The sequence below is a fragment of the Halorubrum sp. GN12_10-3_MGM genome, assembly GCF_005435235.1.
Lineage (GTDB): Archaea > Halobacteriota > Halobacteria > Halobacteriales > Haloferacaceae > Halorubrum > Halorubrum ezzemoulense.
The window spans coordinates 1-82,294 of record NZ_SGUB01000014.1 but is presented as its reverse complement, the minus strand read 5'-3'; the positions used below and the strand labels follow the sequence as shown (position 1 = coordinate 82,294).

The 82,294-nt window shown below is 53.4% G+C and carries 64 protein-coding genes and 7 pseudogenes; 38 read left to right on the top strand and 33 right to left on the bottom strand.

What is annotated here, in order from left to right; translation table 11 throughout:
• The 4 genes and pseudogenes from EXE47_RS11670 to EXE47_RS11655 all read right to left on the bottom strand — a co-directional run.
• Positions 1-733: pseudogene (locus tag EXE47_RS11670) on the bottom strand (IS66 family transposase); the annotation flags it as partial.
• Positions 734-964: 231 nt separating this feature from the next.
• Positions 965-1,258 (bottom strand): hypothetical protein, encoded by a 294-nt coding sequence (locus EXE47_RS11665; protein WP_137708337.1) that lies wholly within the window; start codon positions 1,256-1,258, stop codon positions 965-967.
• Between the two features lie 69 nt (positions 1,259-1,327).
• A complete protein-coding gene (locus EXE47_RS11660; protein ID WP_137708336.1) occupies positions 1,328-1,564 on the bottom strand; it encodes a hypothetical protein in 237 nt (78 codons plus the stop codon).
• A 221-nt stretch (positions 1,565-1,785) separates the two neighbouring features.
• Positions 1,786-2,778, bottom strand: a complete 993-nt coding sequence (locus EXE47_RS11655) for a hypothetical protein (protein ID WP_137708343.1) — start codon at positions 2,776-2,778, stop codon at positions 1,786-1,788.
• Between the two features lie 538 nt (positions 2,779-3,316).
• Between EXE47_RS11655 and EXE47_RS11645 the strand changes: the two genes are divergently transcribed.
• The 4 genes from EXE47_RS11645 (at position 3,317) to EXE47_RS11630 (ending at position 8,633) form a co-directional block, all read left to right on the top strand.
• Complete coding sequence (locus tag EXE47_RS11645; RefSeq protein ID WP_394348129.1) at positions 3,317-6,526, top strand: DUF5817 domain-containing protein; 3,210 nt, start codon at positions 3,317-3,319, stop codon at positions 6,524-6,526.
• Positions 6,527-6,820: 294 nt separating this feature from the next.
• Positions 6,821-7,075 (top strand): hypothetical protein, encoded by a 255-nt coding sequence (locus EXE47_RS11640; protein ID WP_137708335.1) that lies wholly within the window; start codon positions 6,821-6,823, stop codon positions 7,073-7,075.
• Positions 7,076-7,185: 110 nt separating this feature from the next.
• Complete coding sequence (locus EXE47_RS11635) at positions 7,186-8,034, top strand: restriction endonuclease (RefSeq protein ID WP_158293607.1); 849 nt, start codon at positions 7,186-7,188, stop codon at positions 8,032-8,034.
• A gap of 167 nt (positions 8,035-8,201) precedes the next feature.
• Positions 8,202-8,633, top strand: coding sequence for a TRAM domain-containing protein (locus tag EXE47_RS11630; RefSeq protein WP_089308941.1), 432 nt, complete (start codon positions 8,202-8,204; stop codon positions 8,631-8,633).
• A 66-nt stretch (positions 8,634-8,699) separates the two neighbouring features.
• On the opposite strand, the gene EXE47_RS11625 is transcribed toward EXE47_RS11630, so the two are convergent.
• Positions 8,700-9,047, bottom strand: coding sequence for a DUF6788 family protein (locus EXE47_RS11625; protein ID WP_089308940.1), 348 nt, complete (start codon positions 9,045-9,047; stop codon positions 8,700-8,702).
• Between the two features lie 680 nt (positions 9,048-9,727).
• Between EXE47_RS11625 and EXE47_RS18460 the strand changes: the two genes are divergently transcribed.
• The 4 genes from EXE47_RS18460 (at position 9,728) to EXE47_RS11605 (ending at position 14,191) form a co-directional block, all read left to right on the top strand.
• Complete coding sequence (locus tag EXE47_RS18460; protein WP_158293605.1) at positions 9,728-10,156, top strand: hypothetical protein; 429 nt, start codon at positions 9,728-9,730, stop codon at positions 10,154-10,156.
• 159 nt (positions 10,157-10,315) lie between these two features.
• The gene (locus EXE47_RS11615; protein WP_137708333.1) at positions 10,316-11,383 is read left to right on the top strand and encodes a hypothetical protein; all 1,068 of its coding nucleotides are present in this window, start codon (positions 10,316-10,318) and stop codon (positions 11,381-11,383) included.
• A gap of 1,004 nt (positions 11,384-12,387) precedes the next feature.
• A complete protein-coding gene (locus tag EXE47_RS18725; RefSeq protein WP_199237892.1) occupies positions 12,388-12,783 on the top strand; it encodes a hypothetical protein in 396 nt (131 codons plus the stop codon).
• Positions 12,784-13,366: 583 nt separating this feature from the next.
• Entirely contained in the window at positions 13,367-14,191 is an 825-nt protein-coding gene (locus tag EXE47_RS11605) for an IS5 family transposase (protein ID WP_137708332.1), read from the top strand.
• 398 nt (positions 14,192-14,589) lie between these two features.
• Here the strand turns inward: EXE47_RS11605 and EXE47_RS11600 are convergent, their stop codons facing one another.
• Positions 14,590-15,027, bottom strand: coding sequence for a transcriptional regulator (locus EXE47_RS11600; RefSeq protein ID WP_089308937.1), 438 nt, complete (start codon positions 15,025-15,027; stop codon positions 14,590-14,592).
• A gap of 26 nt (positions 15,028-15,053) precedes the next feature.
• A complete protein-coding gene (locus EXE47_RS19285) occupies positions 15,054-15,206 on the bottom strand; it encodes a hypothetical protein (protein ID WP_345775822.1) in 153 nt (50 codons plus the stop codon).
• Positions 15,207-15,936: 730 nt separating this feature from the next.
• Between EXE47_RS19285 and EXE47_RS11590 the strand changes: the two genes are divergently transcribed.
• From EXE47_RS11590 to EXE47_RS11560, 7 genes are all read left to right on the top strand, one after another.
• Positions 15,937-16,323: a hypothetical protein gene (locus tag EXE47_RS11590; RefSeq protein ID WP_199237891.1), complete on the top strand. Its 387-nt coding sequence runs from the start codon at positions 15,937-15,939 to the stop codon at positions 16,321-16,323.
• On the top strand, positions 16,320-17,012 hold the full coding sequence (locus EXE47_RS18455) for a hypothetical protein (RefSeq protein ID WP_158293604.1): 693 nt from the start codon (positions 16,320-16,322) through the stop codon (positions 17,010-17,012). Before EXE47_RS11590 ends, EXE47_RS18455 begins: the two co-directional genes overlap by 4 nt.
• Positions 17,009-18,058: a hypothetical protein gene (locus EXE47_RS18720; RefSeq protein WP_199237890.1), complete on the top strand. Its 1,050-nt coding sequence runs from the start codon at positions 17,009-17,011 to the stop codon at positions 18,056-18,058. Before EXE47_RS18455 ends, EXE47_RS18720 begins: the two co-directional genes overlap by 4 nt.
• A 305-nt stretch (positions 18,059-18,363) precedes the next feature.
• Entirely contained in the window at positions 18,364-18,732 is a 369-nt protein-coding gene (locus EXE47_RS11575; protein ID WP_137708330.1) for a MarR family transcriptional regulator, read from the top strand.
• A 681-nt stretch (positions 18,733-19,413) separates the two neighbouring features.
• Positions 19,414-20,733 carry a methyl-accepting chemotaxis protein gene (locus EXE47_RS11570; protein ID WP_137708329.1) on the top strand — a complete coding sequence of 440 codons (1,320 nt, stop codon included), beginning with the start codon at positions 19,414-19,416 and terminating at the stop codon, positions 20,731-20,733.
• 1,000 nt (positions 20,734-21,733) lie between these two features.
• Positions 21,734-23,026 (top strand): Cdc6/Cdc18 family protein, encoded by a 1,293-nt coding sequence (locus EXE47_RS11565; protein WP_137708328.1) that lies wholly within the window; start codon positions 21,734-21,736, stop codon positions 23,024-23,026.
• A 378-nt stretch (positions 23,027-23,404) separates the two neighbouring features.
• Positions 23,405-24,076, top strand: a complete 672-nt coding sequence (locus EXE47_RS11560; RefSeq protein WP_089308993.1) for a recombinase family protein — start codon at positions 23,405-23,407, stop codon at positions 24,074-24,076.
• Positions 24,077-24,141: 65 nt separating this feature from the next.
• Here the strand turns inward: EXE47_RS11560 and EXE47_RS18450 are convergent, their stop codons facing one another.
• The 3 genes from EXE47_RS18450 to EXE47_RS11550 are packed head-to-tail and all read right to left on the bottom strand — an operon-like array spanning position 24,142 to position 24,799.
• Positions 24,142-24,294 carry a hypothetical protein gene (locus EXE47_RS18450; RefSeq protein ID WP_158293603.1) on the bottom strand — a complete coding sequence of 51 codons (153 nt, stop codon included), beginning with the start codon at positions 24,292-24,294 and terminating at the stop codon, positions 24,142-24,144.
• 2 nt (positions 24,295-24,296) lie between these two features.
• Entirely contained in the window at positions 24,297-24,542 is a 246-nt protein-coding gene (locus tag EXE47_RS11555; RefSeq protein WP_089308992.1) for a type II toxin-antitoxin system HicA family toxin, read from the bottom strand.
• Positions 24,542-24,799 carry a hypothetical protein gene (locus EXE47_RS11550; protein ID WP_089308991.1) on the bottom strand — a complete coding sequence of 86 codons (258 nt, stop codon included), beginning with the start codon at positions 24,797-24,799 and terminating at the stop codon, positions 24,542-24,544. Before EXE47_RS11550 ends, EXE47_RS11555 begins: the two co-directional genes overlap by 1 nt.
• 96 nt (positions 24,800-24,895) lie before the next feature.
• Between EXE47_RS11550 and EXE47_RS11545 the strand changes: the two genes are divergently transcribed.
• Entirely contained in the window at positions 24,896-25,108 is a 213-nt protein-coding gene (locus EXE47_RS11545; protein ID WP_137708327.1) for a hypothetical protein, read from the top strand.
• A gap of 209 nt (positions 25,109-25,317) precedes the next feature.
• Here EXE47_RS11545 and EXE47_RS11540 read toward each other — a convergent pair whose 3' ends face one another.
• The gene (locus EXE47_RS11540; RefSeq protein ID WP_137708326.1) at positions 25,318-25,857 is read right to left on the bottom strand and encodes a hypothetical protein; all 540 of its coding nucleotides are present in this window, start codon (positions 25,855-25,857) and stop codon (positions 25,318-25,320) included.
• 118 nt (positions 25,858-25,975) lie between these two features.
• Here EXE47_RS11540 and EXE47_RS11535 point away from each other — a divergent pair, with 118 nt between their 5' ends.
• Both EXE47_RS11535 and EXE47_RS11530 read left to right on the top strand, forming a co-directional pair.
• Positions 25,976-26,800 carry an IS5 family transposase gene (locus tag EXE47_RS11535; RefSeq protein WP_137689250.1) on the top strand — a complete coding sequence of 275 codons (825 nt, stop codon included), beginning with the start codon at positions 25,976-25,978 and terminating at the stop codon, positions 26,798-26,800.
• Between the two features lie 2 nt (positions 26,801-26,802).
• Positions 26,803-27,459: pseudogene (locus EXE47_RS11530) on the top strand (IS1595 family transposase); the annotation flags it as partial.
• A gap of 17 nt (positions 27,460-27,476) precedes the next feature.
• Here the strand turns inward: EXE47_RS11530 and EXE47_RS18445 are convergent.
• Positions 27,477-27,620 carry a hypothetical protein gene (locus EXE47_RS18445; RefSeq protein ID WP_158293602.1) on the bottom strand — a complete coding sequence of 48 codons (144 nt, stop codon included), beginning with the start codon at positions 27,618-27,620 and terminating at the stop codon, positions 27,477-27,479.
• Between the two features lie 435 nt (positions 27,621-28,055).
• Between EXE47_RS18445 and EXE47_RS11525 the strand changes: the two genes are divergently transcribed.
• Both EXE47_RS11525 and EXE47_RS11520 read left to right on the top strand, forming a co-directional pair.
• Positions 28,056-28,508: a PaaX domain-containing protein gene (locus EXE47_RS11525; RefSeq protein ID WP_137708325.1), complete on the top strand. Its 453-nt coding sequence runs from the start codon at positions 28,056-28,058 to the stop codon at positions 28,506-28,508.
• Between the two features lie 9 nt (positions 28,509-28,517).
• Positions 28,518-28,883: a type II toxin-antitoxin system PemK/MazF family toxin gene (locus tag EXE47_RS11520; protein WP_137708324.1), complete on the top strand. Its 366-nt coding sequence runs from the start codon at positions 28,518-28,520 to the stop codon at positions 28,881-28,883.
• Positions 28,884-29,178: 295 nt separating this feature from the next.
• On the opposite strand, the gene EXE47_RS11515 is transcribed toward EXE47_RS11520, so the two are convergent.
• The gene (locus EXE47_RS11515; RefSeq protein WP_137708323.1) at positions 29,179-30,486 is read right to left on the bottom strand and encodes a hypothetical protein; all 1,308 of its coding nucleotides are present in this window, start codon (positions 30,484-30,486) and stop codon (positions 29,179-29,181) included.
• 123 nt (positions 30,487-30,609) lie between these two features.
• Here EXE47_RS11515 and EXE47_RS11510 point away from each other — a divergent pair, with 123 nt between their 5' ends.
• Positions 30,610-31,314 carry a hypothetical protein gene (locus tag EXE47_RS11510; RefSeq protein WP_137708322.1) on the top strand — a complete coding sequence of 235 codons (705 nt, stop codon included), beginning with the start codon at positions 30,610-30,612 and terminating at the stop codon, positions 31,312-31,314.
• A 358-nt stretch (positions 31,315-31,672) separates the two neighbouring features.
• Positions 31,673-31,816 (top strand): annotated as a pseudogene (locus tag EXE47_RS11505) (ISH3 family transposase); the annotation flags it as partial.
• 99 nt (positions 31,817-31,915) lie between these two features.
• On the opposite strand, the gene EXE47_RS11500 reads toward EXE47_RS11505, so the two are convergent.
• The gene (locus tag EXE47_RS11500) at positions 31,916-32,452 is read right to left on the bottom strand and encodes a hypothetical protein (RefSeq protein WP_137708340.1); all 537 of its coding nucleotides are present in this window, start codon (positions 32,450-32,452) and stop codon (positions 31,916-31,918) included.
• A 297-nt stretch (positions 32,453-32,749) separates the two neighbouring features.
• Between EXE47_RS11500 and EXE47_RS11495 the strand changes: the two genes are divergently transcribed.
• The 3 genes from EXE47_RS11495 (at position 32,750) to EXE47_RS11485 (ending at position 37,412) form a co-directional block, all read left to right on the top strand.
• Complete coding sequence (locus tag EXE47_RS11495) at positions 32,750-34,480, top strand: transposase (protein ID WP_137708321.1); 1,731 nt, start codon at positions 32,750-32,752, stop codon at positions 34,478-34,480.
• Between the two features lie 548 nt (positions 34,481-35,028).
• Positions 35,029-35,805, top strand: coding sequence for an ABC transporter ATP-binding protein (locus EXE47_RS11490; protein ID WP_137689034.1), 777 nt, complete (start codon positions 35,029-35,031; stop codon positions 35,803-35,805).
• A complete protein-coding gene (locus EXE47_RS11485; RefSeq protein ID WP_137692381.1) occupies positions 35,802-37,412 on the top strand; it encodes a hypothetical protein in 1,611 nt (536 codons plus the stop codon). Before EXE47_RS11490 ends, EXE47_RS11485 begins: the two co-directional genes overlap by 4 nt.
• Before the next feature lie 223 nt (positions 37,413-37,635).
• Here EXE47_RS11485 and EXE47_RS11480 read toward each other — a convergent pair whose 3' ends face one another.
• A complete protein-coding gene (locus EXE47_RS11480; protein WP_238992139.1) occupies positions 37,636-38,067 on the bottom strand; it encodes a hypothetical protein in 432 nt (143 codons plus the stop codon).
• On the bottom strand, positions 38,067-38,900 hold the full coding sequence (locus EXE47_RS11475; RefSeq protein WP_137708320.1) for a ParA family protein: 834 nt from the start codon (positions 38,898-38,900) through the stop codon (positions 38,067-38,069). The genes EXE47_RS11480 and EXE47_RS11475 overlap by 1 nt, the downstream gene beginning before the upstream one ends.
• 964 nt (positions 38,901-39,864) lie before the next feature.
• Between EXE47_RS11475 and EXE47_RS11470 the strand changes: the two genes are divergently transcribed.
• Entirely contained in the window at positions 39,865-40,071 is a 207-nt protein-coding gene (locus tag EXE47_RS11470) for a hypothetical protein (protein WP_137708319.1), read from the top strand.
• Between the two features lie 233 nt (positions 40,072-40,304).
• On the opposite strand, the gene EXE47_RS11465 is transcribed toward EXE47_RS11470, so the two are convergent.
• Both EXE47_RS11465 and EXE47_RS11460 read right to left on the bottom strand, forming a co-directional pair.
• Positions 40,305-41,297: a transposase gene (locus EXE47_RS11465; protein WP_137708318.1), complete on the bottom strand. Its 993-nt coding sequence runs from the start codon at positions 41,295-41,297 to the stop codon at positions 40,305-40,307.
• Positions 41,298-41,440: 143 nt separating this feature from the next.
• A complete protein-coding gene (locus EXE47_RS11460; protein WP_137708317.1) occupies positions 41,441-41,722 on the bottom strand; it encodes a helix-turn-helix transcriptional regulator in 282 nt (93 codons plus the stop codon).
• Between the two features lie 773 nt (positions 41,723-42,495).
• Between EXE47_RS11460 and EXE47_RS11455 the strand changes: the two genes are divergently transcribed.
• Positions 42,496-44,337, top strand: coding sequence for an ATP-binding protein (locus EXE47_RS11455; protein WP_158293601.1), 1,842 nt, complete (start codon positions 42,496-42,498; stop codon positions 44,335-44,337).
• Positions 44,338-44,860: 523 nt separating this feature from the next.
• On the opposite strand, the gene EXE47_RS11445 is transcribed toward EXE47_RS11455, so the two are convergent.
• Both EXE47_RS11445 and EXE47_RS11440 read right to left on the bottom strand, forming a co-directional pair.
• Complete coding sequence (locus EXE47_RS11445; RefSeq protein WP_137708314.1) at positions 44,861-45,379, bottom strand: helix-turn-helix transcriptional regulator; 519 nt, start codon at positions 45,377-45,379, stop codon at positions 44,861-44,863.
• Between the two features lie 373 nt (positions 45,380-45,752).
• Positions 45,753-46,532, bottom strand: a complete 780-nt coding sequence (locus EXE47_RS11440; RefSeq protein ID WP_137708313.1) for a DUF5821 family protein — start codon at positions 46,530-46,532, stop codon at positions 45,753-45,755.
• Positions 46,533-46,755: 223 nt separating this feature from the next.
• Here EXE47_RS11440 and EXE47_RS11435 point away from each other — a divergent pair, with 223 nt between their 5' ends.
• A complete protein-coding gene (locus tag EXE47_RS11435) occupies positions 46,756-47,097 on the top strand; it encodes a DUF6176 family protein (protein WP_137708312.1) in 342 nt (113 codons plus the stop codon).
• A 248-nt stretch (positions 47,098-47,345) separates the two neighbouring features.
• Here the strand turns inward: EXE47_RS11435 and EXE47_RS11430 are convergent, their stop codons facing one another.
• The 3 genes from EXE47_RS11430 to EXE47_RS18715 all read right to left on the bottom strand — a co-directional run bounded on the left by EXE47_RS11430 (position 47,346) and on the right by EXE47_RS18715 (position 50,430).
• Positions 47,346-49,301 carry a serine hydrolase gene (locus EXE47_RS11430; protein WP_158293600.1) on the bottom strand — a complete coding sequence of 652 codons (1,956 nt, stop codon included), beginning with the start codon at positions 49,299-49,301 and terminating at the stop codon, positions 47,346-47,348.
• 303 nt (positions 49,302-49,604) lie between these two features.
• Positions 49,605-50,285, bottom strand: a complete 681-nt coding sequence (locus tag EXE47_RS11425; RefSeq protein ID WP_137708310.1) for a helix-turn-helix domain-containing protein — start codon at positions 50,283-50,285, stop codon at positions 49,605-49,607.
• Complete coding sequence (locus tag EXE47_RS18715; RefSeq protein ID WP_007998983.1) at positions 50,278-50,430, bottom strand: hypothetical protein; 153 nt, start codon at positions 50,428-50,430, stop codon at positions 50,278-50,280. The genes EXE47_RS11425 and EXE47_RS18715 overlap by 8 nt, the downstream gene beginning before the upstream one ends.
• 302 nt (positions 50,431-50,732) lie before the next feature.
• Between EXE47_RS18715 and EXE47_RS11420 the strand changes: the two genes are divergently transcribed.
• The gene (locus EXE47_RS11420) at positions 50,733-51,134 is read left to right on the top strand and encodes a hypothetical protein (RefSeq protein ID WP_137708309.1); all 402 of its coding nucleotides are present in this window, start codon (positions 50,733-50,735) and stop codon (positions 51,132-51,134) included.
• On the top strand, positions 51,131-53,026 hold the full coding sequence (locus EXE47_RS18440; RefSeq protein WP_158293599.1) for a VCBS repeat-containing protein: 1,896 nt from the start codon (positions 51,131-51,133) through the stop codon (positions 53,024-53,026). The genes EXE47_RS11420 and EXE47_RS18440 overlap by 4 nt, the downstream gene beginning before the upstream one ends.
• 867 nt (positions 53,027-53,893) lie before the next feature.
• Here EXE47_RS18440 and EXE47_RS11405 read toward each other — a convergent pair.
• Positions 53,894-54,691 carry a recombinase family protein gene (locus EXE47_RS11405; RefSeq protein ID WP_199237889.1) on the bottom strand — a complete coding sequence of 266 codons (798 nt, stop codon included), beginning with the start codon at positions 54,689-54,691 and terminating at the stop codon, positions 53,894-53,896.
• Positions 54,692-55,000: 309 nt separating this feature from the next.
• Here EXE47_RS11405 and EXE47_RS11400 point away from each other — a divergent pair.
• Together EXE47_RS11400 and EXE47_RS11395 are read left to right on the top strand one after the other, a co-directional pair.
• A pseudogene (locus EXE47_RS11400) lies at positions 55,001-55,393 on the top strand (IS4 family transposase); the annotation flags it as partial.
• A 372-nt stretch (positions 55,394-55,765) separates the two neighbouring features.
• Positions 55,766-56,032, top strand: a complete 267-nt coding sequence (locus tag EXE47_RS11395) for a type II toxin-antitoxin system RelE/ParE family toxin (protein ID WP_137708306.1) — start codon at positions 55,766-55,768, stop codon at positions 56,030-56,032.
• 93 nt (positions 56,033-56,125) lie between these two features.
• Here EXE47_RS11395 and EXE47_RS11390 read toward each other — a convergent pair whose 3' ends face one another.
• The gene (locus tag EXE47_RS11390) at positions 56,126-57,361 is read right to left on the bottom strand and encodes a hypothetical protein (protein WP_137708305.1); all 1,236 of its coding nucleotides are present in this window, start codon (positions 57,359-57,361) and stop codon (positions 56,126-56,128) included.
• 105 nt (positions 57,362-57,466) lie between these two features.
• Positions 57,467-58,375, bottom strand: coding sequence for a hypothetical protein (locus tag EXE47_RS11385; RefSeq protein ID WP_137708304.1), 909 nt, complete (start codon positions 58,373-58,375; stop codon positions 57,467-57,469).
• A 620-nt stretch (positions 58,376-58,995) separates the two neighbouring features.
• Between EXE47_RS11385 and EXE47_RS11380 the strand changes: the two are divergent.
• From EXE47_RS11380 to EXE47_RS11360, 5 genes and pseudogenes are all read left to right on the top strand, one after another.
• A pseudogene (locus EXE47_RS11380) lies at positions 58,996-59,250 on the top strand (transposase); the annotation flags it as partial.
• Positions 59,244-59,456: pseudogene (locus EXE47_RS18980) on the top strand (hypothetical protein); the annotation flags it as partial. The pseudogenes EXE47_RS11380 and EXE47_RS18980, both read left to right, overlap by 7 nt.
• A gap of 6 nt (positions 59,457-59,462) precedes the next feature.
• Complete coding sequence (locus EXE47_RS11375; RefSeq protein ID WP_137708303.1) at positions 59,463-62,183, top strand: restriction endonuclease; 2,721 nt, start codon at positions 59,463-59,465, stop codon at positions 62,181-62,183.
• 129 nt (positions 62,184-62,312) lie between these two features.
• Positions 62,313-62,459, top strand: a pseudogene (locus tag EXE47_RS11365) (transposase); the annotation flags it as partial.
• 157 nt (positions 62,460-62,616) lie between these two features.
• Positions 62,617-63,777 (top strand): hypothetical protein, encoded by a 1,161-nt coding sequence (locus tag EXE47_RS11360; protein WP_137708301.1) that lies wholly within the window; start codon positions 62,617-62,619, stop codon positions 63,775-63,777.
• A 561-nt stretch (positions 63,778-64,338) separates the two neighbouring features.
• Here the strand turns inward: EXE47_RS11360 and EXE47_RS18975 are convergent.
• Together EXE47_RS18975 and EXE47_RS11350 are read right to left on the bottom strand one after the other, a co-directional pair.
• Entirely contained in the window at positions 64,339-65,151 is an 813-nt protein-coding gene (locus EXE47_RS18975) for a uracil-DNA glycosylase family protein (RefSeq protein WP_241997579.1), read from the bottom strand.
• Between the two features lie 274 nt (positions 65,152-65,425).
• Positions 65,426-68,179 (bottom strand): ATP-binding protein, encoded by a 2,754-nt coding sequence (locus tag EXE47_RS11350; RefSeq protein WP_137708300.1) that lies wholly within the window; start codon positions 68,177-68,179, stop codon positions 65,426-65,428.
• 488 nt (positions 68,180-68,667) lie between these two features.
• On the opposite strand from EXE47_RS11350, the gene EXE47_RS11345 reads away from it, so the two are divergent.
• Positions 68,668-70,413, top strand: coding sequence for a DUF2254 family protein (locus EXE47_RS11345; RefSeq protein ID WP_137708299.1), 1,746 nt, complete (start codon positions 68,668-68,670; stop codon positions 70,411-70,413).
• 178 nt (positions 70,414-70,591) lie between these two features.
• Here EXE47_RS11345 and EXE47_RS11340 read toward each other — a convergent pair whose 3' ends face one another.
• The 5 genes from EXE47_RS11340 to EXE47_RS11315 form a co-directional block, all read right to left on the bottom strand.
• Positions 70,592-73,879 (bottom strand): helicase-related protein, encoded by a 3,288-nt coding sequence (locus tag EXE47_RS11340; protein ID WP_241997578.1) that lies wholly within the window; start codon positions 73,877-73,879, stop codon positions 70,592-70,594.
• A 109-nt stretch (positions 73,880-73,988) separates the two neighbouring features.
• A complete protein-coding gene (locus EXE47_RS11335) occupies positions 73,989-77,996 on the bottom strand; it encodes an Eco57I restriction-modification methylase domain-containing protein (protein WP_137708297.1) in 4,008 nt (1,335 codons plus the stop codon).
• Positions 77,997-78,298: 302 nt separating this feature from the next.
• Positions 78,299-79,612 (bottom strand): helix-turn-helix domain-containing protein, encoded by a 1,314-nt coding sequence (locus EXE47_RS11330; RefSeq protein WP_137708296.1) that lies wholly within the window; start codon positions 79,610-79,612, stop codon positions 78,299-78,301.
• Positions 79,613-79,997: 385 nt separating this feature from the next.
• The gene (locus EXE47_RS11325) at positions 79,998-80,972 is read right to left on the bottom strand and encodes a deoxyhypusine synthase (protein ID WP_089309197.1); all 975 of its coding nucleotides are present in this window, start codon (positions 80,970-80,972) and stop codon (positions 79,998-80,000) included.
• A gap of 801 nt (positions 80,973-81,773) precedes the next feature.
• The gene (locus EXE47_RS11315; RefSeq protein ID WP_089309196.1) at positions 81,774-82,127 is read right to left on the bottom strand and encodes a MarR family transcriptional regulator; all 354 of its coding nucleotides are present in this window, start codon (positions 82,125-82,127) and stop codon (positions 81,774-81,776) included.
• Positions 82,128-82,294 lie beyond the last annotated feature (167 nt).

The window sequence follows — 82,294 nt, the reverse complement described above, 5'->3', positions numbered from 1 at the left end:
GAACCACGTCAGCATCCTGAATCTCTTGACGGATCTGCTCGTACTCACAGCGACCGGCGCGCGCAGCGCGCTCGGTCGCGTGCCACGCGGATGCACCCGAGAGTTCGAGTCCGTGTAGTTGCTCGAAACGATCAGCGATCTTCCGGTAAGGAAGGCGGTGATCGTACCGTGACAGAGCTGATTGAGCGATGACGTTCACCCCGAACTGCCCCTCATCGGGGCAGTCGGGGTGAGCCGCAACTGTCTCTGTTCCACAGGAATCACACTGGTAGTAGTGGCGGTTGTACCGGGTGATTTCTGGGGGCTGGGGATCAGGGATCTCCTCGACGAGTCGGGGGCTAACGCCCACCGACTCGTCGAAGCGGTCGCCACACTCAGGACAACAGTCACAGGTGACTTCGATTTCTTCGTCAGGATCGGCCATAGAACGCCACTCCGGATCGTGACCATCCTTCCGACCGGGAGTGCCACCGTCAGTTCGGACATCGTCGTCTTCGTCATCTTGCGAGGTCGGGGACCCGTCGGTCCCCGACCGTCGCTTGCTGGGTGGAGTATGCGGATTCTCGTATTTGCGAAGACGTGTTTCGAGTTCTTCGATCCGCTCGTCCTTCTCTTGTAACTTCTCTCGGAGCTGTGCGTTGTCTTGTTCAAGCTCTTCGACTCGTTGTTCAAGTTGTAAACACCGGGAGAGCAACTCCTCTTTGGTGAGATCACCTCCGTTCACAGATCCCACCTTCCAGTACAGACAGCAGAGGTAACGGGATGGGCTCCACGACGGAGCCCATCCCTGAGAATCATCGCGAACCTCTGCTGCCAGTTCATACAGGCTAAGTTGTGCGCCTTCTATGAGATAGCAGCGAAATCAGTTCGGGCTAAACACGTACGTTCTCTCTATTGCTCATACTCGTTATGATGTTGGTCGTGGTTGCTGTGCTAAATAGGTCGAGCCACCGGGGTGAATCTCTCAATAGTCCCCGGCAGAGTCGAACACGTCGGTGAAGTCTTGAACAAGCTCTTGTTTCGAGCGGTCATCAGCTTGAGATGGGATCGGCGTCTCCCAGCATTCGATCTTGAGTGTTTGTGCGTTCGATATCTGAGCCGGATCAGTTGTCACATTGAAAATCGCCGTCTGATAGATCGCAAGGATTCGGCGATCATGGACACTAACGTGATCGATGCCAGCTCGCTTCAGGACTGCTGGGATATCCGTGGGACCAGAAAGAGAGACTGAGACAGTTGGTGAATCTGAGCCACCCATAGCTTCAGTTCTCACATCACACTGATAAACGATCCGTGCTCGAGAGCCTCAAGCTACTCGCGTTGATCACTAGACAAACGCCTGCGTCCGCTCTGCTGTGTGCTTGCTGACGACCTCGGTGACACCCTCGCGATTAAGCATCGCTTTGTGGAGCGCTTCCTCGGTTGTTCTCAGCTCGCTTATCTCGTCGGCATCGTCGATTCCTTCCTCCCATGCTTCGCGTTCACCGGATCGGAGGACTCCACGGTCGTCAAGCGCGGCGACCAGCTCGTACAGATCCTCGGAATACGCAGACAACTGCGCCATATCCCATTTTCCATTCTGTATATGGATTAGGTCTTTCTTTCAGACTCGAATCTGTTCACTGTGATATCAAGTAGAGTTCAGCAGACGATTGGTGAACAGTACGTGAGTAAACTGGTCCCCCAACTGGGTTGGTACTCTTGATCGGTAGCTCGAGAACACCCATGTCAGGACCGACGTCGACCGTGGCGTGTCTCGCCTCCTCGGCACGTCGCCAGACCGGCTCATCGGTCGCCACTCGAGCGCGTGTGATACGACTGTCCGGACTTGAATTCGGTCAACTCTTCGATCCGCGATTCGAGCTCTTCGACTTCGTCGCGAAGCTGGTCGGCGTCGTCAGCATCGCTCGCCGCAAGTTGGTCTTTCAGCCCTTGGAGCCGTGTCTCCTTGCGATCTTCGTCCACCTCGGCTTTCCGAACGTACTCGGTTTCTTCAGTCTCGTAGACATCGCTTTCAGCGACATCAGTCACCTCGAGGGCATCGTCAACCTTCCCGCGATCAACACTCACCACCCGGTCGCGGTCGATCCCAGCTGATTCGAGCGTGTCCAGCACTTCGTCGTCGTCTTTTAGCGAGCGGTTCGTCCGAGCAGTCCGCTGGACCGAACCGTACGAGCCCGAGACGGGCCGGTCGTGATGGAGCCGGTCTAACAGCGTGTCAGCGATTTCCTTGCGGAGGTCGTTGGCGTTCCGTTGAACGTCCGAGAGCAACGTGTACAGATCGATGAGCGTCCCCGTCTCGACCCCTTCGAGCGCCTCCACCTCGTGGCGTTCCAGTGCGTCGACGAGCAAGAGAGCATCCGCGTAGACGTCAAGATCTGGCTCCGTTCGTTCGTCAGGATCTGGCTCAGACGAAGAGTCCTCGTCGAGTAACAGCGAGGTGGTCGGCTCTTCTGTCTCGATGATCACACCCCGGTCGTCATTCACCTCAAATCGTGGGTGGAGACTCAATACCGTCGGGTACGGATCTGCATCGGGTGGAAGCCGATCGAGGTCAAATCCGTCGTGAGAGTCTGAGACTCGTCGATATAGCGTCTCGAACTGATCTTTTTGAAGCGGCCGCGACTCACCGCTGTCTGTGAACCTGATGATGACACGGTGTTCCTGGACGCCAGTGATCTGAAACCGGTCGTTTGAGAGTGGTGTCCGGAACGTGGCTCCTTCCGGAAGGTCATCTAACCGCTCAAGGAGATTGTGCCAGCTGACCCGAAACGACATATTCGTACTGAGATAGTCGGATGCTAAATGCTTGAGGCTGTTTACAGAACTCACATCTGTATCCGAGTGCGTGGATGCTGATTGGATGAATTCGTAGGAGGGCTCCCACATGGAACCCATTATAATTGCCAGTTAGCCGTTTTGAGGTGTATAAACCGCCTGAATACGGACACCGAGACGAAGTAACAATAATTGGATATATGTCTGACGCTCGGCGTGAGTATTAAGACGGAGGCCGGCGCAACATCGCAGTATGCACTGCTAGGCGATGTTTAGAAAGGGGGGAAGTTCCCCTGTTGGCAGCAGGGGCCGCTTGGGAAGGGACAGGATGGCACCTGTCCGAGGAAGTCTCCTACTCCTCATTTCTTCCGAAGTGGTCTTAATGGTTGCGGTGGTGAGAGTCATCTCCGGCTTTCGCCGATAATCCGACCTGCTGTCTCTGAGACGGCCGATTACCCGATCTCGGCCGTAGCGTCGAGCACGTGCGCGGAGAGCGCACTATGCAGGACCACCCGGCTCATGGAGGTGTGCCAGCGGCGTGAGTCGCTTCGCTGTCGTTGGCTGTTCCAACTGTAGCCAACACTGGGTCATCGAGGACACTGTCAGTAGTGGAGCTGCTACCGCTCGTGAGTGTCCTCGGTGTGGGAGTCAGCATTCAGATAGCCAGTTGCGACGTCGAGCGAGAGCGGACACGTGGGAGAACGCTGTTGAGCAACGGGCGGCGCTTCTCGCGAACACACGCAACGCCAGCGCTGAGTTCGACGAGGTTGGCCGCTACGGCGATCTTGAAGACGAATGGGACCGCGACCTCGTCGGCCAACCGCTCGGCGTACAAGTCCTTACAGGAGCCTTCTCAGACGACCAGCACCTCGACACAGCAGAGCGAGAGACATCCGACAAACCCGATCACGGCGCTCGTCAGCTTGGAGATCTCCGTTGTGATGAGGACGCAGGTCTCTGGATGGTCCAGCAGTACCCGGCTGTGTCGTCTGGGACAGTCCGCCTCGATAAGGAGAGTCGGCCGGGTGAACTCTGGCAGCGTCTTGTTGAGGTCCTCGAAGCCGATATTGCGCTCGCCGTGCGCGAACTCGTCGGTGGTGTCGCTGATGGGGTCGCCTGGCAGAGGCTTGAATCGATTATCGACGATCGGCTCGGGACAGTCGACCGAGAGGCCCTTCCAGACGCGGAGAGCCTGAACGGGTCGATCGTTGCGTCGACGCTGTTGAGCTTGTGTAAGGACGTCGAGTCCAAGCAGCACCAGCAGGCGCTCGAACTGCTCGAAAGCTTTGGAAGCGCAGAGTTCGGCCCGCTTGGTATCGGGTTCCCTGGTGAGCTTGCGGATGTTCGCCGGGTTGTGAAGCCATTGCTCGCAGCCGCAGATCATACGCCGACACTCACCGTGCGAATCGATGAGTCATTCCAGGAGATCGGCCACGCCGACCAACGCCGGCAGATGGTCCGGCTACTCAGTTGGCTTGGTCACGGTGTGGACGTCCGGGTCGTGTTTGAGTCGTCCATCTGGATGCGGCGCTTCGCTTGGAGTTACGATCCGGAGATCGATGTCGACGAGCTGGATGGGAACGTCCCGGACGTGGCAGCGTTCGATGTGAGTTCACAATGCGATACAGGCCAGCGCGCTCACGGAACTGTCGACGACCACGTTGCGGCCGCGTGTGAGGCGCTTGAGACGGACGGTGAGGTTGTCGCAATCCTCGCCCGTATTGGTGCGGAGGCCGGACAGACAGCTGCCTACGACGCGCTCTATGAGGCTGCTCCGTACGATGACCCTGACCAGTCCCGGAACAACGTCGCGTACCAGCTGCGGCAGCTTCGCAAACACGAACTCGTGACCGATCGCATCGCGACCAGCGACGGGAGCAAAGTCGCAATTCGCCCGGCTGGCGTGCGTTTCCTCGAAGAAATCCGCGGATCTGGAACGCGACAGAAACCCCTTCAGAATTTTGTGAGTCGGACCGGAAAATCCGCCGACAATCTGGAGTCTAGACCCGCGCACACACGTGAGGGGGGAACCGGGTGGAGCCGCGACCGCCTCCCAGCACTCCACACCATCCAGCCGCTTCCCCGCTCTACGTACCAAGCCGCCGTCGCGGCGACCCCCGAGAATGGCGTCGCAACCGTCGATGCGGCGGTCTCCGAGTGGGACGATCGAGCGGCTCCCCGCCGCTACATGGACTGGGACGAGAATCGCCTCGCTGTAGCCGCCGAAGTCGACAATCCGATTCAGTGGGCAGTCTGTACTGCTCGCTCGTTGGGTGATACATTTGTCTGGGACAATCTGCTAACTGACGACCGGCTCGACGAGAATGGCGACTTCCGCCGGCTCCTCCAAGAGGCACCTGGCGTTCTCCAAAATAGTGCGTGCCTCGGGTGGATCGCTGAGGAAGACGAGCTAGTTGATGATATCGGTGAGTTTGGGGACCGAATACAAGCTGTTCTCGAGGAGATTTGCGAAATGACGCGGGACATGACTCACGGCGAGTACCGCGAGTATAACTCTCGGACAGCCTTCCGGACGAAGATTCTCACCGAGTCTCTCGGTGTGATCGGCGTGATGACCCGATTACTGGATTTCGCCGGTGTTGATGTCCTCCGTATCGGTCAGATGCCCCGGTTCAAGAGTGATTTCGATGACGAGAAGCTCTCGAGTATCGCGAAGTTCGTCGGGATCAACTCGGCGATTGGGTCGAAGTACGGGATGGCATCGGTGTTCCGGCAACTGTTCGAGGACCGTGATGAGGTCCTCCGCTGGTCGATGGACGTTGATGTCGACGCCGCAGAGCCGTTCGGTGAACTCATCGGCTCGTGGTGTCTATTTGCCGATTACGGCGAGCGCCAGGAAGTGTTCGCTGAGAAGCTTCGGTCCAATGTCTCGCCGAAGGACATCCGGGATGATGCCCCCGAGATTGGCGTCCGCGTTCCTGTTCAGACGTCGACGAGCCGAGCCCAGTACCGGGATCTGCTCGAGGAAGCGCTCGAGGCGAAGAATCTTCTCGCGACTCCAGAGGCAGTATCGGTACTCCACGGGCTGTGTCGGTCGCCGCTCGCTATCGCGAACGGCGTCGCCCGTGCCTTGGAGCCAGAAGTCGAGACGCGACATATCCGATCTGTAGAGCTCCGGCGTATCATCGCAGCACTGTCACCAGAGCAGGTCCTCCGGGATGTGTCGTCAACGCCGCGAAAGGCCCTCGTGGCACTCGCTAATGCCGATGAATTCCTGACGCAGTCAGCACTCGCCGAGAGAGCCGGCGTGTCGGCTCGCTCGCTTCGTGACCACCTCCCCGACCTCGTTGACGCCGGAATCGTCGCGATGACGGATGCTGGCTACCGACTCCAGCTGTCGTTTGTAGAAACGGACTGGGACGACGGAGAACTGCCTGAGCGGTACCAGGATATCCACCCACAGTGGGTGAGCGATCCGACCGTCAGCAACGACGTCCACGCTGCGGCTGGAGCGTTACGGACAGCTCGGGAGCATCACGGGCCAGATGGACCAGTCTCACCAGAGGAAGTCGGGTTCGCTGGCGATGTCTTGCTGGAACTCACAGAGCCGTGGCCGTTACTCGATGAGGTGCTGCCAGCGCTGTGGGCAGTGACCGCGAGAGCGTGCTATCGAGAGGACGCCACTGTCGCTGGTGGCGCTCTGGTTGAACGTGAAACTGAGATAATGGGGAGACGTCCACGTCAGTTGAGTCTTCAAGAAGCGACTACTGGGAAGCCTATCAGCTGAACTCTGGAGGCATTTTAGCGCCTGTCACCGATGATTTGTGAAGGCTCGGCACCTTGTCCTCGCTATCATATACCTCACGAGATTGTTGCGCCACATGCTGTTCCTCCTAAATCGCTCACCAACGTTTACCCCGTTTATTTCGTCTTATTCTCGATGAACTAGCCAGTAGATTGAGCCTGCGAACCGATCGGGCCTCTCCATCGAACTCTGAAGAAACTCAGTTGAACTGTGGAGAAATCGGAATGACATAGTGGGTGGGAAGAATGATTATTATTGAAAAGCAATCAAAAACGAATGCCAGCACCTCCCAGCAGAAACGAACTCGCTCCCGACGACCGGCGCTTTAGTGCAGTCAAATTTGACGAGTGGAAGGCACCTACTGACCCGGACTTCTACTACAAGGTCGCAGAGTTCGACGATTCGGACGCTCTCCCCGTTACTTCTATCGGACGAGGCGAGTCACTCGTCATCTACAACACGGACGGAAACACGGTAGCGTCGTGGGAGGGGCCTGATCATCCAACGGCAAGTAAGATTCCTGATATATGACGGAGCACCCGACTATCTGGGCGTTGAAGATTCAACCCAACTCCGCAGCAGAAGGCACTACTCCATACGAACTCTGTAAACGAAAGTGTATTGTCGGGACGGGTTGGGGATTGGAAGATCGCTACGATTCGAAAGAGGAGGCGCTTGAAGTCCACAGGGAGAACGGAGCGACCGACCAGTACGATAACGTTCGGTTCCCGATACGGGCTATGATTCAGAGAGCATCAGGAGAGGACTATGTCTGGGTGAATGAGGGAAGCGAATACGCTCTCTGCCACATCGAGTCGGACTGGAAGCAGCATCCCGTCTCGACGGACGAGACCGACGAGTGGACGCGAAATGATATTCACAACTACCGTGATGCGACTTGGAGAATCATCGAACCGGCACTCGTTCCCGGGTATATCAAGCGGTACTTCGCCGCTCCCCGTGTCCCCACGATGGCACGGCCGAAGGGTGGGAAAACCGAGAGCGCGAAACGGTACACGACGGAACTATTCAATGAGAACCCGGACCAGATAACCGAATTTGTGGACCTTGCCAAGGTGACCGAACAAGTCGAAAAGAACGATCTGTCACGTGTATTTGACCTGCTCGATCCCGTTGAGACGGAAGACATCGTAATCGACTATCTCCAATCACAGGGATGGCACGTCGTCAAGTCCTCAACGTCGCGGGCGCAGCCAGGAATCGAATGTGTGCTTCGTCGGGTAGAGTCTGAGCCGGAGACAGCGTACGCACAAGTGAAGTCCGGAAGTTCTTCAGTAAACGTTGAGGAACTTGAAAATTTGACTGACGACGCGACCGTCTACATCCATCAGTACGAAGAACCGGCGGCAGCACTATCCGAAAATATAGTTTGGGTGTCGCCGACACAAATACAGAACCACATCGTTGCCAATCCCGGCTACCTACCCTCGCATACACTATTCAAACTCCAACTCGGTTTAGAATATTAGGAATCTGTGATTGTGTGCCCTGTATTGACCGATCCGACCTGCTAGTTTTCAGAGGAGCTTCTGTTCGAGATACGCGCGTTCTCTTCAGCACACACTGGATTACCATCTCAGAGGACCGTAAAACGCGAGATTTAGGTACTGTGGGTAGCTTATGCTCGTGATACTTGATGATCGAGATTCCTGATTCGCTTCGCTCTGTATTCAGTGCTCAACTCGAAGAACGTGATGGGTCATATGTCGTCGATATTCCGGCGAGTGAAATCGAACATGACACGCTCGCTGCCAACGAAACGTACCGCGTCGCGATCTTGGCGTCAGAACCCTCGACAGACCAGAAGACTCACCAAGAGCAACAGCAATCGACTACACAAGATACGGCTCCGACATCGGGCGGTCCGCCGGTAAATGAAGGTGAGGTCCGCGACGTGACGATCGAAACGACTGGTGATCAGGGCGACGGCATCGCGAAGGTTGAACGGGGCTACGTCGTGATCGTCCCCGGCGGACAACCAGGTGATGAGCCGACAGTCGAAATTGAGCAGGTCCAAGCAAACGTCGCGTTTGCCAGCATCGTCGCACACGACTCACGGGCGCTCTAACGTCGATTTATCACCGACCGCCTGTAGGGCCGGCGTCGTTGAGATTCTACCCTGCTCGATTCACGCTTACTCACTGCCTGGTTTCCCAATGTACTCTGATTTCATCGTCCCATTCTCACGATAGTACCGATAGAGATACGGGCCGTGCATATCTGCGAGATCCCCGCTGGCGCACTTACAACTGTCATCGCCACAGGTGACCTTCTCTTTGACGACGGTTCCGCTCTCCGCATTGTCGGGTTCGTCGACGGGCTCGGCGGCTTCGGGAAGCTCGTTGGTATCGACCGACTGGTCGCGATACTCAATGAGCGCCTCAACGTAGCTTTGTATCTCCTGGAGCGTCTCCGTATCCTGTTTCGGGAGTCCCTCTGCGAGATATTTTGGGAGCGAGGTGGGTGGTGACGGCTGCTCCATACCTTATGTAACAATTGGTGCCTCTTGAGCGCTCGGCTGATACATAAGGCATTGAACCCGCTCGATCAACTGTGAGTTCTTCAGCAATCACTCGAGATCGTAGGCCGCAATCTCGTCAGCGCCACACTGTGGACATTCATCGATGTCCTCCTCGACGCTGTATCCGCAGTGACGGCATTCGTAGAGTGTTGTCGATGACGGCTCAGGTCTGACGATCTGTTGGATGAACTGTTTACTTATCATTGATGGGATCGACGATTTCGCCACAGCCGGGGCATTCGGCCCACACGCCCGGTTCACCGCTAGCTGTTTCATACTCGATGATCGCGTGCCGACCGGTCACTTTCTCACCGCAGAATGAGCAGGTGCCACGGACCGTCTCTGGATTATCGGGGGTCATTCTCACGAAATCGGCGGCTCCTTTCAGGGGGAGAGGGAGCGTGTGACACTGTTTTAGAGCTGGTTCGGTCGGTGAGACCGACTCAGCTTTGCCCCCTCACCTCAAGATTACAGACTCTGTGATTTATACTTCGGGTGAGCGAGGCGAAAGTACTACTCTAAAAAAATCAGCGTGACCGCGGGTCGCAAGTAGCCATCGCACAGTTGTGATCTGTGACGAAGGTAGACACCCAGCTATTCCATCGACATGCTGCTCTACATCTCGCGGCATTTCGTTCACGATGAATCCTTCATCGATGCGGTGGCTGGAGATTCTTCATCTTGAAATCCGACTGAGCGACAAACTGCCCGGCCAGTTCAGCCAACTTCCGGGTTCGCTGGATGTCGGCCAGATTGTGCTTACAGAGTGGAAGCCAGTCGCCGGTCTGGAACGCATCAACAGCTTCGGCGCTATCGTCAAACGGGTCGCACGTCTCCTCACCAACAAGAACATCATACACGCCAACGAGATCACTCTGATCGTGTGTATTGAACCGGTCAACCACTTGTATCATGTCGGCGTACGCGATGTCACCGAAGGGCCACCGCAGTCCATGTTGGAGAAATCGCGTCCGACAGAAGGGAAGATCGAACCCACCGTTCCACGTCTCTCCGTTGAACGCGGTCACGTAGTGGGTGTCACCATTGAGTTGGTCCGAGTCCACGCCTGACACTAAATACTATTAGTATCCAACCTTACCAAGTCGTTCCAACGAGAATTTGAAAATACTTGGTAAGGTATATAAAACAAATATATGTGTGTGTAATATCTCTGCCATATATACTATATTCGCACAAAATATATACTGACTTAGCGTCAAGGAGGAAATATGGGAAAAATCAAGCCTCCAGATACCCCATTGTCGTCGCCAGCCGTAAACTCTGATGCAATTACGAAAGAACGCCTTACAATTCTCTGGGCAATCACGCTCTGGTACAACGGCGTTGGAATTCAACACGGATCGAATTTCTATCACATAGGTACTAGCAAACCACCGTCACTTCAGTCATTAATCGGCTGCTCTGACAAAGAGTGGGAGACGGACTACAAGCCTGCGTTTGAGCATATTTCGGAGCAAGATGGTGTTACTGAAAAGACTATCCTCCGTCGAAAAGTTTCTTGGGCACCAACGGAGATCTCACTTAAACTCACTTCCGAACTTTTTGCTGACTATGTTGAACAAATTGTTGTTCCAAGTTCTGCCTTTGATCCGAATAAAGGCCATATTGGTGATCCGCTTGAATCATTACCCCATCGTACTGCTGTGGAACAAGCAGCATCGTGGCTTGACGGAGCGGGATATCGGTGGACACTCTACCCAGGACAATCAGGGCATCCACGGGCAGATCTCCACGGAAAGCCACAACATTCTATTCACTATAATACAATAATGGATTCCGAAATTGAGATCATTTCTGACCACAATAATAAGGGAATGTACGTCAAAAAATACGCGATGTTCACGGAAAAGCCCGGAAAATCGACCTGGATATTCGAAAACCGAGCGGCTGCTGCAAAAGTCATTAATATGCTCTCGGAAACCAGTATCAAAGGATATTTAGAGAATAGAAATCCTCCGTGTAATATTGATAATACCCCATTACGGAATATAGAAAATTATGCTATTGATACACTGAACAAATACCTCAAGCAGAGTAGAGAAAGCCCGAAACTTGCCTGCCCAGGAATGGATTACGTTCAAACGATCACTGGGATTTACGAGAGTAAAAATTCCAATCTGATACGGCGACCGGTCACCGTCTGGAATACGAATACCGATGAGATTGAACTTCTCGCGCCGATGGATCGAAAATGTAGTATCACCCTTGAGGAACTGAATGCTGGGGCTGAACTGCGAATGGGCAAGAGCAGCCCGTTCAAAATACCTCCCAATTAGAGTTACGGATTAGACAACGTGTAAAAAGAATGGCATCCGACGGTTTAGATTTGCTTGTATTCTTCTGGGCAGCTATACTTAGCACGTCATAATATATCCTCGGCTAACTGTATCTGAAATCTGAGTTCTTTATCGAAACGGTTGTACTAGCGGTCTCGACGAGAGAATTATGTGGATCGACGCAGAGCTGCCGCTGTCGGCGGCGGTCAATCACCGATGTGACAGCGTAGCCACTCCTGCTGGCTTGTTCGATCGGTGGTTAGTGGTGGACTGATCGTCCGGTGTTCGGTTCGTAGGGACGGGTCAACGCACTGTGATAGCCGGCCACGCAGCACGTCGAACCATATTGATGAACTCTTTATATGTCCACCACGAGAGGCTATGCCAGTCTCAGCGGAGCGTCGCCAGACAGATGAGTTTGACATCAAATTCTCCAATATCAATATGTGCTAAGATCTCTAAGAAAACCGAAGCCAACTGAACTGCTGTAAATAAAAACGTTCCGAGCGGGACTCCTCGCAGGGTGAATACTCTCGACTGCCGGTGGATACCCCCCATCAATCTGATATCATAGCCTCGGTCAGCAATCGAGTATCTGGGGTATTTCATAATTACTTCATGGGCTCCGTATGGGATCCTCTGTAGAGTCCAGACTACCGTCCCATTCTATTATTAGTTCTAGTAGACAAATACCCAGATGGCAAAAATTAATTGATCTTAGAGGATTATGCCCTCTTAGATAAGATGAAGACAAAGGCCACTAAAGTTGATCATCCCTATGACAGATCCCATTTGGAATCAGGACGCGTAGGCGCAATACGTACCCGTCGACAACTCAGATTGGTTCTCAAAGAGGTCAAAAACAGCTATAGAGGCATTCCCGTAGACAATATTCTATCGTTTAGGTATCTCATAGATCGAGGCCTTCCAACCAGAAAAAGTGTCTATTTGCCAAATATAACTAGGAGATTTAACGGTATTACTGTAGGTATGGGGGTAATAGTATGACAGATTCCGAAGAGCAACCAAATAGATTTATTGATAAATATTCATCTAATGTTTCAGTTGAGACAAACAAAACAGATGAGGGTAGTGAGGAACAAGGCCATAATATCCCTGCGGACAAAGAAGAAAATACAGATGGTAGTGGAGAAAATGAAAACAGTAATTCGCTTGAACTAGATTGTACTGATTCTGGAGATCCGATCAAGGACCGCGAGAGCGTCCTAATGTATCTGCCGAGTAATCTCCGGAGTGAACTTGATATCCAATTTGATGAACTAAATGCAAAGCACAAGCGCCAGCACGATGAAGCACTTGAGAAGAACCGGGATTATTATCCAGCCGTGATACAGGCAGGCTTAACTGGCAAAGACCTAGAAGAAATCTTAGACATCTAAGAGATCTCCCATCACATATACTCGAAGTTTGGCGGCAAAAATCAACCCCGTCGTGATATGATCGAATTATTACCAAAACTCCGTAATCTATTTCTGGAAGGTCCGTAATCTATTTTTCATAGCTGCGTAAAACAGATAAAAAACTGCGAAAACCCTTGAAATTCTGCGTAATGCCTGTACGGACATTATATGTGTTTTATTTGCGTTTGAAGGCTCATGACTGTGGGAATCAGTAGATTAGCCTACTGCGTAAAATCCAGAGTAAGTAATATAATAGTATAGAAAGGGGGATTTGAACGTAGGCGGAGAATTCCAAGCGGAGCGTATGATGATATTTTGATATACTCTGGCATCTCGGTTGGAAGTCATATTGGGGCAGAGGATGAGCAGGAGGTTGTCATCTGTATTGACGAACTCCGACTCAAGGTAAATTTGCTTGGAGTGTTTTGATTTGAATTCCGTTGGTCAGATCCAATTTTCTTAGAGATCTTATTGAATCGGTTAACATTGCTCTGTTGAAGAGCGATCTTATCAGCCGATATCACTGGTTTAGAAGGGTGAAGCCGAGGAAATCGAACCTGACATGGAGATCGACATCCTCGACTTCATCGAGCAGTGTCGTCACCTAGCTAAACAAGCGTTGGGGAAGCACGCGGGCGAGCCCGCCAGCGGCGGGTTCGCCCGCTGGGTTCACGTCGTCCTCCACTGTTTTCGCGTCGAAGAAACCCACAGCTACCGTGAAACGCCGAATCGGCTGAAGTACATGGACGAGGTTCGTGACGCTCTCAACCTAGATCGGGACGAGCTCCCCGATCACACGACGATCTACAAGTCGTTTGATCGGCTGAAAATGTGGGTGTGGCGGGCGCTGCTGCGCGTCTCCGCGCAGCAGCACCCGCAGTCCGGCCACGCTGCGCTCGACAGCACGTTTTTCGACCGGCTACGTGCGTCATCGTACTTCCGCCAGCGGGCAGGACGGACAATACAGACGCTGAAAGTGACGACATTGACTGATGTGGAATCGCTTGCTGTTCTCGATGTCCACATCAACGCACGGTGGAAGCACGATACGAAGACCGGACCGCAGGTCGTCCGCCGGAACGCGGACGACCTGCAGTCCGTCGCCGCCGACAACGGCTTCCAAGACTGGCATTCCGAGTACGAAATCGCCGCACATGACGTCGAGTACCTCGTTCACTACCGCGGCTCGTCAGCGAACGCAGCCGCGAACAACGCGCTCAATCGAGCGAACGGTTACTCTCAGCGGTGGATGGCCGAAACATCGTACTCGACGACGAAGCGCTCGCTCGGCGATGCCGTGCGAGCGCTCGGCTGGTATCGCCAGTTCCGTGAAATCGTCCTGATGTTCGCCATCACCAACATAGAACCACTGTGTGAGCCGTTGTAACCGTGACTCAGCATCTATTCAACAGAGCAGTTAACATGACCTCTCGAAAGCGGGGCCGTCGAACTCTTCCTCTGGGAAGGAATCTAAGTCCGCAAGATGCGGTACCAGTTCGAGCAGATGGAGGCAAGGCTCGATCACCTCATCAACAACCTCGGTGTGGGATCGACCCCAACGGATGTAGTCGAAGAACGATTCGGGACAGTCAGCGAATGGCCGTGCCCGCCGGCATCTCTGGTGTGGAGTTAGCCGACAGCCCACTGCCGTACTTTCAGAGCGCAGGGGACTCCTGATCGATCGGACGAGGAGGCAACTGTCCGGGATCAGGTTCTCGACGAGCGGGATGCAGTCAGTAAAACGGGCGACGACGACTGATCGATCTGCCGTCGGCAAGGTCGAACTCACCCTAGGGCAGCGTCGTCGGCTGGGTGTAGTGTCGAAATATCGAGACTGACCTCGATGGTGTCGTAGGTATCGCAGTCGAGACGCTCGGCCAACTGGCGGATGCTGTCCGGGCGCTCGGCCATGATGCTTCGGAGGCGCTCGACGTGACGATCAGTGAGAAGCGCTCGGAGGTCACTCGGATTCTGGAAGTTGATGACGTGCGGCACCTCTTCCCCAGCTTTCCAACGCTCTAGCCGGTCAAACGCGTCTTCACGGTACGTCTGTTCGGAGTTAGACGTGATCCGGAGTACCGAGGGGTAATCTTCAGGATCGCGATCCTCGAGGATGCCCGCCTCGGCTTCGATATCATCCATCACGACTTCCTCATCGCCAGAGCTGGTACTGTTGACATCGTCGGAGTCGTCGAGCATGGTGGTATTGGGTTCGTCGGGCATGGTGGGTCACCTCTCATGACGGTCGTCTATCTCGGTATGGAGCTTCCGGACATGGGGTTTGAGACCGATATACTCGATATCTCATATACGCGATCGGGCGTGTGGCAGTGGTGGTGATCAACCGTATGATGGTCTGCTATGTTGTCGAACCGCAGGTGAGTTCGACCGTCTTCGGCCATGTACTGAAACCGGCACTTGACCCCCTCGGGGTAATCGGTCGCTTTGCGGGACGTTGGTCGCAATCATTTCGCACTGGGAGCCGTCGTCGAATGTGGTCTCCTCTTCGTAGATGACCGTCGATCCTATCTGTGTTGTTGGTGTTCAACACCAACGAAGCGGCGGCGGAGAGAGTCAATGTCAGTTCTTGCCACGGTAGATGCTGTTGATCTCATATTCATCGTCTATGAGAAGTATATTTTTAGCTACCGGTGGGAGTGGAGTGTGGTTTAACAGGAGATTAAGACTACAGACAGATTCGACCGATACAAGCACTCAAAAACGCAAATACAGTGGATGCGATTTGTGACACGGATATAAAAGTTACAATCGCTCGTCTAGCGGAATAGCACGATCCAAGAGAACTCCCCCGGCGCTAGGACGCCGGAGGAATCGTGCTGCCAACCCAATGACAGCAATCAAAAACACCAGGGTCAGGAGTCATAACTCTGTCTCTCAGAGCACTACTCTCAAAACTGACCCATTGACAGACAGCATCGTACAACCCGCACACCAGCGTGACAAAGCGCCCAGCAACGCCTACATCCAAACCATAGATAGTCAACCTAGCGAGCCAACCGGGGAGTCGCAGCCGTGGCGACAGGGCACTCTCGATGAACACTTCGCTAACTACAGCTCGTCGAAGAGACGGCAGCCACGTCGACGGACTGCTCACCTACGGAGGCGATCTGAATGACGGATACGCTTGACGAGACGGCGTCACTCGCGATCCCAATGGATCCCGATGTCGCATTCAATGCGATTGGAAATAGTCGCCGACGCCGCGTCGTATTGTCCCTGTCACGCGCTTCCAGGGCAGTCCCCACTAACGAACTTGCGGTCGAAATCGCGGCCATCGAAAACGCGATTGATCCCAGTAAGGTCGGCAGCGACGAACGCACGTCAGTCTATATTTCGCTGACCCAACAGCATCTCGAGACCCTCGATGAAGTCGGTGTAGTCGACTACGACGACCGATCCAAGACCGTAACCTCGACAGACGCAACTGAACCACTCGCTGAGTACATCCGCCGGCTCCAGACAGCCTGCTACAAACCAGACCCCGAGGAGAGCGCATGACTGATACACAAGCCCGTGCCCTCGCGACGCTTCGAGACATCGACGCCCGCTTCCATCGCCTGTTCGAGGCGGTCGATACGGCTGACGAACCAGCAGCCACACCGTCCGCAGACCCTCTCGCCACACTCCGGCGAGCGCGGTCGCAGATCGATGCTGCGCTGTTCGAACACCAGCGTCGAACAGATGACGGTATACTCCCTGACGGTGGGTCATGTGTCCTCCAGTGGGACCCACCTCGTACTCCACCGCGACGACTTATTTTCGACCCAGACAGCGACGGCAACACTTGGACCCGCCGCGAACTTGAGTGGACAGGTGAAAGCTGGCGTACCTGTGGTCGCGACAGTGTCACCGACGTCGCGATCAGCGCACCAGCGGAACCACGATATCCGGATCCCACCGACCCGCCGACGATCGAGACACAGCTTAACTGGATTCGCGATACGTGGACTCATCCGGATCCAGACGTCCTCGTCTTCGACGCAACGGCGACAACTGAACAAGGTGTGCTTGGGGCCGTCGACGGCGAACTGCGGTACCGGGAAGCCGACAGCCCCCAGTGGGTCACCGTCACCGACGAAGCAGCACTCTCCCACCATCTCCAGCAACAGGGCCAGCCGACCATCAAAGCACTCTCAGAGACCCCACTGACACGCCACCTCTTCACCCCCAGCCCACTCACCCGATGAGCGCGAACGAATCTCACCTCCCAGACGGGTACGCAGATCACCTGCGCTCGCTCGCGGAAACACTCACGTCACTCCGTGAAACACTCGAAAGCGACCACACGCTCACAACTGACCAGCGGATGTTCGCCCGCCGCCTCCTGTATCTAACCAACCAGCCCATCAAAGAGGCCGAACGGATCCTTCCTGACCCAGATTGTGACAGTGGCTCGACCGACGACAATATACTAGATTCTGCCGACGACTACGCAAATGTACTCACTCACGTCGAAGAACAGTTATGTTGGCTGATCCGTTCACTACAGGCTGCGCTGACAGACGCCAACTACGACGAGGCACCCGCTGAGAAGTTCACAACAGCGCTTGAGTACGCCACGGCGCTACGCGACATCATTCCCGCGGTGCCGACAGAAAGCCCAGTACTGGCCACTCAACCGGATATCAATATTGGCGAAATCGACCCACATGTTGGGGGTCGTGGTGACAGTGATGGGCGGTGGCTCGAGTACCAACTCGATCGAGCACTCAACCGCTGGGGATACGGGGCGGCAAGACGCCAGCACATCTTCAGTCTCGAGGTTGATGTCGTTGCTCGGCGACGAACGAAACAGCAGGAACCCAGCGATTGGATCGTCGCTCAGTGTAAAGACTGGACGACGGACCCAATCACACCGCGTACCCTCTTTCGGCTCTGTACAGTGGCGTTTGCCTGCCGTGCGATGCCAATACTCTGCCACACAACCGAACTCACTCCGCGAGCCGAAAAACTAGCACGGGAACTCGAAGTACGGGTACTCACGCTCAAGGATTTAGAGCGTGCAGAACTACCTGCCCCGCGTGTAGCCAAGCCGACCACGGAGCTTAACGAGTGGGGGCCGCAGTATCGGGCTCGAAAGGATCGCGGCTCGTTCCCACTAATGTTTCGTGGAGAGCCAGGGAAACGCTTCAGCTACGTCCCTGGATTCGCTCCTGTGGGAAATGGTGCCGACTACGAGCCAATCGAGAGCGACCAAGACGACGATGATACCCATCCCGCTGCGGGCCATTAATCCCGACAGGATAGAGTGTTGAGTAGCTAAACAGCCAGATTTGGACTTCTAATCTCTGAGTTTTCGATCTTCTTCGAAGCACCTCAGCCGTTGGTTTCACCGGCACTCATGAGAGTGTCAGATACTTTCAGGAACCCTACTTGATCACGATTTCTACAGAGGAAACAAGGTGACTGCCTCAGAATCAAGCCTCGAGGCGGGCCACCGACGCAGTCTGGGAGTTGCGACCCGATATGCTTCTTATTCCATCCGGGACAACGGTCCAGCGAAACTATCATATCATCCTCTAATAAGTCGTAACAAGGATGCCAGTTTCTGTCGACGAACTCACGGCTGATGAGCCGTTCCCGGTTAAACCAGAATCAAACCAGTGTAAGGCTCTCACCTTCCTTGTTACACACCACGAGTATGGGTTCACACCACGTGAAATCGCAGGTCAAACAGCCCTCGACCAAACAACTGCTGTGGATGCCTTGGCTCGGCTCTTCGAGAACGAACTCATTAATCGAGCAGACGAGGTGTATTATATTGAGCCACGTCGAGTCGATGAGCTAAAACATCGGCTTGAGTCGCTTGATTCAGCCGTCCGCCTATTTGAGGCGACACCCAACGACGACAGCTACGCTGAAGAGGGCTGGGAACAAGAAGTTCTAAGCATCGATCCAGATAACTGAATAGAAATATTCGGTGAGGGGAGTCGAGAAATAGTACGGTTTGAGTGGGAGTTCTCATTGTGGGGATCAGGAGACACCCGTCCAGGGAAAGAAAGAGATATTCTTAAGATCTGATATAGGGCCGAAAACCCGGGATCAACCCCCACCCCCCGTTTGCGAAATGTAGCGCGGGATCAGGGGTGGGGGTGGGTCCAGCAGAAGAGGCCGTGAAACCACATAAAACACGGATATTGGCGGTTAGATTGTCTGAGACGCCCGTTTTCTAATTAACCGTTTCTAAGGGAAACGCTTAATAGAAAAGCGTTTGAACAGTATCCGTACTGCAATTAATACAGGTGCCAACGAGGGATCGAGGACGGCACCCGACCAGCAGACAATATTCTTTTGTTTCTCGTGTTTAGAAACCGTCTCTGTCGCGTTTTCACCGTGTGAACAGGCAACCACGAGTCCCCACCCACCCACCAATTTCACCCAAAGCATTTCGCAAACGGGGGGTGGGTGTGGTAAGTTTCAAGATAACGAGAAGAACGCCCACAACCTTACCAAGACGTTCCAACGATTCTGTTCAAACGGCTTGGTATGGTCTTCACGATCTCTCCCATGGGGGCTGCTCCTCACGTCTTCTATCAAACCGAATAACGGGAGCGAAATCCACATCAACCCGAGTTGATTCCGCCCGATATGGCCGCTTCGACACACAACGACCAACTTCAAGACGAGACTACAGAACCAGACACCGACTTCTGGCGGCACACCTTCGAGCAGTTCATCGAAACGCTCCCTGAGGCGGCGTTCGTCGTCGACGACGCCGGCGACATCACCCAGTGGAACACGGCGACAGCTGATCTCCTCGGTCTCCCCGCAGCCAAGGCCGTTGGCATGAACGCCTACGACGTGTTCGGAACCGAAGGCGAAGACGAAACCCTCGCCGAAGAAGTCGTCCGCACTGGAACGCCCATCCGTGAAGACGAGTTCCGATCTGCCGAACGTCCAGATGGAACACAGGCACACGCCCGCGCGATCGCGACCCCAATCGAGACTCCAGCTGGGAAAGTTGTCGGCGCGGTCGAGTTGCTCTTCGATGTCACCACTGTCGTCGAACAGCGAGAGACGCTCAGCGATCTCCAGGAAGAACTCTCGGACAACGTGGAAACGTCGATGGCCCAGCTGGGCGAGTCGACAACCGAAGTCGCAGACCGCTCAAACGAGATCACCCAGCTCGTCTCTGAACAAGCAGCCGAACTCGAAAGCACCCAAGGCGACGTCTCCGGGTTCAGCGCCACTGTCGAAGAGATCGCCTCTAGTGCCGAAGAAGTCAGCAACCAAAGCGCCGAGTCGAAAACACTCGCGGAAGACTCCGTCGAGACCGCGGACGAAGTCATCGATCAGGTGGACGATACAGCCGAGAAGTCAGCAACGGTCGCGAACGACGTCGCAGATCTACGAGACGAAATCGAACAGGTCGAAGAGCTCGTCGGCGTGATCAACGACATCGCTGAGCAGACCAACATGCTCGCGTTGAACGCCAATATCGAAGCGGCCCGGAGTGACAGCGACGGCTTCGCGGTCGTCGCCGACGAGGTGAAGAGCCTCGCAAACCGGTCCCAAGAACAAGCCGACGAGATCGAAGAGATCGTTGCGACGATCAAGGAGAAGGCAACGCAAACGACCGACGAGATGGAGGCCGCCAACGACGAGATACAGTCTGCGAGAGCCGACATCGAAGGCGTCCTCGAGAACCAGAAGCAAATTCTACAGGCGGTCGAACAGACCGAGAGCGGGATCAGCGAAATCGCGACGGCGACGGACGAACAGGCGAGCGTGGCGGAAGAGATCTCGAGTGCCGTCGACGACGTCTCCGACCGGGCCCAGGTCGTCAGCGAGGAGATCGCGGAGATTGCGGATGAAAACGAGAGCCAGACGGAGATGGTCTCTCGTCTCACCCAGGAAGTCGAAGACATCGACCGGCAGCTCGCGAGTGTGATGGATCAGTCTGTCTGAGGGTCTCGCCTTGGTGACGGACGGTACGTCCCACCCCACGTTTCCGCTCTAAAACCGCTGAATATCAGCACTTCAGCCCCTTTCGCGCAATTTGACGATCCACATACACCCCCCATTTCCGCATAATTGCGTGTCGCGCAAGACCCCCCCATTTCCGCATAAATTCGCAAGACGGAGGCTGGGTACAGCGTATTCATGGGTGGACATTAGCCATCGACCACTGTGATCTCAGGTGAACACACACACACCCCACGTTTCCGTCGTTAACCCTCGGAATCACGGCTGTTCACACCGTCTCCCGCAGTCGTTTCTACACGAACCACACACGGGGACCCCCGGTTTGGAGTGAGCTCTCCAATAGGCGGACGACAATTTGACCACAAGCTCACACACGGAAAGGTAGAAGACAATACCAAGCAGTATATAAAGACTGTATAACACTAACGTCTTGTTAGCTCTAATAGACAGTAACAACACTTTATTCTCTACATTTGTTGTTTGTTTGTTGCCTTTACCATTACCTATATAATATAGTAATGTAGTAGTAGTGTAGAATATCTCGAGACGAACTGATGGTTGTCATAGAGGAGTATTCGTTCTATTGTTACTCTCGCTCAAAGACCCAGATCAAGTAGCTCAGACAAAATAGGGAGCGTAAAATAAGACGGGACCGAGCTCCCACGATGGGGCAGTCCGACTTCGGCTGGAATCTCTCGTCTTCAATGTACTGCCAATCTCGTTGGCATACTCACTCCAAACGAGGGGTCCCCCTCTCTATCAACAATCCGACAAGCTCATTCCAAACCGGGGGCCCTCCATATCAGATCCCCAAGATGCTCACTCAAAACGAGGGGTGGGGTACAACCGACACTCACTCAAAACGAGGGGTGTAGGCTTCTATCTTATCCTCGGCAAAACCCGAGCTAAAATCCGCACACACGGCGAACTCACTCCAAATGAGGGGAGGCAGTTTTATCACCCTCTCGCTCAACGTCGAACCATGACCAATACCGACGACAGCGGATTTTCGGTCGATCAGGTGATCGGCAACTCCCCACGGATTTTCCAGGACAAATCTCTCGTCTCGGTTGGCACTGTCCCCGATGAAGACCGGATCGTCGGACGACAAGAAGAGATTACGAACGTCGCACTCAGCCTCGAGGACATCATCTACAACGACGTCCCAGACAATATCCAGATCTATGGCAAGACCGGTACCGGGAAAAGCCTCGTCTCACGACACGTCTCGTCGAAAATCGTTGAACGCGCCCAAGAAAACAGTATCCCTGCGACCAACGTCTACATCGACTGTAACGCCAACAATACTATCACACGCGCCTCGCGAACGCTGTACTTCTCAGTTTTCGACGAACTGGACGAGAAATACGGGATCAAAGCTCAACCAAGCATCTCACCACCACCGAAGCGTGGAGTAGGCTGGAAAACCTACACCGAGAAGCTCTGGGATCTCGTCGACGACTACTACGATGGGCTGGTGATCATTCTCGACGAAATCGATCTGCTCGAGGACTTCAACAGCCTGCTCCATGCTCTCTCCCGCGCCCGTGAAAACGACGAGATAGAGACTTACATCTCCATCGTACTTATCAGCAACAAAACGACGCAGTTCCGGAACGAAGTCAACCAGCGAGTCAAGAGCTCGATGGGTGGGTCTGAATTCGTGTTCTCAGCATACAACGCCGAGCAGCTGGAAGACATCCTCGAGAACCGTCGCGATGCATTCGAGGAGGGAGTTCTGAGCGAGGACACGATCTCGAAGGCCGCGGAACTCGCCGCCGACGAACACGGCGACGCCAGAAAAGCGATCGAACTCCTGAATAAGGCTGGGATGATGGCCCGACGGAACATGGACGAGACCGTCACCGAAAACCACGTCACCGAAGCAAGGGACCTCGTCGAAGCGGATCTCCTCTCGAAAAGCATCAGCACACTCCCGGATCAGGCGAAACTTGTCCTATATACGTTGACGAAGCGGCTTAACGGGAGAGGCGACACCGTTTCAACGTCGCAAGTCTACGACCGCTATCAGACCGTCGCGAAGGACGTTGAATCAAACGTCCTCGGGTACCAGCGTGTCTCGGACCTCTTGGACGAATTGGAGTTCTTGGGCGTGACGATGAGCGAACGAAAGGGCCGCGGCGACAGACGTGGGATCAAAAAAGACCACGAACTCAACCACCGCCCCGAGATCGTGCTCGCAGCCACACTCGCTGAAGACCCACGACTTCAGGATCTCGAAAGTGTCTCTTCGCCCGAAGACATCCTCCAGTGACGTTCTGAGACCCATCACCATCGAAATGAAGGCCCTCCAACTCCGAAGTGAAATCAATGTCCCAGCTAACGTCTCTCAACGACATCGTCGATATTCTACATTATTAAATGTATTCAAACAGCGAATTTAACCGCATTACATCGATTCGACACCGCTGTTCGAAATTTTTGAGCCTTATGTAACCATCTGTCGAACAGCTGCGGGCAACTGATACATAAGATTTTGAGAGCAGCGACCGACTGATGCCCAGCCGAGCCGGTGTGACCACTGGTCCCGATAGTCTCTCCCATTTCGGCTGTTGGGGTGCGCAGGTAGTGTAGAAAATGCCCACCTGCGCATATCTTCGGCTATTTATATATTGAACCCCTCCGTGCGAGTATGACCGACAGCTCGCTGTCGATCGCAGGCTACGCACGTGTCTCGACTGTCGAGCAGACACTCGACCGCCAACTGACTGGGATCTTCGACTACGCCGAACAAAACTTCGAGATCGACCGTGCCGATATCGAGATATATCGCGACAAATCAACTGGGACAGATGTTGAGCGCTCCGGGTACCAGCAGCTCGTTGAAGACGTTGAAGCTGGTACTGTCGACGTCGTCGTAGTGTACGAGGTCTCTCGTGTTGCGCGTTCAATTCGTGACCTTTCACGGACTGCGGACCGCGTTCGCGACGCTGATGCTGAACTCCACGTTGTATCTGAAGGACTGACGCTCCGACCTAGCGACGACGACCCGTATCAAGATGCGCTGTTTCAACTGCTTGGCGTCTTCGCTGAACTTGAGGCAAAGATCAAACGCAAAAACGTCGCAGAGGGTATCGCAGCACGGCAAGCAAACAGTGATTACCACCATGGGCCGGCACCACTTGGCTTTGAGAAGGAGGATGGCCGACTCAGAGAGGCCGCGGTGTATGATCGTGTCTGTACGGTTCTCGACGCTGTGGTTCGTGAAGAGATGTCGAAGCGACAGGCGTCGAAAGAACTTGATACAAGCCGTCGGACGATTCAGCGAGCCATTGAGGATCGGTCCGAACTATACGGTCTATAGAAGTTCGGGCTGTGCCTCGATGCGTGATATTACGGGTGAAATGCTCTCATTAGGAAGCTACAAGTCTACTCGTCGACGACGGTCGCCTCGCTCGGCGGCGCGATCTCCAACTCCTCGGCCTCGCGCTCGATCTCCTCGCCCGTCGTTCCGGTCGCGTCGGCGAGCACCTCGCTGAGTTCCTCGAGTGTAATTGCGTCCTCGGGTGTGTCGTATGACATGGTCAAACGACGGCGTCGATCCACCGACAAAAGTTGTGGAAGTCGTTCGCTCCTGCCTGATCGGCTATATCGTGGAGCGTTCCGTTCGGAATTGGGTCTGCTTTCGGGACCGTCACCGTTCGTACCTCGCCCGTGTCTTCATTCTCATACTGGAGCGTCGTATGGCTCCCTTTGCCACCGACCGGAATGAACCCGTGTTTCGAGAGCCCTTTGATTACTTCGCGCGAGGAAAACGTCGTTCGGACCACTACTCAAGCCAGGGGGGCGTCCCTTCGCTCCCGATCTCGACGTCAATCCCGAGCTCCTCTAGGTACGCTTCGGGGTCGTCGATCGTCTTCCCCCGGCCGTAATGGCTGTCGAGGGCGTCTGCGAGTTGTCGAAGGGCCTCGGTTTCACTCTCACCAAACGACGCGACACCTGATTCAATATGTCGCGCCGTCACCCGACCGTCGTCCTCTTGGACGAACTCGACCCCGTCCGGAGGATCCTTCGCGAGAGTAGACATACACGAAGATACGGCTCCCGGCCGATGTAAAGTTTTGCCACGGGGAGATCACCCGTCTTAACCAACACTCTCCCGTCGTAGTTCCGTATTTCCCGTATGTTGGCCAAGACCTACCGCTCTCGTCCTCGGTGTCGTCGAGCAGCGACCGGACGATCCGAACGGTCGCGTTCAGAGCTCGGCCTCGATCTCTCCCTGGTCGACCGCGTTGAGAAATGCCCGTGGGTTCCCGGCGTGCTGGTCATCGTTGAGCGTGAGCTTGAGGTCGCCGCTCTCGACGGCGTCGATCTTTGTGTATCTGCCCGCTGGTAGGAGTTTCCGTCAGTTTCCATGTGGTACAATTGTTCGGGTTCACGGCTGCTATCTCGACATGTGGTCCACCGGTCACAAAGATATGAGGTGTAGCACCAACTTCGCATGAGGTCTCTTATCACTGGATGAGTGCAGAACGCGTTCGCCCTGTCCCCCCGAATCGGAACCAATAGTTGGCCGATCTCCGCCATTTCCGGGTGTAGGTGGCCTCAGCCGAGACCAGCTCGCGATCGCAATTCGTTCACCAGCAGGCGAATGATCTCCTCTCGTTGATCGTCAGGAACTGGTCGACCGCGAACCTCGGCGAATTTGTCGTCCCAGTGGTCGATCCACGAGTCGAAGGCATTGTCAAACGCGTCTTCGGGATCATCTGCCGTCTTGACCGTCTCGATCTGCTCTTCGATCGCATGTTTCCGCCCGAGTGCATCCAGTTCCGCCTCGATTACCAAGTGCGGGTCGAAGTCGAACGTGGCCTCGTGCTCGGTCACGCACCACGTCTCGTCGTCGAGATCCAACCGGTAGTCTGTCACCACGTGAAACCGAGCCGGCGAACGATAGCGTCCACCAAGTTGGCTATCTGAGAGGTACATCGTCGGGTGCCGTTCGAGCCGGAACGCGAGGAACTCTCCCTCGTCGATGCGAAAGTGCGTTCCACGGTGCCGGATCTTCTCGAGGGTCACCCCGTCGTCGGGCAACTCAATGGAACACTCGGTCAGAGTGGCAAGCACCCGTCTCTTGGCCGTCGTCATTGGCGGTCGAGATCGCTGTCTACAGCCCAGTAGTCGTTCTTCCTGCTCTGTTGAAGAGCGATCTTATCAGCCGATATCACCGGTTTAGAAGGGTGAAGCCGAGGAAATCGAACCTACCATGGAAATCGATATCCTCGACTTCATCGAGCAGTGTCGTCACCTAGCTAAACAAGCGTTGGGGAAGCACGCGGGCGAGCCCGCCAGCGGCGGGTTCGCCCGCTGGGTCCACGTCGTCCTTCACTGTTTTCGGGTCGAAGAGACCCACAGCTACCGTGAAACGCCGAATCGGCTGAAGTACATGGACGAGGTTCGTGACGCTCTCGACCTAGATCGGGACGAGCTCCCCGATCACACGACGATCTACAAGTCGTTTGATCGGCTGAAAATGTGGGTGTGGCGGGCGCTGCTGCGCGTCTCCGCGCAGCAGCACCCGCAGTCCGGCCACGCTGCGCTCGACAGCACGTTTTTCGACCGGCGACGTGCGTCATCGTACTTCCGCCAGCGGGCAGGACGGACGATACAGACGCTGAAAGTGACGACATTGACCGATGTGGAATCGCTTGCTGTTCTCGATGTTCACATCAACGCACGGTGGAAGCATGATACGAAGACCGGACCGCAGGTCGTCCGCCGAAACGCGGACGACCTGCAGTCCATCGCCGCCGATAACGGCTTCCAAGACTGGCATACCGAGTACGAAATCGCCGCACACGGCGTTGAGTATCTTGTTCACTATCGCGGTTCGTCAGCGAAAGCAGCCGCGAACAACGCGCTCAACCAAGCAAATGGCTACGCTCAGCGGTGGATGGCCGAAACATCCTACTCGACAACGAAGCGCTCGCTCGGCGATGCCGTGCGAGCGCTGGGCTGGTATCGACAGTTCCGTGAAATCGTCCTGATGTTCGCTATCACTAACATAGAACCGCTGTGTGAGCCTCTATAACTGTGACTCAGCGTCTATTCAACACAGCAGTTCACACGGCGATCCGAGATGTGGAAGCCGCGGTTCAGCGCGGCTTCCCCGTCGTTTGGGAGCTACTCGATCAGACCATTGATGGACCGGCACAGGTCGACGAATCCGGGAAAGTCTGTTCAGGCTACAAAGGCCAAGAGCCGCCGCGGAACAGCCGTTCTCGCGGCGGCTCATCCCAAACTGGCCGGTCACGCTGGCGAGGGCGTCACGGTGATCAGCTGACGCTCGTCGCGGCGTGTCGCGACTCGCTTCGGGTGATTCGCGGCCAACGTGGCATCGACTACGAAGGCGATCTCGTTCCAGTAATTCAGGAGGCTGAAGACCTCTCCCAGGGGCTGGGAGAGGTCTGGACAGACGGTCTCCAAGCGTATCGAGAGATGGATCGCGATCACCGAACGGTTGTCCACAAAGAGCGGTATGTATCGCCCGACGGCGTCCACATCAACCAAGTTGAGTGCCTGTTTTCGCTCGCTCAACCATGGCTCCGGAAGTTCCGCGGCCTGTCCAAGCGGGGCTTGGAACAGGCCGCTCACACGTTCGGCCTCATCAGATCGTTGAACCTCACCGGCGTATCCGTCGATATCACCATCGATTGCCTTGTTATGGGGGCTTTCTGCAGTTCTACATAAGAGCGAGATTCGCGTTCTCACCAGTCGCCGACGGTCTGTTCGTTGATGTCGACGGTGAAGGTGACTCCGCAACTACAGTGGACGCCGATCTGGTCCGACTGCGTCGTCATGTGCTCTTTCGAGACCCCGCACCCCGGACAGTCGACGGCGAACGTGGCCATATAGACGATTAGTCGGGAGGGCTGAAAACAGTGGAGTCCCACACATTAGGATAGCCTGAGTTATCTCGCATTCTAGCACTAAAGTCACCGGAAACCTGGTGTCTGGCGCGTTCACACCCTCGAGGAGGTTGATCCTCTTGTCTCGAAGCCGGGGTAAACACGCCTCAATCCGGGATCGATCAGCGGGAACACCCCGTTATCGAAGTGAAGTATATCGCATCTCGCTATATGATATCTGACTCTGAAGACCCCACAGATTCGGCGTTTGGATTTCTACAAACCACCAACCAGACGACAGATGGTGCGTCTCGCACTTGGCCTGATTGCCAACAGGCCGGAGGGTGCCGTTACAGCGTGGTTGACTCTCAGCGCCTCACCTTCCCAAACAGTTATCACCTACAATCGCCTACAGTCAACTACAAAGAGGCTTCCACCATGCCTGTCGACCTTCGAACTCACGACCCATCCGACGACGTCCATATCAACCCGCGTACGAACAAGGCTGCCATTATCCGCCTCCTCTATACGAATCCCAACTACGGGTTCACCCCCTCTGAGATCCACAACCGGCTTGATGACATCCCAAAGGGAAGTATCACGGGCACGCTCACCCGTCTTCTCAACGACGGCGACATCGGCAAGACCGCTGACGGCTACTACCACGCCCTCGAGAGCCGTGATGACCTCCGGCGATTCGCTCGCGGCCTCGTTCAAGTTCAGACCCTCACCGACCGCTACGACGATGACTTCACTCCTGACGATATCGAGCAAACGGACGACCACCCCACGAGCAACACACACTCCGAGACCAGACAGCACAGCAGTGCCAGCGAAGAACCTGTACCCGAAGACTGGATTGAGAGCGTCGACGACTCCGAGCAGGCGTAGCGACTCGATATGACATGGTATTTTCAGGGCAGTCTCGTCTTTGCGGTCGACCCGACGGGAGCTCATACGAACCCACGGCCTGTCGTTGTCATCTCAGATGCTGACCGGCCCTACCTGGAAGAGGAAGCAACTGTCGTTTGTCTCGGCACGAAGGCCGACGAGCGGTACAAGCACTCAACGCCTGTTCTCCCGAACGATGTCATCAACAATGCCCACCTCAAGAAGACTACGTACGTCCTCCCGTGGGCGATCTATACGATCTCTCTCTCCAGTATAGACGATACTCTTCCACGGGGACGACTCACCGACGAAGGTATGGACCTCATCTCAGACGCTGTCGACAATATGATTCGACCGTGTCCGCCGTCAACGTGAAAAGTCGCATCGTCTACTTGACATTTATTGTGGATTTCGGAGAGAAACGTCGAGTGGATTATATATCTATTCACCAGTTCTGTTACCAGCTCTTCCTTAGAACAGTCTCTAAGTTCTTTTGACATAGCAAATAATTAATGTATCTTTATTGGCAATGGTCTTTTCATCGGTTGAGAGATTTTGCGAAATTTGAGGCGTGTTTGGAGGGTCGAGGGGTAGGATAGATGGGTCTATTCGGCGTTGAGTTTCAGGAAATACAGGATTATCCGAAACTTGATGAAATGAAAATCAGTATCTAAGAGATAGTCGGTGTGTCGGGATGAGGCTCGTCCAAGATCGGTTTGAATTCAATCTCTCCAGCAGAGTTGATATCGTCGTTTTCATCGTATATCATCCCTCCAATCGTACCCTCGTCGGTCGTACCCCAGTAGTTATTCGTAGCTGTCATTCCAGCATTGTCGTATCCAGAGGGTAATTTCAGTACGACATTATTAGTCATTTCGTGGAACGAATTATATTCTACAACCGTCTCTGATTTCCCAAGACTATTCCAGTTATTGATTAGTCCGCCGTAGACTGCCTCTTCTCCTCCCTTGAACACATTATGTCTAATATTGACTGTCACAGTCTCATTGAGAGTTCGGCTGTCGTGTCCTACAGAAAAACCTCCTGAATTGATGAATTTATTATATTCTATATTAACTTCCGAACGTGGGATATTCTCCCTGTATGAGGTGTCTTTGTACGGATACCAAATATAAGAAGAACCAACGTTCTGTAATTCCGAACGACGTAGATTGAATCCACCATGTCCTCTTTCCCAGAATGGGCCTGTATTTCTGATCAAACAATACTCGGCATTTAAGAACGCTTCTGGAGAGGAACCATCGGCATCGAATACTGTAGGACGACGACCCGCCCTCCCATCAATAGTTATCCTATCTGACGACGAACCTTTAGCGACAATATCTCCATGGAGTAAGAATAGCGAGTCTCGACCATTTTCCTCGCTTGCCCAGATATTCACACCCTGTTCAATCGTGAGAGTAGCTCCTTCTGCAACTTGTACAGTCTGGACAATGGTATATGGTCCTTCATCCGTCGTCCACGTCGTATCCGAGTCGATTACACCTCCTACTTCCGTAGCTACTGTCTCGAAACTCGTTTGCAGATTTCCAACTGAAACAGAGTACGTTTTCGGTCGGTCAGTTTCTACTTCGAATTCTACTGTCGAAGATTGGTCGCCTTCAAGCTCTACGTCTTTTGAGTCTACTTCCTCATTGTCTACTATGAGTCCAATTGTCCGTGTTCCGATTTCTTCGCCCTCGTTAATGACTTCTACAGTGACTTGAACGGACTCACCTGCAGAAACAGACGGCGACGAAACCGAGAGGTCCTTTACGGAGAGATTGGCGGGCTCTGGAGTTTCTGTCTCGGTCTCAGTCTCTGTTTCTGGTTCCTCCGTGGTTTCTTGTGTATCTGTTTCCTCAGTCGGTTTTGTTGTATTGTCGGTTGACGGATTCTCAGTATCTTCACTATCCGACGTACATCCTGCTATAGTAGAGAGACTAGCGACTGAGATTAGATACTTCCGTCTATTCATACCAAGTGGTTGGTTAGAAATCACATATAGTTGTTGTCGTTGGTGTGGTGGGGTTAGTTCTAGAGATCTAGTTTAGCGGTTCAGTTAGAACATTCACATAGCTGGCTGATTAAGTGGATAGATATGGACGATTCCAAGACAGACAAAGAAATGACTGTTCAGGAGTATGTGTTCACATTAGTCGAACAAGCTCCAAGTGATGTTACAAAGGACTCAAATGCACGAGAAGAATTAATTGAACAAGCCTCTGCTGAGTACATCGTATACGCAAATAAAGAGAATATCCAAGATCACGAGTATCACTTCTTGAGTCTAGTTCGGGTTAAAGGTCTTCTAAACGATGCTCAAGAGATCTATGAGAATCAGACAGACGATCTTTTTGAATTAGCCGAACAGGACGATAATGAAGAATATAAAAGAGAGTTAGCAGAGAGTGCTGGTCGGTACTCTGTCGGAAACACCTATTTAGCATTGTATTCGTTGGCGTATGAGACGATGGATGATCTAGTTGAGCTATTAGTACCGAAGATAGTTCCTGAAGACTTGGACGATTCTGTCTCTAACATACTGGTTGATGAAGTAGATAGATACGATAAACGTGCAAATTTACTCTACCAAGCAGAGATCATCAGCGAGGATACCAAAGAGGGGATTGAGCGTATGGGAAATATCCGTAACAAGTTAGTTCACGACGTTGATGAACGCTTTTTTGTCACATTCTTAGACGACACAGATGGCTTCGATCATATCACAGACACACTTAACGAACTATATCAACAGGTCTATGATAAACCAATCTACGTAACCGATAATGAACCGATATTATAAACTTCTCTCCCATCAAAAATAAACATTTGTTTAAGTACTAAGAACTAAAGCGCCAAATCTAACAACATATACTATGTATATGTTAACAATTTAACTTGACAAAACTAGTCTTCCTCTTCAAACTCCTCGACCCAGTTCCGTAAAGTCTCGTGAGTTGTGTCGTGACGCTCTACAACGGATCTTAAGCTATCGTCAGATGTTACGTATTCAGCCACCGCTACAGCTTTTCTCGTGTCAACCTCGGATGAATCAGTGTCAACTTCCTCGGTGTCTTCCGATTCATCAACTACAATTTCGAATGGAGTTGTGTCATCAGTCGATCACATCGGCTTAGAGGAAACGTCTGCTTGAGAAGGGTGTGCAACCAACCGAAGCAAACAGCGAGATAGAGGAAGAGCACCTTCTTAATTTTGTCGTCAACAGCCTTGACGAAGAACTTGCGATAGACCTTGGAGAAGACGTCGAGGTCACGACAGAGACGTTGTACGAGGTCCTCGCCGGCGAGGTAACGTTCCCCAGAGCTGACCAGAGATCGAAAACACAGATTCACGCTTTACTGGAGCGATTAGAGAGCTCTCGATGTGATCGACTGAGTTTGTCTTCACTCACTATTCTCTTCGGATTGGTCGTCTGTGATGGGCTCGAGGGAGTCTTCCATCCGTTCGAAATGAGCTTCACGGGCCGCTTCCTCTGATGGCTCTTTCTGCACGACAGACGTGCCCTCGGGCAGCTCTACATCTTCATCCACCAATGGATCTACGTCGACTACCATTTTGCGAATCTCCATATCCCGATTTATTTTTCCGACCAGCTGCTCGAACGCCGTCTCACGTTCCTGCCGAATCCGCCGGAGCTCTCGGACCTTCCGCTCGAACTCCGTCTGCACTGCCCAATCATGTACGCGACGTCCGAGGATCGTGAGCGCATACCGCTTCTCTGTCCCATGCTCGGTTGGCCTGTGACTCACCGTGAACACCTCACGCTCAACACCTTCCGAGAGCCGTGAGGACACCGTCGAGCCACTGACCGCGACCGCGTCGACGAGCGCGTTAAACGTTGCTGTCCTCGTCCCGATCTCCGTGATGAGTTCCGCCGCGCCTTTCTTCCGAAGAAATGCCTCGAGTTCGTCTAAGCCCATTGTATCTTCCTGTTCTCCACCTATCACTATAAACCCAACTGAAATATGATTCAAACTGATTCTTGACCCATACTGAATTGTGATCACAACCAGTTCTCTAACTACAGCGCGCATACCTATTGATATGACTCTCGCCATAAGCATAGAGCAGACCAACGACGGTAATGTCCGACTCTATTTTCACTCCACTCTATACTGTTATTTTCTCCTACGCAGCAGCTATATCTACACTGTATCACTCCAGTCTCCGGTCGATTACAGTCCAGCAGCGGAATGGTTTGTCTTGGAGGTGGCGCAATGCCGACTGACCCGCCGGCTGTCGCTGAGTCAATCATTGTTCACGCGGAGACGCTTTGTGAGCGTGAAGACCATCTCTGGGACGTCATCCAGAAACTCTCAATCCCCATCGACAACCTTGAGGATGCCCGCGATCAGAACCGCGTTAACTTCGGGACCGACGAAATGTTCCGGACGCTCTTATTCAAGGGGATTCGCGGCATCTCCCAGAACGAGTTAGCCCAACGACTCGGTCGGGAGCCGAGCTTAGTCAAGAGCTTTCACCTCGATATCACCGATCTCTCGAATGTACCGACCCAACAAGAGCTCTCGTACGCGCACGCACAATTCAGTGAAGACACCCAGAAAGTCCTCGATCGGACGGTTGTTGGTATCCGACAAGCTGCTCTCGACAACGGTGTTCTCACGGAAGGGCTCGTCCCCTCAGTCCCAACGGATGATGAGGAAGAACCACAGAGTGCGAATGAGTACAAGAAAGAGAAAGCACAGAAGACGCTGAGACTCGCTCGCAAACACGTCATCCCTGAGTTCGACACGCACCGGGCGGCCCACAAGAAGTACTCCGACGAGGTGATGCTGGATATGTTCGCGAGTATCTGTGCGAACAACGGCAGTGCTCATTCGGAAGCCGAGTACGGGTGGCTCACTGATGACGATCTGGTGTGCGACGACTCGACGTTCCTCCGCGCAATCAAGAAGATTGCCATACCAGAGGAGTCCGACGGCCAGCTCACGTTCGAGGATTTCGAGGATGACGATTCGATGCCCGAGATCGACCAGATTCGGGATGCGACTATGACGGCGTTCGACGCCGCCACCGAGAACATCATCAACTCTATTCGCGGCGACGATCCCTTCGACTCACGCGAAACCGTTGCAGCGATCGACATCACCCACGAGCAATTCCACGTCTGGCCGTGGGAAGACAAGGAAGCGGGAATCGCGAAGCCAGACTACCCGAAGATGGTGAGTGGATACAAGAAGGACGGCGAGTACAAACGCGGCTACAAGTACGCGACGATAACCTTGGTCGGAGATCACGCACCGATCGTCCTCGGTATCGAGCCTGTGAAAGAGGACTCTAGATGGGAGCCCGACGATTCGCCATCGTACTCGAAGGCTGAGCTAGTGAGTCGACTGTTGGACCGTGCTGAACAGTTCGTTGATCTGGATACGGTGATGTTCGATCGTGGGTTCCACGCCAAGCGTGTGTACGCAGACGTTCACGATCGCGGGCTCACGTACCTCTCGCCAGTCCCGAGATATGAAGATGACTTGGCGGCGATTCAGGATATTCAGGCGCATCCGGCGGCAGACGAAGCCGTCATACACGACGTTCCGGTTGAAATCGATGGCGAGGTACACCACGAGGCGGAGTATCTCTATACGCCGAGTACGAGCGATGATGCTGACGGAAAGTACGCGGTGTTCGTAACGAACCAGGACCGCGTCGAGCCCAAGGAGATCTCGAGTGTCGTGAACGGGTATAGTCGGCGGTGGGATATCGAGAATCAGTACAAGTCGATCAAGGATTTCATGCCGAAGACATCGTCGACGGACTACCGGCTTCGGCTGTGTAACTTCGCGCTGTCAACGCTGATCTATAACCTGTGGCGGCTCACAGACTATCTGATCAAGGTCGCGCTCGACGAGCCGATCCGATCACCGCCAGTGATCACGGCAAGGACGTTCGTGCGAGCGTTGGGCGACTTCCTGCGTGAGTTCGGGTAACGCTTTTCTCACTCCGGGTTTACCGATTCGGTAGCAGCTGCTCTCTCGATATTTGCGGATTTTTGTAGATTTTTGCTTCTTCTACCAGATCGTATAGGTATATTCGGTCAGTGATCTGAGCTCGACCGGTTTTCGGGGCGATTTTCGTCTTACTGGCTCGTGGAATTCCCAGTTTCGTTTGTAGGTTTATAAGCACGCGAAGAATGTGAGACCCCACAACCTCGGAGGATAGATTTGATGCGTGCCTTTCATTCTCTACATGTGGGTGTGAAATAGGAGCAGTCGGGGGATTTGGTTTTCCTTTCACTCAGAAAACTTTTCTAACGTACATACCCGATGTCAATTCGAAAAGCACCAGACAGGAGCCTAACCAGCCTCGTTCGACGTGAAATTAAGCCACGCATCACAACCCAAACTCCGAAACTCTGGAGCGATCACGCCATCTACTCGCGTCGTTATCTACCCATGCGGCATCACCTCATACGTGTGACCGGAAGATGATTCCGAAACGCATAGAGGATCGGTTCGGGAAATGACATCCGTTACGTATGCCCTCCACCCACGACGAATCCGCCATTCTGGCGACCGATCTCCGGAAGACCTACAGCTCAGAAGTCGCCCTCGACAGTCTCACGCTCGACATCCCGCACGGGACCGTCTACGGCTTTCTCGGCCCGAACGGTGCGGGGAAGACAACGACGATGCGGCTCCTTACCGGTCTCAGCGATCCGGACAGCGGATCGGTACGCGTCTGTGGCGTCGACCCGAGCGACCGGCGTGCGATCGCCGGTCGGGTCGGCTACCTCCCTGAGACGCCGCCGTTGTACGACGAGTTCAGCGCCCGCGAACAACTCGAATACGTCGCCGATCTTCGCGACATTTCGCGGTCCGTTGCCCGAGAGCGCATCGGCGAGTACCTTGACCAATTCGGCTTAGCCGGTGACGCGGATAGGCGGATCGACGGGTATTCGAAGGGAATGAAACAGAAGACTGCGTTCATACAGAGCGTCCTGCACGAACCGGATGTCCTGTATTTAGACGAACCGACATCGGGGCTTGACCCCCGAGCGGCGCGCACTATCCGGGAATCGATCATCGCGTTTGCCGACGCAGGGACCACGGTGTTCCTCTCAACACACATTCTTCCGGTGGTCGAAGCCGTCGCTGACGAAGTCGGGGTGTTGTTTGACGGAAGACTCGTCACCGAGGGGACCCCCGCTGAAGTACAGGCCCGTGCGGAGACTGGCGAGAGTGGATCCCTCGAAGACGCGTTCCTCGCCGTCACGAGCGAACCCGAAACGGACGCGGCCTCTCGGAGAGAATGAGCGTCCGACAGGACGTTCGCCACGGGCTCCGAATTGGGCGAGCGGAGTTCGTCCGAAGCCTCCGTGGGTACCTCGGAAACCCTCGTCGAGTCCTTGGACTCCTGCTCACGGCGCTGTTCTTCGGCGGCGCACTCCTGTTCGCGCTGCCAACGGCGTATGTGCTCGGGCAAACCGCGCGCTCCGTGGCGGCAGTCCCGTTCTTTGCGCCCGCTGCGACGCTCGTACCTCTCGGTCTCCTGTCGGTATCGGTGTTTCGGACCCTCGAACGACTCGGACACATCGACGGTGCGGATTTCGTCCTGCTGGCGGTTCACCCGCGAGCAGTCGTTATCGGGCTCATCACAGCGGAGGTGGGACGGCTTTCCCTGTGGTTCGGGATCCCGATCGGGGCAGTGGTCGTCACATTCGCACTCGGAATGGGCTCGCCGCTGCTCGTTGCTTTGGGCGGGGCGGTCACGCTGCCGCTCGTTTGCTGTGCCGCCGTCTGGGGGTACGCCGGGGGAATTGCTGTGCTGCGACTCCTGCGGAAACTCCCAAACCTTCGCCGTCTCCTGAAAGGGGTCGGTATCCTCGCGATGGTCGGACTCGTCGTCGCGTCGCAGTTCGCCGGGCAGTTCATCGTTGAATCCGACCTCTCAGTGCAACGGCTGTTGTCGACAGTAGCGTTCGATCCCCTCGTGGAATACGTTGCACTCGCGTTCGTCGGAACACCAGTCTCCAGACCGACCTCCCTAGGGGCGGTGGCGGTGCTCGCGGCGTTAATCGCTCTCACGCCGGTCGGTCTCGCCGTCTCGACCAAGCAGGTTTCTACGCTCTGGTTCACCGATTCAGTCGGTAACAACGAGTCGACGCAGGTGCGGCGATCGAGTGGCGGATTCTCTGCCCCACAGCCGTTCGCATGGACTAAACCCAGTCGTATCGCGTGGGGGATTCTCGTGCGCGGTCGCCGTGATCCGGCGGAGTTGAGTCATCTCTTGATTGCCGTCTTTTTTATCGCACCCTTTGGGACGATGTTTCTCGAGTTTTCGGGCGACGCCCTCGGACCCCTCATCACTGGAGGCGGCGTCGTTCTCGCAACATACCTCTCAGGCGCAACCTTTGGGTTGAACCCGCTTGGGGACGATCGGCCGCAACTACCGTTCCTCCTTCTCACCGAGACATCATCCGCGGCTCTCGTCCGTGGAAGGCTCCTCGCCGGTGTTGCGGTTGGAGTGCCGATCGCTGTTCTCAGCTCGTTCGTCTCGATCCTTTTCGGGATAACGGTGCTTGAGGCGGTGGCGACCGCCGCCGTCGGAGTTGTAATGTGTCTCGCTGCGTCAATGTTCGCGGTCGGCATCGGCTCGGCGTACCCCATCTACGAGGAGCGCGAGTTCTGGGGGACGGAAACGGTCGTCCCGTCGACGCTCGTCATGATGGTGTACCTGTTCGTTGTGGGGGGCGGAACGGTTCTTGGGCTGTTCGTGACGTGGTTCGCAGTCACCGGAAACGTCGTGTTGACGCCTGTATTCGGCGTGCTCTTCGGTACGTATCTACTGTTGACAGGCGGCGTTTCGTATGGTTCCTACCGCTATGCGCTCCGGCGGTACCGACGCTATACCCTGGCGTGACCACGCCGTTTCAGATGGGCTGTCCGCCGAGCACACCTGCTGTCAAGCCGATTGATGACACACCGGTGGGACATTCCACCTTGTGAGCCCTGCGAGGTCAACAGCCTCGGGGTCAAGCCCCGTGGCATCTGCCTTGTTGATCTGTGAACTGTTCGGCGTCCCCAATTGGGGCGCGCTCGGTGATATCCCTCTAGAGTGATAGCACGGGCCGTACTGATACCGGTCACTCGATGTCGTAGCCCCACTCTCGAAGGACATCGGCGACTTCGTCTAGATGTTCCATTCCGACGAGATACGCCGCCTCTCGGGCGTCAGTGAGTTCGACATCGTCACCAAGTCGTTCTTCAAGCGCAGGCCGGAGCTCCCGACGTTCCCGCTTTACGGTGTGTTCTGTGTAGTGGATCGTCTTGTGGTCCCGATCGTCTTTCACTCCATCGCGACGGTGGATCCACGGCAGCGTCGCCTCGACATCACCGGGATGATCTGGGACGCCCGGCATCGCTGTCGTCGAATCTGGCTCTCCGGTTTCCTCGTGGAGGTCCTCGTGGTGGGGCTCAGGAGCCGGATTCGCAGAGTCTTCGTCAACGTTGTCCTCCTGATCGTCATCGTCTGCGAACGGGTCATCGCCGGCACCGGACTTCATCCCGTTCGGCATCAGGCGCTCACCTCCTCAAGATGTCGTGCCAGCGTGTGGAGCTGCTCAAGCGTCTCCATTTCGTGATCGCGCTTTCGGTCGCGGACCTCATCGACGTACGAGAACGCCGTCCGCTGGGCGTCCCAACACCCCTCAAACAGTGACGCCCGCTCACCGATCGCGACCGGCGCATCGTAGCCGAGTTCGCGGATCCGTTCGAGGTAGCGTTGCTGGTCCGCGGTCCGACCGACGCCGTTCGGAACGACCGCAAGGACGCCGACCGTCACACCGACTGTGTCCTCAAAGCCCTGGACGACGTCGCGAAGCCCCTCGATCGACTGTATCCCCTTCCCGGTCGGCTCTAGTGGGATCACAAGCGAACGCGTCGCGGCGATTGCGTTGTAGAGGTGTGGGCCCGCGGTCGCCGGCGGATCGACGACAATTGTGTCGTACTCGTCGGGGATGCCGGCGTCGAGTAGCACTTCTCGGAGCCGGTCCCAGCGGTCGAACTCCTCGCCGAGGTCCTCCGCCATTGACTCTGCCCGGCCGAGGAGATCGCCGAGATTCTCCAGCATGTTGTGGCTTGGTACGAGGTCGAATCCGTATGCTGTCTCCTCGACGAGCTCATGGAAGTCACCCTTCGGCCGGTCGATAAGATGTCGGGCGATGTTGTCGGCGTCGCCGTCCTCACGTGGGGCATCGACGCCGAGGAGGTACGTGAGCGAGCCGTTCTGTGGGTCAAGATCGATCGCGAGGACATCGCGACCGTGCTGGGCGTGGGCGTCTGCGAGATTCGACGCGAGTGTCGTCTTCCCGACGCCCCCAGCCTCTGAGTACGTCGTGTACGTGAGCATGTTATATTAGTTGGACTGTCTGATAATAAAGACACGTCAGACAAACTATCTGGTCTAACTAGTTGTACTAACTAGTACAACTATATGGAGCGATAGTATAACTACTTAGTACAACTGATCAGACTAACTGATTAGTGTGGCTATTTCTGCTATGAGTAGTGAATTGCCACTCCCACATTCGCTATCTCAATAGCAAGTCGTATAGGCTGTTCTTTAGATCATATCTACTGATGAGTGCGCCGCTGCGTGACATCAGATTGGTTCGTAATGGTGAGCAGCAGCGCGCTCCAAACCTCATCGGTCTCGACGAATCAGTTACCACGGTTGATGGAACACGATACACTGTCGTGGTCGCTGTTCGTACCGCCCGAGAGAACGATATCTCCCTTCTTCGGGCTCTGATTGATAATGACCTCTACCCGTTTGAGCACAAGTCATCGTCACTGCTCCGTTACGGCGGTGTCTCCCCACAAGAGCGTGCTACACGGGTTCAAGGACTTATTGAGGATCTTCGACATCTCCCGGTTTCTTGGAGCGCTATCCTTTGGGAAGGTTCGCATCGGGCTGCTGAACTCGCAACATGTGCGGTTACTGCTGCGAAAAAATCGATTACCAATCCACTGCAGACCGGAGACATCGCACATGGATGTGGTCGGACAGCCTTTCTTCATGAGAGGGTGTCATAGAACTGTTCCCACATCCGGATCAAGATCGCTCAACACAAGACGGATACCGTACATAGAATCATCTCCAGACGTGACTTAGGTTGTAACGGTCAACACAGTGAACAATAGACAGTCATCGACAGAGTATCGCGGTAGTGAGGAATCAGGCGATACCGTCGATCGAATGTGGGTGGTCGAATTTTATCCTGCCAGTACCCAATCACAGGAACACTTTGCTCGTTTTGAAACAGTACCTCGATTTTTAATAAGAGTCACAATCACACCCTACACACCCCAGAATGATCGACGACATACTCGCGGTGCTGCTTGATATCGTCGTAGCATTCATTCCAAATAGCGTATGGAAAATTCTTGCGTTCGTGATCGGAGCCATAGCGACAGCAGCCGGTGTGGTCATGGTTGGCGAATCGCTGTGGACAGGTGGGGCGTTGATCGCTGTCGGCGTATTTTTGTTAACCGGATCAATAATCTCGTGGTATCGATGACTGACACACACGCGCTGTGACCAGCAGGATCACCGTACCGACCGAGCGGCTCCGTAGCGACTCGATTATAGAGAATCGAGGAGAGTACCTGCGCTTTCAGGCCTGTCTCCTACTCATAAGTTGGAGCGTGAGTCGTTTCAGTGCGGTCTTTTTACCGTACGCTTATCAGGGTGTCATAGAACAATTCACATACTCGCTTTATACCAGTCTATGAGCGTGTCATAGAATCCATCTCATAGCTTCTCACAGCCCGGTCGGTTTCCGCGCTCGTAGTTGGTGATGGCAATAACGAGCCGTAGGCACAGCGCAACGAACACTTCTGTTCGTGCGTGGACGCGGCCTCGGGCGCGGACGTGCCCGAGGCCGCAGTCCTTGACTGCGTCGTTGGTTCGTTCAATTCCTGTCCGGTTGGTGTACGTCTCGTCTAACGTTGATTGCTTCAACTGGACATCCTCGCTGTATTCTTCGATGCGATCTTCGACCCTGTACTCGATGTCTAGTGGGTCGTCAGCGTTTCGCGGATTGTACGGAGCGACTGGCACGACCCCTGCGGCCAGCAGGTGGTCGTGCCAGTCGAGGATGTCGTACGCGCTGTCTCCAAGCATCCACGTTGGTGTCTCGACGGCGAGCGCGTCACGTGTGACGCGCATCGCCGTCTCCTGACCGGCTTGTTTAGTTTGTGTGAATTCCGCTGCTATCGGGATCTTTGAGCCGGTTGAGACGATCGTACAGCCGAACCCGTAGTAGTGCTCTTCGGCTGTAGGGTTGTAGTTCCACGAGGCAGCGTCGTTGTATTGGATCGCTTCGACGTGAGTCGAATCGATAGAGTACGTAGAGTCGAGCAGGCCGCGAGCGGCGGCCTGCTCGACGAGTCTGTCGAAGATATCGTCAACAACGTGTTCGAGATCGGTGAGAAAGCGATCAATCGTATCTCTCGATGGCGGTTTGTCGAGTCCGCAGTAGTACCAGACGAGGCTGTGGCGGAGCTCTCGTGTAACTGGACGTGTGCCGTAGACGTTCTCGTAGTAGCAGTGGAGAAAGCCGCAAAAGAGATCTGGTGGCTGATGGACTCGTGTTCGCCCCCGCTTCGAGGGGGCGAACACGTCGTACTCTCTGAGAAACTGGAACTCAAGGTATTCAAACAGCGGTACTGTTTCGGTAGCCGCCGCATTCAAGAAGTCGTCTACCGAAGCCACATTTTGCAGGGTTGCGCTGGTGTTGGACACACTTTCCGCACCCTGCCGCTTCGTACGTGACGCTTTCTATGACACGCTCGTTTACACTACCAATCGCTCAGTACAGGGAATTCAGAGCCTACAATCCCCTATTAATTACCGGGAGTGATCTGTACCCGAGTACAGCAGTTCACTCACTCGTCGTGGTCAATATATGCGGCTTCCCATTCAGCCCGAGCTTCAATCTCTCTAGTGCCACGGCGAGTAGTACTGTACTCGTTGGTCCGTCGGTCGCGCTGACTTTTTTCGATAAGTCCCTTCTCAACGAGCGTGTCGAGGTTGGGATAGAGCCGACCATGATGGATCTCTTTTTCGTAGTAGTCCCCGAGTTCGTCTTTGATCGCGAGTCCGTGGGGGTCATCAAGTCCGGCAACTACGTACAGCAGATCGCGCTGAAAGCCAGTGAGATCGTACATGTCGCAATGTACTCATTCGAGTTTTGAAATACTACTGATCTATTCAGGGGCTACAAAGTGAGAAAGGTATCTCAGTCTCAAAATCTCTACAAAATAAACAATTTTTATTTTATATTCTGAAATTAAAACATAAAACAAACCATGGTTGGGCGGAACGTGTCGTGCGTATTAAATTTCACCTTGTACACATCAGTTGGCAGCTGACTGATGGGGGAGTTATAGAATTATAAGGAGAATACCTGCGGCTTTAGCCGCAGGATGAATCCGACAATCCACTGTACGAACCTCGTTCGATGGCATTCCTGAGTTCCCGATCCGTGGTTTCAAGTAATATCGCTTCGTAATGAAAGGCAAGGTCAGGTCGGAACGGAGCGATTCCGAACGACCTCCGGAGGCGGCCACGCCGCCACTAATGAGACAATATCCGAAACACCAACCGGTGAACACGAACGCAGAAACGTCCGCCTCGTGCCTGTTGGTTGAGCAAGCCCAAAGGTAACTCCGAATCCGTTGAAGCGACGTGGACTCCCTGCTGGCACAAACAACAGATGGGAGTCAACTGTCGTTGAGGATAGGAGTAACGGCGGTTTGGCACCGCCAGTCAGCCGCTGACCACGATGGCTGGGTTAGACGGGTTCCCGTTAAGTGGCAGAAGCATGGTTGCGAACCTGAAACTCCCACCGCTCGGGATTCCTCTGGCTTCAGCCGGAGGAGGATGTCAAGTTGCTGTATTTTCCACAAGTAATTTAACTACAATTGTAATATGTGAACGCATGTCTAGCAGTATCTCGGTTGTTCATGTAGACGATGATCCAGCGGTTACTGAGTTGACGGCCACGTACCTCCAGCGCCACGACAACCGGATCAGCGTAACAACGGCTACGACAGCGACGGCCGCCTTTGATCATATAACCAACGCAATCGACTGTGTAATCTCGGATTATGAAATGCCGGGCACTGACGGGATTGAATTGCTCAGCATGGTTCGCGCAGAGTATCCGGATCTCCCATTTATTCTTTTCACTGGGAAGGGAAGCGAGGCGATCGCTAGTGAGGCGATCTCGGCAGGCGTCACCGACTATCTTCAAAAAGATACGAACGTTGAACAGTACACGCTGCTGGCAAACCGAGTATTAAATGCTGTGACCCAACGACAGGCAGAGCGGGTAGCTGAGACGGAACGTCAGCGGTTTCAGTCGCTGTTTGATGAGTTGACGCAGCCTGCCGTTGAGATCGAGTATGATGCCGGCGATCCGATCGTCCAGCAGGTCAACGCCGCATTTGAGGCAGTGTTCAGCTACCCGGCTACAGATATTGTTGGCCACTCGCTTGATACAGAGATTGTACCAGAGGAAGATCAAGATACGGCAGCCCAGCTTAGCCGGGCGTTCCAACGCGGCGAGCCGCTGGACTCTCCAGAAGTTACTAGACAGACTCAGAACGGGCAACGCGAGTTTCTCATCCAGACAGCGCCGTTCGACGACCGCGCGGGTGGGTTCGTGATTTACACGGACATAACTGAACGAAATCGCCGGGAACAGAAACTGACGGCGTTACACGACGTTGCCGAGGAGTTAGCGGCGTGTGAGACGGTCGATGCAGTCTGTGACCGTACAGTACAAGCCAGCAAAGAGATTCTCTCCTTCGACTTGAGTGTGGTGTCGCTCAAAGACGGCGACCTCCTCAAACCACGGGCGATTTCGGAGGCAGTCGCCCCGGACGGATTGGCCGCGATGTCGGTCTCGGAGGGGCTCGTTGGGAAAACGTATCGGACAGGGGAGTCGTACGTGTTCGATGATTTGACGACAGTTCCAGAGGCAAACCCTCAAGGTCCGTACAAATCTGCGATCAGCGTGCCGATTGGTGACCACGGCACGTTCCAAGCGGTAGCTCAAACAGAGAACGCGTTCACTGACGTCGATTGTGAGCTGACAGAACTACTCGTTCGACACACCGAAAACGCCATCGACCGGCTCCACCGCGAACAGGCGCTCGAACGGCAGACAGAGCGCGTCGACCAGTTCGCAGAAATCCTGAGCCACGACTTACGGAACCCGTTGAACGTGGCGGCCGGCCAGACCGACCTGCTACGCGATGAGTGTGATAGCGACCGGATCGACACAATCGCGCAGGCACATGAGCGCATGGAGGGGCTAATTGAAACTGTGCTTACGCTCGCGCGGGACTCGGGTGATCACATCTCTGTTGAGCCGGTCACACTTGCGGACGCCGCCGAACGAGGGTGGAACAGCGTTGAGACGGCTGACGCCACACTTACCCTTGAGTCCGAGCGCGTCGTTTCTGCCGATCCGAGTCAGCTCCAGCAACTTTTCGAGAACATGTTCCGAAACGCAATTGAACACTCGACGAAAACCGTCTCAGTTACTGTCGGCGCAACTGGAGATGGATTTTATATCGAGGACACTGGTCCCGGTATCCCAGCTGAACAGCGAGAGCAGATCTTCACTACTGGATACTCGACGACCACAAACGGGACAGGACTCGGGTTGACGATTGTCACGGAGATCGTCCGGGCACATGGGTGGGAGATCGCGGTGACGGACGGCACACGCGGTGGCACGCGGTTCAAAATCACAGCGGTCGAATTCTGTTAATTCCCGTAATCAGCTAACGACACAACGTTACGCTGCTATGGACTCGGGCGGATGCTTTCTGGAAAATCAGGGACACGGTCTCGAAGTTCACTGAGACAGGTCTCAAGGATTGCCATCGAATTCGAATCTGTAAAGCAGGCGGATTCACGATGCGGTGCTGCCCACCCTCTGTGGTCCACTTGGAAGTGACTCGGGCCCAGTTTTTCGTGCGTTTCGTCTTGATGCCATCCGCATGACCACGGTGTCCCCGGTTCGTTGTACTGGATTCGGAATTCATCGCGCTCGGCATGTGGACGCCACTCGAATTCGAGCGCCGCTTCGTCCGTATCCATGGTCTGTTGAAAAAAGATAGTGCAATCGAGTGTCGCCACGAGACAGACTGGGCGTATCGGACTTGGGTCCGCGTCTACAGCTGTGACGCCAGCTTCCCGTCGAAGACGGGTTGCGACTCGTTTGTGGACCTCGTATCGGTGGAGATGTGTGTCTCCCGGAATCGGTGAGTTTCCCATTTGCTGTGGGCGAGTCAGTTGGCGGATGCGAGCCGAGTGTCGCGAGTCGTCTCGATCGTATCGTAGAGCTGGATTGCCTGCTTGATGAGCGTGGCTTGGTGTTTGTAGTACTCCCAATCCTCCGCGTCGTGCTGTCGCTGTCGGCGTTCGGCTGCCGGAATGTCATCACCGACGGTCGCCCGGAGCTCATCGGCGGACGCCACATCGTATCGATCTTTCCACTCGTCGATATCATCCCGGATAGTAGCTAATTCATCTGTGAGTTCGTCCTTCTGGTGTTCATCAATGAGCTCACGGATCTGATCAAAATACTGAGTAACTGGGTCTGGATAGTAGCAGGTCTCGCGACCACGTTGGATCGTCTCGAGTTTATCCGCCTCAACGAGTTGTGTGAGATACTTTTCGGCCGTGTTTCGAGCAACACCAGCAGCATCAGCTATCTCTCCCGCGTTTTTTGCTTCGCGAACCGTCATCGCGACCTCCCGAATCCGGGTGACCTTTGCTGTGTGGTCTGTGGTGTCTGTATCGCTCATATACGTACTCGTATCTCCAGTGGCATTATTCTTTTGAAATACAATTTAATATATTGAATCTAGCCTGTTTTTCGCCCACAGACTAATAGGCGGGGCCTATACACGCAGAAAAATATCTACTAAGGATGTCGCCGGCGAGCGGCGTTTCTATCCGGTATTGAATTTCTACCCAACACTTATTCCGTTACTTCGGGAGTGTCTCAACACGTAACAGATGGCCCCAGAGCCAATACTATTGCTCTGGAGGCTGCGTGTCATAGAACCCGTCTCACACCCTCTACGCAGTGATTTTGACTGTTTGATCTCACGCTTGAGTCGGAGGAACACCGTATACCACCCGTCTCTCTAGTCGGTGGCCATCGTGAGGTAGACGCTACAGCGGCGATTGGATCTCGGCAGAGAGTGTTTTCAGGTCTGCCGTAGCGATCTTCTCGGTTGCGATGAGCCGAAGCCGGGGACGGCCGATGTCCAATGGGACTTTCTCAGTCTCGATGAGGTCAGCGTCTTCGAGTGCTGATTTGGCTCGTGAGAAGGTTGCTTTCGAAGCGATCCCCGTATCTTCACCCCACTTTGAGATGTCGTAGAGGAGGACTTCGTTGCGGGCTGCGAGGATGAGCATGACCTCGACGATACTGAGGTATTCATTGCTGTTAGAAATCTCTTCAGCGTGTGTGAGGACTTCGTCAAGCTCGGTTGCGACATCGTCGCCGATCTCCTCTCGGAGCGTCTGTTTCACTACTGAGAGGGCAGGTGTCCGGAGATGATACTGCTCGGCAGCCTCGAATCTAGAGTCGAACTCACCGTAGACTGATGAGACCAGCTCGGGGTCCGAACTCGAAATACTGTGCTTGTCCATCACAGGAACGACAGCCTCAGACTCGGTTGTGAAGATGGTATTCTGGACTGGCTCCGTGAGTGTTCGGAGGCTAAGTTGCTCCCGGTGGATGAGTTCGGCTATCTTTGATGCTGTGAGGAAGCTGTAGAGGGCGTCTTTGATTTCATCTGAGTCTGCGAGCAGCCGGACCTTGGGCTGGTCCTCAACCGTTACTGCTTCCTCTGCGAAGGCTGCGATTTGTTCAGAGCGGGGATTGATATACAGTGCTGGCTCGTCTCGGTCGGAGATCATCTGAGTGAAAATGTGTTGTTGGGTCATCTTCTGTAACTTTACGTATATGTACTTAATAGATTTGGTATCTAACAGGTGTTGAGAAAAGGTGGCTCTGTTGAAACACTATTCTTCAAGCATATTCCTGTCTGAAACAGCCGGTCGATGGGGACTGCGAATTAGTCAAACTGTGAAATGAAGCTCGCACAAGATCGTTAACGCGCACCGCATCTGTGAGAATTTTTTACTCATATCTCGCATAGAACACCATATGGTAGAAACAACGATACTACGACAGGAAGTAAACCCGGATAAGGTGTCCAAACTGGTGGAGTGGATGGAAGAAGCAGATAACAGAGAGTCAGAAATTATTGAAACCCTCCAAGATGAGGGTGTGAAAACGGAATCAGCATTTCTTGAACCGTCTTCACAAGGAATATTCCTTGTAACATATATGGAAGCGGATGATTTACAGCAAGTTCAAGAGATATTTGAGCAGTCTACCCACGATATTGATATCGAATATAAGCAGATTGTTCAAGAGTGTTTGACCGATGGTCAGACCGTAGGTAGCTTCGAGCCTCTTTATCACGCGGCAGATCCTGATAGATAGTACGTCTGTATTGGGGGATTAAGGGCATTAAACTACCAACTTCTGAGAATTCTAACAGATCTGAAATTGCTTTAATTTCTCTATCAGCACGGGACATGTAAGATTGTAGAAGTTAGATATGATTTGCTCCTATCAATTGAAATATTCTTGATCGAACCAACTGGCGGCACGACTTGTGTTAATATTCTCTTCCGCCACACTTGGCCTACTTCTGAGTACGGGTCTATCTAATCTCCTGTTCGCAACAATTAGCGTGGTAAGAGGAGATTCCAGTGTCGAAGAAACGCTGTCATGGCGACGAGAGCACCGGCGACGAGCGCATAATGGATACGATTCACTGACGACCAGTCATCGGACCGCCACCGATCCACCGCGAGTCCGACTGAGATAATCCCGGTTACCGCGCCGAGACTTGGGAGGATGAACAGCGCCCGATAGTGGACAGATGGGTCAGAGAGGAACCCGAACGTATCGAATGAGAGGTATAACATCGTCACCACTATAAACGCAAGAAACGCCGTACTCCCAGCATAAACGAAAGCTTTCGACATCTTCTCTCGGTCCTCACGAAGTGATACAACCCATTCCCGGCGGGTTTCTCCGTTTTCACGGGACGGCGACCAATACGTGTGCCCAGATGCCAGTCCGACAAGTGAGACACCGAGGAACAGGAGGTGTGCTGGTGTTGACTCGTTCCACTCGATGCGTTCTTGGGCTGTGACCGACCCAGAAATAAATAGGTGTGTAACCGACCCATCAGTCGTGCCAAACGCAATTTTTCTCCCCGTGTCTTCGTTCTGAAACAGCATCGGCTCAATCTCTACCCATCGCGACGGGTCGTCCTCGTCGCCCGTGAGCAGCGCACCGTCCTCAGCGATTCGTATCTCTGTCGTCGGTGCCTGTAGCGTCGTGACAAGACTGTCGTGTGTCGTCTCGCCGACTTTGAGCGACCGGTATGTTCCCGGCAACTCGTCCGCATGTGTAGGAGATCCCGTGGGTTCCGGCACTACGGTGTCATCCCCTGAGAAATACTCTTCGAGTATCGTCTCTGGGATCGACTCTCTGGGGGCCGTAGCGTTCGCGCTGTTGAACGAGATGAAGAGTCCAAACCCAACTTCTGGGACGAGAATCAGGTTACTGTGGAACGTCGGCGTCCCACCGTTGTGGCCGATCGCACGAATATCGGCATCGTGTCGCTCAACGAATCCTAACGCCGTTCCTGCGAGTGTCTCGTGGTGCGTGAACCATTGGCGCTGAATGAGATCGATGACCTCGGCATCGAGGACCTGCTCGCCATCAATAATCCCGCTATTCACGTGGAGCTGCATAAATTTGGCCATGTCAGCTGCGCTGGCTGAAAGGGCCCCTGCGGGTGAGATACCGAGGCCAGCAAATTTGGCGTCAAGTCCCCCATCGTGCCCGGTCGCGTGAGCGGAGTAGAGTTCATCTGAAAGTGGCTGGCGGAAACTACTCGTTTCCATGCCGGTAGGGCCGAGCAGTTCATCCTCCATCACGGCCGGAAATCGATCACCGGCAACCGACGCGAGCACCTGTCCGGCGAGCGCAGCGCCGTGATTCGAATACGATCCGAGAGTACTGGGCGCTCGAACCTGTGCCGGCATCGGCGCGAGATGTGACTGGAGAGATTGGACATCGGCCGGATCCGCGTACCACATCCCACGGTTGGTCGACTCAAAGCCGCCGGTGTGTGTCGCCAGATTCGCAAGCGTAACTGGGTCCTCCCAGCTGACCAAGTCGTCCTCAAGATACTCCGAAACTGGCGTTTCCAAGTCCACCTCACTATCACCTGCGAGCCGAGCGATCGCCGTCCAGACGACGGGTTTCGAGACCGATCCAACCCGGAACGGCGTCGTCGGCTCCACCGAGTCCCCGGTCTCACGATCGGCAACGCCATATCCTCTAGTCATCGAGATCTCACCATCTCTGACGACTGCGACGGTTGCTCCGGGTATCTCGTACTCGTCAAGACTCTCAGTGACCAGTTCCTCAACGCGGTTCTCGATACCGGTCAGATCAATCTGAGCCAATTCCCCGTAGTCGACGTCGGTGACAGAATCTGTCTGCGGAGATTCTGCCTTTGTGTTAACAGAGGGAACAACCGCTCCTGCGGTGGCCGCACCGACACCCACAATAACATTCCGGCGAGTGGTGGCTGGGGAAGACGTGGAGGGCTTATCAGTCATGTTGCTGGTTATACCGTCTCTGTCTGGGATCATTTCCCGGTTGCCAGAAAACAATTTGGGCTAGGTATCTCACGTATTCCCCATCAGAGAGGTTTCGGCTCTCAGTGTGTTCGTTATGAGGCAAAGCGTTGCGATGGTACAATGAGCCCACGCTCATAGGAAGCAGATTGTTGGTCGCAGTAGTGAACCTTGATCCGGGGTAGTAGAATCCGTGGTTCGCCTACCGACACGTGGCATAGAACGTGAATCTGTCCGAGGATATCGGTGATCTACACGGTCAAATGTAGGCGTAGTGCGGATAACCTACGGCTCGATCATTTGCTGGCGCTTGAGATACCATTCGCGACGCTCAATGACATTTTGAACTGTCGAGGTCGCGATGCCAACTTCGTCGGCAATCTCGCGTCGGGTCTTCCCCGCGTTGTCAAGCTGAAAAATCTCTAGAACCGTGTCGAACTCCTCACCCGGTACTTGATACTCTCCGTCAGTGTCGTAGGTCATCCCGAACCGTGGTCGGCCGTGATCGTAGCCCTCCTCTTTTCGGCGCTCGATCGCTCGCCGTGACTTCTCGATCTCCTCCTCTTTGGTGTCGCGCTCGATGCGCCGCTTGAGATCGAACGTGAGATCATTCTCGTTGACGTCGCCGATGTAGACGATCTCAGCGTCGCCCTGCTCGGCCGCGTACTGGATCACCGAGAAGTACTCATCGCGGCAGATCCGACGGTCATCCCACGAAACGAGGTGCGAGTACTCGCCTGCTTCGAGCTCGGAGACGCGCGTTTGAACTCTGTCGTTCTGGTCGAGCAGCCCTGTCGGGTCATCTCGGGTCATCGTCGAGAAGCCTGTGTGGACTCCGAGGTCGAGAGTATCCACTTCGTCAGCGACATCAGCGGCGAGCGCTGCGACCAGTTCCCGCTGCTCTTCGAGGCCGACATCAGAGTCGTCGCCCTTCGACTTCCGTATCCACGCGAGCGCCTTACTCATCGACGACCGTCACCTCCAGCGAACTCCCCGACTTGACCTTCCAATCGAGACGCTTTCCGTCGAGATCCATCGCTTCGGCGAGCCCTTTCGGAACCGTCACTTTGTACTGTCCGTTCGCCCCCTGACTGACCCTTGTTTTCGCCATTGCTACATAGGTCTATTAATAGGCCTATGCTTAGTTCTAATTGTGGTGTTCAGAATACCGGGGTTTTCTGGACGGCAACCACTAGCTTATTCGCATTCCATTATTCTATCAAATCAAAATTCTAACCGCTAAATAAAAAGGGTACAGAAGTAAATTCGGTGACCAGATGTCTGTTGGCCCAAGATCGAGGACACCATGATCCGAGATAGAAGTCGCAACCCCAAAATATGGCACTGTAGCCGATTATCATGAACGTAAAATCCCGGTACCAGATTTAAATGCTTAGCAGATAGTGACTTGGTATGGCTGGAGTTCAAGCAATCTTTCTTGCTATCGGCTCCCCGGTTCTTGCGATAGGACTCCACGAACTCACCCACCTCGCAGTCGCTCGAATTGCCTGCCCGATTTCAATTGAGCAGACCTCATGGGTCCCGCTCCGACTTCGCCTTGATTTTGAGAAAGTGCCGGCAAAAGCCACACTTCGGATGATTGCACTTGCCCCTCTATTTGTCGGCAGCGTGGCTGCTGTCATCGCTACTCAAACCGGTATTTGGAAGCAGATTAAAACCGCTGACCCATACTATCTTCATCATCTCATGATTGCGTACTGGTTCCTCTATATTGTCCCGAGTCCCGCAGATATTCGACTAGCCATTTGGCCGTCAACAGAAGATGCACAGCGTGTACAGGGGAATCCACAATGAACGACCAATCAGGTAGCACGTCGGTGATAGACGACAATCGTGCTGTGTCGTCAGTCATCGGGGTCGTTATTCTGTTTGGATTTCTGATCCTTGCGCTCTCAATGTATCAGGTAGAAATTGTTCCACAACAGAACGCGGAGGCTGAGTTCCAACACTCTGGGGAGGTCCGTAACGATCTTGTTGAGCTCAGAGCGGGTATTCTACAAGCTGGGAGCATCGACCAGCCACAGTATCAGACGGTTCAGTTGGGCACTGCCTACTCACCACGCACGTTCACGATAAATCCACCTTCTCCAGCTGGAACCATACGAACGACGAAGTCGTATCCGATCACGATTTCGAACAATAGCGGTACACCTGAAGGGACTATAACGATTCCAACGCGATTTATCGAGTATCAGCCAGGGTACAACGAGATTGATCGTTCCCCGACGTGGTATGACGCATCCGTGCTCTACCTCGATGCCCGTGACGATGGAGGTGAAATCGCCGTGATTGAAGATCAGGCTCTCATTAGTAATGACGGAAATATAACGATTACGGCTCTCCAGAGAGAATTTCGCCGAAGTGGAACCGGCCAAGTTACAGTTGAACTTCGCCCCGCTGAAAATGTCACTGGTGAAATTCCAGAAGATAATCTTACTGTTACTGTCCCGACGCGGTTGAGCGAGGACGATTGGAAAAACAAAACGGACCTCCCGATCAATAGCAGTGTCTACAATGGTGTTACTGAGACAAATGAAAGTATTGACAACACAAGCATCTACAACTTGACGCTCAATACGACGGCTAACAGACTAACTATGGATACGGTTGGCGTACAGGAAGTGCCTGAAGATCCAACCCAGACTGATGATGCGAGTATTGGTGGCGATGGGAGCGATGGTGGTGACGGGAATGATGGTGACGGGAGTGATGGTGGCGATGGTGGTGATGGTGGCGATGGTGGGGGCGGTAGTATCAATGCTGACATCGCGTTTGTCAGTTCGACAAGTGGTACTCTAAAAACGGTCGGGGAGTCAGGTAGTATAACTACCTATGCGGCAGGTGGGAACATCGAGACAATTGGGTCGACGGTCAACTTGGATGCTGACAGCGCGACTGAGGTGACGTTCGTTGACACCAGCGGGAACATCAAGTACATCGACAGCAGCGACAGTAGTCCGACGACTCTCTTGAGCAGTGTGAGCGCCAAGAAGGACGGCATCGCTGTAGGAACGTGGCAGAGTAGTCCGGTGTCGGTGTTCTTTGCGAATAACAACGACGAAGACGGTCTGTACCGGAAATCGCCTGGCGGGGAACGTCAACTAGTTAATGATTTCTCGACGAAGCTGAGGGCTGTCATTGGAATCGGAGACATTGATGGCGACAGTAGCGACGAGATCGCCGCAGTGACGAACGGACAAAAGATTGCCGTCTTGGACGACGACGGCAGCACGTACGTGTCGAACCAACAGCCTGCGTCGAGCACCGGCCTAGCAATCGGGGGTGTGGCGGACTACAACGGTGACGGACAGGAACGAATCGCAATCGTGGACGGCAGTAACAAACCAGTGCTGGTGGGGTGTGGCAATAACCCTGGTGGCGAGTACAAGTGTAACAGCAAGTGGGGTGGAACGAGTACATTATCCGGTGCTGGACAGGCAAAGAAGGCTCCGTTCGGGAAAGGTAACATAGACGGCGATAGTCAGCCTGAGCTGGTGTACGCCGAGAATATCAACAGTCCGGCGGAGTTGTACGGTGTGAGCGTGTCTGGAGACACGGCTTCCGACGAGGCGCATGTCACTCGGAGTGATGGGACGCGAATCAAGGTGGTCGTCGCTAAAGGGGTCTCCGAATACGTAGAACCACTTTCGCCATCGCTCTTGCGAAGGATGCTGTCTACCGAGTAGAGCTGATGTTGTCGAAGCGTAGCTGGTAAGCGTGACGCGGGGACATCATCTATACTTGCCCCATTGAACGCAAAACGGCAGCGGAATCAAAATTGTGACATACAATATTCAGCCAGCAGATACGCTCTATCGTCGGAATTTTAGATCAATCGATTCGATTTTAGCTTGCTTGTGCGGTGATCAAAACATCAGTTTCACAAGATGCCGCACAGAGTATGAGGTGGACGATGGCGATGTCTCCCCCGGATACATGCGAAGAACGAGAGCAGGCGGCGAGCATAATGATCCAGATGCGATCTGAAAACTAGCTCAGAATTCTGGGGTAAAAGGCTGCTACTGCCGATTCACTGAAAAAGTGAAATAGGCGAACGGAGTTTATATATCGATAGCCAAAACCGGCGATTCAGAACTTATACCGGCCGATGTCACGCATTAGTGATTCACCCAAGAGAAAATAACAGTAAAAATACAGCAAATCTTAAACCCGATTAAATCAGTATGTACTTAATTTACGTTTTTCTTAGCGCGTTATATTTCTTGCTCTATTGAAAATGAGGTACGGCAGCGGAATCGCCCGATTTTGAACCGTGAAATATTGAGGTTCGTCGTGGAGTGACGATGCTTTCCAGCCAATCCCACCGGTGATCGATGTGATCATCTTAGACGGAACATATTTCAACTAATACTTTCGAGAATACTACCGAGCAAACCGCGTTGAGATCAACAAATCCCTGCGCCTTTATCCATTTTCAATAGAGCAAGAATTTGGAGTTCTGTGGTTTCTATAGGTGGGTCCTAACAAGTCCTACCTCTGTATCTTGCACTGCCCAACTAGCATTGATCAGATAGATCTACTGTTGACTGCGTTCAGTCGAGATTTTTAACCTTCTGTTCGAGCTGTCTGAGTCGCTTATTGAGGTCCTCGACGGGTTCGGCAGCCGGCTCACTCAGCGGGCGGACATCCTCGAGGGCGGCGTCAACGCGGTCGTCATCGGCTTCGCCGCGGAGATATAGCTCCGCGCGGTCATTATACAGCTCTCGGAGTGTACTCGCGGCGACACCGACGTCGTCGGCGACGTTGGCGATCGATTCTCCGGCGGCAATCCGTTCTATGCCGGCACGAACTCGAAGGTACTCCTCGGAATCAACTCGGAGATGACCGTCAACGACCTCGAACCCGGTCGGCGGCCGGCCGGTCCATTTACCGGCCTCCTGAGCAGCGTCAACTCCCGATTGGATGCGGCGGACCTTCTGTGTCTGTTCAATTCGAGCGAGGTCGCCCAGGAGCCCAGCGATCATCCGAGTGACCGCCTGATCGACCATGCTGTCGTCGACGTCAAGATCGAGGCCGACTTCGAGGTCCCGGACACTCGTCTCGTGCTCAAGGGCGTGTTGGAGGAAGTTATGGATCTCTCCACCACCGAGTCGGGAGAGTCGAGACAGTTCATGAACAACGACGATATCGACTTCGCCGTCGACGATCGCTTCGCGAAGCCGGCGATACTCAGCGCCACCCTCGTCGTTAGTCCCCGAAATAATGTCAGCGAACCGTTCGACACTTGCGTCAGGATACTCCTCGGAGACAAACTCCTCGAGCTCGCGGATCTGTCGCTCGTGGTCTTGGCGATCGGTTGAGACGCGGGCGTATATCGCGACGTGAGTCACACTTTCCGTTTTGCCCGGTTAAGTATATAAAAACTACACCCTTTTCGTGAGTGTCTATAACCAGTACCTTTTCGGCGCAATTGAGATCAGCTGGCCCGCACTGGGGGTAATAAAATGTTGGGATCTAGTGAATCCTCAGAAATTCATATTTTTGCCGCAAGTACAGGATCAGCACCGATCGATCAAGATGGTCACGAAAACTGTCGGATTGGGAGATGATTTTCAATTTTCGGCTCTGGTGAATCGCCAGAAAGCGTTTGCTTTCACGGTTTCACGGCTCGCTTGATGTTGTAGACCGCACACATCAGGTCTATCTCTCCGGGCGGATTCTATCAGCGGTTGACCCCGACGCTTGCGGTGTACCTCCGCGACTTCGTCGAGACCGCGCTCGACGAGGTCGCTGTTCCTACCGCTTTTGAGGCTGATATCGACCGATTTAGAGATGTGATGATCGCTGATGGAATGGTGTTGCGGTTACACGAATTTCTCTCAGATCAGTTCGAAGCTCGCCACGAGGAGCAGGCTGGAGGGAAGCTCCATCTGCTCCACAATGCCACAGAGCAGACGATTGAACGGCTCGATACTGCTAACGAGAAAACGCACGACAGCATCTTGTCCAAAACAGGGCCGTGGCTTGAGAACCGCCTCGTGTTGTTCGATCTTGCCGATTTCAAGTACCGCCGGTTTGCGCTGATTGAAGACGCTCAAAAGATCCACAAGCAACGACCGATCTTACAAGAGACGCTCGCTACCGCTACACAACCGAAGTATGAGGCTAACTAAAGACGGATACTGTGCTGTGTTCAGGAACTACCTCGGACGGCACTCGATGTGAACGCAAACTTTCGACACACATCTATTTCAAATTCCACCCGCACTACTGCCATCTACACAGCGACGAGGAGGATTAGCGAGGGGTGGCAACAAGATCTCTTGAGTGTAATCCTTGGTACCACACCTTGCGACAAATTTAAATATTCTCAATTTATAACTTTCGTGACGACCTGAGCGAATCCCAACATCGCGTTGGGGACACTATGTCAGGGCCACTACACGGCTCTGGCATAGTGTCAAATGACTTATAAAATTTCTTTCCGGGACGGAGCTGAGGAGGCCTTCGAATCGCTGAACGCAGAGGCTGCCTCGAAGGTCGAAAAGAAACTGGAGCGCGTCGCGAACGACGAGTGGCGGACGCCGTACGACTGGGGGTACAGCACGTGGTCGGGCCAGGCGGACGGTAAGTTCAACTGGGGCTCGTACCGTGTCTTCGCCGACATTGACAACGCGAACGACCAGATCATTGTGTACGAGGCGCGTCACCGCGAAAACCTCTACCGGTAGGCAACCAGCGAGTTAGCGTTCTTTCGTCGCTAACCGGGTTCGAGGACGGAAGCAGTTTCAGGAACCATCAGGGCAAACATCACTGTCGAAATGCTACTCACACATCTTCTCCTTCTTTTTTTGAGCCCAGTCGTACATTGCGTGCGTTTTCGGATCCCGCTCGTTGAGTCGTCCATGAATCGAATCGAACACTACAGCTAATCCAGCCAGCCAGAGCAAGAACGCGTTCACCGGTGTATGTGACAACAGAGCCAAGCGACTAGGGAGCGGGATAGTGCTTCCCGTCGCCACAAGCAAATACGTGAAGACAGGAACGACGACAGAGAGTATAATCGTGATAACGTTCGCCGTAAGTACCGGCATCAGATATTCCGGGTTCAACCCTTCTTTTTTCCGCTCAAGGCGTGATTTCCTTCGTCTCAACGTCGAAATCTGATTTTCAACATCACGCAACTCTTTGCGCACATCCACCAGCTGTTGCTGCTCAATCTCACTGAGACCCACAACAGAGTGTGAATCCGAAAACACGCTAGGTGGGTCTAGGTCTACACCCGCATCCCGGATGTCACTCGCTATCTGCGTTGCGGCACGAAGCGACGAAACATCGACTACACTATCATACTTCTGTCCAAGCAGATCCCTCGTTTCCGCGTGTAACTCATCTAAATCGTACTTCTCCTTGTACATCTGAATGAACTCCTTTAATTCCAATTTCTCGTCATCAAAATCAGAAAGCACCTCAACATCAACTTCATCCCCAGAACCTTCCTCAGAAAACTCCCATTCCCCATCATCAACATCTGTTTGTTCATCACCCTGAATGCCATCCTCAATCTCCTCTGGACCTTTCCCTCGATGCGTCTCAGCGAACTCACCAACCATCTCTTCCAACACCAGAGTCTTGATCTTATCAAACCGCTCCTCCAACACCTCTCGATGATGGTGGGTTGAGTCGCTCTCCTCGAGTTCTTGTGGAGATTCATAGCTGTGGTACGATGCCAAACTCTGATACAGCTCATCTACCGTCAACCGTTCAATCGGGGTAGAGTGTTTCAAAGCAAGGTACGAATTGAGATACGAGCCTACGCGTTCCTCGGCCTTTCGTCGATAACTTGCTTCGCGCTTCTCAACTAGATCATCGACAGTTCCCTGTAACTCGGTACGTTTCATTTCAAGCTCGCCAAACTTTTCACTAGCACGTTCCAGTTCTGCTATTGTTTGGTGCTTCTCCGACCTGATCTGTACATAGTTGTTCACCAAAAGAGCAGAGAGTATCGCAACGAAAACACTCGCTGAAGACGCTAGAGTACCGTAGAACGCGCCAGTCATGTGATAAGCGTGGGTTCGGGCGCCCGCATCAAATGCTTTCGTAGAATTGTTTGGTTCGGGTGTAATGTTTTTTGATTCAAAATCAGGCTTAGTGGGGAAGTTCTGCTAAACACCGATGAAGCGCTCTATTAGTTTTCGAGTCCACCGAGATTCAACTGTATCCTCGCCGAACTCCTCCTCGACGACCTCATCTAACCCCTCACTCACGGTGATATCCTCCGCATACGCCTGTTCAACTAGCTGCTGACCCAACTGGTGTCCCTCAGTAAACTCTCCACGCACCACACTCACCAAAATCAGTTTGTGCATGACTGAGGGGCGATTCACAAACATCTCATTCCAACCCTTCATGAATACAACAGTCTTGTATCGGTAATCGCCTCGTTCTTCGTTTTCGATATCGTATGGATTGCCGCTGAAACACAGGGTATCCACGATAATGCTACGAAGCAGCATTGAAATTGGGAACAGCGTCATATACATCGTAATGAGAAGAGCCACACCAGCAAGCGGCGACACGAATCCGACAACTAACGCTATAACTCCTCCACCGACACCTATTACGACCTCTCCGATAGAGTATCTACGTTCCACAGTCTTTCGAGCTTCTACAGCGTCCTTAATGATCTCTGCATAGTCAGGAAGGTCATCAGCGAGTTCTCCATGCCTGACGAACATCTTCCGGTATTCGAGGCGTTGAGTGAGCATCTCCTCTCGATATGTGGAGTCAAATCGGGCCTGTACGTAGCTAACAAGATTACCTTTTTCAAGAATGTATGCTCCTATTCGAGGTGCAATTGTTGAGATGTACACTCCACCAGACAGTATTATTGTCTTTGTGTAGGTTCGTGTTGTGTCTATGAGGAGTTGAACGAACTCGACTATGAGGGGCAAAAGAGCAAAGAATCTGATTAGGAGTTGCTGTATTCCTGAACGATGGAGTCGTCCTGAGGGATACACTAGGAATGAGAGAAATATGAGGAGGATGAGAAGATTAGTTACGGGGGCGAGCATTAGAACTAGGAACGAAGCTAGGTCGCGGTTAATCTAACAGTTTTATCGACCCGGAGGTAGCTAGTCAGTACGGAGCTGGTGGTACCTACTGAGCTGCAAATTACGGCATGGACGTCGAATACGCTCCGAATTTCGCTGTCCATGATTCAATTGTTGAGTGTTTGATTAAAAAGCACTCCGGCAGCAGAGTGAAAGTAGAATAGTTGACCGGGTGAATGTTCTGTTGAGGTGTGTCGGATAATACCGCAATATCGCACACCAGAACCGCGGAACGGCTAGTTCACCACCGCCAACACCCCGGAAGAACGTCGATGCGAGGCTGGTCCCTCGCTACGTCGAGTTCTCAAGATCACTTCTCCAGTCTCAGTCGATCACATCGAGGGCTCCGGCTCTGTTGACTCGATGGAAACGCTGCTACGCCATGAGAGCGTGAAACAAGATATGGGGTGCAAGAGACCGACGGAATTCACGTGCCATCGAGCACGTTCTGTTGACTGATCTGTGTGCGAAAGGGGTCGAGTCGTGGGCGCTACAGCCCGGATGCCGCGCCCCGCGGCATCCAGGAAAGCCCGAATAGGTGAATCTCTGCTTCACGCACTGGCGTCCCGGATGAACGAACCATGTACCTCGGAATTGACGTCCACAAACGGTGCGCACACGTGGCAGTGATGGATGAGGCTGGGACGATCGTCGAAGAGGTTCGCGTCGAAAACGCGAACCTCGGCGAGCTCGCCCAGAGGTACGCCGGCGCACAAGCCGTGCTTGAGGCGACCTCCAACTACTACCACATCCACGATACGCTGTCGGAGCACTTGGATGTAACCGTCGCTCATCCGAAGAAGACCAACCAGATCGCAGACACCGACAAGAACACGCACACAACGCAGGATTGGACAGCGAGTACGGCCAGCACTGGATAGCCGAGACGGTCTTTTCGGCCATCAAGCATCGATTCGGCCCCGCTGTCCAGCCTCGCGCGTGGTACCGCGAGTTCCGCGAACTCGTGTTGACCGCCGCAGAGCTGTCTGAACATAACCTTCTGTCGAAGAAAACAAGTTTATTAGTAAATTATAACCTGTAACCTAATATGAACCGACCGGTGAAAACCACTCGCAGATCATTCCTCGCAGGGATTTCTGGGGCTTTTGCCTCTGCTCTTTCTACTAAAAATACCTCAGCTCAACAGAACTCTAGTAGTTACTATCCGATAGGGCTTCCACTAGAGAAACTCTTGGAATATAAGGTAAGTGATGCTCCAGCTAGCAAGGACGTATCAATTTCGTTAGCTGGCATTCAGAACGACGTAATTTATCTTGTCGAACATCGGAATTATTCTGATCGTATTCTAGCTTATGACCAACGAAAAGAGGATCTCCGGTGGGACCACTACTATACTGGAGAGCTCAATTCACCCGTTGTCGTCGAAGACAATCTGTTCGCCTGTAGTGATAAGAAGCTTCTTGCATTTGACATTGCCTCTAAACCAGATTCTCCAAGCTGGGGCATTAGGGTTGAAGAGGGTTATACCGGGGACACGGCCAGCGATGGTGATACGGTTTGGTTCACGAATTATACCGTCAGTAGGACTGGAAGCAGAGATACAACTCTGGAGATCTCATCGGGAACCCTCCATGCGTATACAAAAAGTGGATCAAAAAAATGGGATGTATCTAAAAGATTCGGGCAAGTCAATGAATACAATGGAACCCTCTACGAGACTGAGGAGACATGGCAAAAAGAGGATACAGAACAAACCTATAGCCAGATTGGCGGCCAAGCTGTCGTTCGCGACGCTGAATCAGGCAGGGTACAGTGGCGCTCTGAAGATCGTGACATCAAACGCCTTCACCCACCATACGATCAAGACACAGCTATTGCACTCTCATTAGACAGTACACTGTATGGGTATGAGGCTTCTTCTGGATCTCTTCAGTGGAAGCACACAGTTGGCTCAGAGGTTATAGATTTCACAACAGATGACATACATGTCTTCTATGCCGTTGACCAGAAACTCGTCGCCTACAATCCATCTACAGCGGTGGTTGAGTGGGAACAACAGATCCCCCCAGCCTATGATCTGACATATAGCCAAGATCTGCTCTATGTAGGTGACCAGAATGGTGGTATTCATGTATTCGATACCCAGACAGGTGAACGTGTTTGGGATTCCAGTCTCAGAGGAACCGGGGTTACCTATGAATGGGTAGTCGATGGGACGCTCTACTGCGTAAGTGGAAACTGGATATCAGCATTTCAAGGGAAACAAGCTCAAGCACTGAATAAACTACAGAATCTTAGAAGCGATTCGACACTTGCCACCTATCCAGCTAATTTTGTAGGCCGCAGAGAAGCGTTGGCAACTGCTGAGAAAGAGATTGAGAACCACAAGTATGATGAAGCGTTCGCGGCGTTGAACCGTGCGGAGACCCTCGGAACTGCTGGAGATGGTCTTATTTGGACGACTGGTTTCGGAACAGCGTATTTTGTTGCGCGTCGGGCGGTACATGAATATAATCGCTACCAATTTCACGACCTCATTGACAAGCTCAAAATGTCTTACCCTATCTCCAAAGGCGTCCTCGAAGGAATCTCTCCTAGGGAACTCATTCAGAGAGCCACTCACATCGGTGAAAAGCTTTCAGATACCCATCTAGGAAGACCCTTAATTACAGGATTACTAGTCGAAGATGACTATGAAGAGTTGGAAGAGACTATTATAACCGCCACTGATACTGCGCCACGTCTTCAACAAGCATCGGTCGATCTCGAAACGATCCCTGAACAGTACCAGAAAAGTTGGAGGGAGACTCTTGAAGATGCGGTTGGTGACAATAACTTTGATCTGGTGGCGCAGAGACTTGACCAGCTTGAAACAAGAATTGAGATTGCTGCGTTCCGAAATAAAATTAGTAGCTCACAATCTTCAATAGAAACTGACGAAGTAGGTAACTTTATCCACTCATTACTTGCTCCGGATGCGGAGGTGGATAAGTCTGATATAATGTACTGTAGGGAGGCAGCAGCAACTATTTCTAAATATCAGTCAGCCCTCCAAACATTAAATAATTATAACATAAAAAATGTTGAGGACAAGCTGAATGAGTCGCTCAAAGCAAGAGAAAAATCTCGAGAGACAGATATTCAGAATCTCAAACGTATTCAACGCCTTCTGGAAATGGCTATTTCTGTTGAATCAAAGCGAGAAGCGCTGGATCTCCAGTATCTATCTCTTTCACCAGAAGAATTGTATACAGATCTCCAACAATATCTCAGTGAATTTTCAGTAGATAAACTGGAGGAGTTGGTGAGACTTGTTGAAAACCTAGATGCAGGTGTGTGGCGTCGCGATCATTTAGATAAATTCACACCAACAGAGTTTGAGCATTTAGTATCAAATCTATACAAAACCCAAGGATACACAACACAGGTGAGTCAAGCGAGTAATGATAAGGGTATTGATGTTACCGTAACAGGAGAGGATCAGACTCTAGTCATTCAGGTAAAACAGTACTCATGTGGGAATAAGGTAGGTAGGCCAACAGTACAGCAACTCGCCGGTGCCCGCGACCAAGTAAATGCCAATAAAGGCGTTATTGTCACTTCATCTAGCTTCACTCGGACCGCTCAGTCCGCTAGTCGAAGTTATGGAGCAAAGATGGAATTGATCGATGGTCAAGAGTTGCTTGAAATGCTAACGAAGTCCCCGGTTAGTCCACCAGACGATACGTCTATGGGCTATTCAGGTGGGAGTGCGTATGATATTTCTTCCGGCACCAGTACTGGTCGTCACCAACCAGACAGAAACTAACAGTCAGTACCCGCTGCTGACTATGGAACATCCGAGTAACGCTCTTCAGTAGGAGATTGTTGATACTGATGAGCTGTCGCTGTGGAGTCGAAGAGGACAAGGACACCGCTGACGCGGTGTCCGACACGGATGATTCCGCTAGATGTGTTTGGGTCGGAATCGGTCGCAGCGGACCTGCTCCAACAGGTTCGCTGGCGTGACGGTGTTTCCTGTCCTCGCTGCCGTTCTGACCGAACGGTCAGAAACGGCAGCTACGGGCACTTTCAGCGGTATCTCTAGAACTGACGTAATCCCATCTGACCCGTCGCTTCTTCGGACTGAGTTGAACTGGCGAACTCTCATCAACAATCCTCTACCCAAGAGCGATGTACCAATATCTCCGCAAGTAATTCTGATAAAGTAATAAATGAGTCTATGCCGATTTGCGTATACAATGACTGACTTGGTGGTAGACTATTCAGAAAGCAAGACAATAGAGTTAATCAAAACTGCACTTGACAATACTCGTGGTATTTCAGAATACTATGTGGAAGGACGACAAATTATTGCAAAAACAAGCGTGGGTTTTCCAAGAATTTTATGGAGTTATGGAGAGAAATTAATAATTGATATATCTGACTCCACTCACGGAGATGAACTCGTTCTTAACGTGTCTGCAGATAAAGAAATCTGGATGAATATCGGGGCTAACCCTGAAAAATACAAACGTAGGTTTGTGACTGAATTTGAGTTCCTACGAGAACAGAATGGAGATCTCCCACCTACAGATCACGATGGTCAGCCCAGAACGCCCTCGAGGGATTCACCGAATTCCACTCAGAGTAAGGAAGTACATTCCGACCGATATTTATCCAGTGGCGTAAAAAAATTAGTAATTGCTGCTTCTTTTGTACTTGTACTTTCATTTTTGATGCTTTTCGCGGTGAACGGAGCTATTTTATCAAATACACCCGATGTACGCCCAACAGATGGTGGTAGTGGGCCAGCGGACAGCTGGGAACCGGACGGCTCAGAAAATCCATATGGATGGAGCCCTAGTTCTGAATCTTCGGACGGAGAAACTGAATCGGATGAACAAACTGACTCAGATGTTAGTTCAGATACTGATAGAGAGAATAGATTACCTGTCAGTTGTTCTCTAGCGACTTATTTCAATAATAACACTGGTTATAATATTGGCATTATGGAATCTGAATTTCCACCTAGTCTATGTGATGACGTGATCGAATCCAATCCAGATGTGACGCTCCCAAGGTATGATGCAATCTGTGATGAGTTAGATGTGGTTAGCCCACTCGTGTATGGAGAAGATTCCTCATTGAGTGAGACTCAGAGAAGTGAATATAACCAGTATCAAGATCAACGAATTATTGCTGTAGTTCTAACTTCTGAAACTGTTTCTGCTGATTTCACACGCTGTCGGCTTCAGACATTCGAAAGTAAGGCAAAATTACATATTGCCACCCCCATGGGTGAATGGGAAACAACGAAAAACAATTTGGAGGATTGGAGTGTATCAGATAATGTGAATTTATGGGCATATAATTCTACACATATTGTGAGTGAAGATGATTTCAATTCAACTACTGCTTAGTCGATCAATCAGCTATGTATTAGATACTATTTTGTCTAGGAAAGCCAAATGAAAACCATAATCGGGGTTGTAAGCCCGATAAATATCGAACTCTCTTGTGGGGGGCGATTGTTGGTGACGATCTGTCCTGCGGTTACGTAAATGCGAATCTGAACCGTGGCTTCTTCAGACTGAGTTGAACTGGCGAGTCGTTACCAACAATCCTCTACCCAAGAGCGTACTTAGCTTGTACCTAGCGGGGCTTCAGTCGTGATTTGCTAGATCCCCGCTATAGACCGTCGATCGATCGTATATAGCAGTTCAACTTTGAAGCTACACTGGAATATGAGTCGGGTTGTTACCGGCTGAAGCTGGTGGTCTCAAAACAGGGATATCTCACCGTGGCTCAAGGACCGCTATGTAACACAGCACTCTAGCGGGCGATCGACGGTAGTGCCACGTTTCGGGGTAGCGGCCCCTATCTCTACATATGGTCCGACCCTCCCAGACACGTGACCGCCTACAATCAGTTGAGTCGCTATCTCATGTCGAGCCGATACGTGTCGCCTCCCGTCGTTTTCGCTACTGGCGTTCGAGCACTTCAAGCGCCTTGCTGAGTCGCGAGATGTACTCGTCAGGTGGGAACCGCCACCAGACCTGCCCACTCATGTGAGCCAGCGGGAGTACGTGGGTGTCGATCGGTTCGGAGATCCGGTGGAGTGTCCCGTGGATGGCCATGATGCTCTCTGGGTCGGCGTCCGTCTCCATGACGGGCTCGGGCGCGGTTGAGCGTCGGAGTGCCGGCCACGCGTTGCCGCCGAAGGTGATCACCAGCTCCGGATCCAACGCTCGGAGTTCTTGCTTGAGGAGGTGTTGATACGAGGCGCGCTCGGCAGCAACTCCGAAGCCGTCGACGCGATACTTCACGACGTCGCCGAGGTAGAAGTCCCGATAGAACTGCCCAGAGTCAACGTACTGGTGCCAGCCGTTCGGGAGCGAGATGAGATCGTGGCAGGCGAGCGTCTCGAAGAAGCGTTCTGAGAAATCGGCGTTTCGCCCGGTCAGCCAACTCTTGGCAAACTCGCGGTAGACGCCGATCTGGTCGCGAGCGGAACACTCGCCTGCGAGCGGGTTCTGCGGCCGCAGTTCCGACAGGTGTCGCTCGTGGAGGTTTCCGGGATCCTGAACGAGGAGGACGATATCCGGGTCGTCGGTCTCCCAGTCGTAGTAGAATGTGTAGGAGAGTCGCCGGCTGACCTCTTCTCTCGTAGGGAATCCGCCATCCGAGAGGACCGTCTCAACGCTGTCAATGGCCGTGTGCTGTAGCTCTCGAAGCGTCGGGTTCGTCGGGTCGTCGATCTCCGAGAGGAGCTTGCGAGCGGTTGTTTCGTCCATCGTCTCTGTGAGGTCTCTAGCCGACTAAATGATAGTTCGCATAGAGTGAGTCGTGAAAGATCAGAACACCACCGACTACGCTCTTCGCTAGAACGATCCAGTATTGGGAATCGCTACGCATCTATTTAATCGCGCTATTGTGTGAATTTGATATTACACGAGGCAAATGGCGCTCGGGAGTGGTCCCTACCGGAACTCCAACCCCTCCTCAGGATACTGTTTTAATGAGCGCGTGAGAGATACCGCACACGAACTCGTGGTGCCAGTGCCGGCGTCAGTCCGAATTTGAATTTACAAGCTTCTGAGCCTCATCAGTTGGGACGATCTTCTTATCCTCATTACGCTCAACATACTGAGAAAGTTCTTCAGTCATAACTCTCCACGCTTCTCGACCATCAGTCAAATCCCATGTGTCTGCCAACTCTCCGTTCGATGTTGGCGCAAGTCGGACAATATCGCTGACACGTTGATTGATATCAAAATCTTCCGATGAGCCCGTATCTCCGCCAGACGATGCCCCACCAGCTGACTTTCCACCGGCTGACGTGCCACTGCCTGATAACCCAGCAGATGGTCCACCACCAATGCCCGTCGACCCGTTTGGACGCCGTACTTTGGGGTCCCTCTGATCGGGTTCCTCCCGTGGTTGAGCTGCTGCTGTTGTGGCTGGGTCTACGTGTGCCGTCCACTGGCTGGCTTGCCAATCAAACACCCCGCCGGTCTCACGTACGTATTGGAGGAACTTCCGGTAAAGGTTTTTAACAGGTGCTTTTGCTCCGATCGCATCCTCATTTCCGACAACAATGAATCGGTCCTTTGGGCGCGTCGAAGCGACAGTGAACCGGTTCCGGTCACCGCCGAACTGCATGCCTCCCTTCTCAGTGTTGACGACGCTGAAGAGGATCACTTTCCGCTCTCGTCCTTGGAAGCCGTCAACGGTCGCAACCTCCACGTCGCCAAACGTTGAGAGCCGATCGAGGATTAGACTCCGCTGACCGCGGAATGGCGTGATAACCCCGATATCACTCTCAGCAAACCCTTGCGAGTGGACAAGTTCTTCAACTACTGAACCGATGACCTCTACCTCTGTTCGGTTGACTGCGGCACCATACTTTTTCCGCCACACCTGCTCGCCATCAACATCGACAAAGGTGATTGGGGGGCCGTTCGCGACTGCCTCGGATTTTGAGTTGTCATCCTTGTCGGGATGCCAATCCATCCCGCGCGGGCACTGCTCCGCGACCTCGATCTGATTCTCGTAGATGTGTTCTTGGACGAAGCCAATGATATCCTCGTGACTCCGGTAGTGCTGCGTGAGCCAACGTTCGATATCATACCGATTCCGAAGGAACGAGAACAGTGATGCGTTCGAGGAAGGGGTGCCAGTCCTTGTTGAAACTGTCTTCAAGACAGGCTGTAGCTGATTGTGATCGCCCACCACTACCCACTTTCTCGCGTTAACCATCGCCAACAATCCCATTAGAACCGGGATCTGGCTTGCCTCGTCGATAATAACCGTATCAAACTCAACGTGCGCCAGCCCACTAAGCTGGGAGCGGATAATTGTCGATCCAGTAATATCCACATTACGTGTCGATTCAGCTTCTGCCTCTTTCTGTAGTTCGCGAATCTCTCGACGAACTTCAGCAAGCTCTACCTGTTTCGCCCCGGCTGCTGTGCCAGTCTGAGAACTGATGTCGTCTTTGAGACTGTCGACTTGAGATAGGAGCTCTTGGACCGTTTGGTCCTCACTGTCTTCAACGACCTTCGAGATCATGAGTTGCTTGACACTCTTTGAGAGCTTCTCAGGTCGCCCAGCCCTGGTCAACTGGTGATCGCTGTAGTCGGCTAACTTTTCGATGACGTTGTCGACAGCGATGTTCGTGTGTGAGGTTACGAGTACACGCTCACCTTGGTCTGCGAGCTCGTCAGCAGCCTTCGCAATAACCTCCGTCTTCCCTGAACCCGGAGGTCCAACTACAAGAGAGAGCTCTCCGGATTGTAGCCCACAAATATCTCTTAAAACAGCTTTTTGAGATTGGTCAAGATCAAAGCCGCCGAGACTCTCTGTAGTGGAGGGTTCGCTTGGCGTAGGACGCGAGATGGATTGCTCATCAAGCCGGTCAATTACTCGTGGGGCGTTGTATCGGAGTTTCTTAACGACCGGATCAGGATCATCGTCATTAAGCCACGTAGCAAAACCACGCCGAATTTCGTGAACTAACCCCAACTGTTGTGTTGTCGAAATGTTGGATTCAGAGCTACAGATAGTGATCGCTTGGCCCTCAACAAGGCTCGCTGCGGCAGCCGTATCATAATCAACCTGTATGCTGCGGCCGTCAACATTGACTACTCTGCCGAGGTCAAGCATGTTAGAGTCGGTGATTTGGCCGACCTCACCACCTTCCTCGACCCATCCCGGTAGCGAGTCATTCGCAGTAACGATGACAAAATTGTTCGAACGGTTCTGTACCGTAACGGTGACGTCTAATTGCTCTCGCCAGACATCCTTGCTTTGCTCTTCACCCTCCTCAAATATGATCGCTGCCCATCCCGGTAGCCGGGCTCCACATTCGTCACATCGATACTGGAATTGCTGATCCAGCATTGATCCACAGCCATCGCAGTACTTCCTCGTAGGGTTGTCGTCATTGTGGACCTCCTCTATCCGCTTCAATTTCGTCTTATTCGCGTCAAAATACGAGCGGACTTGATCCACCTCTTCGCCTACTTCTGGCGTCCGAACAGTGTCTTGGAGATATTCATCGATATGCCGCGCTAAAATTGCGAATCCTGTAGAGAGATCCGAATCAGTGTAGTCGATTACTTCTGAGCCAGTACACCAAAGTGTGGCCGCGACTGCCGCCTCAGAGCCATACGTCCGTTTACAGAATTTGACTCCCTTCGTGGGGTGGTCTTCGAGCCAATTGGCTCGTGTTCCGAACTGATCCGGAACATCGTAATTTAGATACGGTGGATTTCCGGCAACTAGGTATCCACCATCTCCAAGGATGTTGATGAGTTGCATTGTCTCGCTTGAGACACCCAACTCACCAGCAATATCTTGATAAATCCGCCAAGGTACCATACCCGTCCGACACAACCTATCTATAAAACATCTTGTTAATGTCCTGTACTTTCCGCTATCACTCTTAGTCTTGCGAATTTAGCGACATATTTGCTAATATATCAGTACACAAAACTTGGCAATATCTCGTTCGCTTTTGACACCTGAGGGACAAAATCCGGCTCATCTCGCATGTTCTGTTCGACTGTTGAGATGGTGTCACGCTACTAGTCTGTGAGACCTCAACTAGGCCAACTTTCAGGCCTAGTTTGGTCATTTAGTACTCTGTTGAAAACCTTCGACGATTGTGTATCTCAAGAACACGGGCTGGATATAGAGGGTGGAAGCAGCCAGTCATTACCCTGTGATTTTGATAGTGAAATAGTCACAGGTGGATTCCGATGTTTTAGAACAACTTACAACACGCTATTCTCATTCAATAGATACACATGACCCTGGACTGGGAGGACCTCCGCTCACTAATCCAATGGGGCGTCCCTGGTGTGGCCATCGGGACTACATTCCTTGCCGCACTCGTTCCGAGCCTGTTTGTTGTTGACCAATCAGTCCAGGGTCTCCTCCAGACGCTCGTTACTGCCCAAGCGAGCATCCTCGCGATTGTTGTCTCTGTCACACTCTTGGCGACCCAACTGGTGGCAACGAACTACGCCCCGCGGATGTCGACGCTACTCTTACGAACGGACCAGTTCAGGCAAACCTTCGCCCTCTTCATTGGCTCTATCACTCTCGACGTCGTCGTGTACCTCGCCCTCGGGCAGGCCCAACACCCGCTTCTCTCCGGGTTATTTTACAGTACCCTGGTGCTATTCATCTTGGTTCTAGTATCGGTCTACCTGTTCTCGATTGAGATGGTCTCTCAATCGATTCCGGAACGCCTCGTAGAACTGTTCACCCAGACGGTCTCGGTTGAGGAGTACATCGACAAAACCGAAGCGTACGCCGAGAGCCCGGAGTCGAACACGCACCCACTACAACCGCTCTTTCGTTATACTATGACAGCCTTGTCGAAAGGCGAGTATTCAGCTGCTACCTCTGCGTTGGACCACTACATCCCCTACACAAAGAAGACCCTCACCGAGGTTGAGGAGCTGGAGCTATTGGACGATTCAGAATTTGGCGCTAAGGAGGAACTGTTTGGTCCAGTCCTGAAAGATCATCTCCACCTCATCGCTCAACACGCTGCCGAGAACGACGAATCACAAATACGGAATACTGCAATTCAGGGCCAGGTCGAGATCGGCACACAGGGGATCGGAATTGGGCCACGGTCACGAGTCACGAATCAGGCCTTGAGGGGGCTCCAAAACACGATTCGCGACGGGCCATATACCGACCGCGGGTACGCCTCACTGAACCAGTGCTGGAAAGGAGTGGGCGAGTTGGCCGAAGAAGCCTCTGAGGTTGAATCGAGCACGATCATGCTTACAGCTCGTGGAATTGTACGGCAGCGACTGCGCTCTTCCGTCAGAACCGTCGAAGAACCTGGGTGGATGTCCGACTCGCTTCGTGTCTTGTTCGAACACTTCTGTGAAGCGCATGCGAATACACTCGACTTAATTGGTGAGAGCCAGCCTCTCAAGCAGTTCGGGCCTGACGACCTGTATGGCGACGGTAGACAAACACCGCCTGATAGAGTCGAACAACTGCGATTTTGTCAGCAAGCACTCATCGAGTTCACGAGCGTCGTTATTGAACATCGAATCGAGAACGGACGGTGGATACCGGCAGAAGCTAATTACAGGCGAGCCTGGCAGAACCTCGTAATCGATACTGCTGACACCGGTGCCACTGACTTAGCCGTTGACCTATGTGAGGTGCTGATCCAAGTGGCTTTTATTGAGAACACAGCCAAGCTCCCATCTGTTGATCGGCCTACGTTCAGGGGGATTGACCAAGCGGATCCGAACGAAGTCAACCACTGGCTCAGAGAACTTCAGACAATCGAAGAAAAAACGGACTCCGATGTCGTCTCTCAGGCCTTCGCGAACCTCCTGTCGTACGAACCAGTGGACCCGTCGTCGAACCACCTCATCAGGATTGGTGAAGAGGAACCTGGACGGGAAGAGCTCTACCAGTTCGATGTGCGAGTCGACGGCTACAATGAGCTGAACACACGAGAGGAGTACCCGGATGCCCTTCGTCAGTTGCGCGATAAGGTTCTCAGCTCCGGATAGATCTAGGTTTTGTACCAGCTACAGTCTTCGGTGTCGGTCAGATGAGTACGTCAATACCACGGACTCTGGGGGCTCACTCAGCGGTGACGGCAGTAGTGAGGTGACCGATATGTATTCTGTATTCAGATACGCTTGTATCAGGTCTAAAGGATTTCAACTGAGACGCACGGAAGTAGTCTCACGTCCCGATTCTTGATTGCTCTCCAAGTCCACCCCATTCCCGCGTTTGCTCATCGCTAACCACCATCCAGCAAATGAGTTGGATGTCTTCTTTCCGGATCCGGGGCTTGGGATCCGGGCTTTCGAAGGGCTCTAGCCCTAACTCGTCGACCTTGTTAACAAATAGATTCGACTTCTCTACCGGTCCTATACCTTCGTCGTTGTATATTTCACGGAATTCGCGTTGTTCGCGCCGACTGAGCGGAGCCCCGACAGACTTGCGGGTCCGTTCCGCACCCTCCTGATCAGTATTTGTCGGCGCATGTTCCGCCAAGTGCTCCTCAACCTCGCGGAGGATCTTCGGGACGTCCGGCTGTACGTTCCGAGGGTCGACTTGGTGCTGCCACTGACCGAAGATGTCGTCCCGGGCTTCCTCCCAAGCCTCGTAGACGCCATTTCGGACCTCGTCCGGGAGATGGCGCTCACTTCCCGGGTCGCACTCGATTCGCTTCAGACATCCCAGCGTGTCACGGACTATCGGGTCGTCATCCCTATCGTCCGCTTCGCCCTCGCTAGACTCGTCATAGTCTGTAGGAATGAACCGCAAGTAGAGTTCCTCGCCGATCCGGGCACAGAAAAAGAACCCTGGGTTATCGCCATACATCCCGGAGCCAGCCGCCCATGGAAGCGAGGTCACACGCTTCTCATGGTCAGCAAGCCCATTCCGAAGTTCCTGCCGATACTCCTCACCAGAGTACGCCGCGGCCTCTTTTCCACCCTGCTCGTACGCATCGGGGTCCTCGCTCTGTAAGGCCTCAATATCTCCCTTTTTGTCGGAGTAGTTGCGGTCGACGGTTTCCATATCCGGGAAAATACCACCATCTTCGCCAATGGTGCGAGCTGCCTGCGTGAGTTTCTGGCGTACTCGATGCTCAAGACCGAGAAGGTCGTCTAGACGATCTTCCGGGAAGATACAGTGAGGAAAGATCTCGTCGTGGGGGGAATTAACCCGGTCAATACGGCCGTTTCGCTGGACGACCCGCATCGGGTTCCACGGCAGGTCGTAGTTGATAACATTCCGCGCGTCTTGGAGGTTGACCCCCTGTCCCAGGACATCCGTCGCGATGAGGATGTCGTAGTCGTCGGTCGAGCCCTCCGGTGCGTCGGTTGAGTTCGGCGCGAACCCGTTGACGGCGTCTTGGCGCGTCACCCCGTCGACGGAGCCATCGCCGGTCACTGCCGCGATGCGCCCCTCGTAACACGAGAGCTCGTCATCTTCGGCAACGGCTTCCTTCAGGTAGTCGAGCACCCACTGAACCGTGTCCTTGTAGTAAGAGAACAGCAGCACCTTCCGGTTCTGGCGGAAGGCCGCCTCAAACATTGCCTCCTCGGTAGTGCTGGCTCGGGCATCATCTCGCGCGTCGGAAACGATATCGTGGAGAGTGTCGCGGAGCGCGTGGAGTTTCTCATCGTCATCGCGTGTGACACTCTCCGCACGGTCCCGCCAGTACCGGAGAATCTCAATGTCGTTCTCGAGGTCGGCCCGAAATTGCTCGGGATCCTCATCATCGTCGGTTAACTGCCGAGCACCCACTTGATCTTCGTTGACGCTCTCGAACGCCTCCTCAAACCCCTCATCGCTATCCATCTCGACCCACTCGTCGATGGCATCCGTGTCGGGAGCGTACCCCTCCTCCAAGAGCCCGAGCGCCACTTCGTTCTGCGTGACCATCCGGCTCAGCGTGTTCGCGAACGCACGCGAAGAGGACTCGAACCGCTTCAGCAACCCCGTCCGGAGCAGCCCCACTAACGACAGCTCGGACCCGTCGTCTTCTCCTTCAAGATAGTAAGATGGTCGATAGCGAGCTAACTTCAACTCGGACTCGTCGATATCGTCACCCGCTGCCAGTCCTCTCTTGATGTCCTGGAAGAAGTCATCACCGAATGTATCGTCGAAATCGTAGTCGATACGGCGCGGGCGCTGCTTGGGGAAGTCAACGTAGATGTAGCCACCTTCACCGTCTGGGAGCCGCGCTTGGTCGTAGTTGTCCTTGATGAAACGACGGGTCCGCCTGACGGTCGTCTGATCGAGTACGTCGAACAGCGACTCCGGGTTCAGCTCCGAGGGGTCCTCAGACTGGGCGCTCTTGAAGCGGTCACGCAGCGATCGAATACCGTCGTCGGCGAACGCCGCGTCGTTCTTGATAAAGTAGCGTAGCAAGTAGTAGAGGTCCCACAACGAGTTATTCACTGGCGTCGCGGTGAGCATCACCACATCTTTTGGTGGTGTCCCGCGCAGCAGTTGCCGAAGTGCCTGAGACTGCTGCGTGTTCGGGTTCCGGAACGCGTGGGCCTCGTCCAGTACGACCATCTGATAGTCGTCGACCGGCTGGTCGAGATAGGCTGTGTCGCCCCCGAGCTGGACTTCGTTCCGGAGCTCCGCGTACGAGATGACTTCGTAGTAGAAATTCCACTCAGACCGCACCCTGGTCCACATTCCATCCCGGAGATAAGCTGGAGCCACTACGAGCGCGCGCTGGCGATTCTGCTGGACGGTCTGCTCTAGTAGTTTCCCGCCGATGTATGTCTTCCCGAGGCCGACCTCGTCGGCGACGATGACGCCACCACGCTCCTCAAGGAATCGCTGTGCTCGGAGCTTTCCGTCCTCTTGGAAGTTGGCCAGTTTGATCTCTCCGTCGTCGTCCTCGCCCTCAGCTGCCAACTCATCGCCGTAACGCTCGTACAGCACCCGGAGGTAGATGATATACGGGTCAAATGGATCGAACCGCTCCTCGTACAGCCCCGCCAGGTCGTAGGTCTCGCTTTCTTCCCAGAGGTCCTCGAACCACTCGCTCACGTCGTCGGTAACCTGCGGTTGGTAGGTGCCTAGATTCAGCTCTAAGTTCGAGTTCAGCCCGGCACCAGTGAAGTTCGACGACCCTGCGACGACGCCTTGATGGCCGCCGTCGAACAGATACGCCTTCCCATGGACGAACCCATCTTCGTGGCGTCGCACCTCGACGGCGTCAGAACGGAGCCAGTCCACGAGCTCTCGAAGTCCCTCGTCAACATTCTCAGAGAAGCCGAGCAGGTCTCGGTCCCGTTCGAGATCATCGTCCAGCGACTGTAGTACCTCGTCGACCTGCTCTTGGTTGTACTGCTCGTCGTCCAGCGGATCGCCAGGCTGACGCCACTCTTCACGGTCCTCCTCGTTGGGCTGGGCACCGATGAGCAGGCGTACGTCGCCGACATCCTCTAGCCCTTCCCGCACGGAGAAGTATCCTCGCGGATTGAAGTAGCCGGTCACCACGTCCAGATCGGGCGAATCGCGCAATTCTGTTCCGAGCCCTGACAGATAGCTGTTTATAGCGGCAGTCAGCGTATTATCGTCGCGATTATCGACGAATTGTGGCCGTTCAGTCATCGCTTTGGTCGTGGGCACCCGCCTCCGTGGTATCACTTGTAGCCAGTTCTCTAATCCGGCTCCGGAGTTCTTCCGAGGCAGCCTTTGTCGAGAAGTCACTGAGAACCGTGTCGAGTTCCTCTCTTTCTAGGGCATAACCTTTCGCGACCATAGACTCGATTTTAGCACGAATTTCATACCGCTCCTCGTCTTGATGGGAACTTCCAGTTGTGAGTTCTGCCCCGCCTGGGAGACTCTGGACTCCCCCACGCCGACTCAATTCTGCTGCGAGTCCAGCAACTCGCTCAATGTCGTTCTCGTCCCAATCCGGGAGAGGGAGGTTGTTCAACACCGGCGCTGTCATGTGTCGGTCTACAAGGCGTCTACTCCACCAGTCTGCAGTCAGGCTGTTAAGATAGCCGAGGAGTGCAAGGTGTTCCTCCGCCGTCGTTTCCTCCCTGTGTTCGATTCCGTGTATATATCCTGTACTGTATAGGAAGCCTGAAGCAGGAAGAGCTGAGGCTATGAGCGTCCGTGTGTCGTCATTACGGGCGACGTAGCGATAGACAAGTGCGGGATGGCCCTTACCGTATCTGACTGCTCCATCTACTTCAACCACGTCCTGCTCTCCAAGGAGGTCGTTCGGATCTGCGAACCGACGGTAGTCCTTTTCAGTATTGATCCCGAAATTATCGACGTGTCTGCTCATCAGTACTCGCCAGAGCCCTGGCTCCATCTCGTCATAGACGAGGTCGGTGTGTTTTCCGGATCCACTGAAATCCCAGCGAGCGGAGTCGGACTTGCCCCATATCCAGCTATTTCCAGTTGAGAGACGGGCTTCAGTCTCCATCTTCGGGAAGACATCGCGGGCGCCGTCACTGTTGAACCAAGGGATGACGAGCCGCTTCTCGGTTGTCAGACTTGCTAGGTCGTCGCGAGTGAGATATATTGAATTTTCGAGTGAGACGTTATCAATCGCCTTTTCCTCCTCAATAGCAGGCCAAACATGCGCGCCCGCTTCCTCTTCCGCCGGGGCAGAAGTTATAAGTACAATCATGTACCTTGCCTCGACATTCTCGAAGATCCACTGTTCAGAGTTCCGTGCTTGTAGAACAGTTGCTTCCGAATCCTCTATAATCCGCCGACGCAACTGCTTCCAGCCACCTAATACGAGACACTGTCGCGGCAGGACATATCCCAACTCACCGTCATCGTTCAGCATATCGGTCGCCCGCTCGACAAATAGTTTCGCGTAATCGTAGTGGCCGCGTCCCTGGTCCTCGTAAGAATTACCCACGTACTCCTGATACTGCTCACGCTGATGTTGCTCCCGTTCCTCCTCTTTGGCCTGCTGAGGGTACTTCTCCCGGAGTTCGTCCATATGATCGTCCCGTCGGGAGGCAGGGATAGTGTTGAGTCCTGGATGTCGAGTGACCCAGAACTGCTGGGGCTCAAATCGGACCTTGTCCCAAGGTGGATTTCCGACGATGGTGTCGAAGCCAGAGCGGTTTCCATGGAACACTTCAGGGAATGCTGTTGGGAAGTGGAAGACCTCAAACGGCTCTAAGACATCCTTTGTGTCCTCGTACGTTGAGAGGCTGGTCGGATCCTCGACATTCGTGTCAGTGGCAACCTTAGTGTTGATACCCTCGTCAATACGGGCAGCTGTAAGGATGTCCAGCCGTGCGCGAACGGGCGCGAGCGAATCGTCGATACGGTCCCGCGTCTCGCGCGCCTTCTGTACCTTTTCCGCACTCGTATCTGAGACGTTCTTCGCCTTTTGAATCTCATCATCGAGTTCGTCGATAATACCGGTGCCGCTGTCGAAATTACCTAGTGTCACCTGATCCTCTTCCATCCCGAGTTCGTCGCTCACCTCGCCAAGCGTCCCGACACCGACGAGTGCATCGCCAGACTGGAGGTTGTAATCGAGGAACGTGAGTGGCAGCCCGGGAACGAATGTGTGAACCCACAGCGAGAGCCGCGCGAGTTCCGTTGCGAGTTCATTCAGGTCGACGCCGTAGATACAGCGGCGGGCAATCTGCCGCCGGAGGAGCTGACTTCGTTCAATATTGGGCGTGTACTCCTCGTCCACAAACGCGGCTTCAGCAGCGTCCTTGAGGTTGTCCAGTTCCTCCTCGACCCCGGTGAGGGTGGTCTCCTGTAGGTAGTTTCGGAAAGCCTTCTCGATGCGGTCAACCGCGCCGACGAGGAAGTGTCCCGAGCCCATCGCGATGTCCGCAGTACGGAAGTCGAAGAACGCGTCCGCGGCAGCGGCGTCACCCTCCTCCTCGCGGATGCGGTCGATGCGGTCGAGATGATCATCCAGCGCGGGCTCTAGCGAGTAATCGAGGAGGTGCTCGACGAAGCGCGTCTTCGTGTAGTACGTCCCGGTGGCCTTGCGCTCGCCGGACTGGCCGTGGAGGTACACCTCGCCTTCCTCAATTACGACTTCTTCACCCTCTTCGGCGGGGACGTACTGCTCGTTGCCGTCGTCGGTCTCCATAGTGAGGTCCTGATCGGCGACAGAGAGCTCGGATTCGAGGAGGCCCTCATAGATGACACCGAACTCCCGGACTCCTACGTTGCGGAAGTCGATCGGACCCTCCCAGCCATCCGGCGTTTCGTCGATAAGAAGCGCTTCGAGCGCGGGGCCAAACTCCGCGTCCGAAAGTTCGACTTGGGAGAGCTGGTGGCCGGCCTCGGTCCACTCCTCGTCGTCTGAGAGGAGACGGCCATCGTAGGCGGGCAGCCCCATCGTTGAGGACCCCTCGTGGATAGCTGTCGTAAGCGTCATCACCTCGTCCCAGAGCGTAGTGAGATGGTCGTCATACTCCATCCCCTCGTCGATATCACGGGCTTTCTGCTTGATTGAGTACTTATCGTACTGGTTATTGCGGTAGCGTGGGAGGAACCGCTCGTCCTCGGCGTAGGCGACGAAGAGCAGCCGGTAGAGGAGGACCAGCGTCATCCGGTAGGTCTCATCGAGGTCGTCTTTGTCCGGATCGTCAAGATCGCGGGCTCCCGCGAGCGCCTCGGCGAGCTGCGGAACCACATCGTCATAGATCCGCTCGCGGAGGCGCTCGCCCAACCCGGTGGCGTACTCCTTCGAATCCTCCATAATCTCGTGGAGGCTGCCGCCCTCCTGGAGTGCGTCTCCAGAGAAGAGGAGCCAGAGGTACGCCGCCTGCTCATCGTCGAGCAGGTGCGTATTCACCTCGACATACGTGTCAGTCTGGCCGCGCGAGCCAAAGCCAGCCTCGGGATTCGTCGTGTAGAGTCGGAGCTGGTCACCAGAACTGCCGATGACGTAGTCAAGGTTACGCTGCTCGGCCTGGCGCAGGGCGTAGGCGACTGGTGAGTCGCCGACGAAGCGGTCTTGCTTGTGCTCGAACGATTCTTCCTCCTGAAGGAACACTGCGACGGCTGACTCCCGGCCGTCCTCGGTGTGCTTGAGGACGTAGCTGTGGTCGGTATCGCGCTCAATGGTGTAGTTGAGTCCCTCAAGCAGGTCACGCGGATCCTCTGCGAGGGCGTTCTGAGCTCGCTCGGCCGCCTCAGCCCAGTCGTCCCGCTGGGGGACTCCTTCGATCAGTTCATGCGTCGAGAGAAGTCCTTGATTGTGAAGGCCGGCGAGATCGTCAGAGAGCTGTGGGATGGTGTCCTTGAGGAAACTTCGGGCCGAACTCCCACTCGGCTTATCGAGGGCGATCTCGCAGACGCGCTGGGCCTGCCCTGCGTCAATATCTCGGAACACCATCGGCTCCTCGCCGCTGGGCCCACAGAGACCGACCTTGTCAACGCCGTACTGTGCGACGATGAGCACCGGCGAGACGCGACCATCTCTTCGGTCGGTGTACGTCGTCTGGAGGAACTCCTTAGTAGGCTTGCCGTCCGATTTTGTGATGACGATTTCAAGCCTACTTCCGCTACCCTCGCCCAGATAGACAATACAATCTGCTCCTGTCCGTCCGGACTCCCAGTTTAAGCCCTCGCGATTCGGAAAGAATTCGTCCGCCATAGCATCGAGGATACTGGCAACGGACAAATAGGTGTGGGTCTGTTATGTTGAATCCGATGACAGCAAAAGGATCACGACACCTAGAGGACCGATTACGCCGCTCTTGACCGTGGCTGTGCTGGGTCGACCTACTCGAAGGTATCTACCTTCCCATTCCTCTACCGAGATTGCTTCTCAGGATTCTCTCGATAGCGATACTGAACCAATCGTATAGTGGCCCGATCCCGACGCCTTCTGCGGATTCAACAGACCAAGCTAGACGGAATGTATCACCTGTTGATGATTTCAACAGAATCAACCAGTCATAAGATCCTCGTTGCCAGAGCGAGTTCCAAGTTCACCAACGCATACTTCAGATCTTTTCTTACTTTTTCATCATTACAATCAAGCCACACTCCAGCAACCTGCGAAATCAGATCACGGATCTCGTCATCGTCAAACGACTCATACTCATCTAGCTCTGCCTCGAAATTACCGTACTGTACCTGATCTATATTTTTCCCCAACTCCTTGATCTGAGACTCCGCCGAACACCCGAACTGCCCCCTATACTTTTCCACATCAAACCGAGGATTAGTGATGCTACTACTGTCCGAGAGATATCGATTGAAACTTTCATCATCTCCAGCTATTACAAGCAATTTACAAACTGTGGTACGGATGCTATGAACATCTGGAACAGACTGTAGAATATCTATCACCTGCTCCTGCTCGTATTGATCCAACCAAAGCACCCCCGGAATCCAGTTCTTCAACGCGCTCTCAGTAAGAAGTCGAACTGCCTCATCATCAAGTGAGAAGTTCTCATAGCCCTCATAATATCGCATTAGGCCAAAAAGATCCGTGTAGTGCTCTGGGTTGCTTTGTCTCCGATGAATATCTGCCTCCAACTCGTGAGACAGCTTCGTGAATGAATCCCGCGTAACTTCACTGGAAACAGTATAGTCGCCCTCTTCATCGATAGAGAACGTAATATCGGCTTCTGCTTTCTCGTTCGGCTCGAGATTACCGATCGTAGCAATAGATTCAGGATCCAGTTCTACTACTCGACGAATACCACTCATTAACGACTCACGCTCTTGCTCGAGTCGATACTCAAAAATCGACTCAAACTCTTCTCGGCCAACCTCTTTCTTACCAGAGGCCTTTCTAAGCCAGATCTCCTTTTCTCTCAGCTCGGTACTATCGTTCTCTTCATTTTCCAGCTTACTTGTTGTGACACAGGGAGGCTTACCGATTTTTCCTACAACCAGTACTGCAAATTCAGATCCGTCTTCTTCAAAAGTGTGTAGCGATATCTGGGGACCTGGCCGAAGCCTAGAGTCAATGATCTCCTGTAAATCATCCTCTTCAAAGCTCAGGATATGTCTCGTATCGGTTGACTCATCTTCAGCATCTGCTGGAACACCGACCACCCCTTCCTCTTCGTCACACCCAATCAGGAGATAACGATCCTCTCGACCATCTAAAACGTTTGCCATTGACTGAATGTCCTTGACAAACTCCGCTTCCAAGTACGCGCTCCCCTTGATGTAGTAGTCAGACTTGAAATCAACCCAACTATGTTCATCACCCCCCAAGTTGCTAATTAGCTCCAGAGCCTCATTCCTGTCCATATTTATACTTCACAAAAGACTGCCACTTGAAATTGCGTGTAGATCTCTCAGTGATTTTTGGCCTCGTGAACTCCATGTTGAATTCACGAGAGAGATTCGAGGCGTGATCTACAATAATTGCTAGTTACCTAATCCGGAGACCCGTAGATCATCAAAATACGAGTCCGGAGACCACGTGTTAGTAATTGTATGTATCTCTGACACGCAGCGCGGGTATTATGAGTTTGCCCTGGAAACGTCTAACCCGTCTTCTGTAGGGTATCAGAAATTATATCATGAGAAGGTTCGCGCTGACTTAGCATTACTAATATAATTTTGGACGTGATTATTGCGCTAATTCCGCCCAATCGATGTCATAGCAGACCCGAAACGGGCGTTTGAGAGGTTATTGTTTGAATGCTTTCGCCACAAGCAGTGGGAAGACAAGTGTTGCCTCTGCTTCGACTTGTGTGTAGTTCGTCTGATTTTCTTTAATCTTCCCCCAAGAGACTGCCTCATTCGGTGGTGCACCCGATAATGACCCATCACCCTCCATCCCCGTTGAAATATACACCACGTAATCCGCTCCTCCCCGGAAGAGGTTCGTCATGATTGCATGGTGTTTCGGTACTCCACCCCCCACGGCGATGAGCCCCGTCGAGTCCGCGAGCAGCCCATCTTCAATTAGCGAGTCATAGTCGTCCAAAATCTCAATACCCACTTCTGAATCGTACCCTTGCCGATAGTAGTAGAGGAAGTTCCCGACCTCGGAGTCCGTCAACGCTGGACAGTACACCGGTACGTCGTTGTCCGCCGCCTGCTTCAGAACCGAATCCTCATCCTCAAGAGTTTCACCTAACTCGCGTGCGAACGACGTCGGTGTTCTCACTTTCTCCTCTGCGAAAAAGTCCTCAAAGAAATCATACAGATACTCTTCCAACCACACATACCGGTCAGAAGGAACGAAGAGATTCCCGAGCCGATTGATCCCACGCTCACGGAGCGATGCCTCGTCTGCGTCCCATTTTCCCATTTTGAATGGCTTTGCCGTCTTGATCACGTCCTCGGTCAGCGATCCAGACGTCGTAATAACTACGTCCACATACCCCTCTCGAACAAGATACGCGACGGTCTCGCGCAGCCCCGACGAGATGATGTTTGACGTGAACGTGAGGTAGACAGTGGCGTCCGCCTCCTGCATGCGTTCGGCGATGTCGATTGCCTCTGCGAGCTGCGTCGCCTGGAACCCCGTTGTCCCATACGCGTCGAGCATCTCGTCAAAATCAAATTCTCCGCGAAAGTCGTAGCCACCAACATCCGGCGTGTCGGGTTCCTCATCACTCCCAGGAACGACGTCGCTGTGAGAGTCGTCTGTGTCCATACTACTGGATAATCTGACGCCGGTTTGAAGAACTCGGAATTGGTCTTCAAGCCGTTGTTGAAATCCTCAGCAGTTGAGAGTTTTCACCCCAATCGCTCAGTACAGGGTAGTAGTCTATCGGCGCTTCAGTAGCACAGAAATGAGCATAAGCGCCGCAAAGACGACTGCAAAGCCCATCACTCCGACTCCGAAAACGTAGTACGGGTTCGTGAGATCGGGACTGTTGAGGAACAGAAAGAGAGTAAAACTCGAACCCATCAAGACGATCAGCGCAGACTCAATACTCGGATTATACCAGTCTTCAAGCGTATCTCGAACAGTTCCATACATATCAGAACAATAACTTCTATACCGTATAGCGTTTGTGGTCGGTGAAAATCCCATGAGTTCGCAGTCCTCGTCGACCGGCTGTTTCAGACGAGAGTGTCTGAAAAATTGGATATCAACACAACAGTAGTCGCTTGTTCTCTAGTGAATAGCTTCGGACATGGTGGTGTGCGGGTTCCCACGATTGCTCGTCAACGAAAGCTTCGGAAATGGGGGAGGGGCAGTATTGAACCCACACACCACTGCTTCAAGTGAAATAACAGACTCCATTGGCGATAGGTATTTTCAGCAGTTCTCTATGAGAGTGAGCGATATTAACCAACATACTGGACGGTTCCCCCGATCTACGTTGGTTAAACAACGACCTCGTGTGTTGATTATCGGTGTAATCAGCGAACTCCCTATGCGAGAGATTCCAATACAAAAGTATGAGAGTTGGTGACTAAGAGCTGTCAGAAGCCCTCGAGAGCAGAGTCACTCTTCCTCGTATGTGAGGTTCATCAGCCATTGGGAGAAGGCGTCTGCCTGCGGATCGGCCTCTTCTTCACCAATGAATGGCGAGAGCATATCACCCGCCATCAGCAGTGAAAAGTCACGATCAGATGCTGTTGGTTCGAGATAGTAGGTCCGTTGACCTCCGTACACCGTTTCCTCACGCTGAATCAGCTCGGCACTCTCAAGGCCTTCGACTAGTCGGCTTCCTTTTCGCGAAGAGACGCCCAGCTCTTTCCAAAAGTCGCTCTGGTGAATCCCACCCGTCTCGCGGATCAGTTCAAGACCCGCACGTTCGTCCTCCGAGAGATCGGCTTCACCCTGTGACGCACTCATATTCCAACAGCTAACGTGTATCCATTATAATCGTTCTCTCGTACGTGTTTACCCCGGAGTCTCGACAGCCGGCACAGCGTGAGCCCGTGAGATCAGTTCATTGTTACTGACGGCTCGACGAAGCTCTTCGTATGGATTGCGTCCCTGCTGGCGCCACGTCGCCAGCA

What these genes read in the sequence shown, in the direction of transcription:
- EXE47_RS11495 (WP_137708321.1), top strand. Translation starts at nt 32,750, where the DNA reads ATGCCGACTGACCCGCCGGCTGTCGCTGAGTCAATCATTGTTCACGCG.
- EXE47_RS11420 (WP_137708309.1), top strand. Translation starts at nt 50,733, where the DNA reads ATGGCTGGAGTTCAAGCAATCTTTCTTGCTATCGGCTCCCCGGTTCTT.
- EXE47_RS11540 (WP_137708326.1), bottom strand. Translation starts at nt 25,857, where the DNA reads ATGACGACGGCCAAGAGACGGGTGCTTGCCACTCTGACCGAGTGTTCC.
- EXE47_RS18460 (WP_158293605.1), top strand. Translation starts at nt 9,728, where the DNA reads ATGAATCCTTCATCGATGCGGTGGCTGGAGATTCTTCATCTTGAAATC.
- EXE47_RS11425 (WP_137708310.1), bottom strand. Translation starts at nt 50,285, where the DNA reads ATGAGTAAGGCGCTCGCGTGGATACGGAAGTCGAAGGGCGACGACTCT.
- EXE47_RS11315 (WP_089309196.1), bottom strand. Translation starts at nt 82,127, where the DNA reads ATGAGTGCGTCACAGGGTGAAGCCGATCTCTCGGAGGACGAACGTGCG.
- EXE47_RS11665 (WP_137708337.1), bottom strand. Translation starts at nt 1,258, where the DNA reads ATGGGTGGCTCAGATTCACCAACTGTCTCAGTCTCTCTTTCTGGTCCC.
- EXE47_RS18445 (WP_158293602.1), bottom strand. Translation starts at nt 27,620, where the DNA reads ATGGCCACGTTCGCCGTCGACTGTCCGGGGTGCGGGGTCTCGAAAGAG.
- EXE47_RS11600 (WP_089308937.1), bottom strand. Translation starts at nt 15,027, where the DNA reads ATGCCCGACGAACCCAATACCACCATGCTCGACGACTCCGACGATGTC.
- EXE47_RS11590 (WP_199237891.1), top strand. Translation starts at nt 15,937, where the DNA reads ATGACGGATACGCTTGACGAGACGGCGTCACTCGCGATCCCAATGGAT.
- EXE47_RS11350 (WP_137708300.1), bottom strand. Translation starts at nt 68,179, where the DNA reads ATGCAACTCATCAACATCCTTGGAGATGGTGGATACCTAGTTGCCGGA.
- EXE47_RS11510 (WP_137708322.1), top strand. Translation starts at nt 30,610, where the DNA reads ATGGACGATTCCAAGACAGACAAAGAAATGACTGTTCAGGAGTATGTG.
- EXE47_RS11660 (WP_137708336.1), bottom strand. Translation starts at nt 1,564, where the DNA reads ATGGCGCAGTTGTCTGCGTATTCCGAGGATCTGTACGAGCTGGTCGCC.
- EXE47_RS18720 (WP_199237890.1), top strand. Translation starts at nt 17,009, where the DNA reads ATGAGCGCGAACGAATCTCACCTCCCAGACGGGTACGCAGATCACCTG.
- EXE47_RS18725 (WP_199237892.1), top strand. Translation starts at nt 12,388, where the DNA reads ATGACAGATTCCGAAGAGCAACCAAATAGATTTATTGATAAATATTCA.
- EXE47_RS11570 (WP_137708329.1), top strand. Translation starts at nt 19,414, where the DNA reads ATGGCCGCTTCGACACACAACGACCAACTTCAAGACGAGACTACAGAA.
- EXE47_RS18450 (WP_158293603.1), bottom strand. Translation starts at nt 24,294, where the DNA reads ATGTCATACGACACACCCGAGGACGCAATTACACTCGAGGAACTCAGC.
- EXE47_RS11375 (WP_137708303.1), top strand. Translation starts at nt 59,463, where the DNA reads ATGAACCGACCGGTGAAAACCACTCGCAGATCATTCCTCGCAGGGATT.
- EXE47_RS11490 (WP_137689034.1), top strand. Translation starts at nt 35,029, where the DNA reads ATGCCCTCCACCCACGACGAATCCGCCATTCTGGCGACCGATCTCCGG.
- EXE47_RS11625 (WP_089308940.1), bottom strand. Translation starts at nt 9,047, where the DNA reads ATGGAGCAGCCGTCACCACCCACCTCGCTCCCAAAATATCTCGCAGAG.
- EXE47_RS18975 (WP_241997579.1), bottom strand. Translation starts at nt 65,151, where the DNA reads ATGGACGAAACAACCGCTCGCAAGCTCCTCTCGGAGATCGACGACCCG.
- EXE47_RS11515 (WP_137708323.1), bottom strand. Translation starts at nt 30,486, where the DNA reads ATGAATAGACGGAAGTATCTAATCTCAGTCGCTAGTCTCTCTACTATA.
- EXE47_RS11630 (WP_089308941.1), top strand. Translation starts at nt 8,202, where the DNA reads ATGATCGAGATTCCTGATTCGCTTCGCTCTGTATTCAGTGCTCAACTC.
- EXE47_RS11385 (WP_137708304.1), bottom strand. Translation starts at nt 58,375, where the DNA reads ATGCTCGCCCCCGTAACTAATCTTCTCATCCTCCTCATATTTCTCTCA.
- EXE47_RS11560 (WP_089308993.1), top strand. Translation starts at nt 23,405, where the DNA reads ATGACCGACAGCTCGCTGTCGATCGCAGGCTACGCACGTGTCTCGACT.
- EXE47_RS11335 (WP_137708297.1), bottom strand. Translation starts at nt 77,996, where the DNA reads ATGGCGGACGAATTCTTTCCGAATCGCGAGGGCTTAAACTGGGAGTCC.
- EXE47_RS11520 (WP_137708324.1), top strand. Translation starts at nt 28,518, where the DNA reads ATGACATGGTATTTTCAGGGCAGTCTCGTCTTTGCGGTCGACCCGACG.
- EXE47_RS11330 (WP_137708296.1), bottom strand. Translation starts at nt 79,612, where the DNA reads ATGGACAGGAATGAGGCTCTGGAGCTAATTAGCAACTTGGGGGGTGAT.
- EXE47_RS11525 (WP_137708325.1), top strand. Translation starts at nt 28,056, where the DNA reads ATGCCTGTCGACCTTCGAACTCACGACCCATCCGACGACGTCCATATC.
- EXE47_RS11345 (WP_137708299.1), top strand. Translation starts at nt 68,668, where the DNA reads ATGACCCTGGACTGGGAGGACCTCCGCTCACTAATCCAATGGGGCGTC.
- EXE47_RS11325 (WP_089309197.1), bottom strand. Translation starts at nt 80,972, where the DNA reads ATGGACACAGACGACTCTCACAGCGACGTCGTTCCTGGGAGTGATGAG.
- EXE47_RS11440 (WP_137708313.1), bottom strand. Translation starts at nt 46,532, where the DNA reads ATGACCCAACAACACATTTTCACTCAGATGATCTCCGACCGAGACGAG.
- EXE47_RS11550 (WP_089308991.1), bottom strand. Translation starts at nt 24,799, where the DNA reads ATGTCTACTCTCGCGAAGGATCCTCCGGACGGGGTCGAGTTCGTCCAA.
- EXE47_RS11360 (WP_137708301.1), top strand. Translation starts at nt 62,617, where the DNA reads ATGACTGACTTGGTGGTAGACTATTCAGAAAGCAAGACAATAGAGTTA.
- EXE47_RS11575 (WP_137708330.1), top strand. Translation starts at nt 18,364, where the DNA reads ATGCCAGTTTCTGTCGACGAACTCACGGCTGATGAGCCGTTCCCGGTT.
- EXE47_RS11485 (WP_137692381.1), top strand. Translation starts at nt 35,802, where the DNA reads ATGAGCGTCCGACAGGACGTTCGCCACGGGCTCCGAATTGGGCGAGCG.
- EXE47_RS11605 (WP_137708332.1), top strand. Translation starts at nt 13,367, where the DNA reads ATGGAGATCGACATCCTCGACTTCATCGAGCAGTGTCGTCACCTAGCT.
- EXE47_RS11435 (WP_137708312.1), top strand. Translation starts at nt 46,756, where the DNA reads ATGGTAGAAACAACGATACTACGACAGGAAGTAAACCCGGATAAGGTG.
- EXE47_RS11455 (WP_158293601.1), top strand. Translation starts at nt 42,496, where the DNA reads ATGTCTAGCAGTATCTCGGTTGTTCATGTAGACGATGATCCAGCGGTT.
- EXE47_RS11545 (WP_137708327.1), top strand. Translation starts at nt 24,896, where the DNA reads ATGTTGGCCAAGACCTACCGCTCTCGTCCTCGGTGTCGTCGAGCAGCG.
- EXE47_RS11565 (WP_137708328.1), top strand. Translation starts at nt 21,734, where the DNA reads ATGACCAATACCGACGACAGCGGATTTTCGGTCGATCAGGTGATCGGC.
- EXE47_RS19285 (WP_345775822.1), bottom strand. Translation starts at nt 15,206, where the DNA reads ATGGCCGAAGACGGTCGAACTCACCTGCGGTTCGACAACATAGCAGAC.
- EXE47_RS11395 (WP_137708306.1), top strand. Translation starts at nt 55,766, where the DNA reads ATGACTTATAAAATTTCTTTCCGGGACGGAGCTGAGGAGGCCTTCGAA.
- EXE47_RS11445 (WP_137708314.1), bottom strand. Translation starts at nt 45,379, where the DNA reads ATGAGCGATACAGACACCACAGACCACACAGCAAAGGTCACCCGGATT.
- EXE47_RS11655 (WP_137708343.1), bottom strand. Translation starts at nt 2,778, where the DNA reads ATGTCGTTTCGGGTCAGCTGGCACAATCTCCTTGAGCGGTTAGATGAC.
- EXE47_RS11640 (WP_137708335.1), top strand. Translation starts at nt 6,821, where the DNA reads ATGCCAGCACCTCCCAGCAGAAACGAACTCGCTCCCGACGACCGGCGC.
- EXE47_RS11500 (WP_137708340.1), bottom strand. Translation starts at nt 32,452, where the DNA reads ATGGGCTTAGACGAACTCGAGGCATTTCTTCGGAAGAAAGGCGCGGCG.
- EXE47_RS11480 (WP_238992139.1), bottom strand. Translation starts at nt 38,067, where the DNA reads ATGCCGAACGGGATGAAGTCCGGTGCCGGCGATGACCCGTTCGCAGAC.
- EXE47_RS18440 (WP_158293599.1), top strand. Translation starts at nt 51,131, where the DNA reads ATGAACGACCAATCAGGTAGCACGTCGGTGATAGACGACAATCGTGCT.
- EXE47_RS18455 (WP_158293604.1), top strand. Translation starts at nt 16,320, where the DNA reads ATGACTGATACACAAGCCCGTGCCCTCGCGACGCTTCGAGACATCGAC.
- EXE47_RS11475 (WP_137708320.1), bottom strand. Translation starts at nt 38,900, where the DNA reads ATGCTCACGTACACGACGTACTCAGAGGCTGGGGGCGTCGGGAAGACG.
- EXE47_RS11535 (WP_137689250.1), top strand. Translation starts at nt 25,976, where the DNA reads ATGGAAATCGATATCCTCGACTTCATCGAGCAGTGTCGTCACCTAGCT.
- EXE47_RS11390 (WP_137708305.1), bottom strand. Translation starts at nt 57,361, where the DNA reads ATGACTGGCGCGTTCTACGGTACTCTAGCGTCTTCAGCGAGTGTTTTC.
- EXE47_RS11615 (WP_137708333.1), top strand. Translation starts at nt 10,316, where the DNA reads ATGGGAAAAATCAAGCCTCCAGATACCCCATTGTCGTCGCCAGCCGTA.
- EXE47_RS18715 (WP_007998983.1), bottom strand. Translation starts at nt 50,430, where the DNA reads ATGGCGAAAACAAGGGTCAGTCAGGGGGCGAACGGACAGTACAAAGTG.
- EXE47_RS11470 (WP_137708319.1), top strand. Translation starts at nt 39,865, where the DNA reads ATGATCGACGACATACTCGCGGTGCTGCTTGATATCGTCGTAGCATTC.
- EXE47_RS11430 (WP_158293600.1), bottom strand. Translation starts at nt 49,301, where the DNA reads ATGACTGATAAGCCCTCCACGTCTTCCCCAGCCACCACTCGCCGGAAT.
- EXE47_RS11460 (WP_137708317.1), bottom strand. Translation starts at nt 41,722, where the DNA reads ATGTACGATCTCACTGGCTTTCAGCGCGATCTGCTGTACGTAGTTGCC.